The organism is Terribacillus jepli (assembly GCF_047228925.1).
In the GTDB taxonomy this organism is placed as follows: Bacteria; Bacillota; Bacilli; order Bacillales; family Amphibacillaceae; genus Terribacillus.
In genome coordinates, this window is sequence record NZ_JBFEGH010000011.1 from 1 (window position 1) to 115,343 (window position 115,343).

At 45.9% G+C, this 115,343-nt stretch carries 117 protein-coding genes (1 of these 117 running past the window's edge); 95 read left to right on the plus strand and 22 right to left on the minus strand.

Annotation, left to right across the window (positions count from 1 at the left end):
* The first annotated feature begins 190 nt into the window (after nt 1-190).
* A complete protein-coding gene (locus tag AB1K91_RS12710; protein WP_413090236.1) occupies nt 191-1,429 on the plus strand; it encodes an aminopeptidase in 1,239 nt (412 codons plus the stop codon).
* Between the two features lie 45 nt (nt 1,430-1,474).
* Here the strand turns inward: AB1K91_RS12710 and recQ are convergent, their stop codons facing one another.
* From recQ to AB1K91_RS12725, 3 genes are all read right to left on the minus strand, one after another.
* Nucleotides 1,475-3,595: a DNA helicase RecQ gene (gene recQ / locus AB1K91_RS12715; RefSeq protein ID WP_413090238.1), complete on the minus strand. Its 2,121-nt coding sequence runs from the start codon at nt 3,593-3,595 to the stop codon at nt 1,475-1,477.
* A gap of 115 nt (nt 3,596-3,710) precedes the next feature.
* Nucleotides 3,711-5,042: a hemolysin family protein gene (locus AB1K91_RS12720; protein WP_413090240.1), complete on the minus strand. Its 1,332-nt coding sequence runs from the start codon at nt 5,040-5,042 to the stop codon at nt 3,711-3,713.
* A 125-nt stretch (nt 5,043-5,167) separates the two neighbouring features.
* Complete coding sequence (locus AB1K91_RS12725) at nt 5,168-5,347, minus strand: SE1832 family protein (RefSeq protein ID WP_093725024.1); 180 nt, start codon at nt 5,345-5,347, stop codon at nt 5,168-5,170.
* A gap of 63 nt (nt 5,348-5,410) precedes the next feature.
* Between AB1K91_RS12725 and AB1K91_RS12730 the strand changes: the two genes are divergently transcribed.
* A complete protein-coding gene (locus tag AB1K91_RS12730; RefSeq protein ID WP_413090243.1) occupies nt 5,411-6,250 on the plus strand; it encodes a GNAT family N-acetyltransferase in 840 nt (279 codons plus the stop codon).
* Between the two features lie 38 nt (nt 6,251-6,288).
* On the opposite strand, the gene AB1K91_RS12735 is transcribed toward AB1K91_RS12730, so the two are convergent.
* The 3 genes from AB1K91_RS12735 to AB1K91_RS12745 all read right to left on the minus strand — a co-directional run bounded on the left by AB1K91_RS12735 (nt 6,289) and on the right by AB1K91_RS12745 (nt 9,979).
* Nucleotides 6,289-7,350 (minus strand): bifunctional 3-deoxy-7-phosphoheptulonate synthase/chorismate mutase, encoded by a 1,062-nt coding sequence (locus AB1K91_RS12735; protein ID WP_413090245.1) that lies wholly within the window; start codon nt 7,348-7,350, stop codon nt 6,289-6,291.
* Between the two features lie 315 nt (nt 7,351-7,665).
* Nucleotides 7,666-8,877 (minus strand): MFS transporter, encoded by a 1,212-nt coding sequence (locus AB1K91_RS12740; RefSeq protein WP_413090247.1) that lies wholly within the window; start codon nt 8,875-8,877, stop codon nt 7,666-7,668.
* 7 nt (nt 8,878-8,884) lie between these two features.
* Nucleotides 8,885-9,979, minus strand: a complete 1,095-nt coding sequence (locus tag AB1K91_RS12745) for an AI-2E family transporter (protein ID WP_413090249.1) — start codon at nt 9,977-9,979, stop codon at nt 8,885-8,887.
* 174 nt (nt 9,980-10,153) lie between these two features.
* Here AB1K91_RS12745 and AB1K91_RS12750 point away from each other — a divergent pair, with 174 nt between their 5' ends.
* The 6 genes from AB1K91_RS12750 (at nt 10,154) to AB1K91_RS12775 (ending at nt 16,607) form a co-directional block, all read left to right on the plus strand.
* The gene (locus AB1K91_RS12750; protein WP_413090251.1) at nt 10,154-11,872 is read left to right on the plus strand and encodes a phospho-sugar mutase; all 1,719 of its coding nucleotides are present in this window, start codon (nt 10,154-10,156) and stop codon (nt 11,870-11,872) included.
* Nucleotides 11,873-12,131: 259 nt separating this feature from the next.
* Nucleotides 12,132-12,920, plus strand: coding sequence for a TerC family protein (locus AB1K91_RS12755; RefSeq protein WP_413090253.1), 789 nt, complete (start codon nt 12,132-12,134; stop codon nt 12,918-12,920).
* Nucleotides 12,921-13,231: 311 nt separating this feature from the next.
* Complete coding sequence (locus AB1K91_RS12760; RefSeq protein WP_413090255.1) at nt 13,232-13,687, plus strand: OsmC family protein; 456 nt, start codon at nt 13,232-13,234, stop codon at nt 13,685-13,687.
* Nucleotides 13,688-13,717: 30 nt separating this feature from the next.
* Nucleotides 13,718-14,131 carry a Fur family transcriptional regulator gene (locus AB1K91_RS12765; RefSeq protein WP_093725040.1) on the plus strand — a complete coding sequence of 138 codons (414 nt, stop codon included), beginning with the start codon at nt 13,718-13,720 and terminating at the stop codon, nt 14,129-14,131.
* Between the two features lie 114 nt (nt 14,132-14,245).
* Nucleotides 14,246-15,238, plus strand: a complete 993-nt coding sequence (locus AB1K91_RS12770) for a metal ABC transporter solute-binding protein, Zn/Mn family (RefSeq protein WP_413090258.1) — start codon at nt 14,246-14,248, stop codon at nt 15,236-15,238.
* Nucleotides 15,239-15,362: 124 nt separating this feature from the next.
* Entirely contained in the window at nt 15,363-16,607 is a 1,245-nt protein-coding gene (locus tag AB1K91_RS12775) for an aminopeptidase (RefSeq protein WP_413090260.1), read from the plus strand.
* Here the strand turns inward: AB1K91_RS12775 and ligD are convergent, their stop codons facing one another.
* Nucleotides 16,608-18,392, minus strand: coding sequence for a DNA ligase D (ligD, locus tag AB1K91_RS12780; RefSeq protein WP_413090262.1), 1,785 nt, complete (start codon nt 18,390-18,392; stop codon nt 16,608-16,610).
* 94 nt (nt 18,393-18,486) lie between these two features.
* Here ligD and ku point away from each other — a divergent pair, with 94 nt between their 5' ends.
* Both ku and AB1K91_RS12790 read left to right on the plus strand, forming a co-directional pair.
* Nucleotides 18,487-19,335 (plus strand): non-homologous end joining protein Ku, encoded by an 849-nt coding sequence (gene ku, locus AB1K91_RS12785; protein ID WP_413090264.1) that lies wholly within the window; start codon nt 18,487-18,489, stop codon nt 19,333-19,335.
* 149 nt (nt 19,336-19,484) lie between these two features.
* A complete protein-coding gene (locus AB1K91_RS12790; protein ID WP_413090266.1) occupies nt 19,485-20,444 on the plus strand; it encodes an acyltransferase family protein in 960 nt (319 codons plus the stop codon).
* Between the two features lie 34 nt (nt 20,445-20,478).
* Here the strand turns inward: AB1K91_RS12790 and AB1K91_RS12795 are convergent, their stop codons facing one another.
* Nucleotides 20,479-21,216 (minus strand): helix-turn-helix domain-containing protein, encoded by a 738-nt coding sequence (locus tag AB1K91_RS12795; RefSeq protein WP_413090268.1) that lies wholly within the window; start codon nt 21,214-21,216, stop codon nt 20,479-20,481.
* A gap of 224 nt (nt 21,217-21,440) precedes the next feature.
* On the opposite strand from AB1K91_RS12795, the gene AB1K91_RS12800 reads away from it, so the two are divergent.
* From AB1K91_RS12800 to AB1K91_RS12830, 7 genes are all read left to right on the plus strand, one after another.
* Nucleotides 21,441-23,090, plus strand: a complete 1,650-nt coding sequence (locus AB1K91_RS12800) for an ABC1 kinase family protein (protein ID WP_413090270.1) — start codon at nt 21,441-21,443, stop codon at nt 23,088-23,090.
* Nucleotides 23,091-23,092: 2 nt separating this feature from the next.
* Entirely contained in the window at nt 23,093-23,398 is a 306-nt protein-coding gene (locus tag AB1K91_RS12805) for a phasin family protein (RefSeq protein WP_093725054.1), read from the plus strand.
* A gap of 114 nt (nt 23,399-23,512) precedes the next feature.
* On the plus strand, nt 23,513-23,653 hold the full coding sequence (locus tag AB1K91_RS12810; RefSeq protein ID WP_413090272.1) for a hypothetical protein: 141 nt from the start codon (nt 23,513-23,515) through the stop codon (nt 23,651-23,653).
* A 412-nt stretch (nt 23,654-24,065) separates the two neighbouring features.
* On the plus strand, nt 24,066-25,127 hold the full coding sequence (locus AB1K91_RS12815; RefSeq protein ID WP_413090274.1) for a tetratricopeptide repeat protein: 1,062 nt from the start codon (nt 24,066-24,068) through the stop codon (nt 25,125-25,127).
* A 14-nt stretch (nt 25,128-25,141) separates the two neighbouring features.
* Complete coding sequence (locus AB1K91_RS12820) at nt 25,142-25,279, plus strand: hypothetical protein (RefSeq protein WP_413090276.1); 138 nt, start codon at nt 25,142-25,144, stop codon at nt 25,277-25,279.
* 317 nt (nt 25,280-25,596) lie between these two features.
* Nucleotides 25,597-25,896, plus strand: a complete 300-nt coding sequence (locus AB1K91_RS12825) for a YwdI family protein (protein ID WP_413090278.1) — start codon at nt 25,597-25,599, stop codon at nt 25,894-25,896.
* 17 nt (nt 25,897-25,913) lie between these two features.
* Nucleotides 25,914-26,282: a DUF423 domain-containing protein gene (locus AB1K91_RS12830; RefSeq protein WP_413090280.1), complete on the plus strand. Its 369-nt coding sequence runs from the start codon at nt 25,914-25,916 to the stop codon at nt 26,280-26,282.
* 31 nt (nt 26,283-26,313) lie between these two features.
* On the opposite strand, the gene gerQ is transcribed toward AB1K91_RS12830, so the two are convergent.
* Together gerQ and hemQ are read right to left on the minus strand one after the other, a co-directional pair.
* Nucleotides 26,314-26,808, minus strand: coding sequence for a spore coat protein GerQ (gene gerQ / locus AB1K91_RS12835; RefSeq protein WP_413090282.1), 495 nt, complete (start codon nt 26,806-26,808; stop codon nt 26,314-26,316).
* 518 nt (nt 26,809-27,326) lie between these two features.
* Complete coding sequence (gene hemQ / locus AB1K91_RS12840; RefSeq protein ID WP_413090284.1) at nt 27,327-28,073, minus strand: hydrogen peroxide-dependent heme synthase; 747 nt, start codon at nt 28,071-28,073, stop codon at nt 27,327-27,329.
* A 258-nt stretch (nt 28,074-28,331) separates the two neighbouring features.
* Here hemQ and pta point away from each other — a divergent pair, with 258 nt between their 5' ends.
* Both pta and ytvA read left to right on the plus strand, forming a co-directional pair.
* Entirely contained in the window at nt 28,332-29,306 is a 975-nt protein-coding gene (gene pta, locus AB1K91_RS12845) for a phosphate acetyltransferase (protein WP_413090286.1), read from the plus strand.
* Between the two features lie 103 nt (nt 29,307-29,409).
* Entirely contained in the window at nt 29,410-30,210 is an 801-nt protein-coding gene (gene ytvA / locus AB1K91_RS12850) for a YtvA family blue-light photoreceptor (RefSeq protein ID WP_413090287.1), read from the plus strand.
* A gap of 12 nt (nt 30,211-30,222) precedes the next feature.
* On the opposite strand, the gene AB1K91_RS12855 is transcribed toward ytvA, so the two are convergent.
* Nucleotides 30,223-31,059, minus strand: coding sequence for a lipoate--protein ligase family protein (locus tag AB1K91_RS12855; protein WP_413090289.1), 837 nt, complete (start codon nt 31,057-31,059; stop codon nt 30,223-30,225).
* A 185-nt stretch (nt 31,060-31,244) separates the two neighbouring features.
* On the opposite strand from AB1K91_RS12855, the gene AB1K91_RS12860 reads away from it, so the two are divergent.
* From AB1K91_RS12860 to AB1K91_RS12875, 4 genes are all read left to right on the plus strand, one after another.
* Nucleotides 31,245-32,540, plus strand: coding sequence for an HD domain-containing protein (locus tag AB1K91_RS12860; protein ID WP_413090291.1), 1,296 nt, complete (start codon nt 31,245-31,247; stop codon nt 32,538-32,540).
* 12 nt (nt 32,541-32,552) lie between these two features.
* Nucleotides 32,553-33,056 (plus strand): YwgA family protein, encoded by a 504-nt coding sequence (locus AB1K91_RS12865; protein WP_413090293.1) that lies wholly within the window; start codon nt 32,553-32,555, stop codon nt 33,054-33,056.
* A 150-nt stretch (nt 33,057-33,206) separates the two neighbouring features.
* The gene (locus tag AB1K91_RS12870; protein WP_413090295.1) at nt 33,207-33,530 is read left to right on the plus strand and encodes a TetR family transcriptional regulator C-terminal domain-containing protein; all 324 of its coding nucleotides are present in this window, start codon (nt 33,207-33,209) and stop codon (nt 33,528-33,530) included.
* Between the two features lie 364 nt (nt 33,531-33,894).
* The gene (locus AB1K91_RS12875) at nt 33,895-34,395 is read left to right on the plus strand and encodes a YwhD family protein (protein WP_413090296.1); all 501 of its coding nucleotides are present in this window, start codon (nt 33,895-33,897) and stop codon (nt 34,393-34,395) included.
* 44 nt (nt 34,396-34,439) lie between these two features.
* Here AB1K91_RS12875 and AB1K91_RS12880 read toward each other — a convergent pair whose 3' ends face one another.
* A complete protein-coding gene (locus AB1K91_RS12880; protein WP_413090298.1) occupies nt 34,440-36,473 on the minus strand; it encodes a transglycosylase domain-containing protein in 2,034 nt (677 codons plus the stop codon).
* Between the two features lie 183 nt (nt 36,474-36,656).
* Between AB1K91_RS12880 and speE the strand changes: the two genes are divergently transcribed.
* Genes speE through argS form a run of 3 tightly spaced genes read left to right on the plus strand, consistent with a single transcriptional unit; the run spans nt 36,657 to nt 39,649 of the window.
* Nucleotides 36,657-37,484: a polyamine aminopropyltransferase gene (gene speE / locus AB1K91_RS12885; protein ID WP_413090300.1), complete on the plus strand. Its 828-nt coding sequence runs from the start codon at nt 36,657-36,659 to the stop codon at nt 37,482-37,484.
* Between the two features lie 57 nt (nt 37,485-37,541).
* Nucleotides 37,542-37,982 carry a YwiB family protein gene (locus AB1K91_RS12890; protein ID WP_093725078.1) on the plus strand — a complete coding sequence of 147 codons (441 nt, stop codon included), beginning with the start codon at nt 37,542-37,544 and terminating at the stop codon, nt 37,980-37,982.
* Nucleotides 37,979-39,649: an arginine--tRNA ligase gene (gene argS, locus AB1K91_RS12895; protein WP_413090302.1), complete on the plus strand. Its 1,671-nt coding sequence runs from the start codon at nt 37,979-37,981 to the stop codon at nt 39,647-39,649. Before AB1K91_RS12890 ends, argS begins: the two co-directional genes overlap by 4 nt.
* Nucleotides 39,650-39,686: 37 nt before the next feature.
* On the opposite strand, the gene AB1K91_RS12900 is transcribed toward argS, so the two are convergent.
* Complete coding sequence (locus tag AB1K91_RS12900) at nt 39,687-40,874, minus strand: phospholipase D-like domain-containing protein (protein WP_413090304.1); 1,188 nt, start codon at nt 40,872-40,874, stop codon at nt 39,687-39,689.
* Nucleotides 40,875-41,154: 280 nt separating this feature from the next.
* Here AB1K91_RS12900 and rsgA point away from each other — a divergent pair, with 280 nt between their 5' ends.
* The 15 genes from rsgA to AB1K91_RS12975 all read left to right on the plus strand — a co-directional run bounded on the left by rsgA (nt 41,155) and on the right by AB1K91_RS12975 (nt 56,021).
* Complete coding sequence (rsgA, locus tag AB1K91_RS12905; protein WP_413090306.1) at nt 41,155-42,213, plus strand: ribosome small subunit-dependent GTPase A; 1,059 nt, start codon at nt 41,155-41,157, stop codon at nt 42,211-42,213.
* A gap of 109 nt (nt 42,214-42,322) precedes the next feature.
* Entirely contained in the window at nt 42,323-42,862 is a 540-nt protein-coding gene (rpoE, locus tag AB1K91_RS12910) for a DNA-directed RNA polymerase subunit delta (RefSeq protein WP_413090308.1), read from the plus strand.
* Between the two features lie 179 nt (nt 42,863-43,041).
* Nucleotides 43,042-44,649, plus strand: coding sequence for a CTP synthase (gene pyrG / locus AB1K91_RS12915; protein ID WP_413090310.1), 1,608 nt, complete (start codon nt 43,042-43,044; stop codon nt 44,647-44,649).
* A gap of 143 nt (nt 44,650-44,792) precedes the next feature.
* Nucleotides 44,793-45,170 carry a response regulator gene (locus tag AB1K91_RS12920; protein ID WP_413090312.1) on the plus strand — a complete coding sequence of 126 codons (378 nt, stop codon included), beginning with the start codon at nt 44,793-44,795 and terminating at the stop codon, nt 45,168-45,170.
* 123 nt (nt 45,171-45,293) lie between these two features.
* On the plus strand, nt 45,294-46,157 hold the full coding sequence (locus tag AB1K91_RS12925; protein WP_413090314.1) for a class II fructose-bisphosphate aldolase: 864 nt from the start codon (nt 45,294-45,296) through the stop codon (nt 46,155-46,157).
* A gap of 746 nt (nt 46,158-46,903) precedes the next feature.
* Nucleotides 46,904-47,545, plus strand: coding sequence for a fructose-6-phosphate aldolase (gene fsa, locus AB1K91_RS12930; protein WP_413090443.1), 642 nt, complete (start codon nt 46,904-46,906; stop codon nt 47,543-47,545).
* A gap of 62 nt (nt 47,546-47,607) precedes the next feature.
* Complete coding sequence (gene murA / locus AB1K91_RS12935; protein ID WP_413090316.1) at nt 47,608-48,894, plus strand: UDP-N-acetylglucosamine 1-carboxyvinyltransferase; 1,287 nt, start codon at nt 47,608-47,610, stop codon at nt 48,892-48,894.
* Between the two features lie 445 nt (nt 48,895-49,339).
* Nucleotides 49,340-50,626, plus strand: a complete 1,287-nt coding sequence (gene rho, locus AB1K91_RS12940; protein ID WP_413090318.1) for a transcription termination factor Rho — start codon at nt 49,340-49,342, stop codon at nt 50,624-50,626.
* 133 nt (nt 50,627-50,759) lie between these two features.
* Nucleotides 50,760-51,005 carry a type B 50S ribosomal protein L31 gene (locus AB1K91_RS12945; protein ID WP_095214194.1) on the plus strand — a complete coding sequence of 82 codons (246 nt, stop codon included), beginning with the start codon at nt 50,760-50,762 and terminating at the stop codon, nt 51,003-51,005.
* Nucleotides 51,006-51,190: 185 nt separating this feature from the next.
* Nucleotides 51,191-51,763, plus strand: a complete 573-nt coding sequence (locus tag AB1K91_RS12950) for a thymidine kinase (protein WP_413090320.1) — start codon at nt 51,191-51,193, stop codon at nt 51,761-51,763.
* A gap of 62 nt (nt 51,764-51,825) precedes the next feature.
* Nucleotides 51,826-52,896 carry a peptide chain release factor 1 gene (prfA, locus tag AB1K91_RS12955; RefSeq protein ID WP_413090321.1) on the plus strand — a complete coding sequence of 357 codons (1,071 nt, stop codon included), beginning with the start codon at nt 51,826-51,828 and terminating at the stop codon, nt 52,894-52,896.
* A complete protein-coding gene (prmC, locus tag AB1K91_RS12960; RefSeq protein WP_413090323.1) occupies nt 52,877-53,758 on the plus strand; it encodes a peptide chain release factor N(5)-glutamine methyltransferase in 882 nt (293 codons plus the stop codon). Before prfA ends, prmC begins: the two co-directional genes overlap by 20 nt.
* Nucleotides 53,759-53,874: 116 nt before the next feature.
* Complete coding sequence (gene spoIIR, locus AB1K91_RS12965; RefSeq protein ID WP_413090325.1) at nt 53,875-54,501, plus strand: stage II sporulation protein R; 627 nt, start codon at nt 53,875-53,877, stop codon at nt 54,499-54,501.
* Between the two features lie 63 nt (nt 54,502-54,564).
* Nucleotides 54,565-54,933: a hypothetical protein gene (locus AB1K91_RS12970; protein ID WP_413090326.1), complete on the plus strand. Its 369-nt coding sequence runs from the start codon at nt 54,565-54,567 to the stop codon at nt 54,931-54,933.
* Between the two features lie 71 nt (nt 54,934-55,004).
* Nucleotides 55,005-56,021 carry an L-threonylcarbamoyladenylate synthase gene (locus tag AB1K91_RS12975; RefSeq protein ID WP_413090328.1) on the plus strand — a complete coding sequence of 339 codons (1,017 nt, stop codon included), beginning with the start codon at nt 55,005-55,007 and terminating at the stop codon, nt 56,019-56,021.
* Between the two features lie 36 nt (nt 56,022-56,057).
* Here the strand turns inward: AB1K91_RS12975 and AB1K91_RS12980 are convergent, their stop codons facing one another.
* Nucleotides 56,058-56,558, minus strand: a complete 501-nt coding sequence (locus AB1K91_RS12980) for a hypothetical protein (protein ID WP_413090330.1) — start codon at nt 56,556-56,558, stop codon at nt 56,058-56,060.
* Nucleotides 56,559-56,680: 122 nt separating this feature from the next.
* On the opposite strand from AB1K91_RS12980, the gene AB1K91_RS12985 reads away from it, so the two are divergent.
* From AB1K91_RS12985 to glyA, 5 genes are read left to right on the plus strand one after another with little or no spacing between them, the layout of a single operon-like run.
* Nucleotides 56,681-57,286, plus strand: coding sequence for a low molecular weight protein arginine phosphatase (locus AB1K91_RS12985; RefSeq protein WP_413090332.1), 606 nt, complete (start codon nt 56,681-56,683; stop codon nt 57,284-57,286).
* Between the two features lie 49 nt (nt 57,287-57,335).
* Nucleotides 57,336-58,712, plus strand: a complete 1,377-nt coding sequence (locus tag AB1K91_RS12990; protein ID WP_413090334.1) for a methyl-accepting chemotaxis protein — start codon at nt 57,336-57,338, stop codon at nt 58,710-58,712.
* Nucleotides 58,666-59,106 carry a ribose 5-phosphate isomerase B gene (gene rpiB / locus AB1K91_RS12995; RefSeq protein ID WP_093725119.1) on the plus strand — a complete coding sequence of 147 codons (441 nt, stop codon included), beginning with the start codon at nt 58,666-58,668 and terminating at the stop codon, nt 59,104-59,106. Before AB1K91_RS12990 ends, rpiB begins: the two co-directional genes overlap by 47 nt.
* Nucleotides 59,107-59,120: 14 nt before the next feature.
* Entirely contained in the window at nt 59,121-59,660 is a 540-nt protein-coding gene (locus AB1K91_RS13000; protein WP_413090336.1) for a TIGR01440 family protein, read from the plus strand.
* Between the two features lie 46 nt (nt 59,661-59,706).
* On the plus strand, nt 59,707-60,942 hold the full coding sequence (gene glyA / locus AB1K91_RS13005; protein WP_413090338.1) for a serine hydroxymethyltransferase: 1,236 nt from the start codon (nt 59,707-59,709) through the stop codon (nt 60,940-60,942).
* Between the two features lie 91 nt (nt 60,943-61,033).
* Here the strand turns inward: glyA and AB1K91_RS13010 are convergent, their stop codons facing one another.
* Nucleotides 61,034-61,339 (minus strand): hypothetical protein, encoded by a 306-nt coding sequence (locus AB1K91_RS13010; RefSeq protein WP_413090340.1) that lies wholly within the window; start codon nt 61,337-61,339, stop codon nt 61,034-61,036.
* 331 nt (nt 61,340-61,670) lie between these two features.
* Here AB1K91_RS13010 and upp point away from each other — a divergent pair, with 331 nt between their 5' ends.
* The 31 genes from upp (at nt 61,671) to AB1K91_RS13165 (ending at nt 91,194) form a co-directional block, all read left to right on the plus strand.
* Nucleotides 61,671-62,300, plus strand: a complete 630-nt coding sequence (gene upp, locus AB1K91_RS13015) for a uracil phosphoribosyltransferase (RefSeq protein WP_413090341.1) — start codon at nt 61,671-61,673, stop codon at nt 62,298-62,300.
* Nucleotides 62,287-63,441, plus strand: coding sequence for a non-hydrolyzing UDP-N-acetylglucosamine 2-epimerase (gene wecB, locus AB1K91_RS13020; protein WP_413090343.1), 1,155 nt, complete (start codon nt 62,287-62,289; stop codon nt 63,439-63,441). Before upp ends, wecB begins: the two co-directional genes overlap by 14 nt.
* Before the next feature lie 66 nt (nt 63,442-63,507).
* Nucleotides 63,508-65,691: a S8 family serine peptidase gene (locus tag AB1K91_RS13025; protein ID WP_413090344.1), complete on the plus strand. Its 2,184-nt coding sequence runs from the start codon at nt 63,508-63,510 to the stop codon at nt 65,689-65,691.
* 443 nt (nt 65,692-66,134) lie between these two features.
* Nucleotides 66,135-66,506 carry an ATP synthase subunit I gene (locus AB1K91_RS13030; RefSeq protein ID WP_093725133.1) on the plus strand — a complete coding sequence of 124 codons (372 nt, stop codon included), beginning with the start codon at nt 66,135-66,137 and terminating at the stop codon, nt 66,504-66,506.
* A 20-nt stretch (nt 66,507-66,526) separates the two neighbouring features.
* The gene (gene atpB / locus AB1K91_RS13035; RefSeq protein ID WP_093725135.1) at nt 66,527-67,258 is read left to right on the plus strand and encodes a F0F1 ATP synthase subunit A; all 732 of its coding nucleotides are present in this window, start codon (nt 66,527-66,529) and stop codon (nt 67,256-67,258) included.
* A 39-nt stretch (nt 67,259-67,297) separates the two neighbouring features.
* Nucleotides 67,298-67,504 (plus strand): F0F1 ATP synthase subunit C, encoded by a 207-nt coding sequence (gene atpE, locus AB1K91_RS13040; RefSeq protein WP_038564072.1) that lies wholly within the window; start codon nt 67,298-67,300, stop codon nt 67,502-67,504.
* Nucleotides 67,505-67,631: 127 nt separating this feature from the next.
* Nucleotides 67,632-68,150 carry a F0F1 ATP synthase subunit B gene (atpF, locus tag AB1K91_RS13045; protein ID WP_342005049.1) on the plus strand — a complete coding sequence of 173 codons (519 nt, stop codon included), beginning with the start codon at nt 67,632-67,634 and terminating at the stop codon, nt 68,148-68,150.
* A gap of 3 nt (nt 68,151-68,153) precedes the next feature.
* Entirely contained in the window at nt 68,154-68,699 is a 546-nt protein-coding gene (locus tag AB1K91_RS13050) for a F0F1 ATP synthase subunit delta (protein WP_413090348.1), read from the plus strand.
* 18 nt (nt 68,700-68,717) lie between these two features.
* Nucleotides 68,718-70,223: a F0F1 ATP synthase subunit alpha gene (gene atpA, locus AB1K91_RS13055; RefSeq protein WP_413090350.1), complete on the plus strand. Its 1,506-nt coding sequence runs from the start codon at nt 68,718-68,720 to the stop codon at nt 70,221-70,223.
* Between the two features lie 60 nt (nt 70,224-70,283).
* Nucleotides 70,284-71,150, plus strand: coding sequence for an ATP synthase F1 subunit gamma (gene atpG / locus AB1K91_RS13060; protein ID WP_093725141.1), 867 nt, complete (start codon nt 70,284-70,286; stop codon nt 71,148-71,150).
* A 23-nt stretch (nt 71,151-71,173) separates the two neighbouring features.
* Nucleotides 71,174-72,568, plus strand: coding sequence for a F0F1 ATP synthase subunit beta (atpD, locus tag AB1K91_RS13065; protein ID WP_413090352.1), 1,395 nt, complete (start codon nt 71,174-71,176; stop codon nt 72,566-72,568).
* A 38-nt stretch (nt 72,569-72,606) separates the two neighbouring features.
* On the plus strand, nt 72,607-73,011 hold the full coding sequence (locus AB1K91_RS13070; protein WP_413090353.1) for a F0F1 ATP synthase subunit epsilon: 405 nt from the start codon (nt 72,607-72,609) through the stop codon (nt 73,009-73,011).
* A 189-nt stretch (nt 73,012-73,200) separates the two neighbouring features.
* On the plus strand, nt 73,201-73,434 hold the full coding sequence (locus AB1K91_RS13075; protein WP_413090355.1) for a DUF1146 family protein: 234 nt from the start codon (nt 73,201-73,203) through the stop codon (nt 73,432-73,434).
* Nucleotides 73,435-73,511: 77 nt separating this feature from the next.
* Nucleotides 73,512-74,219, plus strand: a complete 708-nt coding sequence (locus AB1K91_RS13080; RefSeq protein ID WP_413090356.1) for a YwmB family TATA-box binding protein — start codon at nt 73,512-73,514, stop codon at nt 74,217-74,219.
* A gap of 33 nt (nt 74,220-74,252) precedes the next feature.
* The gene (murA, locus tag AB1K91_RS13085) at nt 74,253-75,560 is read left to right on the plus strand and encodes a UDP-N-acetylglucosamine 1-carboxyvinyltransferase (RefSeq protein ID WP_413090357.1); all 1,308 of its coding nucleotides are present in this window, start codon (nt 74,253-74,255) and stop codon (nt 75,558-75,560) included.
* 165 nt (nt 75,561-75,725) lie between these two features.
* The gene (locus tag AB1K91_RS13090) at nt 75,726-76,550 is read left to right on the plus strand and encodes a M55 family metallopeptidase (protein WP_413090358.1); all 825 of its coding nucleotides are present in this window, start codon (nt 75,726-75,728) and stop codon (nt 76,548-76,550) included.
* Between the two features lie 13 nt (nt 76,551-76,563).
* The gene (locus AB1K91_RS13095; RefSeq protein ID WP_413090360.1) at nt 76,564-77,499 is read left to right on the plus strand and encodes an ABC transporter permease; all 936 of its coding nucleotides are present in this window, start codon (nt 76,564-76,566) and stop codon (nt 77,497-77,499) included.
* A 1-nt stretch (nt 77,500) separates the two neighbouring features.
* Entirely contained in the window at nt 77,501-78,454 is a 954-nt protein-coding gene (locus AB1K91_RS13100; RefSeq protein WP_413090361.1) for an ABC transporter permease, read from the plus strand.
* Nucleotides 78,455-78,458: 4 nt separating this feature from the next.
* The gene (locus AB1K91_RS13105) at nt 78,459-79,448 is read left to right on the plus strand and encodes an ABC transporter ATP-binding protein (protein ID WP_413090363.1); all 990 of its coding nucleotides are present in this window, start codon (nt 78,459-78,461) and stop codon (nt 79,446-79,448) included.
* A 24-nt stretch (nt 79,449-79,472) separates the two neighbouring features.
* Complete coding sequence (locus tag AB1K91_RS13110; RefSeq protein ID WP_413090365.1) at nt 79,473-81,098, plus strand: peptide ABC transporter substrate-binding protein; 1,626 nt, start codon at nt 79,473-79,475, stop codon at nt 81,096-81,098.
* A gap of 77 nt (nt 81,099-81,175) precedes the next feature.
* Nucleotides 81,176-82,096, plus strand: a complete 921-nt coding sequence (locus tag AB1K91_RS13115) for a S66 peptidase family protein (protein ID WP_413090367.1) — start codon at nt 81,176-81,178, stop codon at nt 82,094-82,096.
* The gene (locus AB1K91_RS13120; protein WP_413090369.1) at nt 82,093-83,190 is read left to right on the plus strand and encodes a mandelate racemase/muconate lactonizing enzyme family protein; all 1,098 of its coding nucleotides are present in this window, start codon (nt 82,093-82,095) and stop codon (nt 83,188-83,190) included. The genes AB1K91_RS13115 and AB1K91_RS13120 overlap by 4 nt, the downstream gene beginning before the upstream one ends.
* The gene (locus AB1K91_RS13125; RefSeq protein WP_413090370.1) at nt 83,187-84,074 is read left to right on the plus strand and encodes a C40 family peptidase; all 888 of its coding nucleotides are present in this window, start codon (nt 83,187-83,189) and stop codon (nt 84,072-84,074) included. Before AB1K91_RS13120 ends, AB1K91_RS13125 begins: the two co-directional genes overlap by 4 nt.
* 101 nt (nt 84,075-84,175) lie before the next feature.
* A complete protein-coding gene (gene spoIID / locus AB1K91_RS13130; RefSeq protein WP_413090372.1) occupies nt 84,176-85,213 on the plus strand; it encodes a stage II sporulation protein D in 1,038 nt (345 codons plus the stop codon).
* 76 nt (nt 85,214-85,289) lie between these two features.
* Entirely contained in the window at nt 85,290-86,207 is a 918-nt protein-coding gene (gene spoIIQ / locus AB1K91_RS13135) for a stage II sporulation protein SpoIIQ (RefSeq protein ID WP_413090373.1), read from the plus strand.
* 226 nt (nt 86,208-86,433) lie between these two features.
* Nucleotides 86,434-87,501, plus strand: a complete 1,068-nt coding sequence (locus AB1K91_RS13140; protein WP_413090374.1) for an AimR family lysis-lysogeny pheromone receptor — start codon at nt 86,434-86,436, stop codon at nt 87,499-87,501.
* Between the two features lie 214 nt (nt 87,502-87,715).
* Nucleotides 87,716-87,985: a sporulation transcriptional regulator SpoIIID gene (spoIIID, locus tag AB1K91_RS13145; protein WP_093725173.1), complete on the plus strand. Its 270-nt coding sequence runs from the start codon at nt 87,716-87,718 to the stop codon at nt 87,983-87,985.
* A gap of 179 nt (nt 87,986-88,164) precedes the next feature.
* Entirely contained in the window at nt 88,165-89,166 is a 1,002-nt protein-coding gene (locus tag AB1K91_RS13150; protein WP_413090445.1) for a rod shape-determining protein, read from the plus strand.
* A 112-nt stretch (nt 89,167-89,278) separates the two neighbouring features.
* A complete protein-coding gene (locus AB1K91_RS13155; protein ID WP_413090376.1) occupies nt 89,279-90,097 on the plus strand; it encodes a flagellar hook-basal body protein in 819 nt (272 codons plus the stop codon).
* 12 nt (nt 90,098-90,109) lie between these two features.
* A complete protein-coding gene (locus tag AB1K91_RS13160; RefSeq protein ID WP_093725179.1) occupies nt 90,110-90,907 on the plus strand; it encodes a flagellar hook-basal body protein in 798 nt (265 codons plus the stop codon).
* A 20-nt stretch (nt 90,908-90,927) separates the two neighbouring features.
* Nucleotides 90,928-91,194 (plus strand): DNA-directed RNA polymerase subunit beta, encoded by a 267-nt coding sequence (locus AB1K91_RS13165; protein ID WP_413090378.1) that lies wholly within the window; start codon nt 90,928-90,930, stop codon nt 91,192-91,194.
* A gap of 36 nt (nt 91,195-91,230) precedes the next feature.
* On the opposite strand, the gene AB1K91_RS13170 is transcribed toward AB1K91_RS13165, so the two are convergent.
* Nucleotides 91,231-91,389 carry a lmo0937 family membrane protein gene (locus AB1K91_RS13170; protein ID WP_139180824.1) on the minus strand — a complete coding sequence of 53 codons (159 nt, stop codon included), beginning with the start codon at nt 91,387-91,389 and terminating at the stop codon, nt 91,231-91,233.
* A gap of 398 nt (nt 91,390-91,787) precedes the next feature.
* Between AB1K91_RS13170 and AB1K91_RS13175 the strand changes: the two genes are divergently transcribed.
* The 12 genes from AB1K91_RS13175 (at nt 91,788) to AB1K91_RS13230 (ending at nt 104,252) form a co-directional block, all read left to right on the plus strand.
* Complete coding sequence (locus AB1K91_RS13175; protein WP_413090380.1) at nt 91,788-92,801, plus strand: FecCD family ABC transporter permease; 1,014 nt, start codon at nt 91,788-91,790, stop codon at nt 92,799-92,801.
* Entirely contained in the window at nt 92,798-93,811 is a 1,014-nt protein-coding gene (locus tag AB1K91_RS13180) for a FecCD family ABC transporter permease (protein ID WP_413090382.1), read from the plus strand. The genes AB1K91_RS13175 and AB1K91_RS13180 overlap by 4 nt, the downstream gene beginning before the upstream one ends.
* Before the next feature lie 13 nt (nt 93,812-93,824).
* On the plus strand, nt 93,825-94,766 hold the full coding sequence (locus AB1K91_RS13185; RefSeq protein WP_413090383.1) for an ABC transporter substrate-binding protein: 942 nt from the start codon (nt 93,825-93,827) through the stop codon (nt 94,764-94,766).
* Between the two features lie 262 nt (nt 94,767-95,028).
* Nucleotides 95,029-95,451, plus strand: a complete 423-nt coding sequence (fabZ, locus tag AB1K91_RS13190) for a 3-hydroxyacyl-ACP dehydratase FabZ (RefSeq protein ID WP_093725183.1) — start codon at nt 95,029-95,031, stop codon at nt 95,449-95,451.
* 116 nt (nt 95,452-95,567) lie between these two features.
* The gene (locus AB1K91_RS13195) at nt 95,568-96,053 is read left to right on the plus strand and encodes a competence protein ComK (protein ID WP_413090384.1); all 486 of its coding nucleotides are present in this window, start codon (nt 95,568-95,570) and stop codon (nt 96,051-96,053) included.
* An 87-nt stretch (nt 96,054-96,140) separates the two neighbouring features.
* The gene (locus AB1K91_RS13200) at nt 96,141-96,767 is read left to right on the plus strand and encodes a hypothetical protein (RefSeq protein ID WP_413090385.1); all 627 of its coding nucleotides are present in this window, start codon (nt 96,141-96,143) and stop codon (nt 96,765-96,767) included.
* Between the two features lie 193 nt (nt 96,768-96,960).
* Entirely contained in the window at nt 96,961-98,079 is a 1,119-nt protein-coding gene (locus AB1K91_RS13205) for an acyltransferase (RefSeq protein ID WP_413090386.1), read from the plus strand.
* Nucleotides 98,080-98,181: 102 nt separating this feature from the next.
* Entirely contained in the window at nt 98,182-98,856 is a 675-nt protein-coding gene (locus AB1K91_RS13210) for a hypothetical protein (RefSeq protein WP_413090387.1), read from the plus strand.
* A gap of 14 nt (nt 98,857-98,870) precedes the next feature.
* Complete coding sequence (locus tag AB1K91_RS13215) at nt 98,871-100,100, plus strand: efflux RND transporter periplasmic adaptor subunit (protein ID WP_413090389.1); 1,230 nt, start codon at nt 98,871-98,873, stop codon at nt 100,098-100,100.
* Nucleotides 100,101-100,198: 98 nt separating this feature from the next.
* Nucleotides 100,199-101,287: a glycosyltransferase family 4 protein gene (locus tag AB1K91_RS13220; RefSeq protein WP_413090391.1), complete on the plus strand. Its 1,089-nt coding sequence runs from the start codon at nt 100,199-100,201 to the stop codon at nt 101,285-101,287.
* Between the two features lie 178 nt (nt 101,288-101,465).
* Nucleotides 101,466-103,865, plus strand: a complete 2,400-nt coding sequence (locus tag AB1K91_RS13225; protein WP_413090393.1) for a cell wall-binding repeat-containing protein — start codon at nt 101,466-101,468, stop codon at nt 103,863-103,865.
* Nucleotides 103,866-103,973: 108 nt separating this feature from the next.
* Nucleotides 103,974-104,252 carry an AbrB/MazE/SpoVT family DNA-binding domain-containing protein gene (locus tag AB1K91_RS13230; protein ID WP_093725199.1) on the plus strand — a complete coding sequence of 93 codons (279 nt, stop codon included), beginning with the start codon at nt 103,974-103,976 and terminating at the stop codon, nt 104,250-104,252.
* A gap of 42 nt (nt 104,253-104,294) precedes the next feature.
* Here the strand turns inward: AB1K91_RS13230 and AB1K91_RS13235 are convergent, their stop codons facing one another.
* Nucleotides 104,295-105,065, minus strand: coding sequence for an SDR family NAD(P)-dependent oxidoreductase (locus AB1K91_RS13235; RefSeq protein WP_413090394.1), 771 nt, complete (start codon nt 105,063-105,065; stop codon nt 104,295-104,297).
* Between the two features lie 194 nt (nt 105,066-105,259).
* Here AB1K91_RS13235 and AB1K91_RS13240 point away from each other — a divergent pair, with 194 nt between their 5' ends.
* Nucleotides 105,260-105,874: a TetR/AcrR family transcriptional regulator gene (locus tag AB1K91_RS13240; RefSeq protein ID WP_413090395.1), complete on the plus strand. Its 615-nt coding sequence runs from the start codon at nt 105,260-105,262 to the stop codon at nt 105,872-105,874.
* Nucleotides 105,875-105,889: 15 nt separating this feature from the next.
* On the opposite strand, the gene AB1K91_RS13245 is transcribed toward AB1K91_RS13240, so the two are convergent.
* From AB1K91_RS13245 to AB1K91_RS13260, 4 genes are read right to left on the minus strand one after another with little or no spacing between them, the layout of a single operon-like run.
* Nucleotides 105,890-106,210 carry an EamA family transporter gene (locus tag AB1K91_RS13245; RefSeq protein WP_413090397.1) on the minus strand — a complete coding sequence of 107 codons (321 nt, stop codon included), beginning with the start codon at nt 106,208-106,210 and terminating at the stop codon, nt 105,890-105,892.
* Nucleotides 106,197-106,553, minus strand: a complete 357-nt coding sequence (locus AB1K91_RS13250; protein ID WP_413090399.1) for an EamA family transporter — start codon at nt 106,551-106,553, stop codon at nt 106,197-106,199. The genes AB1K91_RS13245 and AB1K91_RS13250 overlap by 14 nt, the downstream gene beginning before the upstream one ends.
* On the minus strand, nt 106,528-108,267 hold the full coding sequence (locus tag AB1K91_RS13255) for a DUF6020 family protein (protein WP_413090400.1): 1,740 nt from the start codon (nt 108,265-108,267) through the stop codon (nt 106,528-106,530). Before AB1K91_RS13255 ends, AB1K91_RS13250 begins: the two co-directional genes overlap by 26 nt.
* Nucleotides 108,267-109,235 (minus strand): glycosyltransferase family 2 protein, encoded by a 969-nt coding sequence (locus tag AB1K91_RS13260; protein WP_413090401.1) that lies wholly within the window; start codon nt 109,233-109,235, stop codon nt 108,267-108,269. The genes AB1K91_RS13255 and AB1K91_RS13260 overlap by 1 nt, the downstream gene beginning before the upstream one ends.
* 294 nt (nt 109,236-109,529) lie before the next feature.
* Between AB1K91_RS13260 and murJ the strand changes: the two genes are divergently transcribed.
* The 5 genes from murJ to AB1K91_RS13285 all read left to right on the plus strand — a co-directional run bounded on the left by murJ (nt 109,530) and on the right by AB1K91_RS13285 (nt 114,726).
* Nucleotides 109,530-111,041 (plus strand): murein biosynthesis integral membrane protein MurJ, encoded by a 1,512-nt coding sequence (gene murJ / locus AB1K91_RS13265; RefSeq protein WP_413090402.1) that lies wholly within the window; start codon nt 109,530-109,532, stop codon nt 111,039-111,041.
* A gap of 33 nt (nt 111,042-111,074) precedes the next feature.
* Nucleotides 111,075-112,457: an O-antigen ligase family protein gene (locus tag AB1K91_RS13270; RefSeq protein ID WP_413090404.1), complete on the plus strand. Its 1,383-nt coding sequence runs from the start codon at nt 111,075-111,077 to the stop codon at nt 112,455-112,457.
* Between the two features lie 34 nt (nt 112,458-112,491).
* A complete protein-coding gene (gene pssD, locus AB1K91_RS13275; protein ID WP_093725215.1) occupies nt 112,492-112,962 on the plus strand; it encodes a PssD/Cps14F family polysaccharide biosynthesis glycosyltransferase in 471 nt (156 codons plus the stop codon).
* Entirely contained in the window at nt 112,959-113,438 is a 480-nt protein-coding gene (gene pssE / locus AB1K91_RS13280; RefSeq protein ID WP_413090406.1) for a PssE/Cps14G family polysaccharide biosynthesis glycosyltransferase, read from the plus strand. Before pssD ends, pssE begins: the two co-directional genes overlap by 4 nt.
* Before the next feature lie 196 nt (nt 113,439-113,634).
* Complete coding sequence (locus tag AB1K91_RS13285) at nt 113,635-114,726, plus strand: glycosyltransferase family 4 protein (RefSeq protein WP_413090407.1); 1,092 nt, start codon at nt 113,635-113,637, stop codon at nt 114,724-114,726.
* A gap of 63 nt (nt 114,727-114,789) precedes the next feature.
* Here AB1K91_RS13285 and AB1K91_RS13290 read toward each other — a convergent pair whose 3' ends face one another.
* A protein-coding gene (locus AB1K91_RS13290) for a CDP-glycerol glycerophosphotransferase family protein (protein WP_413090408.1) crosses the window boundary here: on the minus strand, nt 114,790-115,343 show its 3' portion. The gene runs 526 nt beyond the window's last position; the window shows 554 of its 1,080 coding nt (coding positions 527-1,080); its start codon lies off the right edge, out of view; its stop codon occupies nt 114,790-114,792.

A 115,343-nucleotide genomic window follows, 5' to 3' on the forward strand; every position in this document is an offset into this window, starting at 1 on the left:
TGGGTGTCCTTCCCGCGCAGGGATTTATCACCTATACCGTAGTTTCTGGTTTCAAGAGCTAGACATCACCGAAAAGCGGAAAAAGCCGATTGTAAGCTAGACAAGCAAGGCATATTTCGTGTGAAATTGCTCATACTCAACTAGAATGGAAGAATAGTCTGAAATCAATGATGGGAAGGATTTGATTCCAATGCCAGATAAGGAATTATTAGAAAAATATGCAGAAGTCGCCTTGCGTACAGGCGTGAATATTCAAAAGGATCAGCCTCTATATATCATGGCACCGATCGATGGAGCGGAGTTTGTCCGTCTAATCGCAAAGCGTGCTTATGAGCTGGGTGCCAGTGATGTACATATCAATTGGTCTGATGATACGCTCACTCTATTGAAATATAAACATCAATCCGAAGAAGTGCTGACAGACATTCCTGATTGGATCGTTGAACGCCGCGCTTATTATATGAAAAAGGGAGCAGCTCTCCTGCAAATTCGTTCCACTGATCCTGATCTGTTGAAAGATGTCGATGGGAACAAAGTGGCACAAGCGACAAGAGCCACTGCTAAAGCATTGCAGCATCTGCGCAAGTATACGATGAATGATATCATCCCTTGGACGATCATCACCATTCCAACAGACGCCTGGGCACAAAAAATCTTCCCGGGAAAATCAGCTGAGGAAGCGACAAAGCTCCTTTGGGATTCGATTTTTAAAATTGTCCGTGTCGACCAAGAAGATCCTGTCCAAGCCTGGAAAGAACATAATGCGAAACTGCACCATGCCAGGGATGTCCTGAATGACAAACGCTACAAAAAGCTTCATTTTAAATCCGAAGGAACGGATCTTGTAATCGGCTTACCAGATGGACATATTTGGAAAGGTGGTTCATCGACGACGGAAAGTGGAACAGAATTCAACCCGAATATGCCGACGGAGGAAGTGTTCACGCTTCCGCATAAATATGACGTGGAAGGGACCGTTACAAGCAAGAAACCGTTGATTTATGACGGTAATATGATCGATAACTTCACACTTACTTTCAAGGAAGGAAAAGTTATTGATTACAAAGCAGAAGTGGGGCAGGAAACGCTCAAGCATTTACTGGATACAGACGAAGGTGCTTTGCGGCTTGGCGAGGTGGCTCTAGTACCGCATGAATCGCCGATTTCCCAATCTGGTCTTATTTTCTACAACACCTTGTATGATGAGAATGCTTCCTGCCATGTTGCTTTAGGGAAAGCTTATCCGACAACGCTTGAAGGCGGTTCTTCCATGACTGAAGAGCAATTGGATAAACATGGTGTTAATGATAGCCTGACACACACAGATTTCATGATCGGTTCAGCGGATCTTGCTATTGATGGAATTTTTGCTGATGGAACATCCGAGCCTGTTTTCCGTGACGGAAGCTGGGCAATCAAATTCGATTAAAAAATAACCCGCATTATTGGAGTGTATCCAGTAATGCGGGTTATTTTATTGTTCGAGTATAGCATGGTGCACGAGTATTGCACGGATGCCGTGATAGTCACATGCAATATCCAATTGTTCCTTGATTTCCCGGAGCCTTGGCAGCTCCTCATGCTGCTTCAGCACATCCAATACTGCTGTCTCCTGCTCCTCTGTGAAAAACTGCTTCAGATCAAGCGCCTTTCCTTCTGCATAAGCTTTGAATAAATGATTGCTCACAGTCATCGGAGTCAATTCTCGTTCTTTGGCTATCTTTTCCATCGCCATACCTTGATTGAAGGCTTCATAGCTGATCAAATGACTTGGTGTGTCCTGCTTTTCCTGCAGGAGCGGCTTTCGATTATGATCCGGCATGGATGCTGTCTGCTCATATTGCTTCAGCACCTCGAGGAACTGCTCTCCATACTGTTCCATTCGTCTTTCCCCGATTCCCTTGATACCGAGCATTTCCTCCTGAGTATGCGGCACATATCGGCATAGCTCTTTCAATGTAGCATCCGAAAAGATGACATATGGAGGGAGTCCTTCTGCTTGGGCTATGTTTTTGCGCAATTCACGTAGTTCCTGGAATAACGCTTCGTCATAATCCGCTTCGACAGTTTCCGTCGCCTTGGCGATCTGCATCATTACTTTTTTTTCGCCTTTCAGTATACGGACAGCTTCATCGGTGAGCGTCAGCACAGGGTATTTATCATCGGTTGGGGCAAGGATCATTTCGGCGGAAAGATAATGGATGAACTGTGTGATATCTTTTTCGGTACGGTTTTTCATGATACCGTACGTAGAAAGCCCTTCAAGTCCGAATTGCTTGATTCGTTTATCCTTGGATCCTTTCAATACTTTTGCAACCAAAACGGCTCCAAAGCGCTCATCCATCCGTTTGACGCAAGAAAGCACCATTTGCGCTTCACGTGTCATATCCGTCTTTTCAAATTCATTCAAGCAATTGCTGCACCTTCCGCAATCCGTAGGAACATGCGGATCCTGGAAATAGTGAAGCATGTATGTCTGCAAACAGCTTTGAGTATGGCAGTAATGGATCATTTGCTGCAGTTTCTGATACTCCGCTTGTGTGTCCGAGGCGGAATTCTCAATCAGGAATTTCAGCAGATGCACATCCTGTCCGGAAAAGAGCAGAACACAATCACTTGGTTCTCCGTCACGACCAGCCCGGCCTGCTTCCTGATAATAGGCTTCCATGTTCATCGGCAAGGCATAATGCAGCACATAGCGCACATTACTCTTATCGATACCCATTCCGAAGGCATTCGTCGCTATCATGACACTGACTTCATCTTGGATGAATGAGGCTTGCGCAGCCTGGCGCTCTGCTTCGCTCATCCCGGCATGATATTTTGCGGTCTTGACTCCTTGACGGTCCAGAAACTGGGAAAGCTGATCGACCAGCTTCCTTGTCGGGGCATAGATGATACCTGTATCTGTTTTGCGTTTATTGATGAAATCCAGGATATAGCGCTCTTTATCTGTTCCTTTCACTACTTGGAAGCGCAGATTCTCTCGAGCGAAACCGGTACGTATTGTATAGTCTTCCTGGATATCCAGCAGTTTTTGGATATCATCTGCCACCTGTGGTGTTGCAGTCGCGGTCAAAGCCATCACTGGTGGCGTTCCTGTCAGCTTATCCAAAATGGAAATGGCAGATCGGTAGCTTGGACGAAAGTCATGTCCCCATTGGGAGATACAGTGAGCCTCGTCAAAGGCAATCAAGCTTATCGAAAGGTTACGGACCATTTGTAAAAAACGAGCATTTTCCAGCCGTTCAGGAGCCACGTAAAGAAAGGAGAATGCACCTTGAGCAGCTTGCTGCATCGTCCATTCCAGTTCGGCTGCTTCCAGTGTACTGTTTATATAAGCGGCAGGTATATCCATTGCTGTCAGTGCGTCTACCTGATCCTTCATCAAGGAGATAAGAGGGGAGATGATCAGAGCAGTCCCTTGACGCATCAAGGCCGGCACTTGATAGCAAATCGATTTACCACCGCCTGTCGGCATGATCGCTAACGTATTTTCATTATTCATCACATGACCAATCACTTCGGCTTGACCTCTTCGGAAGGTATCGTAGCCATAATAATCCTTCAGTATTTGCTCCGCAGTAGCTTGCACGTTCAAAATCCTTTCCTGATTCTTGTTATGTACAGCATAACATGATTCTGTACCAATCAGCATTTTAGTCGGAAAAATAAGAAACTGCCTGTATCGATACAGGCAGTTTCTTATTTTATATTGTCGCCTCGCTGTGCGGGCGCTTCAATTCAATTTTGATTTTTTCCAGGCGATTATCCCGTACAGATTCCACGGTGAAAAGCATGTTTTCGTATTCCACGACTGTATCGGCATCTTCGTCCGGAATGGAACCAATACGACTTAGGATAAAGCCGGCAATCGTATCGAAATTCGGCACGTCGATATCTGTATCGAAGAAATCGTTGAACTCATCGATTTGCAGGGAACCGCTCGCCATATACGTATTGTCATCGATACGTGTCAGCTCTCCCTCGATTTCATCGTATTCATCGTCGATATCGCCGACAATCTCTTCAATCATATCTTCCATGGTCACAATACCAGAGAAGCCGCCATATTCATCTATCAGGATGGCGAGATGATTATGAGTCTGCTGCAATTCTTTTAGCAGGTCATCGATGTATTTGGTCTCGGGCACGAAATGTGCTTCCCGCAGTATCGTTTCCAGTCGGACTCCATCGAATCCATGCTCCCGGACTGCCTTGAAATAATCTTTTATGTTTAGGATGCCGACAATCGTATCGCTGTCTGTCTGGTAGACAGGAATTCTGGAATATTTCTGGTCCAGCAAGATATCCGCCAATTCTTCGGCAGGCGTATCAATGCTCAATGTAAATGTATCTGTCCGAGGTGTCATGATCTCACGTGCAATCTTATCATCCAAGTCGAAGACACCTTTGATCATGCCGAACTCATCCGCATTCAGTATACCTTCCTCTTGTCCGGTCTGGGCGAGAAGCTTGATCTCTTCACGGGAGACTTTCTCTGCTTCCGCATCATTTCCTACACGGGTGATTTTTACGAGGATATTTGTTGAAAAGGAAAGGAACTTTACGAACGGCATGGCGATTTTACTGATAAATAGAATCGGTGTGACAGAAAATCTGGCAATCTTCTCCGCGTTTTGAAGGGCAACCCTTTTTGGGAACAACTCACCGAATACAAGTGTTACATAAGACAGCAAGACAGTGATGACGACAACGCTGATTTGTTGTGCATAAGGGATATCTCCTAGTACACCAGCGAATCGATTTGCAAGTCCGGTAGCGGCAGAAGCACTCGAGAAGAAGCCTGCCAGCGTAATGCCTACTTGAATCGTAGCGATGAACTTACTAGGGTCAGCAATAAGCTTCTGCAGCATGGCAGCCTTCTTATCGCCTTCATCCGCTTGCTGTGCAATGCGGTTCTTATTCAGTGATACCAATGCGATCTCTGCTGCTGCAAAAAAGGCATTCAGTAATGTCAAAATACCAATCAATACGAGTTGGAGTAAAACTGGACTCCCAGGATCATCCGGACTATTCATGTATAAAATCTCTCCCTTAAAAAAATAAACGCAAAAAATGCGTTTTCATTATAAACATTATACGCTTTTTCTATGTGTAATCCAAATGGTGTGCACGTAATGTAGTATATCCTGGTAATTGGGAATTATTCCAAAGCCCGCAGCTGCTGGCGTAGCGATTTGATCTCTTTTTCCATCTCTTCCAGCTGTCTTTCCATATGGGATGCTCCAGCACCGGTTGATGCCAGTTTATCCGCATCCGCTGACACGCTTGCATATGACATCTTCAACTCGGCCAGTTTAGCTTCCAGCTCTTGTCTATTCATACCATCACCTCTACACTTAGAATAGAAAAAAGGAAGTCTATACGTCAAGCGGGAGGGGAAAGGATGCGTTTTGTACAGGAACATGATGTGAACCGTCTGCTGGCTAAAGCTGAGTCATTATTATTGGAGCATGAAGCAGAGAATAATTTGCTGTTAGGGCTGTTCGGCAGATTGGCAGAAGGTGAGGATATGGGTGCGAAGTTTGGATACGGAGAAGATGATAGGGGGATTCGCACTGTCTTCTTGCATACTAAAGGAAACCGAATCATTCTTTCTCATAACACCGTATGGAAAGACGGAGATGCTGTTGAGCTTGCCCAGCTAGTAAACGCATGGACGCCTGATCTTCCAGGAGTCATCGGACCAGAGAAACAGGCAAGGCAGTTTGCGCAAGTATGGCACAAGCTTTACGGTAAACAAATAAGGATACATATGAATCAGTTCATTTATCGGCTGGATAGAGTGACAGATGCCGGCGCAGCCAAAGGGGAGATGCGTGCAGCGAATAAGGATGATTTTACCTTGCTGCGAGATTGGCTCATACGATTTGGGAAAAGCACTGGTGAAGATATGACGGTGGAACGAGCGAGTACGGTGATTGGCAGGCTGATCGCCCAAAGGCGAATGTATGTCTGGACATTCGAAGATAAAATCGTAAGTATGGCGGGCTGCGCAAGGGAAAGCCGGAATGGAATCGTCATCAATGCAGTTTTCACACCGGAAGAACAACAGCGGAAAGGATATGCTGAAAGGTTAATGGCAGTATTATCGGCTAAGTTGCTTCATGAAGGAAAACAATTCTGCTGCCTGTTCACGAATGCAGATGATCCCGGCCCGAATAAGCTGTATCAAAAGGTAGGATACCGACATGTTGCAAAAAGCTGCGCAATCGATTTCTATTAAAAAGGATCGTCACATTGATGTGACGATCCTTTTGGTTGTTATATTTTGCCTTGGAAGGCAGCAAGTTCGTTGTAGAATTTGTCGAATGTCGGAATATCCATTTGCTGACCTGCATCGGACAATGCAACAGCTGGGTTCGGATGCACTTCAGCCATGACACCATCTGCACCGACAGCCAATGCAGCTTTCGCGCATGGAAGCATGATATCTTTTCGTCCAGTGGAATGTGTCACGTCGACCATGACAGGAAGATGTGTTTCCTGTTTCAAAATCGGTACAGCGGAAATATCAAGTGTATTCCGTGTCGCTGTTTCATAAGTGCGGATACCGCGTTCGCAAAGGATGATTTGGCCATTTCCTTCGGAGTGGATGTACTCAGCGGCTGCGATGAATTCTGCAATCGTACCAGACAAGGCACGTTTGAGCAGGATTGGTTTGTTCGTACGGCCCGCTTCTTTCAGTAATTCGAAGTTCTGGGCATTACGCGCACCGATCTGAATGACATCGACAAAATCCAGCGCTTTTTCGATATCTTGCGGAGACACGATTTCACTGATGACGGCCAAATCGTATTCATCCGCTGCACGTTTCAGGATTTCCAAGCCTTCCACACCAAGTCCTTGGAAATCATAAGGGGATGTACGCGGCTTGAAAGCACCTCCGCGAAGCAGCTTAAGACCTTTGTCTTTCAAAGATTCCGCTACCGCTGCTACTTGATCATAGCTTTCCACCGAACATGGTCCGAAGACAAAGCTTGCTTTGCCGGTACCGACTTTTTCACCTTTTAGGTCGATAACCGTATCTTCGTTTTTATAAGCACGGGAGACAAGCATCGGGCGCTTGCTGGCAGCTTCTTCTTCTTTCGTCTTAGCCTTCATCACAGCATTGAAGATAGTATCCAACGTGGATTCTCCGAGGACACCAGTTTCATTCTGGGCCTTCAGTTCTGCCAACAGCAGTTTTTCGGACTGGCTGCGCTCACTCTCAGGAAGATCCTTCAGCTGCTGCTTAAGGCTTGCCTGTTCGTTCAACAATTTCAACAGCTCGAAATGTGTTTGTTCATACTGCTTCTTAAGCTCCAAAACATTTGTAGTCTGCATAAATAGATCCTCCTTATAAGTTTTAATGCCCCTGCTAACCTTCAATAGCCCATTCAGCCGGTATCAGTTATCTTGTAAGGGAGAATTCCCGGATCCCGGGGAATCCCTTGCAAACCGCCGCCGCCCTGAGACGGGTTATGGAAGGAACACAACATCAACATCGTTATCCGAAATAAATACAATGTTGAAAATATTATCCCTATACTACATGCTTTTATAAATAAATACAAATGAAAGCTTCAAAGTATGCAGAAAAAAGGACGATAGTACCTATTACCCCTTGATTGCTGCTTTGACTTATTTTTGATGTAATCTTTATATTTTTTTTACATTTACAACAGGCTGCTGATCTTTTCGGCGCTTGATGACAAAATCGGTCAATGTGAATAAGAATACGAGCAAAAATAGAAAACTGGACATTTGGAAAAGGGAAGAAGTCGAAACAAATTGATGCAGGATGCCAAGGATGACAGCACTCAGTCCAATGCCAAAATCGATAGATGAATAGTACATACCATTGGCAATACCACTTCTTTCAACATCCGTCTTGGATATTGTCCACGCTTGCAAGGCAGGGATCATGGAACCATAACCAATACCGAATAAAGCACCGGAGATGATGAAATACCAGTTTGCCGATGCAATGCTGAGTATCCACATAGCCAGAAAAGCAATGAGGGAACAGCCCATGATCAAAAGCCAAGGTCCCTTGGCATCGAACAGACGCCCTGTGAATGGTCGAGATACTGTAGCACATAAAGCATTGGCTAAATAGAATAGGAATGTTCCGGTAAGATGCTGTTCCTCCCCAAAAAGGACAAGATAAGTAACGATGGAACCGTACCCGAATGATGTCAGGAATGTGATGAATACCGGATAGGAACTTTTCTTTTCGATCAATGATTGGAAAAATGAGAACTTCGGTGGTTCGGCTTGGTTCCGTGATAGTGCTTCAGGCTCTGCATAACGCGTCATCGACAGGAATAGGAAAGCGATCATGCCAAGCAAAATAGAAACAAATACGAGTGTCTGGAAGTTATAATTTTGATAAAGGAAAATACCGATACTTGGCGCAATGATCATACCAATTGTGATCGAAAGACCAAAATAGCCCATGCCTTCTCCTACACGTCGCCTCGGTACAAGATCAACTGCGGCTGTACCGTTCGTTGTTGTGCTCCATCCCCAAGCTGCCCCATGCAGGAAGCGGAAAATCAGCAGAAGTGTGACGATTTGTGTAAAAGGGTAAAGGATCGTACAGACGAGCAAAAGGAAAGAGCCGATGAGAATCGGCATTTTCCTCTTTTTCGTCAGCAGGATATGGCCGATGAACGGCCTGATCAGAATGGCTGCGATTGAGAATGACGTCGTCACCAATCCCACTTGAAGACTGCTGCCGCCGATAGAGGCAATATAAGGCGGCAGATTCGGCAGCAGCATCTGGAAGCTCATAAAAGTAAAAAGGTTGCCAAGCAGCAGGAAAACAAAGGCTTTCGTCCATAAAGGAGGCATATTGTTTACCATCATGCTCCTCCTATTCTGCCTGTATTCCAGCAGCTGATTTTTTCTTCATCCTATAATCGACCCATTCCCGGTAAAAGTGTGAAATGATCACTTTGCATACCGCATAAAACGGAATGACGAACAAAAGGCCGAGGAAGCCGGCAATATTACCCGCAGCCAATATCAGTGTGATGACTGTCAGTGGATGGATGCTCAACACTTTGCCCATGACATTCGGGGAAATGAGATTTCCCTCTATTTGCTGGGCAATCAGCATGACGATAGCCGCCAGGATAGCTAATTTCGGCTCTTGGAAAAAAGCGACCAGGATAGCTGGTACTGCTGCCAGATATGGTCCAAGAAATGGTATGACATTGAAAACAAGCCCGATGACAGCGAGCGTAAATGCATAATTCAGGTCGATAATCACATATCCGATGAATAGCATTGTGCCGACACACACTGATACGATGAACTGCCCCTGAATAAAGGAGGCCAGCGTATGATTGACGTCTTCCATCAGTTTTTTCACATTGACGCCTTTTTTCTTATCGAAAAATTTTGTTACGAATGGAATTAATTTATCCCCATCTTTGAGCATAAAGAACAAGAAGAAGGGAATTAAGACCAGTGAGAGCATGAAGTTGACCAGGCTGGAAATGAAATTAACGAGATAACCTGGTATGTCTGACAGACTGGACTGCAAGTTTTTCGCATAACTCTGGATGGATTCCTCCACTTGATCCGGCAGGGCAGAATGATTTTCTTCCCAATAATCCACGATGGATGTGATTTCATTCGTTATTCCCGGGATATTATTCACCAAGGCCCGATATTGATTCTGCACGATTGGAGCAGCGAATTGGAATACGATATAAACCAAACCAATCAATAGCAGGAATATCGTCAGGATGGCCACCCATTTCGGAAAACGAATCTTCTCTAGGAGCCGGACGAGGGGTTTAGTAATATAGAATAGAAGACCGGCCGCGATCATCGGAAATGCAATCGCACTTAAGTATGTGGCAAGAGGCCGGAAAATGAAGTCCGCTTTCGAAATCAACAAAATCAGGGTGAAAGTCAGGACAGCGGCCACAAGGCCTTGAAACCATTTTTTCTGAGTCAACTTAAATCAGTACCTTTCCAGTTATTGATATAGCTTAGCATAGCACAGCCGGACTGCGGCGTAACCCTTTCCCCAAGTTTTTATTAAATTTCCAGTAAGATGGGGATTCCGCGCCATTTCGCGATATAATGTGGTAATATCTCACTATACCTTATTTTTTCAGGAGGAAAGCACATGGCATGGCAAGATACATATGAAAAATGGAATTCTTTTATAGGACTTGATCCTAAATATAAAGAGGAACTGGCAAAAATCGCTGATGATGAAGAAGCTTTGGAAGATGCTTTCTATAAAGAATTGACATTTGGCACCGGCGGTATGCGCGGAGTGCTTGGAGCAGGGACGAACCGCATGAACATCTATACCGTCCGCAAGGCAGTAGAAGGATTGGCGGTATATCTAGAAAAGAATATGAACGATTACAAAGAACGCGGTGTCGCTGTTGCCTATGATTCCCGCTACATGTCTGCCGAGTTTGCAGATGAAACTGCGCGTGTTCTCGGAGCACATGGAATCCGCGCGCATGTTTTCGAATCACTTCGCCCGACTCCGTTACTATCATTTGCGGTGCGTCATTTGAATGCCGCTGCTGGTATCATGATCACAGCAAGTCATAATCCGCCTGAATATAACGGATTCAAAGTCTATAATGAAGACGGTGGCCAGATCCCGCCGGCACAGGCAGAAGCAATCATAGCAGAAATTGCCAAAGTCGAAGATGAATTGGCAGTGGAAGTGGCAAAACTGGAGACAATCCGTGCGAATGGGCTGCTGCATTCCATTGGGGAAGATGTAGACAGTGCTTACCTCAAAGAATTAAAGACAATTTCAAACATGTCCGTTTCTGCGAAAGAGCAGCTGGACAAGCTTCAAATCGTTTTCACGCCGCTGCATGGTACATCGCATGATCTTGTCCTGCGCGGTTTGGACCAGCTTGGCTTCCAGCATGTGCACGTGGTAAAAGAGCAGGCACAGCCAGATCCGGAGTTCTCGACTGTTGAATCGCCGAATCCAGAAGAGCATCAAGCCTTTACACTTGCAATGGAGCAAGGAAAAGAAATCGGAGCAGACGTACTGATCGGGACTGATCCGGATGCAGACCGCCTGGGGGTTGCTGTACAGGACGGAAAGGGTGCTTATCAAGTACTGACAGGGAACCAGCTCGGTACCTTGATGCTCGATTATGTACTGACAAATGCTTCAGAAGATGACCTTCGCAACGGAAAGCTTGTGAAGACCATCGTGACGACCGAAATGGGCCGCGCAGTGGCAGCGTCCTATGGCGTGGATACGATTGACACACTTACCGGGTTCAAATATATCGGTGAGAAAATCAAGCAATTCGAAACGACTGACGAGAAATTCCTCTTCGGTTATGAAGAGAGTTATGGTTATTTGATCGGTGATTTCGTACGTGATAAAGACGCCGTACAAGCTGCCATGATTGCCTGTGAAATGGCTGCTCATTGGCGCGCCCAAGGCAAGACTTTGCTTGAAGCATTGCATGTGCTCTATGAAAAGCATGGCTACTTCCTGGAGGATCTTCATTCCATCACATTGAAAGGGAAAGACGGTGCAGCGAAGATCGCATCGATGATGGATGCAGTCCGTGCAGATACACCACAGGAACTTGGGGGCTTGAAGGTGATTGCGGCAGAGGATTATTCCGCACAAACCCGCCGGGATCTTGAATCTGGATCTGAAGAGAAGCTGACACTTCCTCAGGAAAACGTCATCAAGCTATTCCTCGAAAAGGATAGCTGGGTATGTCTTCGACCATCGGGAACAGAACCGAAAATCAAAAGTTACTATGGTGTCAGCAGTGCAAGCTACGAAAGCAGCCTAGAGCTATTGGAGAAATTGAAAGCAGATCTGGGCAAGTACTTGCAATAAAATGTTGACATTGTTCTGATATTCAACTAGACTGAATGTGTGATAAGCGCAATTTGCTTTTAAAGGGGAGTAGCTACACAATAAAGTCGTCATTCCGAGAGAAATCTCCGGCTTTATTGGCAACTCAGACGTTGTTAGCGAGACCTTTACCATCTTGGTAAAGGTCTCGCTTTTTTTTGATAAAAAGTGTTACGTCTTTACTAAGAAGGGGTATGATTGCAAAGAATATCGCATACTACACTTAAAGGAGCGTAACTACATGGATGCACAATTACTTTTTGAGTATGGCTGGGTTCTCATCGTCCTTGTCGGACTGGAAGGTATTCTTGCCGCGGATAACGCATTAGTACTTGCAATCATGGTAAGGCATTTGCCTGAAGAACAACGTAAAAAAGCACTTTTCTATGGATTGATGGGGGCATTTGTTCTCCGCTTCGCATCCCTATTCGTCATTTCCTTCCTTGTTGATGTATGGCAAGTACAGGCGATCGGTGCGGCGTATCTATTGTTCATATCCATAAAGAACCTGTACGATAAGTTCAGTTCCAAGAATAATGATGTAGCAAATAAGAAACCGAAAAAAGAAAGTGGTTTCTGGATGACTGTCTTGAAAGTCGAGCTTGCTGACCTTGCTTTTGCAGTCGATTCCATCCTTGCAGCGGTAGCACTTGCTGTCGCACTTCCACCGACTGGCTGGGGGGAAGTTGGAAGCTTGGATACTGGTCAGTTCGCCGTCGTCCTTGCAGGCGGTATGATCGGTATCATCATCATGCGTTTTGCAGCAAATATCTTCGTTGATCTACTCCATACGCGACCTGCTCTTGAAGTGGCAGCTTTCGTTATCGTCGGATGGGTAGGGGTAAAGCTTGTCGTAAGTACACTTTCCCACGAGGCACTTGGCATCTTGCCGCATGACTTCGCACATTCGACACTATGGAAGCTTATCTTCTATGGAGTGCTTGTTGCAATTGCAGTAATCGGCTGGATTGTATCCGGCAAAAACAAAGTGGAGCATAAGAAAGACGATTCCGCTGAGGGAACCGAATAAATGTTGAAGAGGCTGGGACAAAAGTGTTTCAGCTAGATGAAAACCCGAACTATTACGTAAATCTAAAACAATGATTTGCGTAGGTTCGGGTTTTTTGAAGATAATGTATATTAGTGAATCCCCGCAGCGGTACTTTTCCACGAAGAGGCTGGCCTGAGGCAGTGCCCGTGGTAAGCGGAAATCAGGAGTTGTTCGTTTTAGCACTAGCATTCTTGTTATGTGCTTACCTCTTTTTTGAACAGACATTTTGTTTTTCCTGCTTAGAAGCGTTAAAATAGATAGCATAAAGATAGCAGAAGGGAACGAATACGATGTCAGAACATCATTTTCATTTAGCCGCAGCCTGGCCGGGAGGAAGGAATAGCTCTGGTACAATCGAAGCAGGTAATCTGAAGACAGAGATCAGTATTCCGCCGGAAATGGGTGGTCCTGGCATCGGTACGAATCCGGATGAGATGCTGCTCGGTGCGGCAGCTACTTGCTATATCATCACTTTGGCAGCCATGATTGAACGAGCTCACTTACCGCTAACGTCCATGAAATTGGAGTCGGAAGGTATCGTTGATGAAACGAACGGTGTGATCACGTATAAGAGAATCATCCATCGACCGACGGTATATTTGAAACATGACGCGACGGAGAAGCAATTCAAGATGCTGGAGAAGCTGGCCACAAAGGCGGAAGAAAGCTGTATGATCACAAGGGCGATAAAAGGAAATGTGGAAGTCAGCTTGGAAGCGGACTTGAACATCGAGAAGAACGCTTAATAATTTTGTAGGATAAAGGACGGAAAGCGTATGAATAGTGAACGTGCGATGCATATTCTGAAAGAAAACGGCTTTAAACAGACAAAGCAGCGCGAAAAATTACTGGATATTTTCCAGAAGCGATCCCAGTATTCCGCGGTGACCGATCTTTGGAAAGAATTTCGAGAGGACTTTCCAAGCGCAAGTTATGATACTGTGTACAGGAATTTATATACGATGGCAGAGCTTGGCATCCTGGAAATGACAACAATAGATGGAGATAAGCATTTCCGTTTCCACTGCAATATTGAAGGCCATCATCATCATTTCATCTGCAAGCAATGCGGCATTACAAAAGCAATCGATGTCTGCCCGATAGCAGACGTGCAAACAGTACTGCCGGGTGGCTATACAATAGAAAACCATAACTTTGAGGTGTATGGCATATGTCCTGCCTGTCAATAATTGATTGATAGGCAGTATTTTTTTGTGAACGGAACGTAATAATTACTGTTTACAAATAGTAATGGTTACGATATAATCTCGATTAGAGCTTATATGTAACGGGAGGAAATCATTTTGAAGAAATCATTATTTTTAATCAGTACAGCCCTGCTTGTCGTTCTGCTTGCAGCCTGTTCGGACAGCGGGAGTCAAAGTAGTACCGAAAATGGGAAAATGAAGATCTATACGACAATATATCCGATTCAATACTTTGCAGAAAGAATCGGCGGAGATCAAGTAGAGGTGGAATCCGTGCTGCCAGCTGGTAGTGATGCACATAACTTCGAACCGACATCGAATCAGATGGTTGACATCGCTAAATCAGATGCTTTCCTGTATTCGAGTGATGAGCTGGAAACGTATGCCGGGACGATTGCAGATGCTGTCGGTGACGAGGATGTAAAAATTGCACAGCTTGCAGATGGTATTGATTTGCTTCCTTTCGATGAAGAGCATGACCATAGCCACGAAGCAACTGAAGAGGAGCATGATCATAATCACGATGAAGCAGCCGAAGAGGAACATGATCATGACCATGGCAGTGTAGATCCGCATTACTGGCTTGATCCAGAACGTGCAAAACAGATGGCAGAGAATATGAAGAATACGCTTGTGGAACTCGATCCTGATAACGAAACGCTATACGAAGACAATTACAAGGCAGTTTCGGAAGAATTGGATGAGTTGGATCAGAAATTCCAGCAAGCAGTGGAAGGAAAAGAAAACAAGAAAATCATCGTCTCCCATGCTGCTTATGGATATTGGGAAGACCGTTACGGTATCGAACAAATTGCCATAACTGGTTTATCACCTACAAATGAACCTTCCCAGCAGGAACTAGAGGGAATCATCCATACTGCAGAAGATAACAAACTGAACTATGTGTTGTTTGAACAGAATATTTCACCGAAGGTAGCGACTATCGTTCAAGATGAAATTGGAGCAGATGTACTCAGAATCCATAACTTGGAGACGATTACCGAGGATGAAATCGATGCTGGTGAAGATTATTTCAGTCTGATGGACAAGAATATTGAAACGTTGGAGCAAGCTTTGGCAAACGAATAAACTAGGCATGTGCATGAAAGGCTGTCGAGACAACTCGACAGCCTTTCATTTTCCTTTATGTTTCGTGAATATTCTAATTTTAAGATATACTGTAGAGGTACATATGTTTTTGGAGGGGAAAGCAATGAAAAAATTCGAAGAACAGCTGCGTCAATTCGCCAAACTGGCTATCCAGACGGGCGTTAATTTGCAAAAGGGACAAGGACTGATGCTATTTGCGCCAATAGAAGCAGTGCGTTTCGCCCGGATGGTTTCTGAAGAGGCGTATAAAGCAGGTGCAAAAGATGTACATACTGAATGGTTGGATGATGAGCTGGCTGTCCAGCGTTATATGTATGCTCCACTTGAATTTTTAGAGAATGTGCCTGCCTGGAAGTTCCATGCGCGCAACGAAATGGTCAAGGATAATTATGCAGTTTTAAATATCCTGGGAGAGAATCCAGATCTATTGGAAAGGGTGGATGGAACCAAAGTTGCAGCTTTTATGAAATCTTCCGGAAAAGGTCTGACACCTTATCGGGACTATATGATGAAAGATAAAATGCAATGGTCGATTGTAGCTTATCCGACGGTAGCTTGGTCCAAGAAGGTGTTCCCTGACAAATCGATCGAAAAAGCACAGGAGTCCCTGATGGAAGAAATCCTGCGCATCAGTCGGGTTACCGGGAATGAAGATCCAAATGCCGCTTGGAAGGCGCATAATAAACAGCTTCACTTAGCCGCTGATTATATGAACAAGCAACAGTTCTCCAAATTGATTTATAAAGCAAAGGGGACTGATTTAACCATCGAGCTGCCGAAAGGCCATATTTGGAGCGGCGGTTCAGGTCCGACAGAAGCAGGCGTCGAATTCAACGCTAATATCCCTACTGAGGAAGTATTTACGATGCCGCATAAGGATGGGGTGAATGGAACGGTATCCAGCACCTTGCCTTACAATTTCAATGGACAGCTGATCGAGAACTTCCAGCTGACATTCAAGGATGGCGAAGTAGTGGACTACAAAGCGGAAAAAGGAGAAAAGGCGCTGAAAAATCTGCTGGAGGCTGATCCAGGCTCTAAACGGCTTGGTGAAGTGGCATTGGTTCCGCATAAGTCGCCGGTATCACAATCAGGTTTGATTTTTTATAATACACTTTTTGATGAAAATGCATCTTGCCACCTTGCATTAGGGAAGGCGTATCCGACTTGTATTGCGGGCGGCAATGATATGACTGCTGCACAGCTTGAGGCAGCAGGTGTGAATGACAGCATCATGCACGAAGATTTCATGATTGGTTCTGCTGATCTCGATATCGATGGTGTAAAAGAAGACGGCACTACCGTTGCGGTCTTCCGGCAAGGAGCATGGGCACTCGAGTTCAACTGATCAAACCAACTGGAGAATTGAATCCAGCCTTTGGCTGTTCCTGGCTTCCTCATAAGAAGCAAAGGGGCAGCCTTTTTGCCGTATGCGCTCAGGTACAGTGTAAATGGTGAAGTCATCCAGTGTGAGACTGGCGTTAACTTCCTCCCAAAATAATGGAGCGCTGACGGTACCGCTTGTACGTTTACGGGCGGTGTAAGGAACCGGTAACGTTTTCCCCTTTCCGAACTGGACATAGTCGATATACAGGCGCTCATGACGATTCTTTTTCATTCTTTCGATTGTAAACAGGTCAGGATGCTGTTGGACGAGTAATCTTGCCAGTGCTTCTGTGAAAGTGCCTGCTTGTTCATAACTGAGTTGATTTTTCGGCAATGGAATATACAGCTGCAGTCCTTTACTGCCGGAAGTCTTGATGAATGCAGTCAGCTGCATCTGATCTAACCAGTTTTTAAGCAATTTTGCAGCCTTAATTGCCAAAGGAAGTGCATCTTCCGCCGGCGGATCAAGGTCGATGGCGATTTCTCGTGGTGAGTCACTGCCGATTTGATGAAAAGGTGCATGGAATTCAATGCTCCCATGGTTGGCAAACCAGATTAGTGTCTGCAGATCCGGACATTGCAGCGCCTTCGTATCAGGAATGAAGGATGGCGCATAATCGGGTCTGTGTTTCTGATAGAAGAACTCTGCCTCGATTCCATCTGGGCAACGGATGATCGTCATTTCCCGGTTTATCATATGGGGCAGCATGAATGGTGCAACTGTCCGGATGTAAAGCAGATAACGTAACTTATCTATTTGTGCCTTTTGCCAGTAAAGCTTATCCAGCTTGCTTAATTCAACCGTTTCCGGAAACTGGGCCAAATCTATGACTGCTTGCTGTGTCGTACAGTCAGATGCTGCTGCAGTAGGTGATAAACTATGGAATCTCGGTTCACGCAGTTCCTCGTCGGCTTGGCCAAGGCAATTGATTTTGGCACAAACTGCCGGCGGGAGAATCAGGAGGTTATTGGCCGATTTTCCGTTTTCTCTGAAGAAAGCAGTAAGTGTATTCCGCTCTGCATCTTCCATCCCGTGCTTACACTTCCCGATTGGTACGAATTGACCGCCCTCATCAGCCAACTGGGCATGGAAATAATCATTTTCCTTATCGTACGCTGTCAGCACTGCTGTGATCGTACGCCAATTCTTTATTTTGTACCAGTCATGATGCTGTTTGCCAGCCTTATAGGTACTGTCTGCCCGCTTAGCGATGATGCCCTCACCTTGATGCAGGATGACAGATTCCAATAGTACTCGGGGCTCTGCATGATAGTCCACGTATTTTATCGCTGCCGGATGATCCTCCAATGAATGGATGAGCTCCTGCAATGCTTGTTTGCGGGAAGTAAGTCGCCGTTTTTCTTGTTTTTTGCCAGCATCGATAAGCAAATCGAAAGCCATCAGCACAACAGGGCGTGCAGCTGCAATCGTTCTGATACGATCAGCCGATTTCAATCGTCCGCGAGTTTGAAGCAGACCAAAGTCACCACTTAATGCATTTTTTGGAACGATCAATTCCCCATCGATGGAGAAAGGAATATGTGGATCCAATACATGTTTCTGCTGTTCGCAGTAAGTGACGATCTCCGGGAATTGGGTGGTTAAATCAATGCCATTCTTGCTTGTCAGCATCACACTATCCTTGGTAACGTTCAGGACAGCCCGGAAACCGTCATATTTCACTTCATATATCCATTCTTTCCCGACAGGATAGGTATCCCGATAAATCGGTTTCATCACTTGCATTGACATTCCCTCCTTTCTTTCTAGTTTGAGAGCATCATGCCGGAATTAAACATTGGATAGACGTACAAACTAGGCAAAAAGGAGTGAACAGCCGATGCATACGATGTGGAAGGGAACAATCAGCTTTGGGCTTGTGAATATTCCCGTGAAAATGCATGCTGCCACGGAAAATAAAGATGTGAAGCTGCGGCAGCTGCATAAAGAGTGCAACACACCGGTCAAATATGAAAAAGTATGTCCGCATTGCGAGAAGGAATTGCAGACAGAAGATATTGTCAAAGCTTATGAGTACACGAAAAATAAATTTGTCGTACTGGATCAGGAAGAACTGCAAGCTTTGCAGAAGGAGCAGGAAGACAAAGCAGTGGAAATCGTTGATTTTGTCAGCTTGGAGGAAATTGATCCTATTTATTTCGAGCGCTGCTATTATTTGTCTCCAAATGAAGGTGGTACAAAAGCATACAGTTTATTGCGAAAAGCACTGGAGGAGACGGGTAAAATCGGTGTTGCCTCGATGATCATCCGTTCCAAGCAGCAGCTCGCCGTCATCCGCGTGTATCAGAATGTACTGGTCGTTGAGACGATCCATTATCCGGATGAGGTACGGAGTGTAGCCGATGTGCCGAACATCCCAGCGGAGGACAGCACTAATGAAAAAGAGCTCAACACAGCCAAGCTGCTCATTGAACAGCTGACAGCTACATTTGATCCAGGGAAATATAATGATGAATATCGCGAAGCCTTGCTCGATCTCATACAGGCAAAACGCGATCATGAAGACGTTCATATCCCGACCGAGAAGAAACAGCCGAGCAATGTTACCAATCTGATGGATGCCTTGCAGGCATCGTTGGATAAAGCGAAAAAAGATAAGCCGGCAGCGAAGAAGACGACAAAGAGAAAAACTTCGACACGGGCGAAAAAGAAGCCAGAAGCTGGATAATCCTGCCCGTCACTTTACACATGTATTTCGTATATGACAGTCCTTTGACAGCCTGCTAACAAGTGGATGAAGAAAGGACGTAAGCTATGGCGTTTCTGCTTTTTGCTCCTTACTATGGAAGAATACATCCTTCAGAAGGAAGCGATAGTATGGAACGCGATGCCTATTTTGACAATGCAAGATTGCTTATGATTGCCTTTGTCGTCTTCGGACATTTGATACAGCCATATCAGGACATGTTGTTCCTGCAAGTGAGCTATACTTGGATATATACTTTTCATATGCCTGTTTTCATCTTCCTGGCTGGCTTTTTTGCCAAGGGAGCCGGTAAGAGAGCTGCCATTGAAAAACTGGCGAAAAAGCTGCTTTTACCATTTATATTTTTCCAAGTCATTTACACGATTTACTACTATACCATCGGAAAAGAGGATTGGTTGGAGTCCATCCTTGTACCGCAGTGGGCTCTATGGTTTTTGTTGAGCTTGTTCTGCTGGCATATGCTGCTTATTCCATTCAAGAAGATCAAGCCTTCACTGGGTATTCCGCTTGCTGTCTTTGTCGGTTTACTAGCTGGATATTGTAATGAGGTCGGAGCAGCATTAAGCCTGTCCCGGACATTCGTGTTCTTTCCGTTTTTCCTGATTGGCTATTGGGTGACTAAAGAACAGCTGAGTGTGCTGCGACGCCTGCCGATTCGGATAGTGGGGGGAGTATTGATCCTGATGGCGGTCTTCTTGCTATATATGTACCCTGATATCCCGGCAGATTGGCTTTTTGGATCGAAATCCTATGCTATGCTCGGCGTTGGCGAGAGTGGTGGAGTGATCCGTTTGCTGGTTTATCTCTTCTCGGGGCTCATGATGCTAAGTATTTTGGCGCTAGTGCCCGGCAAGGAGATGCCTTTTACAAAGTATGGGCAGCGGACATTGTATGTTTATCTATTGCACGGATTTTTCATCCAGTGGATTCGAGTGGACGATTTATTCGAAGTAAGCAATAGTCTCGATATATTAGGACTAGTGATAGTCACCTTCGGCATTGTACTAATCCTCTCCCAGCGCTGGATGCTGCGGTTATGGAAACCATTGATTGAGTTGAAAAGCCCATAAAAAAACCGCACAGGTTATAACCTGTGCGGCTCTTTTAAATTGGGCGTGCGTCGCGGAATTGTTTCGGCGTCATCGACGTATAGAATTTGAATTGAGCAGTAAAGTAACTTTGGTTGCAGAAATTGAATTTCTTTGCCAAGTCAGCAATGGATTGGTTTGTATGAAGTAGGAAATATTTGGATTCCTCAATCTTCTTCTGGTTGATGAACTGAACGGTGGATACGCCGACTTCTTTCTTGAATAGATGGGAAAGATAGCTTGGGTTCACGTTGCAATGGGAACTGATCGCCTGTAAGCTCAGATCCTCCAGGATGTGTGATTGGATGTACGCAATAGCTTCATTGATGATGTTGGAGTATTGAGTAGCTCGGCTTTTGTTCAATCCTTCGATGAAACGGACAAGCATATCATATTCCAAGTCGGTAAGCTCCTGCTCTGTCTGGCAATTCTCGATTTCCAGCATGTAAGTCATATTCAGACTGGAAGCTACTTCCTGGGAAGCGCCGCCCCTAAGGATGGCACGCGTGTATAACGTACAGATGCTGATCAATTGGTTTTTGGCGGATCGTAACGGTTGAAAGGCATACTTCGGGCGTTCAGAAGTGGAAAGGCTTTCAATTATCGATATTGCCCCGTTCAGATCTCCATCCTGTACAGCATCCATTAGCTGGTTCTCAAGCAGGTAGGAAGGGTACAAAAACTGTTTGTTTGACTTCATATCTTCACTGGAACGTTTCTCAGGCAGAACAGCATTTTTAGATATGGTAGACATACTATACCTCCGTTAAGGAATATTGGTTTTATCATCAGTCTTATATATCAATATTGTAAGCGTTTTCCGAGAAAAAATAAACTGTTTTAATAAAAAATATTTATAAAACATTTAATTTAACAGTTTTCGACAAGTTGGCAGGTTAATAGACAAGCAAGAGAAAGACTAGCTATAATGGGAATAGCAAGAAAGAAGGCAATTGTCTGAAAAAAAGAGGTGTGCACATGCGTGTCAGATCCACCCGGCGTATTCTGGCTATTGTTTGGATGGTCATACGGTTCATGGTGCAGATATATTGGTTTTATTTGCTGCATAGCCGTGTGTGGGATGAACAGGATAAACAAGAATGGGAAGCATTGCTTACAAAGCAGGCAAGGGAGTATCGGAAGACGGCGGAAAAGAAGGGCGGATTACTGGTCAAATTGGGACAGTTTCTCAGTTCACGTGCAGATTTACTGCCAAAAGTGTTCATCCGGGAAATGGAAGGTCTTGTAGATAAAGTAAAGCCAATGCCGTTTACATACTCGGAAGCAATTTTACGGGAGGAACTTGGCGGCTATTATGAGACGGAAATCAAGGACCTGAACCCGCAGCCGATTGCTTCTGCTTCTATCGGCGACGTATATGAGGCGCGTCTGAAGAACGGAAAGAAAATAGCTGTAAAAGTGCAGCGTCATAACGTCAGACAGATTTTTCACATGGATTTCAAATCACTTCGGATCATTTTCTTCCTGCTTCGCAAGTTCACCAGTATCGGAAAAAAATCGGATTTGAAGGCATTATATGCCGAAGTGGTGACAATCATCAGCAGGGAATTGGACTTTCGGAAAGAACTGGAGCATGCGGATTATTTCAGGAAACGCTACAAAGGGAATCCGGATATCAAAATGCCAAATTATTATCCAGAGCTCTGCACCGGGAGAGTGCTGGTGATGGACTGGGTGGATGGCAGGAAGGTAACGGACACGGATTTTCTCGATGCACAGAAGATTCCTCGTGAGCAAGTGGCCAGAGCACTTTTTCAGTTCTTCTCCGATCAGTTTCTCAACAGCGGAATGTTTCATGCCGATCCCCACGCGGGCAATATCATGGTACAGCCGGATGGAAAGATCGTATTGCTCGACTTCGGTATGGTCGGTGAGATCAAAGCAACAGACACCGACTATTTAAGGGAGGCTATCCAAGGGATTGTTCTGGATGACTATGAAGCAGTGATCCAGGCACTCTATAAAATGGAATTCCTGCTCCCATCCGCAGATTCGGGGAAGATGAAGCGAATCATCCGGAAGACGGTGGATTTATACAAAGGCGGACAGCTTGATGTGGGAGACACGGACTCATTCCTTCAATTGATGGAAGAGCTGCAGGTGATCGTGAAAGAACAGCCGATCCAGCTGCCGGCCGATTTCGCTTTCCTTGGCCGGGCAGTATCCCTGGCGATTGGTTTGGTAGCTATCATTTATCCACAGGCAGATTTGGTCGAATGGGGGAAGCCTGTCATCCTCCGCTGGATGAGGGGATCGAAAAAACATAGTTCCATCTATACTGGTATACTCACAAATTCCTTCCGGCCCTTCTTATCCATGCCGAGGGCAGTCGTCGATTGGCTCACGGACGGAGAGAAGCAGCGGAACTGGGAGCGGGATAGGCAAAAGAACCAGCTGCTGCATCAATTTTACTTCTTTTATACGGTGCTGCTGCTCGCCCTGACAGCGGGTTCTGCATACACTGGCATCCATGGAATCATCCAGCATACATTATGGTTGATCCTCGTCGGATTCATACTGACGTTCATATTTTTTGGATTAGGCTTAATTCTATTCATCAAGCATGTTCTGATGCTTAGATCCATAAATAAGACTAGGAGGTTATGAAAATGGCAGATTTATTACGTAAAGGATTTCTTTTAGGTGTTGGTGCTGCTTTGGCCGGGAAAGAGAAATTGGATGCAAAACTGAAAGAACTCGTGGCAAAGGGAGAGATTACACCGCAGCAAGCGAAGGATTTGGTTCAGCGTTTTGTGGAAAAGGGAGAAGCGAAATCCAATGAGTGGAGCGAGAAAAACCAAGGGAATATGCAAAAAAAAGCGAGTGATCTAGGACTTGCGACAAAAGCAGATGTTGATGCCCTGAAGCAGCGAATCAGTCATTTGGAGCTTCGGCTGCAAAATAAGGAAGATTAATGGATTATGCGTTAAATGATTAATTTGTCGTGAATATTTCGAAAATTTGTTGTCAAGCTTTCCATTCTCATTTAGAATGATGGAAGAGGCTATAATCAGAGGAGGTAATTAGCAATGATCAGCTTTTTATCTTTTGTCGACCAAGTGGAACAAGAATTGAAACGCCCTTCCACAGCCACGGAATATGATTTTCTGCAATGGATGCATGAACAATATGTCGCCGAACAATCGGATATACTAAAGCAAGCGCAGTAACAGAACAAAGACCCGCCAGAGTTGGCGGGCTTTTTTTATTTAATTGGCAAGGAGGAGCGTTTATATATGATCAAGAAGCTTCCATGATGTACTAGAGGAAGAAGTAACATGACGACTGATGAATAAATAGACGAGTATTTGGAAGATTTCTGTTTGTAGTACTTTTAGATGACGGAGAGCCGGCTATAGGGCCGGCTTTTTCTTTGAAAGCGTCGACAACATTTGCTAGTTGTCACGAGCTTTTCTATGTTCTATCAATCTGATAGTAAAAAATGATGAAAGCTGACGGAATTTGTGAAACTCTGTGTGAATTTCAGGCATTTTACTGACTGCCGATCCCTTTGTATTCCCAATATATTAACCCTAAATAACTGGTAAAATAGGGTAAATAGAAAAAGAAGGAGGTGAGGAAATGGATCGTACTATATTTTCTGAATCAAGTACATTTCCGGAGCTGTTAGACACATTTCATGCAAGCATGAAATTAGAAAAGAAGAATGCTGCTGAAAATATGTTGCGAGAAATCCAGAAGCAACGAAAAAGTATTCATGATTCCAACCTATTGATCAAATCTGATTTGATGGAAATTAGGTTCTTTTTGTTTGCTGGGGAGCAGAAGCGAGCTGAAACGATGTTTGTTGAATTTGAGAAGTCCCAAAAAGAGTTAAATGATGAAAATGCTTTTTATTATCATTGCTTCAAGGGCCAGCTATTCTACGAAAAGGGCCATCTTCAACAAGCAATCATTGCATATGAAAAGGCTGCGGAATATATGGAGGAACTTTCGAATATTGCGGAGAAACCCGACTTTTATTATAAGCTGGCCAACGCGTACTATCATGCCTATATCACTGCTCTTTCTGTTATCAACGCAACCTTAGCCATCCAGGAAGCCCGTGAGCAGAAACAAGGTTATGTACTTGCTAAAAGTAAACTGCTGCAAGGGTTGAATTACTTGGAATGGAAGGACTATGAGGGAGCTGAAGCGCTTTTGCAAGAAGCCTTGTCATATCGCCAGCAGGATACCGGCAGCGAATTTAATCTGGTGCATATGATAAATCATAATCTAGGCTTGGTTTATTTAAGACAAGGATTGCCGGAAGCGGCTACTAATTACTTTAAAAGAGCGATCGAGGATCCAGATAGCGGCCATTACATGAAAAGTCTTTATTACCTGGCCGAAGCTTTATTTTACGCTGGCCGGAATAAAGAAGCATTACGCTACTTTGATATAGGGTTCTCTATTAGCAAGCAGGAAAATAACGAGCTTTATAAATGGATTTTTGCCATGCTGCATAAAGAGTTCGTCGATAAAAGCAGTTTTGAAGGAGTGTGGCAGCAAGGAATTGAATATTTCATTACAATAAATGACAATTTTAATGTAAAATATTATTCAGAGAGGTTCGCAGAATACTTCTTCCGGGAAGGCGAACACGAAAAAGCCAGCTATTATTATAGATTGGCCATAAAATAAAAGGAGTGGGGAAAATGAAGAAGAAAATCTTTGTTAGCACACTACTGGCGGCGATATTTGTAGGAGGTTTTTTCGGTTTACAAGATAGCGAGCAGCATCATGCTGAAAGACAAGGCGTCACTCCTAGTTCAAGTTATTTCGATCAAATATAAAAAAACTGTCCGACGCCAGGATGACTGTATTTTATGGCCAACACGCCAAGTGTTGGTTTTCTTTATGTAAATCTTGTTCCATCCTCTGCTATAGTACGAGCTGCTTCTCCCCATCTATTGTGTCTCCTGTAATTCCGCGTTTTTTGTCATCAGTCTATCTCATCTGACTTCATTTTCACGACCACTTATTTATGTATATGTTATGAACAATATACTAGTTTTCAGTCGAAAGAACATCCGTTCCTGTTCCGTTGTTAAATTTTTCGATCTATATCTGGTATAATGCATGTAGCAGTGAAATGAGGGAGGTGTTCGGCTTGTTAAGTGAAGAAGCGGTGCTTAAGCATATGAAAGAGGAACTGGAACAGGCATTGAATAATGGTGATGTCCAGAAGCAGCGGGAACATGTTCGGGCGGTCCGTTCGATGTGTGACCTGTTTTTGCAAAGTGAGCAACCAGTCAAGATACAGACGCCTAAACAGACGGCGTCACAATCTGGACCATCAGCGGCGGAATGGGCAGCGATGACGGGGGAATGGCCACCCCAGCAGGTGCCCAAGAAGGCATTTGAAGATGATGATGACGAATCGAACGGTAAATCCTTGTTCGATTTTTGATATAAAGGAGCAGAAAAATGAAAGCATTACTTATAATTGCAGCTATCAGTGGTTTCCTTACTGTAGGTCTTGGAGCATTCGGGGCGCACGGACTGGAAGGAAGGCTGACGGAGAAGGCAATCGCCACTTGGGAAAAAGCAGTCCTATACCAGATGTTCCATACATTGGCGCTAATCGGGGTGGCATTGCTGCTGCAAAAAATCCAAGCGGGAAGTTTGATGACTGCCGGCGGTTTCTTCATCGCAGGTATCTTGCTATTTTCGGGAACGCTTTATATATACGCTGTCAGTGGTATCACGGTTTTTGCCTTGATCACTCCAGTAGGCGGTGTCGCATTCTTGATTGGCTGGGTGCTGCTCGGTTATTCCGCAATCAAATATCTATAAAGGAAAAACCTCTGCCGCAGCAGAGGTTTTTTCATCGTGGAGGGTATGTGGCCAAGCCGCCCGGATTTCCGATAGGGTAATTATAATTGAGCGGTTCATCGAATGTCACATAATCTAGATAAACCATCAATAGTAAGTAGCGGCGGTTATTCTCCGGATCACGCAGGATAAGGTGATCACGCCCGGCAGCTTCAATCGTACCTTTGAAGATCTTTGCGTTCCAGCGGTCATTGTTTTCGAAAGTCATATAGACAGTAGCCAGCTTGCCGCGATTCAGGCGCAGGATGTTCTCGATGTATGACTGCTCGGTCGGAAGCCCAGGACCTGCACCGCCGCCTGGAAATCCACCACCTTGAACTTGTGACGGAACCTGCTGTTGTTGCTGTGGGTAAAAGGGCTGATTTTGTTGGCGGTTTGGATAGCTGTAATTCGGGACTTGCGGATAAGCATATGGCTGGCCCTGTTCTTGGTACTGTGGGGTACTCGGAGTCTGATTCTGATTCTCCTGATTCGGGTTCTTACTCATTTTCATTCCCCTTTCCTGTAACATTCAACTTAGAAGACACTTAGCAGGCTGGCTGCAGGGGTGAAGAAAATCTTTGTATTTGCTTGTGCTCTTCATCAGCCTGAACAAGACTGATTCTTCTCCTGACAATTGCCATTGCCTAACCTTATGTCAAAGGATCTCATGCCTGTTCTTTGACATGATATGTGATCGGAAAGAGGGGTAGAACAAAAGATATAAAAAAAGACGAGTACATAACAAAAATGCTAGTGCTAAACACGAACAATACTCCCAAGCTCTGCTTTGGCAGAACACTTCATTTTCCACGGCCCAAGCCTCCTCGCGGAAAAGCACCACTGGGATTTTCCCTTAGGGCATGAAAAGCTTCGACAGCTTCACCTCACACGAAGAAAATTGGTTGTTATTTTCGAGGAGTCTTCGTATTCAAAAAACCCGAACTCACGTAAATCTTAAATTAAGATTTACGTCATAGTTCGGGTTTTCATCTAGCTGAAACGCTTTTGTCCCAGCCTTTTGCATCAAATATGGAAGTAGTCGGAGGCTGCTTCTTTTGTCAGGATATTTCCGAAATAGAAGTCGCCGAATTCACCGTAGCGTGCGCTTACTTCATCGAATCGCATTTCATAAACGAGCTTCTTGATTGGCAGCGGATCGTGGGCAAACAGCGTGACGCCCCACTCCCAATCGTCGAATCCGAATGAACCTGTGATGATCTGTTTGATTTGACCAGCATATTTACGGCCGGTTTTGCTGTGCTCATACATAAGTTTTGAGCGAGCATCTTTTTCAAGTGAATACCAGTTGTCCTCATTCATCCGGCGCTTATCCATCGGGTAGAAGCACATATAATCCCAGCGGGGCAGGATTGGTTTCAGGCGTGCCTGTACTTCCGGCTTCTGTTCGATGTCGACGCCAGGCTTGCTCATATATTTCGAGAGTTCAACGACTGATAGGTAAGAAAAGCTCTTTGTCATGTAAGAAGCCAACTTCGTTTTGTCGAAAGTCGTTTCGATTTCTTGCAGTTCATCCATTGTCGGTCGCAGGATCATGAACATCAAATCTGCTTTGTGACCAATAATCTTGTAGGCAAGCTGACTGCCGTTATTTGCTTCTTCCACCTGTTCCATATCCGAAAGCCAGTTCTGGAATTCATCGATTGCCGCTTGGCGCTCATCAACGGATGCCAGTTTCCAGCTTGTCCAATCCATTACTCGAAAATCATGCAGGCAATACCAGCCGTCCATGGTTTCTACTGCTTCTGCCATGCCTAAACACTCCTTTTTCGTTCACATTTTGTATAGTGTAACACAAACGACATCATACCATGCCTGTCGTTGCTTGCTGATCCCATCTTTATTATAACAACTATCCAGCACACTTAACGTGTATACTTTGACAGAAATGGGAACATCTAAAGGGTTGGTTATTTTAATTTAAAAAATCAGTGGCAGCTAATATGACTTTAAAAGTAAAACAAAAAGATTTACTATAGAAATGCAGACATATTCTAGGAGGGTTTTAGGATGAGTGATTTATTTCAAACATTGCGGGAAAAAGTGACAGGTCAGAATAAACGTATCGTCTTGCCGGAAGGATTGGACGAACGTATTTTGGAGGCAGCTGGAAAGCTTGCAGAAGAGGGGATTATTGCTCCAGTTTTGATTGGCAATAAAGAGCAAGTGGAGCAGAAAGCTAAAGAACTGTCTATCGATCTTCATGGTGCAACCATCGTCGATCCCGATACTTACGAAAAATTCGATGAACTTGTCGCTGCGTTCGTGGAACGCCGCAAAGGCAAAGCAACAGAAGAAGATGCAAAGAAATTACTAAAAGACGAAAACTACTTCGGTACTATGCTTGTATACACAGGCGAAGCAGACGGTCTTGTCAGCGGTGCAGCACACTCCACTGCTGATACAGTACGCCCAGCATTGCAAATCATCAAAACGAAGCCAGGATACAAGAAAACTTCCGGTGCATTCGTGATGGTGAGGGGTGATGAGCGTTATGTATTTGGAGACTGTGCCATCAACATCGCACCTGACAGCCAGGATCTTGCGGAGATTGCTGTGGCAAGTGCTGAAACAGCAGCCATGTTCGGTATCGATCCGAAAGTTGCGTTGCTAAGCTTCTCAACTAAAGGTTCTGCTAAATCTCCGGAAACAGAGAAAGTAGCGGATGCGCTTACAATTGCAAAAGAGAAAAACCCTGACCTAATCGTAGATGGCGAATTCCAATTCGATGCAGCCTTCGTACCTTCCGTAGCTGCGAAAAAAGCACCGGACGCTGTGTTGAAAGGTGATGCGAATGTTTTCGTATTCCCTAGCCTTGAAGCTGGTAACATCGGTTATAAAATTGCACAGCGCCTAGGCAACTTCGATGCTGTCGGCCCGATCCTGCAAGGTCTGAACGCACCGGTGAATGACCTATCCCGTGGCTGTGATGCAGATGATGTGTACAAGCTTACATTGATTACAGCTGCCCAGTCCGTAGAATAATTTTTGAAGGCGCCTTTAGAAAGGCGTCTTTTTTGTTTGTTTTGTCTTTACTTCCTAAATATAGTAGAATAGCCTTGTTTACATGCAAAAGGAGTGAGTATTGTTGGGCAAGGATATCCGCTATTCATCCGAAGTAACAGATCAGTTTGTGAAGCATGCCATCGATTACGTAGGGGCAGGAGTGGTAATCACAGACCCCTCACTTCCTGATAATCCGATTATTTATACAAACAAGGGTTTTGAAAAATTAACTGGTTATCCCTCAGAAGAAATCCTTGGTCTTAATTGTCGATTTCTTCAGGGTGAAGATACAGATGAGAATGATGTCTCCGTCGTCCGGAATGCCATCAAAAATGAAGAAGCTGTCGTGGTGGAGCTGAAGAATTACCGGAAGAACGGCGAAATGTTCTGGAATGAGCTCGAGATTTATCCGATTTATCTGGAAAGTGAGCAAAAGACATTTTTCGTCGGCGTCCAAAAAGATGTGACAGAGCGGAAGCAGAATGAGGAGCTGGTCTCGCATTATCTGGAGGAAGTATCCCGCTTATCCACACCGATTGTTCCCATCACGGATACGACTTCGATTCTGCCGCTGATTGGTGATGTTGATGATCACAGGCTGAATCAGATACTGGAACGAGTCGGCGAGCATGTCCAGAAGTCGGGAGAGCGGAATTTCCTACTTGATCTGCAGGGTATCAGCCGTTTCCATAGCGGGGTTCATCATGGTGTACTGCGGCTTCACCAGCTGCTGGATATGATGGGCACCCGCTTGATCGTTACGGGCTTTCATCCGAAGATGGCTATGGAAAGTGTACGACAAGCCGATTTCAGTGATCAAAACATCCGGTTCTATTCGACAGTAAAACAGGCATTATCCTTTTTGGAGAAAGAAAACCGCTGAACCGATTACCGGTCAGCGGTTTTTGTTTAGGAAATTTTCATTGCGTGTGCGCATCAGTTTCATCCGCTCCTGCTGCAGCTCGACTTCCCGTACCGTCATTTCGCCAGCTGGAATGATGTGCGTGATGGAAGCCAGCCCGTCGACGATTCGCTTACAAACCTGCTCGCTTGTGAGCGGGACATCGAGCAATTCCTCCAATGATGCCATCGTTTCCGGCACTACTTCGGGAAATGTAAAGCGAGTTTCTGCATCCTTTTTGGCCCTTTCATAAAAGCCCCGTACGATTTCAGCACGTGCAGCGCCACTGCCATCCACACATAAATAAATTTGTACAGCAGAACCATCTTTGACACGACGCTGGGAAATACCGGCGAATTTCCGACCGTCTATACTTAAATCATAGGTGCCGGGACAATAGGAACCTTCTACCTCGAACGCTTCGATTTTATCAGTAAGGTCACGGAATATATATTGGATGAAGGAAACCATCGCTTGGTAGCCGTCATGGATCCCGATGTGTTTGGCATCAGGAAAGATGAAGGACAGATTGACAACACCTTTATCCAGTAAAACAGCGAGGCCGCCAGAGTTCCGGACGACGGCTTTATAGCCTTGATCCCGCAGATAAGCAACTCCTTCATCGATGTAAGGCAATCGTGAATCCGGGATGCCGAGCATGATTGTACGATCATGGATCCACAATCTTGCAGTCGGCGGGACCAGAGTTTCTCCAACAGAAATAGCCAGTGCATCGTCAATTGCGAAGGAGGCCATTGCCTGCTCCGGTCCATCTTCACCGGAATGATCGATAATGCGGAATAGAGGTGCATTGAATAATGTATGTAACACGTAGTACGCGCTCCTTTTCAACGAAATGGCGTAAAATCGCCAATACATAGTATAGCAAAAAATAGGGTAGACAAGAAATGAGTAAAAGTTACGTTTGGTTATTTACTGGGACCCCGATATTTTATAAACTAGTTCTATTGGACAAAAAATAACGAGATAGAATGACATAAAGTGAGGCAGAGGAAATGGCGTATCGAGATGAAAAGCTAGAAGAAGAAAAAGTTTTCAAAGATCCTGTGCATCGCTATGTACATGTGCGTGACCGCGTCATCTGGGATCTGATAGCGACGCCTGAATTCCAGCGGCTTCGGAGGATCAAGCAGCTCGGAACCTCCAATATGACGTTTCATGGTGCCGAACACAGCCGATTCAATCATTCCTTGGGTGTGTATGAGATTGTCAGGCGGATAGTCGGTAATTTCGAGAATCGGAAGAACTGGAAAAAAGAACAGAGGCTGCTGCTGCTCTGTGCTGCCTTGCTTCACGATCTCGGCCATGGCCCATACTCCCATTCGTTCGAAAAGGTTTTTGGATTGGATCACGAAGAATTCACCCGCAAGATCATCCTTGGTGATACCGGTGTCAACCATGTGCTTCGGAAAGTGAGCGCAAGCTTCCCGAAAAAGGTAGCCGAAGTGATCAATAAGACATACGGCGACAAATTGATCGTCAGTATCATCTCCAGTCAAATCGATGCAGACAGGATGGACTATCTGCAGCGGGACGCATACTTCACCGGCGTCAGCTATGGACATTTCGACATGGAGCGCATACTCCGGGTGATGCGGCCTCGTGAAGACCAGGTTGTCATAAAAGAGTCCGGTATGCATGCGGTGGAGGACTATATCATGAGCCGCTACCAAATGTATTGGCAAGTATATTTCCATCCGGTGACACGCAGTGCGGAAGTGATTTTGACGAAGATCCTGCACCGGGCCAAAGCTCTCTATCAGAGTGATTATACTTTCAAGCTGCGACCGCAGCATTTCATTTCTTTATTTGACGGAAATGTCACTCTGGAGGATTACATACGACTCGATGAGAATGTGACTTCCTTCTATTTCCAGGCTTGGCTGGAGGAAGAAGATGATATACTGAGAGACTTATGTGAAAGATTCCTCAACCGCAGGCTCTTCAAATATATTGAATTCAATCCGCTTCTCCATGTAAAGGAGATGGTCGAGCTGTCCAAGCTTTTCAGTGAAGTCGGCATCGACCCGGAATATTATCTGATCGATGATTCATCTTCGGATTTGCCATACGACTTTTATCGTCCGGGAGAAGAAGAGGAGCGGCTGCCGATCCACTTGCAGCTGCCGAATGGAAAACTTAAGGAATTGTCCCGGCAATCGGATATAGTAGAAGCGATTTCGGGGAAGAAACGAACAGACCATAAATTGTATTTCCCACAGGATATTTTAGAAGCTTTGCCGGAAGACAGCAGACAGAAACAGCGTATTTACGAGATTTTATTTCAATAAGGAGGAGCAGCTATGCTAGCTAATCACGCAAATCTCCTGCAATTCTTTTCCTCTGTGGAAGAAGTGGTAGGAAGAAAGAAACTGCAGAAGATGATTTACATACTGAAGAAAAATGGAATTCCGTTCGGTGAAAAATATGAATTTCATTTATTCGGTCCCTATTCGGAGGAGTTGTCCCTGCGTGTGGATGAACTGAGCAACCTCGGTCTGATCAACGAGATGAAAGAGGATAAAAGCAGCTATACCCAATACCGTTACACGATAACGGAAGAGGGGCAGCAGTTCCTTACACATTATGAAAATCAATTCCCCGACTATCAGGAGGCTGTAAGTCTGCTGAAGGATAGAAGCTCTCGATTCCTTGAACTTGTATCTACAATGCTGTATTTCGAGGAACTTCCGCAGGAGGAAGTGGAAGAAAAGGTACGGACAGTGAAAAAGAAACAAAATTATACAGATGAAGAAATGAATGATGCTTGGGAATTCATCGGTTCATTGAAAAAGCTGAAAGCATAAGAGAAGCGAAGGATCTAATGGGTCCTTCGCTTCTTCATTAAATAATACCAAAAGCAACATCATCTAGGACACCTTTTATTCATAACAATTCCCACCTAGTTTCATTTAAGTACAAATTTTAGATGGTCATGACTTATATAGTTTTAGAGAATGAAATCTATCCTAGTTAATATCGTAAAATTCTCTTTAGATCATCCTCAGCAATTTTTGTTTATTGAAAATTACTGTGAATCACCATCTATTCCTGAAGAAGTAAGGAAATTACCTGCTCTCTCCGATGCAGTGATCTTTACTCTTATTAAAGAAGGGCAAAAAAACGGTATTATTAGAGAAATGGACCCTATTTTATGTTGTCAGGTTGTTAAGGGGATTATTTCATCTGCAATTAAAGGCTATTTATCAGGGAAATACCCTCTTGATGAAATTCAGATTCAAACAATCGTGGAAATATCTTGGAAAGCAATTAGAGTTTAACAGGACACTCGCTAATTAAATTTATTTTTACCTGTACGGTTATAACCATAGCTTCGAAATGAAGTGCCCTGGAAAGTAAGACATGTTATTTCATTACAACGCTCTGGGCATGAGTCTGGTATTGTACCGGGCTCATGCTTTTTAATTTTGTTTTAAGGCTTAAGGAGACCGTAGTTTTAAACTAGCTTTTAGATTTTAAAACAGCCGCTTTGATGGAAGACTACGACAGCATTAATGGTTAGAGCTAGATATATCTAAAGAGAGGAGTATTTCAGTGTATTCAGACTCCATGATAAAACAATAGAATTGAAGTGATATTCCAGCACATGCTACTATAGAAGCAAAAGTCGAGGGAGCGGTTCAGGTGGAAAAGAAAAAAAATAATGCTTTCACGATCATGAAAGATGATTCAACAGATGGTCATGGCGGCTATGGTGTAGGTTCCATCAGTTTGGAAAATATGAGTCCGATCATCGTCGATCCGAATGAGAAGACAGCATATGTCGATATGGCAGCAATGCATGCCCGCAGCCAAGTGGAGCGACGTGTTCGTTTCCAGAATGAGAAAGAAAAGGTGCCGGATGGAAAGCTGTACTGGATTGTCTGGGTGACAGTGCAAAATGGCGGGGATGGCCCATATTATTACGGGGCCGCTGCAAGTGAGATTCTTGTCGACCGTCCGAATCGGATCGCTTACAAGTCGATGCCGGAGCATGTGAAGCATATGGAGCAATCCTTGAAAGGAAAGTATGTGCTGGCCCATATGGACGATTTATCGAAGGAATTGCTGGTTGATTTCCTCAAGGAATATAAGCCGGAATTCTGGAATCGCACACCCGCAGAATTAAGAGAGCAATTGCAATGAAGCAAAAGCCGCTGCCCTGATAAAGGACAGCGGCTTTTTCCATTTTAAAATAACCAATCAAACCAGCGTTTTCGCCTGTTCAGCGGCGCTTCCTGTTTGGGCGATAGCGGATTATCATCCAAATCGGGATGGCAGTATAGCTTTGGTTCCGTACCTCTTACAAAATAGGTGAACCGGCGTTTTTCGCAATAGGAAGTGGCAAGTAGCCCCGAATCAGGATCGACGAACACGCCGCGTACGCCAGCTGGCGGGCGGAACGCCTTGATCGGTTCACCTTCATGGGCTTTTTCCATAAAGCCGGCCCAAATTTCCTTGCTGTAGGTCAATTCCTTTACTTTTTCCATGGAGCGGTTGTCGTCATAGCCCGTCCAGACAGCTGTAACCAAGTCGGGGCTGAATCCGACCATCCAGCTATCGGTGGTTGTCGTTCCGGATTTTCCTGCATAAGGGCGGCTCAGTTGATCCTTGATTGCTGCGCCGGTGACACGCATATAACTGCTGAGCGAATCGTCGAACATGCCTGTCATCAAGTCCGTAAGCACAAAAAGTCTCTTTTTATCCAATTTGCTTTTGGTCTTCGGCTGCTGATGGGAATAGATGGTTTTCCCATTGCGGTCGACGATTCTCTCGATAGTATAACTTTCTATCGGCTTGCCGCCATTGGCAATCCGGCTGTAGGCGACGCCCATTTCTTCGACCGATACAGGTGAAGTCCCGAGAGCAAGGGAGGGGACTGCCTGTAAATCACTTGTGATGCCAAGCTTTTTGGCATCGGCTGCAACCTTTTCTGCACCAACCATCAAATTCGTCTTCACCGCATAGATGTTATCCGACATCGCGATAGCTTCAGCCATCGTGATTTCATCATTGGCATAATAGCCATGATAATTGCCTGGGGCATATTCTCCGTCGTTCGGCAGCTTGAAAGTTGTTTCTTCACTTTTTAACTGTGTCATCGGAGTGAAACCATTATTCAGCGCTGTGTAATAGACAAAAGGTTTGAAGGCCGATCCGGGCATCCGTTTGGATGTAGTGGCCCGGTTATAGGTGCTGGCTTTATAATCGGTACCGCCGACCATGGCCGTGATAGCGCCTGAATCTGGATCCATGGCAATCGCCCCTGTCTGCAGCTCCGTGTCTGTCGGGATGGTGTCGGCTATTTGCATTTCCAGCTGCAGCTGTTGTTTGGGATCCATCGTTGTATGAACATGATATCCGGCAGATGCAGCTTCAGCTTCATCCATTCCCAGCACCTCGGCTAATTCAGCTGTAATATAATCCTGGAAATAACCGGCACGTTTAAGGCTTTCCCGTTCCTGCTTTGTCGAAAGCGACACAGCCGGAAGCGTTTCGGGTTCCGTGATATACCCTGCTTCCTGCAGCAGTCCGTAAATATATTCCTGTCGTTCGTCAGCAAGTTCTTCATTCTGGAAAGGGGAGTAATAAGATGGCCCTTTCGGTATGCCGGCAAGCAGGGCAGCCTCAGCAGCTGTCAGGCTGCCAGGGTCCTTATCCATATAATAATCGCTTGCAGCCTGGATGCCATACATCCCATGGCCGTAATAAATCGTATTCAAGTAACCTTCCAATATCTCATCCTTCGAATAAAACATCTCCAACCGAATGCTGTATATGGCTTCCTTGAATTTTCGTGTCCATGTCTTATCATTGGTCAGGTAGAGATTTTTGGCATATTGCTGGGTAATGGTACTGGCCCCTTCCACCTTGGCGCCAGCCTTGATGTCTTGCAGGGCGGCAGCGAATATGCGTTTCCAAGCAAAGCCATGATGTTTGTAAAAGTTCTTGTCCTCTGCCAGGATGGTTGCATGAATCAAATGAGGAGAGACTTCTTCCAATGATACCCATCGTTTCGTCGTGTTGCCGTACTGTTCGCCGAGAATCGTATCGTCATTTGCGTAGAATGTCGTACTCCATTTATTTGTCATCGGCGGGGGTCCCATCAAATAACAGATGAGGAGCAATCCGCCAATGGCAGTCAACATGCCTCCGAGAGTAAATGCCGCCAGTCTTTTCGGCCGGAGCCACTTCTGCCAACGGGCTGTCGGAATCCGAATCAAGTCTATCGCCTGCTTCCTTCATGGTGTCAAAAACAGTATCGGCTAACGGTAGGATAATAAACGTCATAAAGGGTTGCTTTTTTTCGGATTTTCTCTATAATTTGATTGTTTAAAGCTATAAAAATGACCAACACTAGTTGCGAGATGATATAGGATTCTACACATAAGGAGTAATGACATCCAATGGAACTTTGGTATACGGAAAAACAGACAGACAGCTTTGGTATCACGGCAAAAGTGAAGCGTTCTCTGCATAGTGAACAAACTGATTTCCAGAAATTGGACATGCTAGAAACAGAAGAATGGGGAAACATGCTGACTTTGGACGGCATGGTAATGACGACGGAACGCGATGAGTTCGTCTATCATGAGATGGTAGCGCATGTACCTTTGTTTACGCACCCGAATCCTGAGAACGTGCTGATTGTGGGCGGAGGAGATGGCGGTGTCATCCGCGAAGTACTTAAGCATGACAAAGTGAAGAAAGTGACACTTGTTGATATCGACGGCAAAGTCATCGAGTATTCCAAAAAGTTCTTGCCTTCCATTGCTGGCAAGATGGATGATTCACGTGCAGATGTGCGCGTCGGTGATGGTTTCATGCATATTGCCGAGAGTGAGGATGCGTATGATGTCATTATGGTCGATTCGACAGAACCTGTAGGACCGGCGGTGAATCTATTCTCTAAAGGCTTCTATGCGGGGATTGCAAAAGCGCTGAAAGAAGATGGTCTGTTCGTTGCCCAGACAGACAACCCATGGTTCAAGGCAGATTTGATTTCCCAAGTATATAAGGATGTAAAGGAAATCTTCCCCATAACAGAACTGTACACAGCCAATATCCCTACTTATCCGAGTGGTCTGTGGACGTTCACGATGGGAAGTAAAGTGCATCATCCGAGACAAGTGGATACAGAGCGTCTCCAGTCCATCGAGACGAAGTACTATACGCCTGAACTGCATCACGCTGCTTTTGTACTGCCGAAATTCGTACAGGATCTATTGAAATAAAACGAGAGAGACGCTTCCACGTGAAGCGTTTTTCTTGCTGAAAGGGAGGGAAGCTGCATGCATCAGACGAAGATTCCGGTATGGATCGAGATGAATACGGCAATAACGGAGGAAGACGAAACGGAACACACAACGTTGCGGGCAGCTGGTACCTATTCCGCAAAAGGTGGATTGACGGTCGTCAGTTTTACAGAGGAGTCAGAGGAAGTTGCTGATACGAAGACGATGATCACCATTTCAGCGGATAAAGTAAGCATCAAACGTTCAGGTGGCTTTGATATGAAGCAAGTTTTCGTAAAGAATCAGCCGACAGAGAACGTATACCGCCATCCTTATGGTACAATGCATATGGAAACAAGCACGCACGCGATGACGTTCTCGCCGTTGGCGGCTGATAGCCCGGCAGAACTTACGATAAGCTATACAGTAACGCTCAATCAGGTGCAGTCCAGGAAGCATGCACTGACGTTGCGTGTGCAGGAGGAGAGTAACGGATGAATATCGTACAACAAACCGAACAAAAGTTAAAAGCGGCAATTCAGGATGCCGTAGTGAAGGCTGGCTTGGCTGATGAACAGACAATTCCGGCTATCATTCTTGAACAGCCGAAGGATAAAGCGCATGGGGACTATGCGACGAATATAGCGATGCAGCTTGCTCGGGTAGCGAAGAAAGCACCTCGCGTGATTGCCGAGGAACTGCAGCAGAACTTCAATTATGAACAGGCTCCTGTAGAGAAAATCGAAATAGCCGGACCAGGATTCATCAACTTCTTTATGCGGAACGATTATCTTGGTGAACTTGTCTCGACTATTTTGGAAGCAGGCGATAACTTTGGCCGTACCGATGCAGGTAAAGGGGAGAAAGTCCAAGTTGAGTTCGTTTCTGCGAATCCGACAGGTGACTTGCATCTTGGACATGCCCGCGGTGCTGCTGTAGGGGATTCCCTTTGCAACATCCTCGATGCAGCAGGCTATGACGTTGGACGCGAATATTATATCAATGATGCCGGCAATCAGATCGACAATCTTGCCCGCAGTGTTCAGGCGCGCTATTTGCAAGCTCTTGGACAAGATGCCGAGATGCCGGAAGATGGCTATCATGGCAAGGACATCATCGAAATCGGCAAACAGCTGGCTGATGAGCATGGTGACAGCTATGCAGCGAAGCCGGAAGAAGAACGCCTCGCTTTCTTCCGGCAATATGGCTTGACATATGAACTGAAAAAGTTGGAGAAGGATCTTGCAGATTTCCGTGTTCCCTTCGATGTATGGTATTCGGAAACTTCCCTTTACCAGGACGGAAAAATCGATTCCGCTTTGGCTACACTTCGTGAAACGGATTATGTTTATGAGAAGGATGGAGCAGTCTGGTTCCGTTCAACGGATTTCGGGGATGATAAAGACCGCGTCTTGATCAAACAGGATGGCAGCTACACATATCTTACTCCCGATATCGCTTATCATAAAACAAAACTGGATCGCGGATTCTCTAAGTTGATCAACGTGTGGGGAGCCGATCACCATGGCTATATCCCGCGTATGCGCGCTGCTATTCAAGCACTAGGCTATGACGCTGATACACTGGAAGTTACGATCATCCAGATGGTCAACCTATTCGAAAATGGCGAAAAGGTGAAAATGAGTAAACGTACTGGAAAAGCAGTTACACTTCGTGAATTGATGGAAGAGGTCGGTATCGATGCGATGCGTTACTTCTTCGTCATGCGTTCCAGTGATTCTCATCTTGATTTCGACATGGATTTGGCAAAATCCCAATCCAACGAAAACCCTGTTTTCTACGTGCAGTACGCATATGCGCGGATCAGCACGATGCTTAAACAAGCTGCTGAAAAAGGATTCCAGACAGAAGGAATATACGATGCTAGTCTCCTGACTGCCGAGAAAGAATTGGATCTTCTAAAACGTCTTGGGGAATTCCCTCAAGTAGTTGCAGACGCAGCTGAAAAACGTACACCGCACCGGATCACGCAATATGCTTTTGATCTGGCTTCTGCACTCCACAGCTTCTATAATGCGGAGAAAGTATTGAACCCGGATAATCAAGAGCTAACAAAAGCGCGGATCGCATTGATGAAGGCAGTGCGCATCACAATCAAAAATGCACTGCGGCTCATCAGTGTCGAAGCACCGGAAAAAATGTAAAAGAACGCCCGCTGGCAGCAATGCTAGCGGGCGTTTTTCATAAGTAATTCCGAAGCGGTCTGAAAAGGATGCCGGTTGCTTTGGCAATCCACGGACGTTTTTGCATATCGTGCATGGAGGCATCAATGCTTGATTGCTCGTCTTTCTTCCAAAGTGCAAGCAGCTGTGCATAAAAGAGGTCGTTCTGCCTGATTGTTATCGCAATTTCCTTGTTTATCAGCAAACTGCGGCCATCAAGGTTGGCAGAGCCGACGGCGCACCAGGAATCATCGCATAGCACGATTTTTGAATGGTAAAAGCCGTTTTGGTACAAATTGATCCGTACCCCATGCTGCAGCAGTCGTCTGGCGAAGTGAAAAGATACTTGGTTGACGACATAATGATCGACTTTGGATGGCAGCATCAGCCTGACATCCACGCCTCTTTCCGAAGCCCGCTTGAGTGCTGCCTCCACACGTCGAGTCGGTACACAATAAGGAGTTCCGATATACAGGTAATTCCTTGCATGGTGGATTTGATGTAACAGCCAATCCTCATAGCCATCAGCTTCTGTTATGACAACTTCCACCTGGGCACCATCAAAGGATGGTGCCTGTTTCGGTAATATGCGAAATGGAGCTCCCCAATCAGTAGCGAATAGTTGAACGAATGTATAGACAGCTTCTCCTTCAAGCTTGACGACGCAATCACGCCAGAAACCGAAACGGGGCTCTTTGCTCAAATACTCTTTTCCGATATTGAATCCTCCGATATATGCGCTTTTTTGGTCAATGATGGTCACTTTCCGGTGATTGCGAAAGTTCAAGTTATAGAGTAGATATGGAAAGCTTGGTATATTGGCAAATCGGAGCATGACACCGGACTGGCGCAGGAGTTTTCGTTCTTTTCGAGGCAGTCGATAGCCGCCGATCCTGTCCAGTAAGAAACGAACTTTAATTCCTTCCTGTGCCCGTTGCTGCAAGAGCTCGACCAGCTTTTGTGTTGGTTCATCCCACTTCACGAGAAAGAATTGGATATCGACAGACAGCTGCGCAGCTTTTATATCACGGATCAGCGCTTCATAGAAGCTGATCCCATCATCGAATATGGAAACGAAGGCATGTTTATGGCCGATCAGACGATTGACAGCACTTCTTTTGCTGTGCTTCCTGCCGAGCGCCAAGTCCACCCAAATAAGTACGACCAGAAGGAACAGGAGAGCCAGCAAGAGGAAGAAGACATACATATTCTGATCTCCTTTCCTAAAGTAATAATAGGCTTTACAAAAATAGCCAATATCATGTATGATAAAAACAAATAAGAGCGAACGGCAATAGCCGGACTCGAGGGAAAGGGATGATGACTATGTTGACAACAGCGATGAATGAACAGCCGTCCGTCACTATGCACATCCCTTCCGCGCGTCTGGATTAGCGGAAGTATTTCCGCTTGATGACTCCTAGTGGAAGGGCTGTGCAAACAGTCCTTTTTATTATGGCCAAAAACGGCATCACTAGGAGGAAAACATGAACGAAGCATGGAATCTATTAGGATGGAATGATCAATTGGAAGCAGCGAGGCAGGCATATGATAAGGAATGGAAGCCTGCACGTGTTGTTTTGGAACATAAGCATATGTACAAAGTGCTGGATGAAAACGGGGAGCTGCTGGCGACGCCGTCGGGAAAGTTCCGGCAACAAGGAGATTTTCCGGCAGTCGGTGATTGGGTGCTGGTCGACGCCCGGCATGAGGAAGGGAAAGCGACGATCCACGCTTTGCTGCCGCGTAAGAGCAAGTTCTCCCGAAACGAGGCAGGCGTTGTGACAAAGGAGCAAATCGTTGCAGCGAATGTCGATTATGTTTATTTAGTGATGGCGTTGAACCAGGATTATAATCTTCGCAGACTGGAACGTTATTTATTGGCTGCCTACGATAGTGGAGCAGTACCTGTCATCATTTTGAGCAAGGGAGATTTGTGCAGCGATGTGGAGGCGAAATTGCTTGAAGTGGAGGCAATCGCTCCCGGTGTCGACGTCCATATCACAAGTGCAGTGGGCAGAAGGGGAGTCGATGCAATCAGCAATCAGCTTACAGCTGGTATCACTGCGGCTTTCCTCGGATCTTCAGGAGCTGGGAAATCCACGCTTGTGAATTTGCTGTATGGGAAGGAAGTACAACTGGCCGGGGACATTCGGAAAGACGATGGCAAAGGCCGACATACGACAACGCATCGGGAACTCATTCAGCTTCCGGGTGGCGGAATGGTCATTGATACACCGGGCATGCGTGAGCTTCAGCTTTGGGATCAGCGGCAATCCGGTATGTCCGCAGCTTTTTCTGACATTGAAGAATTGGGAGATGAGTGCCGTTTCCGTGATTGTACGCACAGAAATGAGCCTGGCTGCCGTGTGCAGGAGGCAGTGGAGAGCGGTGGGCTTGAGGCAGAGCGGCTGCATAGTTACTTCAAGTTGCAGCGGGAGCTTCGGTATCTCGACACGAAATCATCTGCGAAAGCGCAGCTGGAACAGCGAAAACAGTTCAAGCAACTTTCCAAAAGCGTCAAACAAGTCAAAAAACGCCGCTGACCGGAAGAAACATTGCATTTTGATAGGCCTGGCAATATAATGTAAGGTATGGTTCTAAAACGGTAGACGTGAACATAACCAACTTATTGACAAAGGGAGTGCTGTGACAGTGGGTTTGAAAGAATACAGCCAAGAAGAGCTTGCTGACTTTTCCCTCGTGGAATTGACGAATTTGATTCTTGAGGATGAAAACAAAGCAACCGATTATAAAGAATTATTCAATAAAATAGCTGATATCAAACAATTGAGCGATGAACAGCGTGAAGACTATATGCTGCAATTCTATACGGACTTGAACGTAGATGGTCGTTTCATGACCGCGGGATCCAATCTTTGGGGATTGAAAAGCTGGTATGCAGTAGATCAATTCGACGAAGACGTAACAGTCGAACCTACGAAGAAAAGGAAGAAACGTGCAACAGAAGAAGACGAAGGATTGGATGATCTTGAGGAAGACTTCACTCTTGACGAAGAAGGCTTCGACGAAGATTACGGCGATGAAGACGATGATCTGGAAGATGAGGATATTGCGGAAGATGATTACGAAGGTGATTATCAAAGCGATGATACAGACGGAGAAACTCGCGAAATCGTCGGAGAAGACATGCATCTGACTGGCGACGAAGATGATGAGGATGAAGACCGCTGAGCGAATAATATTCGCTGAATGTTATTGACTTTACAGGAGAGAGCCAGTAATATTTTATGTGGGCTCTTTAATTGTCCAAAGACGCGTTCCCTTAACAAAGGGAGCGCTTTTTATTTTTTATCAAACTTTTTTAAGGACATGGGTATTCTATAAATAAATGCTAGAAATGAGGGATTACGTTGACAAAGTATATCTTTGTTACAGGAGGAGTAGTATCTTCTTTAGGTAAGGGCATCACGGCGGCATCATTGGGCCGTTTGCTAAAAAATCGCGGATTGCAGGTGACAATCCAGAAATTTGATCCATACATCAATGTGGATCCGGGAACGATGAGTCCATATCAGCATGGAGAAGTCTTCGTTACCGAAGATGGTGCAGAAACGGATTTGGACCTTGGCCACTATGAACGTTTCATCGATATCGATTTGAATAAATATTCCAACGTGACTACAGGTAAGATTTACTCTACCGTGTTGAAAAAAGAACGCCGCGGTGATTATCTTGGCGGCACTGTCCAAGTTATCCCGCATATCACAAATGAAATCAAAGACAAAGTATTCCGTGCCGGGAAACAAACGAACGCGGATGTTGTCATCACGGAAATCGGCGGAACTGTGGGGGATATCGAATCCTTACCATTCTTGGAAGCCATCCGTCAAATAAAATCCGATATCGGTCGTGACAATGTGATGTATCTGCATTGTACGCTTGTACCTTTCATCAAAGCAGCTGGAGAATTGAAAACAAAACCAACACAGCATAGCGTAAAAGAACTTCGCTCCCTTGGTATTCAGCCGGATGCGATTGTCCTGCGTTCCGAAATGCCCATCAGCAAGGATATGAAAGAAAAAATTGCATCTTCCTGTGATTTGGAAATCAATGCAGTCGTGGAATGTATCGATGCTGATACACTTTACGATGTACCGCTTGCCTTGCAGCGCCAAAATCTCGATCAATTCGTATGTGATCATTTCGGATTGGAATGCCCGCCGGCTGATATGACCGAATGGTCTGCGATGGCTGCGCATGTGACGAATCTTAAGAAGACTGTCCGAATCGCATTGGTCGGAAAATATGTCGAGCTTCAGGATGCCTACATTTCCGTGGTAGAATCCTTGAAACACGCAGGTTATCCTTATGACACTGATATAGATGTGAAATGGATCAATTCCGAGGATGTAACAGCAGATAATGCGGAAGAATTACTTGGAGATGCGGATGGCATCCTTGTACCGGGCGGATTCGGTGATCGCGGTATTCAAGGTAAGATTGAAGCGATTCACTACGCGCGTACAAGAAAGATTCCATTCCTTGGCATTTGCCTTGGTATGCAGCTGGCAACCATCGAATTTGCTCGTAATGTACTCCATCTTGAAGGTGCACATTCCAGTGAAATCGATCCATTGACGCCTCACCCGGTCATCGATTTGCTTCCTGAACAAAAAGATATCTCCGATCTAGGCGGTACATTGCGTTTAGGCGTATATCCTTGCCGTCTGCAAGATGGTACGAAAACAAAAGAAGCGTATGGCAATGAAGATGTCATTTATGAGCGTCATCGCCACCGTTTCGAGTTTAACAATCAATACCGTGTACAGATGGAAGAACAAGGATTTGTCTTTTCTGGTACGAGCCCGGATGGCCGTCTGATCGAAACTGTCGAAATCAAGGATCATCCTTGGTTCGTCGCTTCTCAGTATCATCCGGAGTTCAAGAGCCGTCCGAATCGTCCGCACGCGTTATTCCATGGTTTTATCGGTGCATCTTTACAGCATAAAGAAAACTGATTGATACGCTGATATGCAATTATTTTGAGTGGAGAAGCAGGAATTTGGTGCTTTTTACTAGAAAAAGGTGTAACTGAGCCAGAGCAGTGAACATTATGTCGAAGCAAGCAGCTGCTTGCTTCGTTTTCTAGGGGGATATGCGGATGAATAAGCGCGTGTTGATCGTGGATGACCAGCCAGGTATTCGGATCTTGCTGGAGGAAGTCATCCGGGAAGAAGGACATGAAGTGATTTCCGTCGGCACAGGAGCAAAAGCACTTGATCAAATGAAAAGACAACAACCGGATCTTTTGCTGATTGATTATAAGCTTCCAGTACTGGATGGGCCTGCGGTACTGGATAAGCTCAAAGACCAAGGGCAATTCATCCCGACAATCATGATGAGCGGATTGGCTGAGGAAGCAGAAACATTCCGACATAATTACGACTTCCTGATTGATGTGCTCGCCAAGCCTTTTGATATACTAAATGTTCGAAAAATGGTGAATCAAGCATTGAAAGTAGGGTCGAATCAAGTATAAAAGTGCGGCAAATGTTGCACCATGGCGGGTGAGTTGGTATTCTTATGTATGGAAGCGATAAAATACACGACTTCACATACATAGTTGCCGACCGTCGTGCAAATTTGAAGGAGGATTTTTGTTATGCCTTTAGTATCAATGAAAGAAATGCTGGATGTAGCAAAAGACAATCACTATGCTGTAGGACAGTTCAACATCAACAACCTTGAATTCACACAAGCAATCCTGCAAGCAGCACAGGAAGAAAGCTCTCCTGTCATCCTCGGTGTATCCGAAGGGGCAGCGAAATATATGGGTGGCTTCAAGACAGTTGTATTGATGGTGAAAGGTCTATTGGAAGACTATCAAATCACTGTACCTGTAGCGATTCACCTTGACCACGGTTCCAGCTTCGAGACTTGTGCGAAAGCGATCCATGCTGGCTTCACTTCCGTAATGATCGATGGCTCCCACCATCCATTGGAAGAGAACATCGCGCTTACGAAGAAGGTAGTAGAGCTTGCACACTTCCACGGCGTTTCTGTTGAAGCAGAACTTGGCCGCATCGGCGGACAAGAAGACGATCTTATCGTAGAAGATGCAGACGCAGCTTATGCGATTCCTTCCGAATGTAAACAGCTTGTAGAAGAAACAGGTGTTGACTGCTTCGCACCAGCGCTAGGTTCTGTACACGGCCCTTACAAAGGAGAACCGAACCTTGGTTTCGACCGTATGGAAGAGATCTTCAACACAACAAGTCTTCCGTTGGTATTGCACGGCGGTACTGGTATCCCGACAAAAGATATCCAAAAAGCTATCACGCTTGGTACTTCTAAAATCAACGTGAACACAGAAAACCAAATTTCTTCTGCTAAACGCGTTCGCGAAGTTTTGGCAGAAAAACCAAATGAATACGATCCACGTAAATACCTAGGACCAGCTCGTGAAGCGATCAAAGAAACAGTAATCGGCAAAATGCGCGAATTCGGCTCCTCAGGCAAAGCGTAAATAAAACCATATAAAAAATAAAGAAAACTGACCTTAGGGCCAGTTTTCTTTATTTTATATACAAAGAAAAGCGGAGGTGACCGGTCAGAAACGGAGGAATAAGCGGGGAGCCCGGAGAGGGTGTTCTCCCCACGCAGGGATTCATCGCTTATACCGAAGTTTCTGGTCACCGTAGCTAGACCACAAAGAAAAGCGGAAGAAACCGCTTAGAAACGGAGAGGTAAGCAAGGGAGTGTTCTCCCCACGCAGGGATACATTGCTTACAGCGTAGTTTCTGGTTACTGGAGCTGGACACAAAGAAAAGCGGAAAAAGCCGTTTAGGAACGGAGAAGGAAGAGAGAAAGCCTGTAGGGAGGCGTACTATCCTTCCGAAGGGATTCATCACTTCCGGCGCAGTTCCTGGCTTTCGTAGCTGGACACAAAGAAAAGCGGAAAAAGCCATTTAGGAACGGAGAAGGAAGAGAGAAAACCCGTAGGGAGGCGTACTATCCTTCCGAAGGGATTCATCACTTCCGGCGCAGTTCCTGGCTTTTGTAGCTGGACACATAAATCCAAAAAGCAATTCACCACCCCAAAAACAGAAATATGTTTAAAAAAATAGGGACAGGTAAGAAAACTGTAGGGTGCTGTCTTTGGATAGGAACGCAAAAGCAGCATTGGAAACCGAGGAAATTTACTGTAAACCCTTTGCCATTTACAGAGAGTCCTGCATAAACTACTTCGGAACTATTTAAGGAGTGGAAATGATGAAATTCTTTTTGGATACTGCAAACCTGGAGGAAATCAAACTTGCCAATGCACTTGGCGTATTGGCAGGTGTAACGACAGAACCGACGCCGGTAGTCAAGGGAAACGTGTCGTTTCATGATAGGATTCGGGAGATAACCGAAGAGGTGTCTGGTTCTGTCAGCGTAGCGGCAGTTTCCGAACAAGCGGATGAAATGGTGGCAGAAGGCAAAGTGCTTGCTGAAATTGCTCCTGATGTTACTGTAAAGATACCAATGACTTTAGAAGGTCTGAAGGCAGTCAAGGTCCTTTCTGAATTGAATATCAAGACAAACGTGACACTTGTCTTTAATGCGAATCAAGCGCTGCTTGCTGCTCGTGCCGGGGCTACATATGTATCGCCATTCATTGGAAGGCTCGATGATATCGGTCATAGTGGTATGGAACTGATTGGTGTTATAGCGGATATTTTCACTCGTCACAAAATCCAGACAGAAATCATTGCGGCTTCCATCGGGCATCCGATGCATATAACAGAAGCTGCCCAGCAGGGAGCGCATATCGCTATCGTTTCTTTTGATGTCCTGAGCAAATTGGTGGAGCATCCGCTGACAGATGCTGGTGTCAAAAGATTTCTTGCAGACTGGAACAGTTGTATATAGTATAATTATGGTAAAATAGAGGAAACTAACGTTGCTGTTATCCTAAATGTGAGGAGTTCCTTATGCAGAAAATACTTGTAGAGGGCGGAAACCTTCTTAGAGGAAGAGTAAAAATCAGCGGAGCGAAAAACAGTGCAGTAGCATTGCTGCCTGCTGCTATACTGGCTGAATCTCCGGTATCAATAGAAGGGCTGCCCGAAATTTCAGATGTTGAGACGTTAAGTCACTTGCTTGAAGAAATCGGCGGCAAAGTATCCAATACCGATCACGGTCTTACGATCGATCCATCTGCCATGACGTCCATGCCTCTTCCGAACGGAAAAGTGAAGAAACTCCGGGCTTCCTATTATTTCATGGGTGCGATGCTCGGACGATTCAAGCAGGCAGTCATTGGTTTACCTGGCGGCTGCTATCTAGGCCCTCGACCTATCGATCAGCATATCAAGGGCTTTGAAGCATTGGGAGCGAAGGTGACGAATGAGCAAGGTGCAATCTACCTGCGGGCGGATGAATTGCGTGGAGCACGTATTTATTTGGATGTGGTGAGTGTTGGTGCAACAATCAATATCATGCTTGCCGCGGTGCGAGCGAAGGGTAAGACAGTGATTGAGAACGCAGCAAAGGAACCGGAGATAGTCGATGTAGCCACCCTTTTGACCAGTATGGGCGCGAAAATCAAAGGTGCCGGTACCGATGTGATTCGCATCGAAGGTGTGGATCATCTCCACGGATGCCGCCATACGATCATCCCTGATCGGATCGAGGCGGGAACTTATATCATCCTGGCTGCTTCCCAAGGGGAAGAAGTGGTCATTGATAATGTCATACCTGAGCATTTGGAGTCCTTGCTGGCTAAACTGCGGGAGATGGGTGTAGAGATCGCAGAAGGTGAGGAACAGCTGACCGTTCGGCCTGGGGCAAAGCTGAACAGTGTGGACGTGAAGACACTTGTGTATCCTGGTTTCCCGACTGATTTGCAGCAGCCTTTTACAGCTCTTTTGACCAAGGCGCACGGAACTGGTGTCATAACGGATACCATTTATCAAGCCCGCTTCAAGCACATCGATGAACTGCGCCGGATGAATGCACAGGTCAAAGTGGAGGGAGGAGCCTCCATCGTAAGTGGTGCTGTGCAGCTGGAAGGAGCAAAAGTGAAAGCTAGCGATCTTCGAGCCGGGGCAGCACTGATCATTGCTGCATTGATGGCCGATGGTGTGACTGAGATCACTGGTGTGGAGCATATTGATCGTGGCTATGAGCATATTACGGATAAACTGCATGCACTCGGTGCCAACATCTGGCGGGAGGAAATGAGTGAACAAGAAGTCGAACAATTTCAGAATTCTTGATTACACAGAAAACGATAAATCGCAAGGGTAATAAGCGGCAAATATATTCACAGGTGATCTGCTTAAGATATCGAATTTTGTCGTCTAAACTTCATGATGCAGAGACTGGCGCAAGCCAGTCTTTTTGAATACTTCATTCAACTAAAAAATACAGTTGAATATTCAAGTACGAAAATGTATGATTAGATATGCTAAAAAACGCAGCAAGTTTAAAAAAGCTGTATTGTGGTAAAAAATGATAGTTATAATCTTCTATTCTAGTTATACACTACCATCCTTCCTTTTCTTCCAGAGCTATGCGGGGACTATAGGCAAAACCTTGCACCTCTCTCGGTCCAAGATTGAATTAGATTCCACCAGTTTTGAAGCACCAATGAAGGATCATGAATTTATACAGCCAAACAGATAAGGACAAGTCCTTAAATACAATAGGTGTGGTGATTTTGTGGCTGAACTATCCATTTCTCATCTAGAAACATTGACATTGAAAGAATTATACGCGATGGCGCGCGAATACCGTGTTTCCTATTATGCGAAACTGACAAAACGTGAATTGATTTTCGCTATCCTGAAGGCACAGGCGGAAAAGGATGGCTTTCTTTTCATGGACGGTATCCTGGAAATCATCCCATCCGAAGGGTTCGGATTCCTCCGGCCGATCAATTATGCACCGAGTGCGGAAGATATCTATATTAGTGCATCACAAATCAGACGCTTCGATTTACGTAATGGGGATAAAGTTTCCGGCAAGGTCCGTCCGCCGAAAGAGAACGAGCGTTACTACGGTCTGCTGCATGTGGATGCCGTAAATAACGAGGATCCGGAAGTGGCGAAGGAGCGTGTGCATTTCCCTGCACTGACCGCTTTGTATCCGGATAAACAGATGAAACTCGAAACCGAGTCCCGCAAAGTTTCTACACGGATCATCGATTTGATGACACCGGTTGGTTTCGGTCAGCGTGGTTTGATCGTAGCTCCGCCAAAAGCAGGAAAGACGATGCTGCTGAAACAGATCGCCAACAGCATTACAACCAATCATCCGGATGCCAAGCTGATTATCTTGCTTGTGGATGAACGCCCGGAGGAAGTGACGGATATCGAGCGTTCTGTTCACCCGGATGTCGATGTGGTCAGCTCCACATTCGATGAAGTACCAGAAAACCATATCAAGGTTTCCGAACTCGTGCTGGAACGTGCGATGCGCTTGGTAGAACATAAAAAGGATGTCATCGTACTGATGGACAGTATCACGCGCCTTGCCCGAGCGTATAACTTGGTTATTCCGCCAAGCGGACGTACGCTTTCCGGCGGTATCGACCCAGCAGCTTTCCACCGTCCGAAACGATTCTTCGGTGCTGCACGTAATATCGAAGAAGGCGGAAGCTTCACGATTCTCGCAACGGCTCTTGTCGACACGGGGTCCAGGATGGATGATGTCATTTATGAGGAATTCAAAGGAACCGGTAATATGGAACTTCACTTGGATCGTTCCCTTGCCGAAAGACGTATTTTCCCGGCAATCGATATGCTTCGTTCCGGTACACGGAAAGAAGAGCTGCTCGTACCTAAGGGGCAGCTGGATAAGATGTGGGCAATCCGCAAAACCATGCAGGATTCCCAAGACTTCGCCGAACGCTTCCTGCGTCGCCTAAGATCGTCCAAAAACAATGAGGAATTCCTTGCCAACATGGAAGACGAAATGAAGCGAAAAGGCACGAATAAGCGGGTCTGATTACATTGATTTCCTCTTGCATTGGGGTAGGGAGACTGTTATAATCACGTTATGTGAGCTTTCACGACAGTTATCGGTCTCTCACAATAAACTCTGTTTCCAAGGGATTCAGGGCAAAAAGGAGTGCTAACGAATGAAAGAACAAATCCATCCGAAATATAACAAAGTTGTATTTCTAGATACTAGTTCTGACTACAAATTCTTGACTGGTTCTACTCAAACTTCCGACGAAACAATCGAATGGGAAGATGGCAACACTTACCCATTGATTCGTGTGGAAATCAGCTCAGCTTCTCACCCGTTCTACACTGGTAAACAAAAAGCTGACAAAGCTGGCGGCCGCGTAGATCGCTTCAAGAAGAAATACAACTTGAGCTAATAGCTTAAGATATGAAGAAAAAACAGGCAAACACCCTTTGCCTGTTTTTTCTGCTTCTAGCCCTTTTTAAAGCTTACCATTACATGTACACTGATCATCCAGATATACATAAGTGGGATAGATATAGTATGGATAAAGATAGTGTATTGTGGCACTATCTTTTTTATTTGACAAGGAGAAATGACATGGCACAATTATTTTTCAAATATGGCGCAATGAATAGCGGGAAGTCAATCGAAATACTGAAAGTGGCCAATAATTACGAGGAACAAAATAAATCGGTTCTAATATTCACTTCCGGAATCGATACGAGGGATGAAGTCGGCTACGTTTCAAGCCGGGTTGGATTACGTCGAAAAGCTATTCCGATTTTCGAAGAAACCGATATCTTGAAAATCGTAAAAGAACACGAACCGACACCGCATTGTGTACTGATCGATGAAGTACAGTTTATAAGCAAGGAGCATGTACTTCAGCTGGCAGCGATCGTCGATACATTCGGCATTCCTGTCATGGGCTTCGGTCTTAAGAATGATTTCCAGAATGAGTTGTTCGAAGGAAGCCGGTATATGCTCATCTATGCGGATAAAATCGAGGAAATGAAGACGATCTGCTGGTTCTGTGAACGGAAGGCAACAATGAACCTGCGAGTGGATGACCATGGAAAACCGGTATATACAGGAGACCAAATTCAAATCGGCGGCAATGACTCTTATTACCCTGTCTGCCGCAGATGTCATAGCAATCCGCCCCTTTGATCTTTACTCAATTGCCCAAGATCCGGAGAGAGGCTATAATAAAGCAAGGAAAGGGTGTTGTTATGCTAGATCGTTTACAAGCACTAGAAGACCGATATGAGAAACTGAACGAATTACTAAGTGATCCGGATGTGATCAGTGATACGAATAAATTACGCGAATTCTCCAAAGAACAAGCTGGGCTGACAGATGTGGTCCAGGCTTATCGCGAATACAAAGATATCAGCTCACAAGTGGAAGATGCCAAAATGATGCTTGCTGAAGAGAAGGATCCAGAAATCCTGGAAATGGCCAAAGCGGAGATTGCCGAATTGTCACCGCGTCTGCCGGAATTGGAAGAACAGATGCGTATTTTGATGCTGCCGAAGGATCCGAATGATGATAAAAACGTCATCATGGAAATTCGCGGAGCAGCTGGCGGAGATGAAGCAGCGCTTTTCGCAGGCGATTTGTATCGTATGTACAGCAGATTTGCGGAAACACAAGGCTGGAAGACGGAATTGATGGAAGCGACATCGACAGGAGTAGGCGGCTACAAGGAGATCATTTTCATGGTCAACGGCACAAATGCCTATTCCAACCTGAAATTTGAAAACGGTGCCCACCGAGTGCAGCGTGTGCCGGAAACAGAATCCGGCGGTCGAATCCACACCTCCACGGCGACGGTAGTGGTCATGCCGGAAGCGGAAGAAGTCGAAGTGGATATCCACGACAAAGACATCCGCGTTGATACATTCGCTTCGAGCGGTCCAGGCGGACAAAGCGTAAACACGACAATGTCTGCAGTCCGTTTGACGCATATGCCGACCGGAATCGTCGTGTCGATGCAGGATGAGAAATCACAAATCAAGAACAAAGAAAAAGCGATGAAAATCCTGCGTGCCCGTATATATGACAAGTTCCAGCAGGAAGCCCAGGCTGAATATGATGATGCACGCAAATCAGCTGTAGGCACGGGGGACCGTTCCGAGCGTATCCGGACATATAATTTCCCGCAAAATCGCGTGACGGATCATCGAATCGGGCTTACCATTCAGAAGCTGGATCAGATTCTTGAAGGAAAGCTCCATGAAGTTATCGATGCATTGATCATGGAAGAGCAGGCGAGAAAACTTGAGCAAATCGGTGAATAAGCAGCCGACCATAATGGAGGCACTGCAGGAGGCCAGGGCATATTTACAAGCCCATAAGCGTGAAGATAGGGTGGCGGAACTTTTACTCTTATTCCATCTTGGAATCGATAAGACAGCGCTTTTGATGAATATGAGGGAATCCATGGATCCTGTCCTCTATGCTGCTTTCCGAAAAGATGTCGAAGAACACGCCAAAACGGGAATTCCGCTTCAGCACCTGACAGGAGAGGAAGAATTCCTTGGCAGACGCTATTATGTGAATCGGGATGTGCTCATTCCCAGGCCGGAAACCGAAGAGCTGGTTCTGGGTGTGGAAGCAATGATCAAAAAGCATCTTGCCGGACGGGATTTGACCATTGCCGATATCGGGACGGGAAGCGGAATCATCGCCACTTCTTTGAAACTTGCTTTTCCGGAAGCTTCCGTCATTGCCACGGACATTTCCGAACGTGCTTTGCTTATCGCAAAGAGCAACAGCCGTACATTGGGCGCTGACCTTACGTTGAGGCTCGGGAGTTATCTGGAGCCGATCCTGCAGCTTGGCGAACGCGTCAATGTGGTCGTTTCCAATCCCCCTTATATCGATGAGGCGGACAAAGAACATATGACAGACACGGTGAAAAACTTTGATCCGAGTCTTGCTTTGTTTGCAGACGACAATGGACTTGCTGCTTATAAGGAGATCATCGCCGCTTTACCGGAAGTACTCGCTTTTCCGGCAGTTGCAGCCTTTGAAATCGGCTGGCAGCAAGGAAGGGCAGTTCGTGATTTGTTGGTGGAGATGTTCCCCGAGGCAGAAGTGGAAGTGCGACAGGATATCAATGGCAAGGATCGAATGGTATTTGCTTGGATACAAGGATAAAAGGACTGCTTGCAGGTGCGGTCCTTTTTGCATGCTAAAAAAATAGATTCATAGGTTTAAATCAGCACAGCTTGTTCATACTGGTACCATCACACAAAAGGAATGAGGTACCAAATATGAAGAAGCTTTGTTTTTCCCTGACTGCAATCTTTCTATTATTTTTATATATTTTCTATCCGGGAACTGGCACAGAGGCTCAGGTGAGCAATGGTTCCCAAGCAGTGAAAGAAATTCCGGATGAAGCAATTCGTCTGCGGATCCTGGCTAATAGTAATTCCGATGATGATCAAGAGCTGAAGCGTCTGATTCGGGATGAAGTGAATGCACAGATCAACAGCTGGGTGAAGGATATTGCAGATATCGAGGAGGCCCGGGCGCTCATTGAAGAACAGCTTCCAGAAATCAGGAAGACTGTTGCCAGGGTGTTGAATGAAGAAGGGGAAGCCCAAGGGTTCAATGTGGAATACAGTGATAAGATTTCTTTCCCGGCGAAGCTTTATGGTTCTTATCTGTATCCGGCAGGTCAGTATGAAGCTGTATTGATCACTCTGGGGGAAGGAGAAGGCGAAAACTGGTGGTGTGTGCTGTTCCCGCCGCTCTGCTTTTTGGATTTTTCCAGCGGCACGAGTGTAGCGGAGGCGGAGGAAAATGCCGATGCTGAGCCTGTGGAGGTAGCCTCGGATGAGCCACTTGAAGAAGAGAAGCCAAAGGTGAAGTTTTTTCTATTAGAATGGTTCAGCTAAACTCATATCGCATTCCTCCCGTTCATATAATCTATCAACTAGAAATAGACGGGAGGAATTTTTATGCAATTAGTACCGGCTCAAGCATTCGAGCTTTCCGAACTGGATGCTTTTTTCGAAAACAGTCTGCCGCGTTGGAAAATGGAGCAGCAGAAACTCTATGAAGAAGGCTATATCATAGAAACAGAGGAAGGATGGCGAGCTTTTTTCTGTTTGGAACAGCAGGACAAAGCAATCCGAATTCATTCCATGTACGTCAAGCCGCCAGCAAACGGGACCATCATTTTGACTTGCATGGAACTTGCCAGCATGGAAGCGAGGAGGCGTGAAGCGAGCAGTTTGCGGCTGATCAGCCATCATGAAACACTGGATCAGCTGATGGCTTTATATGGTTTTGAAGCGAAGCAAGGCATGTGGGAGAAAACGCTCTGACATTGGGGAATGGTGTTCCTTGTGGTATCATAGCTCTTAGTGATATTTAGCAGAAGGAGCATCTGATCAATATGGAGACGAAGCACTGGACTGTTTCACAGCAGTCTTTCGATACAAACGCGATGCAGGAGGCGGCCGCCCTCCTTGGAAAAGGTGAAGCTGTTGCTTTTCCGACTGAGACCGTTTACGGCCTTGGTGCTGATGCGACAAATGAACAAGCTGTCCGGAAGATATTCGAAGCCAAAGGTCGTCCGTCTGATAATCCGCTTATCGTCCATGTAGCAAATAAAGAACAGCTGAAGGATCTTGTCGACGACGTTCCAGAAGTTGCTTATAAGCTTTTGGAAGCGTTCAGTCCAGGTCCGATTACAATCATTTTGAAGAGTAAAGGCAAAGTGGCGCCGAATGTCAGCGCAGGACTGGATTCCATCGGCATACGCATACCAAGTCACCCGGTCGGCTTGCGCCTTTTGCAAGAAGTGGCTTTGCCGATTGCTGCACCAAGTGCGAATATTTCAGGCAGGCCGAGCCCGACAAAGGCGGAGCATGTGACTCATGATTTGGATGGAAGAATTGCCGGGATCATGGATGGTGGTCCGACTGGTATCGGCTTGGAATCTACAGTGATCGACTGCACGGAAGCAGTGCCGGTCATTCTCCGACCAGGCGGTGTAACAGCCGAAGCAATTCAAGAAGTGATCGGGACGGTGATGGTAGATCCGGGACTAGCTCAAGGGGAGAAGGAGAAACCGAAAGCACCCGGTATGAAATATACACATTATGCGCCCGAAGCTCCGCTGTATCTGGTGGATGAAAATATGCAGCAACATGCGGACAAGCTTACGGAAGCTGGTGAGAAGGTAGGGATCATTGCCACCGAGGAGCTCGCACAAATGCTAAAGTACAAGCAGGTTCAAATCTGTGGGACAAGACAAGATCTTTCGACAGTGGCGGAACATCTGTATGATGCACTCCGACATTTCAAAAAATCGGATGTATCGGTAATACTTTGTGAAAGCTTCGAAAAGACTGGAGTCGGAACAGCTATAATGAATAGGCTGGAAAAGGCCGCGACAGGATGGATTTAAGCGGAAAGGAACGTACCGGGTGGTATCGTTCCTTTTTTATTCCAGCACAATGAGCGAGAGGATGTATTGAGTTTCCGGCAAATACGTGATTTGTACAGTTTGCCCCGTCATATCCTGGTCATATAAGTACTGGAAAGATTCATATTGCTCGTTGCCATCTTTAGACTCGATCCCTATTGTCTGTCCGATATTTTTATAATCTTCCCCATCGGATATATAGGTTACAGTTCCTCTTGCTGTCTCAAATGACTTATTGGCATAATGACCGATATCCATTACATCGGAGGCAGTGAAAGAAAAGCATATTCCCGATCCAAGTGCCACACCTGCACATATGGCTAGCGTCTTCCATTGCCGCTCAAGGCAAGTCTTTATCGATGCCCAAATGCCAAAACAGGTGATGGGCAGTAATACCAAATAAGGTATGAAGATGGTCGAGTAGAGGAAGAGATGAATATTATTCCGATATAGAAAGAAGATTGAGCTTAAAAGATAAAATAACATGATGCTTATCAATGCGGCTATTTTCCAAACCAATCATCATCACCTCCTGTAGTCTATTACGGCTTGACGGCAATAAGGTTCCATTCCCCATGTAAGAAATTCTCTCCTGTTGTATACTACTAGTAGCACCATTTTAGAAGCAAGGAGATATTTGGATGAAACTATTACTTGTTTGTACTGGCAATACGTGCAGAAGCCCGATGGCCGAAGCACTTGTACGGAAACGGCTTCCGCAGGTGGAGGTGCAGTCAGCTGGTATATTCGCTCATGATGGATCACCTGCCTCTCATCAGGCAGTGACAGTCATGCAGGAGGCGGGGGTGCTGTTCAATCACCAATCCAAACCTGCTACGAAAGAACGTGTCGATTGGGCGGATTTGATCCTGACAATGACAGAACAGCATAAGCAGTTATTGCTGGAACAATATCCGCATGCTGCCGGAAAACTGTATACATTGCCCGAATATGCTTCCCAGGAGGCAGCAGCCTCCTGGAAATCGCTGCAGGAAGCTTATGCAGACTTGGAAACGAAGCGAGTGCGGTTCGCCAGCAGTTATCAAGGGGATCCCGATCGTTTCCAGAGTGATTTCATGCAAGCCCATCAGCGGGAGATCCAGCATATCCAGGAGCTGGAGGCAGGTATGCCGGCAGCGGATATCATGGATCCTTTCGGACGTTCCGTAGAAGTTTATCGGAACACGCTGAAGGAATTGGAATTCTATGTTGATAAATTGGCAGAAAAGATTCACAATGAGAAGTAGGTAAAAAGACTCTCATACCAAAATATCAGCATGGATGGTGGATTATGTCATGAAAAGCTTCAGTCTGCGTTTCAAACTGGCGATTTTCGCCACAGTTTTGGCATTGGTGACGTATAGTGTCAGTGCATTATTCATTTACATCGTGCATCCCTTTGTACAGCAATATTGGGATGTTGCTGCACCGGTACTCGTTCTTCTCACGCTTTTTCTAGGTGTTGTGTGGACAGGGATACTTGCGTTTTCGGCAGCACGGTTCATTACGAAACCATTGAAGGATTTGGAAAAGGTTGCAACAAAGGCGGCGGATGGCAGCCTGGACGAAGAATGGGAGGTTGTCCCTTCCAATGATGAGATTGGTGCATTGACACGCGCGTTCCAGAAGATGCTGCATAATCTGAAGTCGGTGATCAGTGACATCGATGCGAATGCAAAAGCAAATGATCAGTATGCCAAACAGATTCAAAACGAGACATTGACTGCTTCTGAAAAAGTAGTCGAGATCGATGAAATCATGCAGACGATGGCCGAGGGAGCCCAGACTACCTCCGGGGCTGTCGGCAGTATTGTACGGTCTCTGGACAACGCTACAGCTTTGTCCGAAGATGTACGGACAAAAGCGGATCAATCACAAGACTTATCCAATGGGATGGTCGGAAAATTACACAGCTCACAGACTGTGGTGATGGATCTGGTGCATGGTATTCAGCGTATTGCCGAGAAACAGGAGCATTCGATCGGGAATGTGAAGCAGCTGGAAAAGAATGCGTCACAAATCGAGCAGATTATCCGCTTTGTCAGTGACATAGCGGAACAAACGAATTTGCTTGCGCTCAATGCTTCCATAGAGGCAGCACGTGCAGGTGAGCAAGGACGGGGCTTTGCGGTCGTGGCGGATGAAGTACGGAAACTTGCCGATGAAAGCAGGCAGGCAGCACAGGACATTTCCGTTAACATTAAGGAAATTCAGCAGAATATTGGACAAGTCGTCACGGAGATCGACGAGCAATTGGCACTTGCGCGAAGTGAAGCAGAAAAAGGCTCCGAAAGCAGTATCGTAATGGAAGAAATGACAGCAGCCATCGCGCAGGTAGTTGCATCGATCCAGGAAATCGGCAAGCTCACCCAGCAGCAGCGGGAAGAGATTGCCTCGGTTACGGATCAGTCCAAAGGCGTCGCGCAACTGGCTGAGCAAGCATCGGCAGGAGCGCAGGAGGTAAGTGCATCCGTGCAGGATCAAGCCTCCGTTATGCATAACCTGGAACAATTATCAGCATCGCTTGAAGAACAGGCAGGCAAACTGAGAGATCAGATGAAACAGTTCCAGCTAACAAAACAAACATCCGTACAACATGCGGAATTCGGAAAGAAGGATGAACAAAATGAAAGTGATTCTGACATCGGACCACGGTGGAGTAAATCTTCGTAAGGAAATTGCAGATCTTCTGACAGAGTTGAATATTGAGTTTGTGGATACAGGCTGTGATTGTGAAGGCTCTGTCGACTATCCTGATTATGGAATCCCGGCAGCGGAGCGAGTTGCAAACGGTGAATTCGATCGCGGTATCCTCATTTGCGGTACAGGTATCGGTATGAGTATTTCGGCAAACAAAGTACCAGGCATCCGGGCAGCGCTCGTACACGATGTGTTCAGTGCCAAAGCAACCCGCGAACACAATGACAGCAACATGCTGGCAATGGGTGAACGAGTAATCGGGCCAGGTTTGGCACGCGAAATTGTTCAAACATGGCTTGGAACGGAATTTACGGCAGGACGTCACCAGAACCGTGTGAACAAAATCACGGAATACGAAAACAAGTAAGAGCGAGGGTGCACATGGAAGCAATCGCGGATCATATCAACATCGTTGTAAGGGAGCTTGCATCATGTGGACATTTACATGAGGGAGACTTGTTCCTGGTAGGCTGTTCGACAAGTGAGATCGCCGGGGAGCGGATCGGCAGTGCAGGGAATATGGAAATTGCAGAACTGCTTTACCAGCAGCTGGAATGGCTGAAAAAAGAAACTGGCATAAATCTCGTATTTCAGTGCTGTGAACACTTAAATCGTGCTATTGTAGTAGAGAAGCATATCAGTCGGCAATACGGTTTGACCGAAGTTTCCGCGAAACCTGTTGCAAGAGCCGGTGGCAGCATGGCCGCTTGCGCCTATGAGCGGTTCGAGAACCCAGTATTGGTCGAGGCTATCCGGGCAGATTCCGGAATTGATATCGGGGAGACGATGATCGGGATGCATCTGAAGCCTGTGGCAGTCCCATTCCGTCTGAAACAGCGCTATATTGGCGGTGCCCGGATCAATACAGCCTATACAAGACCTAAACTGATCGGCGGCGTAAGAGCAGTGTACCCTGACTGACATCGGCTACGACATACATCAACAATACACGAGGAGGCATGTTTCGATGAAACATATTCAAGCGAATGATCCAGAACTATTCAAGGCTATTGAAGACGAAAGAGGACGCCAGCATGACAAAATCGAGCTGATCGCATCCGAGAATTTCGTATCTCAAGCTGTCATGGAAGCGCAAGGCTCCGTACTTACGAACAAATATGCGGAAGGCTATCCTGGCCGCAGATACTATGGCGGCTGTGAATATGTTGATGTAGCAGAGAATCTAGCAATTAACCGAGCAAAGGAAATTTTCGGTGCAGAGCATGTCAATGTACAGCCGCACTCCGGTGCACAGGCAAACATGGCTGTTTATTTCGCGTTTTTGGAGCCGGGTGATACGGTTCTTGGGATGAATCTTAGTCATGGCGGTCATTTGACCCACGGCAGTCCAGTGAACTTCAGCGGTAAGCTGTATAACTTCACGGAATATGGTGTGGATCAGGAAACGGAGCAGCTGAACTACGAAGCAGTACGTGCAAAAGCACTTGAAGTGAAACCGAAGCTGATCGTGGCTGGAGCAAGTGCATATCCACGTGAGATTGATTTTGCGAAATTCCGTGAAATCGCTGATGAAGTCGGTGCGTATCTTATGGTCGATATGGCGCATATCGCTGGTCTTGTGGCAACAGGCGTACACCAATCGCCGGTTCCTTATGCAGATGTTGTGACAACAACAACGCATAAAACATTGCGCGGACCACGCGGCGGTATGATCCTGACAAAAGAGAAATACGCGAAACAGATCGATAAAGCTGTCTTCCCGGCAATGCAAGGCGGACCGTTGATGCATGTCATCGCAGCGAAAGCAGTGAGCTTCAAAGAAATCCTGGATAATGATTTCAAAGCTTATGCCCAGCAGATTGTTGATAACGCACAGCGTCTTGCGGAAGGTCTGACGAAAGAAGGCGTCCGTCTCGTATCCGGCGGCACAGACAACCACCTGCTTCTCCTTGATGTGAGCAAGCTAGGCCTTACAGGTAAAGACGCGGAGCATGCATTGGATGAAGTTGGTGTGACAACGAACAAAAACACGATTCCATTCGATAAAGAAGGTCCATTCATCACAAGCGGCGTCCGGATCGGAACAGCAGCAGTCACTACCCGTGGCTTCAAGCTGGAGGAAATGGATGAGCTTTCCGGCATCATTGCTGATACATTGAAGCATCATGATGACGCAGCGAAACTGGAGGAAGTGAAAGGCCGCGTCAAAGCGTTGGCTGATCGTTTCCCGCTTTATAAGTAAAAGAAGAAAGACAGCCGCGTGAGCGGCTGTCTTTTTGTATGAATAGTATTTTGGCTGGAGTAAGACAGAGAGGGCATTTTCTTAACATTTTTCATTCCATTGCTTTTGTCTCTTTTAGACTTCTTCTAAAGAATAACAAGGCAATACCGTAAACTATGATTGTGATTGGTAATAACATCGTCATGAAATCACGGTAGGTTTCCATAGAAACCGAATCATTGAAACGACGATATATTTCCATGACTAACCATCCAATGGGGAAAACAATCGCTGAACAGCTCATTGCTTTATATTGTGTTAATTCGCCGTTAGCACTTTTTGATTCCTTATTTCGTGAAAAGCTGAAGATGATATATATGGCGATAAGATACAATGGAACTATAAGGAATGCGCTCATATAGAGATGAACCCCCTTGTGTTTTTAACAATCTAAGAAGCTCGTCAAAATACCTTTTATTTGGTATTTGTTGTGTACTCCCAATATACCATAAATCACTTTATATTATGATGACTCTGTAATTTAACTTTACATTTATCAGGAAAGGGAATAGGAACTGCGCCGTAAGCGATAAATCCCTGCGGAAGGAAAGACACCTTCCTCCGGGCTTTCTCCCTTACTTCTCCGTTCCTAAGCGGCTTTTTCCGCTTTTCGTATTGTCCCTTTTCTTTTGCTTTTATCTTCTGTATACTATTAAAGATTTGAATATTTTTAGAGGGAGTGTTCGGAAATGGGTAATGTTTTTGTTTTGGATCATCCGTTAATTCAGCATAAGCTTACGTACATACGTGATAAGAATACAGGTACGAAGGAGTTCCGCGAGTTGGTGGATGAGGTTGCGGCGCTTATGGCGTTTGAAATCACGCGTGATTTGCCGATGGAAGAGACAACGATTCAGACACCTGTCGTGGAAACGAAAACGAAGGTACTTGCTGGGAAGAAAATCGGACTTGTACCGATCTTGCGTGCCGGTCTTGGAATGACAGAAGGAATCCTGCGCCTTATTCCTGCTGCGCGTGTCGGACATGTCGGTATGTACCGAGATCCAGAGACAATGCAGCCGAAGGAGTACTTTATCAAACTCCCATCTGATATTGAAGAACGTGAATTGATTGTGATCGATCCGATGCTTGCAACGGGGGGATCTGCCAATGATGCTATCCACTCTTTGAAAAAGCGCGGGGCAAAACAGATTCGCTTGATGTGTTTGATTGCAGCTCCCGAAGGCGTGGAAGTGATCAAGAAGGAGCATCCGGATGTGGATATCTATCTAGCTGCAATGGATGAGAAACTTGATGATCACGGCTATATCGTACCAGGTCTTGGCGATGCAGGGGATCGTCTGTATGGCACCAAATAAAAAGAAAGTCATGCTTGTCTTCGGGACGCGTCCGGAAGCAGTCAAGATGGCGCCGCTTGTGCTTGAATTGAAAAAACGTCCGGAGCTGTTCGAGACGATTGTGGCGGTGACGGCACAGCAGCGGGAGATGCTCGATCAAGTACTGGATATATTCGATATCAAACCGGATTATGATTTGAATATCATGAAAGCACGCCAGAGCCTGGCACATATCACAACGAAGGTGATGGAAGGGCTGGATGAGCTTTATCAAAAAGTAAAACCGCATATCGTTCTCGTCCATGGAGATACGACTACAAGTTTTGCAGCATCGCTGGCTGCTTACTATAACAAGATTCCAGTCGGGCATGTCGAAGCAGGCTTGCGTACATGGGATAAGTACTCACCGTTTCCGGAAGAGCTCAATCGGCAGCTGACCGGTGTGATTGCCGATTTGCATTTCTCTCCGACTGCCCAAGCCAGACAAAACCTGCTTGAGGAAAATAAAAACGCAGAAACTATTGCCGTTACAGGCAATACGGCGATTGATGCCTTACAGACTACCGTTGTCACGGATTATCAGCATCCAATCCTGGAAGAAGTTGATGGCAGACGTTTAGTGCTTATCACTGCTCACCGGAGGGAAAATCTTGGTGAGAATATGGAGCATATGTTCACTGCAATCAGAAGGATTGCAGATGCACATCCGGATACACTGATCGTTTATCCGATGCACTTGAATCCGGCGGTACGTGAGATAGCAAACCGTATCCTTGGAAACCATGAACGGATACAGCTGATCGAGCCGCTTGGACTGATTGATTTCCATAACTTTGCTTCCAGAGCATACTTGCTTCTGACAGATTCCGGCGGTGTGCAGGAAGAAGCGCCATCACTTGGGGTTCCTGTGCTTGTATTGCGGGATACGACAGAACGCCCGGAAGGAATTCAAGCCGGTACGCTGAAACTTGCTGGAACAGATGAGGAAACGATATTCAATATGGCAGATCAGCTTCTGACAGATGAACAAGCACATAAAGAAATGTCACAAGCATCCAATCCATATGGAGATGGACGAGCTTCGATTCGTATTGCCGATTATCTACAATATTATTTCGGGCTGCAGACAGAACCGCCTGCCCCTTTTGAGCCAGCTGACTGAGTCAGCTGGTTTTTTGTATAGGGAATCCCTACTCGTGCATCCTAATGGCACAAAGGGGGAGAGGCTGTGAAACGATTCAGCTCGTTGTTTATATTTGTATTCATCTTAATCGGTTTCCAGCCAATTCAGGCAGCTGAGCAAAGGACAGTGATTATCGAACTGGATGAGGATGTATCTTCCTATCGTGAATATTTGGAACTGCATCACCCATTCATTGAGATCGTGGAAGAATTCGATACTTTATTTCAAGGTTTGGCACTACGCGGGACAGATGCGCAACTGAGTGAATTATCTCAGACTGCTCATCTATTGCATATCCATCCTGTACAAACCTATGAAGCGACAACAAGCAAAGCGGATGTTCCATTTGTGACACAAGAGTTCCTCGGGACAAAAGCAGCAGGTGCAACCGGCAAAGGAGTGAAAGTCGGTGTAATCGATACTGGCATCGATTATACGCATCCCGATTTAAAGCAAAATTATAAAGGTGGCTTTGATGTGGTCGATTGGGATGATGATCCGATGGAGACAACACCCGAAGAAGGGGAAGCAACCATTCATGGGACGCATGTCGCTGGTATCATCGGTGCAAATGGTAAGATGAAAGGTATCGCCCCGGATGCAGAGTTATATAGCTACCGGGCATTGGGGCCGGGCGGAACCGGAACATCGGTCCAAGTGATTGCCGCCATCGAAAAAGCGGTCGAGGACAAGATGGACATCATCAATTTATCCTTGGGAAGTTCTGTAAATGGTCCTGATTGGCCGACGAGTCTTGCAGTTAATAAAGCGGTGGAGATGGGGGTTAGTATCGTGACAGCCAATGGCAATGAAGGACCGGCCAATTGGACGGTAGGATCCCCGGCAACTGCCACAAAGGCATTGTCAGTCGGTGCGGTCACAACTCCGCAAAAGTCAGCTGTTTTGTATGATAGCTTTCATAAGAAACTGATTCCGATTTTGCCGCTGCAAGGTTCGGTACCATGGCAGCAGCCTCGATCCTTGCCAATATTGGATGGCGGTACAGGGGAAAAAGAGCTTCCCGATGCAGCAGGGAAGATTGTCTTATTCAAAAGAGGGAAGATTCCATTTGCAGAAAAAGCCAGGGCCGCCGAGCGTGCTAATGCTGCCGCCGTCCTTATTTATAATGATGGCAGCGGTCCTCTGGAAGCTTCCGTCGAGGATGGGGGAGAGTCGATATCCATTCCTGTTGCCGCTGTGACAAAAAAGGACGGTCAATGGCTCCTGAAAAATGAGCAGACTGTACAATTGGCAGCAAAGCAGATAGAGCTTCAAAATCGGATGGCTGCTTTCAGTTCAAGAGGTCCAGTCACCAGGAACTGGGCCATCAAGCCAGAGATAGCAGCGCCAGGAGCACCGGTTTGGAGTACGGTGCCCCAATCTGGTTATCAGGCACTGCAAGGTACGAGTATGGCTGCTCCATATGTAGCAGGGGCGCTGGCATTGGTCAAGGAAGCCCATCCGGAATGGACGGACGAGCAGCAGATCGGTGCGTTACTGACAACAGCCCAGCCACTCCTGAGGCCTGATGGGAGCCACTATGACCCCATAGAGCAAGGCATGGGCAAAATGCAGCCAGCCAAAGCAATCGCAACACCGCTGATCATCGAAAATCCACTGCTGCGGTTCGGAAAGATCGAAGCAAAACAAGAAGTCGAATATATACTTGTTATCCATAATGTCAGCGATGTCCAGCAGCAGCTGCAATTCAATCAGCCAAAAGCAGACAGTGGAATCCGCTGGCAGCTGCCGCTGACCGTCAACGTGAATCCGCATGAAACGAAACGATTAAAAATCGGTCTTTCTGTCAATCCTGATATACAAAAGGCAGGTTTGCACCAGGGCTATCTCTCAGCCAGATTTGGTGCACAGGAGTTGCAGCTGCCTTATTTGTTTCTTGTGAAACAAGCAGATTATCCGAAGGCGATGGGTCTCGAAATGGAGTGGAGACCTCTTAACCGACGCGGCGAATATCGCTATCAGATTTATTTGCCCGAAGGCGCCGCTGAACTTCGGATAGACTTGTATGATCCGGATACACTTGTTTATGACAGACGGCTGTTGATCAAAAAACAAGTGGAGGCAGGACTGCTGGAAGGAAGCATGAGTAAAAGGGAAGCAGGGAAAGCTGGTGTCTACCTGGCATTGATACAACTCCGTACACATGATGGACAGTTCGCAAACATCGAGCTGCCATTGTATTTGTCAGACCAGATGCTCGTGAAATAGTACAGATAAGTGAATCATATGTCACAGAATTGTCATATATGAACTGTTCATAATCCTATATAATAATAAGCGGAGGCCTATGCGTTTGAAGACGGATAGACCTTTGTTTATAATATATTGTGGAAGCGTATCCAACCCTGTTGTGGAAGGTAATTATTAACTTTGTAATTTATTTCACAATCTTGTATTGACACCACGAATAAGCCTATTGTATTCTATACAGTGCGTGTGGTGGGCATTGGACAAGCAGGCAGATGACGTGGTTTGCGCGCAGCGTTTCAACTGCCAGCTTCTGAGCAACCGACGCGAAGCGTATGACAACGCAGGAAGAATTACTGAAAGTACTTTTGTGGTTTGTTGGTTGGGATATGATTACTGCACCGCTTTCCATACATAAGTATCTGCAATTTTAAGTACGTCTTTCACGCATGGGAGTAAAGAAGATGCAGCAAGCCAATAAGATGATTGACGCACGACAAAGAAAATGGATGTACAGCCTCCTGGTGATCTTTATACTTGGAGCAGCATTCACACCTTATCAACGCATTTTCCTCGGCCTATTACTGGGAACTGCCTTTAGTCTTTTCATGCTATGGTCCCTACAGACTAAGATCACAAGATTTGTAAACGCGGCCGCGAAAAAACAAAGGAGCTCCGGAATCGGCACATTTACCCGATTAGCAGCAGCAATACTCGCTGTAGCAATCGCACTTCGTTTTGAAGAGTATTTCCATCTTATTGGAGTAGCTGTTGGTATAGCTACTTGCTACATCGTTATCTTAATAGATTCTCTAATTTTCAGGCTTAAAGACTAGCAACGAAAGAGGTGAATTAATTGAATCACGAATCACCAATGTGGAATGATGCCTTTGGCATCGAGTGGCTGGATTTCAACCTTTCCACATCCTTGATGACCATCATTTCCTCGATCATAGTCTTTATCATTTGTGTTATGGGAAGTCGTCATCTGCAACGCAGACCTGGGAAATTCCAGAATTTCATGGAGATGATAGTCGATTTCGTAAAGGGTGTAGTCGGCGGATCCATGGATTGGAAAACCGGCAAGCATTTCTTGCCTCTTGGATTGACCCTGTTCATGTATATCCTGGTAAGTAATATGCTGGGAGTCATCGTGATGGGGGTATCCAGCGACCATACACTATGGTGGAAATCACCAACATCCGACGCCGTCACAACATTGACGCTGTCATTCATGGTCGTGTTGCTTGCTCATTTCGCAGGTATCCGGATGCATGGCATGAAACACTATCTGAAAGGATATGTTTCGCCTATACCATTCATGCTTCCTTTGAACCTTATCGAGGAAGTGGCAAACGTATTGACATTAGGTCTTCGTTTGTTCGGTAATATTTTTGCCGGTGAGATTCTTCTATCCTTGATAGGTGAGTCGCTGGCATTCACTGCACCGCCGTATACAACTGTCTTGGCAGTGATTCCTATGGTGGCATGGCAGGCGTTCAGCTTGTTCATCGGTGCAATCCAGGCATATATCTTCATCGTACTGACGATGGTTTATCTGTCACACAAGGTCTCAAAAGACCACTAATCACAAATTTGTATTCAAAAACAAGGAGGAAATTATATTATGGGTTCATTAGCAGCAGCAATTGCAGTAGGTTTGGCAGCACTTGGCGCAAGTATTGGTAACGGTCTTATCATCAGTCGCACAGTAGAAGGTGCTGCAAGACAGCCAGAGCTTGTAGGAACACTTAGAAACTTGATGCTACTTGGGGTTGCATTGGTTGAGGTTATTCCGATTCTAGCAGTAGTTATCGCGTTTATCGTAATGTAATAACTCACCTTATAATTTGAATGAATGGCGAAATTCTATCTGTTGAATATTCGCCATTCTTTTTGTAAGTCATGAACAAGTAAGCACCCGGATTACATATGTAACTGTGGTCAGAAGCTTGAAAGGAGTGGAACTGTTGCAAACACTTATCATCGGTGCTGCCATTGGCGGTGCACCTGTAGGCAGTATGCTGGTACAGATAATTAGCTTTATCATCCTACTTGCACTTTTGGGCAAATTTGCTTGGAAACCTTTACTGAAAGTCATGCAAGATCGTCAAGAGTTTATTTCAAGTGAAATAGACGCGGCGGAGCAAAGCCGTAAAGATGCAGAGGCAGCAGCAAAAACAGCCGCTGAAGAACTTAAGAAAACGCGTGCGGAAGCACATTCGATTATAGAAGAAGCAAGAAAAGCGGGTCAGCAGCAGGAAGAGAACATCATTGCTGCAGCACGCCGCGAGGCTGAACGCCTGAAAGAGGCAGCGGTCGAGGATATCGCCAACGAAAAGGAAAAAGCAATGCAGGCACTGCAGGCACAAGTGGCATCCCTTTCCGTACAGATCGCAAGCAAAATCATCGAGAAGGAAATTTCCTCCGAAGATCAGGATAAGCTTATTAGTGACTATGTGAAAGAATTGGAGCGATAAGCCATGCGTGATGTGACCATTGTAAAACGATACGCAGAAGCGCTATTCGAAGTGGCAGAGAATCGCGATATCGTGGAAATCGTGAAAGCGGAATTGCACACAGCGAAGCAAGTGGCACAAAACGATGCTGCTTTCCTCCGTTACCTGTCAGAGCCAAAGATAAGCTTGGATAAAAAGAAAGCATTGATTGAAACGGCTTTTGCTGCAGGAAGCATCGAAATTCGCAATACATTGAAACTGCTTTTGGATGCAGGACGCATCAGCAGTATCCCGCAGGTTGCAGATGTTTTTCAGACGCTGTATGACGAAAAGCAAGGTACTGCCCAAGCGACGGTTTATTCTGTCCGGGAACTTTCCGAAGCAGAGGGAAAGACAGTGGCAGAGACTTTTGCGAAGAAACTCGGTAAGAAATCTGTTTCCATCGATAATAAGATCGATCCGACATTGCTTGGCGGATTGAAAGTACGGGTCGGCAATACAATCTACGACAGCTCGATTAAAACACGGCTGACTCGTATCGAACGAAATTTAGTAAATGTGAGCAAATAAGGATAGAGGTGAGACCGCATGAGCATGAAAGCTGAAGAAATCAGCGCGTTGATCAAACAGCAAATCGAAAGTTATGACACTGAAATAGAAGTAAGTGATGTTGGTACTGTTATTCAAGTTGGTGACGGTATCGCACGTGTCCATGGCCTGGACAATGTAATGTCGGGAGAACTTATCGAGTTCGCCAACGGTGTCATGGGACTTGCACAGAACTTGGAAGAATCAAATGTCGGTGTCGTTATTCTTGGAGAATACAAAGGCATCCGTGAAGGTGACGAAGTACGTCGTACGGGACGCATCATGCAGGTTCCTGTAGGGCAGGAACTTGTAGGCCGCGTAGTGAATCCACTTGGTCAGCCTATCGATGGCAAAGGTCCGATCGAAGCAAGCAAGACACGCCCGATCGAATCCCCGGCACCAGGCGTCATGGATCGTAAATCCGTACACGAACCGCTTCAGACTGGTATCAAAGCAATTGATGCCCTAGTACCGATCGGCCGCGGTCAGCGTGAATTGATCATCGGTGACCGTCAGACTGGTAAGACTTCCGTTGCCATCGATGCAATCCTGAACCAGCATGACCAGGATATGATTTGTATCTATGTTGCAATCGGTCAGAAGGAATCCACTGTACGCGGTACAGTAGAAACGCTTCGTAAGCATGGCGCACTTGATTATACAATCGTAGTAGCAGCAGGTGCTTCCGATCCTGCCCCATTGCTTTACTTGGCACCGTATGCAGGTGTGGCTATGGGTGAAGAATTCATGTATGACGGCAAGCATGTCTTGATCGTGTACGATGATCTTTCCAAGCAAGCAGCAGCATACCGTGAGCTTTCCTTGCTTCTTAAACGCCCGCCGGGCCGTGAGGCATTCCCAGGGGATGTATTCTACTTGCACTCCCGTCTATTGGAGCGTGCAGCGAAGCTAAGTGACGCAAAAGGCGGCGGTTCCATCACAGCGTTGCCTTTCGTAGAAACACAAGCTGGCGATATTTCCGCATATATCCCGACAAACGTCATTTCCATCACCGATGGACAGATTTTCTTGCAGTCGGATCTATTCTTCTCCGGAGTACGTCCTGCGATCAACCCAGGTCTTTCCGTATCCCGCGTAGGTGGATCTGCACAGATCAAAGCGATGAAGAAGGTTGCTGGAACATTGCGTCTTGATTTGGCTGCATTCCGTGAGCTTGAATCATTCGCACAGTTCGGATCTGACTTGGATGCATCCACACAAGCTCGACTGAACCGTGGAGCACGCACAGTGGAAGTTCTGAAGCAAGGCCTGCATCAGCCGCTATCTGTTGAAAAACAAGTAACGATCATCTATGCGCTTGTAAATGGCTACTTGGATGATATTCCGGTTGAGCAAGTCGTTCGTTTCGAGAATGAATTCCATACATGGTTCGCTGCGAATCAAGCGGACTTGCTGAAAGGCATCCGTGAGACTGGCAACCCGGCTGACTCTGAGCAGTTGAACAATGCGATCGAAGCATTCAAGAAGACATTTGTCGTAAACTAACATTTCTATAAATTTCGGAATGCTGCACGTATTCCTTAGCGAAGGGAGGCTGCATGCGCCTTGGCATCCTTAAGAGATATCCAGAGTAAAATCAACTCTACCAAAAAGACGAAACAAATTACAAAAGCGATGCAGATGGTTTCAGCGTCCAAATTGAGTCGTGCTGAGCAGAATGCAAAAGCTTTCGTACCATATAGTGAGAAAATGCAGGAGGTTGTAACGCAGATCGCCGCATCAGACGACGCAACACATCCAATGCTGCAAACACGCGCCGTCAAAAAGACAGGTTACTTTGTCATCACGGCTGATCGTGGTCTTGCTGGGGGATATAATAATAACGTCATTCGTGAAGTTTATCGTACGATCCAGCATCAGCATGCTTCTGCAGATGAATATACGGTGATTGCTGCTGGACGATTCGGCCGTGACTTCTTCAGGAAGAACAACCTGCCAGTTGCCAAAGAAATCATCGGACTGCCTGATCAGCCTGACTTTGCTGATATCAAGCAGATTGCATCCGAAGCAGTGGAAATGTTCCTGGAAGAGGAAATCGATGAATTGGTATTGTTCTATAACCATTTCAACAGTGCCATCTCCCAGGAGGTTACTTCCCAGAAGCTTCTTCCATTAACAGATCTTTCTGTTGAAAGCGGGCGATCTGTACAGAGCATGTACGAATTCGAACCGGATGCAGAAAGTATTTTAAAAGTATTGCTGCCTCAATATGCCGAGAGTTTGATTTACGGCGCATTGCTGGATGCAAAAGCAAGTGAGCACGCTGCCCGTATGACAGCGATGAGAAGTGCAACAGACAACGCGAATGAACGGATTGATGATCTGACACTTACTTATAACCGGGCACGTCAAGCAGCTATTACACAAGAAATCAGTGAGATTGTCAGCGGAGCGGCTGCGCAGCAATCTTAAGAATACAGATAGGAGGGGTCCAGATGAGCAAAGGTATCATTACACAGGTCATGGGTCCGGTTGTGGACGTACGTTTCCCGAACGGCCACCTGCCTGCCATCTATAATGCACTAGTTGTCCAAGTGAACGAAACGTCTTCTTTGACATTGGAAGTAGCACTTCACCTTGGCGACGACAGTGTTCGTACAATCGCGATGTCTTCTACAGAAGGCGTACAGCGCGGAAAAGAGGTAGTGGATACAGGAGCAGCGATCAGCGTACCTGTAGGGGAAGCTACACTAGGACGTATTTTCAACGTATTAGGTGAGACAATCGATTTGGATGAGCCTATCCAAGGCGAAATCAAAAAAGATCCGATTCACCGTGAAGCACCAGACTTCGAAAACCTGGCAACAGAAACGGAGATCCTTGAAACGGGTATCAAAGTTGTCGACTTGCTGGCACCATATATCAAAGGTGGTAAGATCGGTCTCTTCGGAGGTGCGGGTGTAGGTAAAACCGTACTTATCCAGGAATTGATCAACAACATCGCACAAGAACACGGCGGTATTTCCGTATTCGCTGGTGTTGGTGAACGTACACGTGAAGGTAACGACTTGTACTTCGAAATGAAGGACTCCGGCGTTATCGCGAAGACTGCAATGGTCTTCGGTCAGATGAACGAACCGCCTGGAGCACGTATGCGTGTTGCCTTGACTGGTTTGACAATGGCAGAGCACTTCCGTGACCAAGAAGGTCAGGACGTACTTCTGTTCATCGATAACATCTTCCGTTTCACTCAAGCAGGTTCCGAGGTATCCGCATTGCTTGGCCGTATGCCATCAGCAGTAGGTTACCAGCCGACACTTGCTACTGAAATGGGTCAGCTGCAAGAGCGGATCACATCGACGAATGTCGGTTCCGTTACTTCCATCCAAGCAGTATACGTACCAGCGGATGACTATACAGATCCGGCTCCGGCTACGACATTCGCACACTTGGATGCAACAACGAACCTTGACCGTAAGCTATCCGAGCAAGGTATCTACCCTGCGGTGGATCCACTGGCTTCCACTTCCAGAGCTCTGGACCCGAATGTGGTTGGCGAAGAGCATTACAATGTAGCGCGTCAAGTGCAGCAAACATTGCAGCGTTACCGCGAATTGCAGGATATCATTGCGATCCTAGGTATGGATGAGCTTAGTGATGAGGACAAACTGGTCGTTGCCCGTGCGCGCCGCGTACAGTTCTTCCTTTCACAGAACTTCCACGTTGCCGAGCAGTTCACAGGCCAAAAAGGTTCTTATGTACCTGTAAAAGAAACAGTTGCAGGCTTCAAAGGAATCTTGGAAGGCAAATACGATCATATTCCGGAAGATGCCTTCCGTCTTGTCGGCCGTATCGAAGAAGTGCTTGAACAAGCTGGCGTTAACCAGTAAGCAGCAATCATGTAATAGTAGGATAGGAGGGGCTCCTGATGAGTACCGTAACAACAAGCATTGTTACTCCTGATGGCCCTGTTCTGGAAGAAGACTATGAAATGGTTAGCTGTACAGCGGAAAATGGGGAACTCGGCATCCTGCCAGGCCACATTCCGTTGGTAGCACCATTGAAGGTTAGCTCGGTTCGTCTACAGATCCAAGGTCGTACGGATTGGGTTGCTGTCAGCGGAGGATTCCTCGAGGTCCGTCCTGACAGAATCACAATTCTTGCTCAGTCTGCTGAAAGAGCAAGTGACATTGATGTGGACCGTGCAGAACAGGCGAAGCAACGCGCTGAGAAACGTCTGCAGGAAAAGCAGGCCAACTTAGATAAAATCCGCGCTGAACAAGCGCTTAACCGGGCAATCAATCGACTTGATGTCGCAACTAATGCCCGTTGATGAAAAACAGCATTCCATGTCGGAATGCTGTTTTTTTCTGCATCATTTCCTGGGCAATAATGATGGCGGACAATGGCAAATGCCGTTATAATTTGAAGGATAAGCGTTTAATGAAACGGAATTTAGGATAACGGAGTATTACATGTCTGAAGCAGCATGTATCTGCTTATCCAAAAAGGAGTGTAAGTTATGTTTGCTGTATTAGGGCAGGACGCGCTGCTTGGGATAGCTTCCCATGTTGCGTTCATGGCGATTACTTGGCGTATTTTGATGGGGGTCAATGTAGATGCTTTGATAAAGAAAGGAAAAGTCTTCGAAGCACGGATGCTGATCATCTTCCTGACCATTGTGATAGGGACGAGTGTCAGCAATGCTTTCCTTCAATTGGTCAGCTGGACAAAACAGCTCCATTATCTATTCTAGTAATCTAGCAGAAACGTATAATCTTGCTTCCCCGTGTTCATACTGTTTCTAAAATGAACGGACAGGGGAGAAAGAAAATGAAACATTATCTTGCTTTAATCGTAGTAGTCATTATGCTGGTCGGCAATGGTTTGCAATCGCAGGGGGCGGGAAGAACAGATGTATCAGATGATTTGAATCGCATGTACTCGGTACTGAACAGTGAAGGGACAGAACTGATTTCATTTGAAATCATGATGCGCGAAACAATTTCCCGGGACGATGTTGATACGTATTTATCGGAACTCAATAAAATGGGCGATAGTTCCGAACAAAAAACAGATAATGCTTCTAAATTTGTGGTACATACCCCCCATAAACAACAGACCATTGACGAACGTATATTGTTGGTAGTACCTACAGATAAGGAATACCAGGCTGAACTCATCTATACCATTTCCGGTTCGGATTGGACGGATAAGGTACACCGTTATGTCCAAGACTTGACAACTGATGCCCAATTGCGATTTTTCACACAGGATGCGACAAAATTCGCTTGTCTCAAAGCGGGTTTCGGTGATAAAATAAGCGGTGGTATTTTGTTTCAGAATGTCATGGAAAAATTAGATGTTCAACCACTAACGAATATGCAAGATAACGTTTACACTACAACAACAGGGCACACAACACAATTGCAAGCCAGCCGTCCCTTAGCAGACAACATGAATATCCAGCTTGCGCTGCATGATGGGAATGGGCAATCAACCGTAACTGTAGGAACGCCTATCATAACGACTGAATATTAATATAGTGAAATTGGACGCGGAGGAGAATGAAACTTGGAAAAAATCATCGTCCGTGGTGGAAGGCAGCTTAAGGGATCTGTTAAGGTCGAAGGCGCGAAGAATGCCGTACTGCCTGTCATCGCAGCAAGTATAGTTGCTAGTAAAGGAAAAAGTGTTATTCATAATGTCCCGGCTTTAGCCGATGTATTTACGATTAATGAAGTATTGCGCAGCATGGGTGCGGAGGTAGCATTCGATAATGGAGCGATCACTGTCGATGCCACTAAAGAGATGACGACGGAAGCACCTTTCGAATACGTTCGGAAGATGCGGGCGTCTGTATTGGTTTTAGGCCCATTATTGGCACGTTTCGGTCATGCGAAAGTTGCACTTCCCGGCGGCTGTGCAATCGGTTCCCGACCGATTGATCAGCACCTGAAAGGTTTCGAAGCGATGGGTGCCAGTGTGCAAGTAGGCAATGGTTTTGTTGAATTACGTACAGAAGGACGCCTGCAGGGCGCTAAAATATATCTGGACGTACCTAGTGTAGGTGCGACGGAGAACATCATCACAGCAGCTGCATTAGCTGAAGGAACGACCATCTTGGAGAACTGTGCGAAAGAGCCTGAGATTGTCGATTTAGCAAACTATCTGAACAAGATGGGTGCTAAAATCGTGGGTGCCGGTACGGAAACAATCCGCATCGAAGGCGTCGAAGAGTTGACTGGCGCTGAGCATACAATGATTGCCGACCGTATCGAAGCTGGTACTTTCATGGTTGCAGCTGCAATCACGCAAGGCGATGTCCTGATTGAAGGCATCGAGATTGAACATGTGCGTGCTGTTGTTTCCAAGATGGAAGAAATGGGTGTCATCATTAAAGAAGAAGCGAATGGCATTCGTGTCATAGGACCTGGGAAGTTGACTGCGACAGATGTAAAAACACTGCCTCATCCAGGATTCCCGACAGATATGCAATCGCAGATGATGGCTTTGATGTTATGTGCTGAAGGTACTAGCATCATTACTGAAACGGTATTCGAAAACCGTTTCATGCATGTGGAGGAATTCCGCCGCATGAATGCAAAGATCAAAATCGAAGGCCGCAGTGTGATCATGGAAGGTCCGACAGATTTGCAAGGCGCTGAAGTAGCAGCAACAGATTTGCGTGCTGGAGCAGCTCTCATTCTGGCAGGACTGATTGCAGATGGTTATACGCGTGTAACGGAGTTGAAGCATCTGGATCGCGGCTATGTGAATTTCCATGGCAAACTGGAAGCGCTTGGCGCAGATATCGAACGTGTGAATGATGAAGTGTTCGAAGAAGCAGCTGCCGCAATGGAAGAAACAACAACTTATTAAACGAAAACAGATAAGCTCCTTTACTAAAAAGGGGCTTATTTTTTTAACCGTTTGTAAGAAGATCTCACCTACAAAATGGTAATTCTTCTTCCTAACCGATTAGGGCTATGCTATAATTATTTTGAAAATTCACCTAATATAGAAAAGTTCGGGAGAGGGGATAGGATGAAAATTTACCTATCGGTAGACATGGAAGGAATCGTAGGTTTACCGGACCATACATATGTGGATAGTTCGAAACATAATTATGAACGGGCAAGACGGATAATGACTGCAGAAACGAATGACATCATCCAAGCAGCCATGGATGCCGGTGCAGAATACGTCCTTGTCAACGACAGCCACTCTAAGATGAATAATCTATTGGTGGAGGAATTACATGAAGAGGCTTATTTGATATCCGGTGAAGTGAAACCGCTTTCAATGATGCAAAGCCTGGATGCATCATTTTCGGGAGCGATGTTTTCCGGCTACCATGCACGAGCAGGTCAATTCGGAGTTATGTCACACAGTATGATCCATGGAGTCCGTAATTTCTTCTTGAATGATGAACCAATCGGAGAGCTCGGATTCAATGCGTATGTTGCTGGTCATTACGGTGTCCCGGTCTTATTGGTCGCAGGTGATGATCAAGCGTGCTTGGAAGCCGAGCAGCTCATCCCGCAAGTCGTAACAGTCCCGGTCAAACAAACATTGTCCCGCTCGGCTGTCCTGACACTGACACCAAAGAAGGCAGGGAAACTTCTTCGGGAGAAGGTGAAAGAAGCGATGGGAAAAGTATCCGTGGCGGAACCGCTCGTCCCGCCTGAAGAAATAGTCCTGCGAATTGAATTCACCAACTATGGACAAGCGGAATGGGCCCAGCTGATGCCAGGTACTTATCTGGAGCCGGGCACGACCATTGTCGCTTTTCCTGCCAAAGACATCATCGAAGCGTATCGCGCCATGCTCGTCATGACGGAGCTAGCGATGCATACGACCTTCAGTTAGGAGTGAGGAGCTTATGGCATTATATCTGATTCGTCGTTTTTTGATCATGATTGCGACCATCCTCGTAATCGCTACCTTGACATTCATACTGATGCACAGCATCCCGGGAAACCCGTTCACGACTCAGGATCGGAGTACGAGTGAAGCTGTCCAGGAGAATTTGAATGCACATTACCATCTGGATGAGCCGATGATCGTCCAATATGGCATCTGGATCAAATCATTGGCGACTTTCGATTTCGGCCCTTCCATCAAGCAGCCGACCGAAACCGTAAATGATCTGCTTGGCCGCGGGTTTCCGATATCGGCGGAGCTTGGTATGTGGACAATTACGATTGCACTTATTTCTGGAATTACCTTAGGTGTGCTGGCTGCGCTGAAGCATAACGGCATCATCGATTATATTGCGATGACATTGGCAGTATTGGGCATTTCGATACCGAACTTCATCTTGGCAACCTTGCTGATTCAGCAGCTGGCGGTCAATCTGCAGCTGCTGCCGGCGGCGACCTGGTCTTCCCCGATGCATATGATCATGCCGATCATCGCTTTAGCGACGGGACCTACGGCAATCATTGCCCGGCTGACTAGGTCCAGTATGCTGGAAGTGCTGACACAGGATTATATTAAAACTGCAAGGGCAAAGGGATTATCGCCGGCTAAGATTGTCATCAAGCATGCTTTGCGAAATGCATTGATGCCGGTAGTAACCATTCTTGGAACATTGGTGGCCGCCATTTTGACAGGTACATTCGTCATCGAGCGCATATTCGCCATCCCTGGCATGGGAAAGTACTTTGTTGAGAGCATTAATAACCGGGATTACCCGGTCATCATGGGAACGACTGTATTTTACAGTGCCTTTCTCATCTTCATGCTCTTCTTGGTAGATGTGGTATACAGCATCCTGGATCCAAGAATCAAGCTGCATAAGAAAGGAGGCAGCTGATATGGAACATCCGAATAGACCGATCGAGACGGTGGCCCAGCAAATTCCGGATGAATGGTTCCAGCCAATCGAGAAGGATTTGAAAAAAGCGGAAGAAGTATCCCGGCCGAGTCTGTCCTTTTACAAGGATGCCTGGCTGCGATTGAAGCAGAACCGCTTGGCAATAACAGGGTTATTCTTTTTGATTGTGCTTATCTTGGCGGCTATCTTTGCGCCGATTTTCTCGCCTTATTCCATTTCGGAAGGAGCGCTTGCCAACCAGAATCTAGCGCCATCTGCTGCTCACTGGTTCGGCACCGATAACCTAGGGCGCGATGTGTTCACCCGGCTCTGGCATGGGGCACGCGTTTCGTTGTTTGTCGGAGTTGCTGCTGCCTTGATCGATTTCTTTATCGGGATTATATATGGGGGTGTAGCCGGCTACAAAGGCGGACGTACGGATAGCATCATGATGCGCATCATCGAGATACTTTACGGACTCCCTCATCTGCTTGTCGTCATTTTGCTGCTTGTGGTCATGGGGCCTAGTCTATTCACGATCATCGTGGCACTGACGATCACCGGCTGGATCGGGATGGCCAGGATCGTCCGCGGACAAGTGATGCAGCTGCGCAATCATGAATATGTGCTTGCTTCCAAGACATTAGGTGCAAGCACTGGTCGAATCATCCGCAAGAATTTGCTGCCGAATACGATGGGACCGATCATCGTACAGATCACGCTGACTGTTCCATCGGCAATCTTCGCTGAAGCGTTCCTCAGCTTTTTAGGACTTGGTATACAGGCGCCGAATGCCAGCTGGGGATCGATGGCCAATGATGGTCTGTCTGCGATTCTCTCCGGAGATTGGTGGCTGTTATTCTTCCCGGCATTGTTCATCAGTTTGACGATGTTTGCCTTCAATGTACTGGGTGATGGCTTACGGGATGCATTCGATCCGAAGCTGAGGAGGTGACAGAATGGAAAAAATACTAGAAATTAAAGACTTGCATGTCCATTTCTCGACATACGGCGGTACCGTTCAGGCTGTCAGAGGCGTGAACTTGTATTTGAATAAAGGAGAGACACTGGCGATTGTGGGGGAATCGGGCAGCGGGAAGAGTGTGACGAGCAACAGTATCATGCAGCTCATCCCAACACCATCAGGAAAGATCGTCCAAGGGTCGATTCATTTCAAAGGCAGGGATTTGGTACAAACAACCAAAAAGGAGATGCGGGCAATACGTGGTGTCGATATATCGATGATTTTCCAAGATCCGATGACGGCGCTCAATCCGACCTTGACGATCGGTGATCAGTTGACGGAAGGATTGAAACAGCACGCGTCGATAAGCAAGGCAGAAGCAAAGGCAAAGGCGCTGGAAATGCTTCAGCTTGTCGGCATCCCCAATCCAAAAAGCCGGCTCAAGCAGTACCCGCATCAATTCAGCGGCGGGATGCGGCAGCGGATCGTCATTGCCATGGCATTGATTTGTGAACCGGATCTGCTCATTGCCGACGAACCGACGACGGCACTTGATGTGACCATCCAGGCTCAAATCATGGAGCTTTTCAAGGAGATCCAGGATAAGACAGGTGTATCGATCATCCTTGTCACACATGATCTTGGGGTTGTTGCCCGCGTAGCGGATCGTGTTGCTGTCATGTACGGCGGTAAGATCGTCGAGACTGGTAACAAGGACGATATTTTCTATCATCCGCAGCATCCGTATACGATCGGTCTGCTGCAATCGGTACCGCGGCTCGATATGAATGACGATATTTTGCAGCCGATCGATGGAACGCCGCCGGATCTGTTCGCACCGCCGCAAGGCTGCCCGTTTACAGCGCGCTGTGCCCATGCGATGCAAGTTTGTGCGAATGTCCATCCGGTCACCAGCCATCTTTCCGATTCGCATCAAGTGGAATGCTGGCTGCAAGATGCACGTGCCAAAAGGCAGCCAGTCTGATCAAATTTAAAAGGGGGAAAAGAGATGAAAAGAAACTGGAAATTATCCATTGTCGCTTGTCTTGCTGCGTTGGTGCTTTTGCTTTCTGCGTGTACTGCGAATAACAGTGCCGGCGGCAGCGGTGATGGGGAGGACGGGGAAGACAAGAAAGTCCTGCGCCTGAATAACGGGCAGGAGCCTACATCCCTTGATCCACCCGAAGGCTTTGATAGCGTATCTTGGGTAATGGTCAATAACTTGATGGAAGGGCTGACTCGCCTTGACGAAAGCCATCAGCCGCAAGCAGCAATCGCCGAAAATTGGGATATAAGTGAAGACGGCAAGGAGTATACATTCCATCTTCGCGAAGATGCCAAATGGTCTAACGGTGATGATGTGACAGCCAATGACTTCGTCTACGCATGGAAGCATATGCTTGATCCTGAACAAGCTTATCAGCCGGCATTCCTGGCATATGTGATCGAAGGAGCGGAAGCGTATAACAGCGGAGAAGGAAGTGCGGATGATGTTGCTATTGAAGCAGTCGATGAAAAGACATTCAAGGTGACACTTACAGCACCAACTGGATACTTCCTGAACCTGTTGACCAACCCTGCGTTCTTTCCAGTCAATGAAAAAGTAGCAGAAGAAAATCCGGAATGGTTTGCCGAAGCTGACACATATGTGAGCAACGGTCCATTCAAGATCGACAGCTGGTCGCATGACAAGGAGCTGGTCATGGTCAAAAACCCTGAATACTGGGATGCTGACACTGTGAAGCTTGATCAAGTGAACTGGGCGATGGTTGCCGATCGGAATACAGAGTATCAAATGTATCAGAGCGGTGACTTGGACAGATCGTCCATCCCAGCTGATAATGCAAAGGAACTGATGGAAAGTGATGAATTGGTAACCGAAGTACAGGCAGGCGATCAGTTCCTCCGCTTCAATGTACAGAAAGAACCATTCACGAATGAAAAAATCCGTAAAGCATTTGCCATGGCAATGAACCGCGATGATATCGTCGAGTTTGTCCGCGGTATTGGAGAACAGCCTGCTCGCGGTTTCGTACCATATGGCTTCGAGACACCGGATGGCGGCGATTTCCGTGAAGAGAATGGGGACTTGGTCCAAGATGATCCAGCTGAAGCGAAGAAGCTGCTGGAAGAAGGCATGGCTGAAGAAGGCTGGGATGAACTGCCGGCTGTGACCTTGACGTATGGTACCAATACAGAGAATGAGAGATTGGCTGAAGGTGTACAGAGTATGCTGTCGGAGAACCTAGGTGTAGATGTCGAGCTGCAGACAGTTGAATCGAGTGTATTCAGCGAAGAGCAGACGAAGCTAGTCTACCAGCTTTTCCGTGGCTCTTTCCTAGCGGACTATGGCGACCCTGTTAACTTCCTGGAAAGCTTTACAACGGAATCCTCATCCAACCGTACAGGCTGGTCCAATGAAGAATACGATAAGCTGATTGCTGACTCGAAAACGCAAACCGATGAGGCGAAGCGTTTTGAGATGCTGATGGAAGCGGAGAAAATCTTGATGGATGAAATGCCGATCGTACCGCTTCACTTCTACCAGCATGTGTACTTGCAAAAGACGAATGTGAAAAATGTCATCATGCACCCAGTCGGCTACTTGGAGCTGAAATGGGCGGATATTGAATAAAGCAGAGGAAGAGAAGTGGCGAGAGCCACTTCTCTTCCGTCTGTCATCCCATACATATAGACTAGGAGGAGATATTTATGAAGGCATCTGTATGGAAAAAAGGAGATACAATCGGGATTGTCGCACCGGCAGGGCCGGTTAAACGAGAGGAGCTCGAGCAGGGGATCAAGATTGTGGAAGCACTGGGACTTCGCGTGAAGCTGGGAAAGCATGTGTATGATAAATATGGCTATCTTGCCGGCACTGACACTGATCGAGCTGCGGATTTGAATGCTATGTTCAAAGATGACGAAGTAAAAGGGATCATATGTGCCAGAGGCGGCTATGGTTCTGGTCGGATAGTCGAATTACTCGATTATGACGTCATCAAACAAAAGCCGAAAGTGCTGCTTGGATACAGCGATATAACCTATTTACATACAGCGATAAGGCAGCGGACAGGTCTTGTCACCTTTCATGGTCCCATGGTGGCTTCCGACATGGGGGAATCCGACTTTGCCAAATTGAGTTATGATCTGCTGCAGCAGTTCTTCCTGCCGCAGGATGTCGTCTATACGACCGCTATATCTCCGCTGGAGGTCATTATCCATGGGAAGGCTGCGGGACCTTTGGTAGGAGGGAATTTATCTTTACTGACAAGCACGCTCGGTACACCGGATGAAATTGATACAAAGGGTAAGCTGCTGTTGCTGGAGGACATTGGGGAACAGCCGTATCGGATTGACGGTATGCTGAACCAGCTGAGGCAAGCGGGCAAGCTTGAGCAAGTGGAAGGCATCCTTATCGGGGATTTCACCGGTTGTGATGCAGAAGATCCGGAAACGTCGCTGTCATTTGATCAAGTACTGGTTGATTATTTCACGGATCTTGATGTCCCCATCATGAAGGGCTTCCGCATCGGCCACTGCAACCCGAATGTCACTGTTCCGCTTGGTTCGGAAGCAACGATGGATACCGAGACGAAAACATTGCGTGTGCAGGCTGGAGTGATTACATGAAGATTGCCAGGATAGATGTGTATCAGTCAGCTGTGCCGCTGAAAAAAGCCTTCAAGACCGCACTTCGAACCGTGACAATGGCAGAATCCATTGTTGTGAAAGTGACAACAGATGACGGCTTGATTGGCTGGGGGGAAGCTCCTCCGACACATGTCATAACTGGGGACAGCCTGGCAAGCATCCGGTATGCTGTCAAGGCAGTCATTGAACCAGCCATCGTTGGCATGTCGGTGCTGGAACGGGATGTGCTGTTCGGAAAGCTCCAGCAGTGCCTCATCGGCAATACAAGTGCCAAGGCGGCAGTGGATATGGCCTTGCATGATTGTATTGCCCAGCATGCTGGTTTGCCGTTATATCAGTTCCTTGGCGGTGTCAGGGATACATTGGAGACGGACTATACTGTGAGCGTAAATAGTCCGGAGGAAATGGCCTCGGATGCAGCGGGATATGTAAAGACAGGGTTCCAAACCTTAAAAATAAAAGTCGGCAAGGATGATATAGACAAGGATATGAAGCGGCTTCAAGCAGTCCGGGAGGCAGTTGGCTCTAATATCACGCTCCGGCTTGATGCGAACCAAGGCTGGGATGCCAAAACCGCAGTCCGCGCCATCAGCAGGATGGAGGACCTCGGTTTGGACATCGAGCTTGTGGAACAGCCTGTCGCAGCCGCTGACGTAAAGGGGCTGCAGTATGTGACAAACCATGTCCAAACCCCGATCATGGCAGACGAAAGCTTATTTTCCCCGCAGGATGCTCTAAGGCTGTTGGAGATGCGTGCTGCGGACTTGCTCAACATCAAATTGATGAAAGCAGGCGGCATTCAGCCGGCATTGGATATCGCTCGTATTGCCAAGGTCTATGGAGTGGAGTGCATGGTAGGCTGTATGATCGAATCACGAATAGGTATCAGTGCAGCAGCGCATCTGGCTGCCAGCCAAATGCATATTACCCGGGTCGACTTTGATGCGCCACTCATGCTGCGGGAAGATATCGTAACAGGCGGCGTCCGCTATGAAGGCTGCAGACTTTTGCTCAATGAATCGCCTGGACTCGGTATCCTGGCTGTGGACGCCCTGGGGGAATTAGTGATATGAAAGAACATGTAATTGCTGTTTCCGTTGCGAATCTGTGGACAAATCCAGATTCAGTCAGGCAAGTCGATATGTCGATTGTATCCAATCCAGCCGATCCATCACGATGGGTGCACGAGCTGACTCATTCCGACCGTTTGGAGCTTCATGAAAACAATCTGCTTCAATCCCAAGTGCTGTTCGGGACGACAGTATGGGAAGTGGAGCAAAAAAATGGCTGGATCAAAGTAGTGGTTCCTTCCCAGTCCACACCAAAAGAAGTAAAAGGCTATCCAGGATGGATTCCGGCCTCGCAGCTGGCAGCTCCTCTTCCTAAGATCGATCGCATGGTGGAAGTACGGGCAAAGCACAGTACGCTCATTTTAGAAGAGACGGGGAAAAGTATTCCGCTCAGTTTCCTTACAAGACTTCCATTTGCCGGTGAATCAGGAACAGCCTTCACCGTTTTGACGCCACTCGGTCCGGGGCGGGTATCCAAGTCCGAAAGCAACCTATGGACTAATCGCCAAAAAAGTGGAGCGGAATTGATTGCCTGTGCAGAAAAATTCATCGGGTTGGACTACTTATGGGGCGGCATGAGCAGCTGGGGCTATGACTGTTCCGGTTTTGCTTACAATATGCATCTGGCAGGCGGGTATACCATTCCGCGGGATGCCAGTGCACAGGCTTTGAAGGGGAAATCGATAGCTTTGGATCAAGCAAAGCCCGGTGACTTACTGTTTTTCGCTTATGAAGAAGGAAAAGGACGCATCCACCATGTCGGCTTCTATTATGGAAATGGGCAAATGCTGCATGCACCGAAAACGGGGAAACAAATCGAAATACTGGATTTGGCTGATACGGTTTATGAAATAGAACTTTGTGCCATCCGGAGATATTGGAGCTGATAGAGTGCCTCGGGCACTCTATTTTTTTATGGTCAGATGTTCTAGCAATCCATGGAAGAAACATAGAGTAAAGAGTAGACCAGCTGATAAGGAGGTCCTCTATGCTCAAAAAGAAGCCAAGCACAAAACGACGCCTCAAGTCCCAAGTAATCATCAGTATGCTGATTGTCTGTTTATTCGCTGTCATCGTGGCGCTCCCGACATTGATTGTAGTACCATTTATAGACCCCGGCGGAACGGAGAGGACGGCAACAGCGATGGAACAGGAAAAAGAGGTCAAGGAAACAGCTAGTGTAGCGGTGGAAGTGAGCCGTACAGCAAGCAATACAGTTGAAACGGTACCGCTCGAGACATATGTGACGCGTGTGGTTGCATCCGAGATGCCTGCGGAATTCGAGCTCGAGGCATTGAAAGCGCAAGCTGTCGCAGCCCGGACATATGTGGTGCGTTATATGGAAGATCATCAATCAGAAAACCCGGAAGCGATCGAGGTATCTGATACGACAAGTGACCAAGTATATAAGAATGAAGACGAACTCCGTCAAGCATGGGGAAAAGACTATGATGATAAGATGACCAAATTGATGAAGGCTGTGGAAGGAACAAGCGGGGAGATCATTACTTACGACGGGGAACCGATTACACCTTCCTTTTTCTCCACCAGCAATGGGTACACGGAAAATGCAGAAGACTATTGGGAAAATCCGCTTCCATATTTGAAGTCAGTGGAAAGTCCATGGGATAAGCAATCGCCGAAATTCGCAGATCAGAAAGTGATCGGAATTGCTGAAGCAGAAAAGCTCCTCGGAGTGGAAATCGATCCGAACAAACTGCCGGGTGAGCTGAAACGAAACGATAGTCAGCGTGTGGCTGAAGTGGAACTTGGCGGCCAACAGTTCACCGGCAGGGAAATCAGGGAGAAACTTGGACTCCAATCGACAGATTTCACCTTATCTCTGAAAGATGATCATTTGATTTTCGAGACGAAGGGATATGGTCATGGAGTCGGCATGAGTCAATATGGTGCCAATGGCATGGCTGGCGAAGGGAAATCGTACAAAGATATCCTGACATACTATTATACAGATACGGAGATTGATAAACTGCCGGCAGAAGGCGCGAAACTGGTATCAAAATGAGGTAGGAAAAATTTTCGCCCAATGCATGTATAGGAATCTATCTTTGTGACCACAATGGTTGCAGAGGTGATGATCTATGAAGGAAAAAAATAGCGTTTCAAAATCCAAGTGGAAACGTCTTTTCCGTAAAAAATGGTTTTTCCCAGCATTGTATCTTGGTATTTCCGCTTTGCTTTTAACTGCGGTATTGTGGTACCAAAGCGGTACGAACGAGCCAGAGCAGGCAGAAGAAGATAAAAGTATCTTCGATTCCCTAGGCTTCAATGGAGATGAAGAGGCTACACCTGTTGCAGAACAAGATGAAGTTGTGAAAGCTCCTGTAGCAGAAGATGCAGAAGCGACAGTCGTAACAAAATTCTATGATCACAAAGCCGACAGCGAATCCCAAGAGAATGCACTCGTACTCTACGACAACAAATACTATCAAAGCACCGGAGTGGATTACGCTGCAGCAGATGGCGGAGCTTTCGATGTCCTGGCAGCTTTGAGCGGTACCGTGACAGAAGTGAAGGAAGATGCCCTGCATGGGAACGTTGTCCAGATGGAACATAGCAATGGGGTTACAACGTATTATGCTAGTCTGGAAGATGTGAAAGTGGAAGTTGGGCAAGAAGTGAAGCAAGGGGATGTCTTGGCAACAGCCGGACAAAGTCTATTTGCAAAAGACAAAGCGACGCATCTGCACTTTGAAGTGCGCAATGGCGATACAGCTGTAAACCCGGAAAGCTTCTTCAACCAACCGGTAAGCAAGCTTAAGGAAGCGAAAGAGGAAACAGAAGCAGTGCAGGAAGAAGCAGCGGATACAAGCAGCCAGAAGGAACAAGAGGAGACAGATGCTCCGGCAGAGGATAATGCTGACGCCGGCACTGCTCCAAAGGAAGAAGCGGATGATTCCGAAGAAACACCGGAAACATCAGATGAAGAAAAATCTCCTGAACAAGATGAGCAGCCAGAGGATGAAGCAACTTCATCTTCCTCCCAAGCTCAGACTTGATCGACAAAAACACTCCGAAACAGGAGTGTTTTTTGTTTTTTTAGGCATAAAGCAGTCCAACAATATGAGCAGGAAACCTAAGAATTTGTCGAACGAATCCATCCTGAAACCGCTTGAAATTATCTGAAAAGATGGAATAATGAAATGGTGCAAAGCACAAGATGAAAGTCGAAGTCAAGTGATTCCTTGTAGGTAAGATTGGGAAATGTGAGAGGAGAAAGGAACGTTGAATTTATCAAGTTTGCGTAAGGAAGCAACTGACTTGGGCAAGCTCTCGGCTACAACAAGCCGGATGACAGATCTTTGGTCATTCATACAACTAGTGGAGACAAGTCATGAGGTGAAGCAGGTAACAGACCTGGCCGCGAGTTTCTGTGTACAATCCGGATCTTCCGAAGTGATGCTTGCGTCAATGGATTTTCTCGGGATGAATTATTATGAGAAAGAGCTTCAACTGATGATCGAAAGGAATAAACATTCCTTGCATCATCGAAACAGATCATATGCTCGTTTATATGAACTGATCATTCAATATCAGGCGTACAAGCTGCCGGGTGATGAATTTGAAAGGCAAATCAACCGCCATCAAGCTGATTTTCCCGAAGCAAAGGCATTGATTTTGATCGGCAGGATCTATCAGCATTTTCACTGTCACGATTACCATGCTATCGGAAACTATTTGGACGAATTGCAAGAAACGATCATCTTCATCAAAGACTATTTTCTGCGAATGATGATGACTGTCCGGATGGACAAGCTGTTGTTCCAGTATCATTGGAAGCGGAACGAATTGATCCTTGCCAGGAAACATAGCAGGAATATCCTCCATCATACATATCTACCAGGCCAGCGTGCCGTGCAGCATTACAAGATGGGACTGACATTTCTTTTTGATGACAAGATAGCAAGCTTCTCCCATCTGGCGGAAGGCAGCAAAATGGCGAAACAGTATCATATAACATGTCTTGCCCAATTGCTCGATAGACAAGTCTTGCCGATCGTGGCTGCTCATTTCGGTATTCCGCATGCGTATCTGACGGATGACCCGCATGCCCTCGCTTATATTGAATACCAGCTTGGCGAGATCGAGAATGCAAAAAAGCGATATCCTAAGTGGAAACCTGAAAAACAGACCGCTTTCTATAAATACTTCTATGGATTGATCCATCAAAACAAGGATTATTTAGTAGCATCCTATCATCTATTCATCCGCAGGCATAAAGACTTCTACTTTTCCCGTTTACCCATGTACGCCATTCAAAAAATTGATAACAACAGACCCTCCACTATTTAGCGGAGGCTTTTTTTATGGAATAAAACAAAGGTACAGCTAATAAGATGTTACAAACCAAAGCAAGTGTTTGAAGGGAACGAGTGTGAAGCGCTCAATGCTGCAGATGCCCAAACAGCTATGACTTGCAAAAGAAAAGTACATATCCGGATTACTTCATCGCTTCTCATCTTGTCTCATGAACATCAAGAACCGTCAACTTAAGGAGGCATGGGCTGTGCATGATTATATCAAGGAGCGCACGGTGCGCATAGGAAAGCACATTGTGGAGACGAAAAAGACAGTACGCGTCATTGCAAAGGAATTCGGTGTGTCCAAGAGTACCGTGCATAAGGATCTTACAGAAAGACTGCCGGAAATCAATCCCGATTTGGCCAATGAAGTGAAGGAAATCCTCGATTATCACAAAGCGATCCGTCATCTGAGGGGCGGGGAAGCGACCAAACTGAAGTATAAATTGGAAACAAATACCGACGCACCGGTCTGAAACACAACTTTCATCCTGTAAAAATATGTCCATTCACTTTCCAGTATTCCTACTTTTATCCTTCTTTTCTTTCACAAATTGCTACTATTCTCCATGTTTTGTGCTAAACTATAAAATAAGTAGCATTATGTTCTCGAACGGATGCGACAAAGTTCTATCTTTACAGGGAGGATCTGAGGATATTGGCACGAGATATAGGAATTGACCTCGGTACGGCAAACGTACTAATACATGTAAAAGGAAAAGGAATCGTCCTGAATGAACCATCCGTTGTCGCGATGGACAGGAATACAGGGAATGTACTGGAAGTAGGGGAAGAAGCACGACGCATGGTAGGCAGAACACCTGGCAATATTGAAGCGATTCGTCCGCTGAAGGATGGCGTAATTGCTGATTTTGATGTGACAGAAGCGATGCTTCGCTATTTCATCAACAAGATCAATGTAAAAGGTTTTCTATCAAAACCGCGTATGCTGATTTGCTGCCCGACGAACATCACGAAAGTCGAACAAAAAGCAATCAGGGAAGCGGCGGAAAAATCCGGCGGTAAGAAAGTATATTTGGAGGAAGAACCAAAAATTGCTGCAATCGGTGCAGGGATGGAAATTTTCCAGCCAAGCGGTAATATGGTCGTCGATATCGGCGGAGGCACAACAGATGTTGCTGTACTTTCAATGGGCGATATCGTGACTGCGCAATCCATCCGCATGGCGGGGGATAAGTTCGATGCAGAAATCCTGCAGTATATCAAACGCAAATACAAGCTGTTGATCGGGGAACGCACAGCTGAGAATATCAAGATCGAGATTGCGACTGTTTTCCAAGGATCACGTCAGGAATCCATCGATATCCGCGGCCGGGATATGGTGAGCGGTCTTCCGCGCACCATAACTGTCCATTCGGAAGAAATCGAAGAAGCATTGCGTGAATCGGTGGCCATGATTGTACAAGCGGCACGAACTGTACTGGAACAGACACCTCCAGAGCTGTCTGCAGATATCATCGATCGCGGTATCATCCTGACTGGCGGCGGTGCGCTGCTGCATGGCATCGACCAGCTGCTTGCCGAGCAGCTGAAAGTGCCTGTCTTCATTGCAGAAGATCCGATGGGCTGTGTTGCAAAAGGCACTGGCATCATGCTTGAGAATATCGACAAACTAGAGAAACGTAAAGTAGTTTGAGAAATTAACCTCTTCTGTATGCAGAAGAGGTTCAATTTGTTTAGGAATCTGCCGATATAAGTAATAGAAACCAAGATTATTGGCAATCTGACTACTTAGGAGGATCACCACATTGCTAAAAGGATTATATACAGCTGCATCCGGTATGCTCGCCCAGCAGCGCAAGCAGGAAGTACTGTCCAATAACTTAGCCAATGCAAATACGAATGGATACAAAGCAGATCAAGGCCAGCTGCGGGCATTTCCCGAAATGCTGTTGAAAGCGACGGAGAGCAAGTCGATGTCGGCCACTGAATCCCGTTATATTTCTGTTTCAAAAGAAATCGGGAGCATCAATTCCGGCGTGTATGTACAAGAGACGATTCCGAATTTCGTGCAAGGAGATTTGCGTGAAACGGGCATCAGTACGGATACGGCATTGGTGGATGGCGCTTATCCGGATGAAAATGGCTCTGTTTTCTTCAACCTCCAAACAGCCGACGGACAAGCGTACACTCGAAATGGGAACTTCACGGTTGATGCGGAAGGATTCCTGACGAATGATCAAGGCAGCTATCTTTTGGATACCGACGGGAATCCGATCCAGACAAACAATCAGACATACACGATGACAGCAGATGGCACGATGCAATTTACAGATGGAAGAAACATCCAGCTTGGATTGACTTACGTACAGGATGCCAATCTGCTGGACAAGCAGGGCGAAAATGTATATACCGCAAGTGAAGAAGCACAGGTTGCGGATGCCCGTGCGACAGCTGGTGCCACATTCAATATCGTGCAGGGAGCAGTGGAAGGCTCGAATGTTGATATGGAGCAGACCATGACCGACATGATGCAGGCATACCGGACGTTCGAGATGAACCAGAAGGTCATGACAGCATATGATGAAAGCCTTGGAAAAGCAGTCAATGAAGTAGGGAAGCTGTAAAGGGGGAGCAAGATGAGCAGAATGATGACACAAGCTGCGGTAACGATGGGACAGCTGCAGCAGCGATTGGATTTGATCGCCAATAATATGGCGAATACGAGCACGGCAGGCTATAAGGCGCAAACCTCCAATTTTTCTTCCTTGCTTTATCAGCAGCTGAACAATCCGCCCAATGATGAGGCGAATACCGACAACCGAAGCACAAGCGACGGCATCCGAATCGGCTCCGGTGCTTATATGAGCAGTACGAACCCGCTCATGACGATGGGAACGATCCAGACGACAGATCGCAATCTTGATGCTGCATTGGTGAATGACAATCAATTTTTCACAATTACAGACGCGGACGGACTAGAGCGTTACACACGTGCCGGAAACTTTTATCTCCAGCCGCAGCAGGACGGAACAGTTGCGCTGACAACAGCTGATGGAGATTTTGTCAACGGTGCCGATGGTCCTATTGCATTACAGCCTGATTTTGATAGTATTACAATCAATGACCGTGGAGAAATTGTTGTCGGCCGTAATGGAGAAACTGCAGTGGAAGCGAACCTCGAGATCACTGCAATCGATAATCCGCGCGTACTGAATCGAACAGGGGATACGGCCTTTGAGCTGGATGATCCGGCACTTGCACAGAGATTGGCACCGGAAGAAGTCGAACTGCAGGCAGGCAGCCTGGAAGGCTCGAATGTCGATCTAAGTGAGCAAATGACTGCAATGGTCAATACACAGCGCGCCTATCAATTCAATGCCCGTTCGATTTCGATGAGTGACCAGATGAATGGTCTCATCAATCAGATAAGATAATAGTAAGGAGCCAGAGCACCATGCCTAGTAATGCATCCAAACTCCAGACAAAAGAACAATATGATAAGAACAAGCAGGCAGAAGGAAAGAAAGCGCCGAAGAAAAAACAGCGGAGAAGACTGTTTCCGATTTGGCTCCGCTTGCTTGTGGTGCCGATCATCCTCGTTATCTTCCTGATGCTTGGCATGCTGTTCGGGTATGGAGTACTTGGGGATGGCAATGCACTGGATGTCCTCAAACGAGATACATGGACGCATATCTATGATTTGATCAACGAGAAGTCCTGAAAAAGGCTTGCTCCGGAATACGGGGCAAGCCTTTTTCTATTTCCTGCCCCTGCTCTTCCTGATTGCATAAATGACAAACAGGATGGCAGCGATGACAAGGAAGATGTGGATGATACCACCCAGGATATTGAAAATGACACCAATGAGCCAGAATGCGACTATGATGATGCCGATCCATAATAAAAGATTAAGCATTTGAATGACCTCCCAGCACTTTTATGGAACCATACCCCTACTCGGAAACGTGTTAAACATACAAGCTTCAGGCTTATATGTCTTCACAACGGCACTAGTTAAAGTGAAATTGCCTTTGATGACGTAATACTTAAAAGAATTAGTGTACCTGATGAATAGGCTATAGTATCGGCTTTAAATCTATGCATTATTCATATCTACAAGAAAAGGGAATTATCTCTTATGGAAAAGTACCTTTCTTCGGTAAGTACCCAAACTTATGTTCAACCAATCTCTATAGCAATGGTTATAAGGGACATACTAACGATATTTCAGCTCGAGTTGACAGAAATATGCACCTAAACTATAATCACTGATATTGATAATCGTTATCAGTTGTATGTATGTGAAAAATGAGGATGATTAGAGTGAACAAAAAGGTTTTAACGAATTGCTGGATTATCTTTACTATTGCTTTCTTAATATTGATTGTGGCTTCCATGTCGGCCGTCATTTATGGCGCAAAAGATATTCAAGTAAAGGACGTAATTGAATCATTTGTACATTACGACAGTAGCGATACTTCACATCAGATAATTCGAGAACTTCGGTTTCCGCGAGTCGGGGGAGCAATGCTGATTGGAGCTGCATTTGGTGTGGCTGGAGCAATCATGCAAGGTATCACTCGTAATCCGTTGGCTGACACGGGTATTTTAGGGATAAATGCTGGTGCAACTTTTGTTGTATCACTTTGTTTTGCATTCTACCCAGCTTTATCATACGGATGGCTGACAGTGTTATCTTTTGGAGGAGCAGCTGCTGCTACCGTGATTATCTATTTATTTGCAAGGCATCCGACTCGGGGGATAACCCCTATGAGGTTAATTCTGGCTGGAATGATAGTTACGGCACTTTTGAGCTCTCTCAGCTCAGGCATTGCCATATATTTTGATCTTAGCCAAGATATTGCCTTCTGGTTTGCAGGCGGTATAGCTGGTGTTGGTTGGGAAGAGTTGAGATGGCTGATTCCAATCCTATTGCCAGCTATATTGCTTTCCTTTTTATTAAGCAAATCCATTACCTTGATCAGTGTAGGGGAAGAAGTAGCTATCAACCTCGGCGGTAGTGTACGGCGAACACAATTTTTGGCTACTATCATTGCGATTATACTGGCAGGTGTATCGGCATCAGCAGTCGGTGCAGTAAGCTTTGTCGGTCTGGTTGTTCCACATATATCTAGACGTTTCGTTGGAACTGATTATCGTTATGTTCTGCCATTATCGGCATTACTTGGAGCTGTATTTCTAGTGATGGCCGATTTGGCTTCAAGGACAATACAGCCTCCTAGGGAAGTGGCTATCGGAGCAATGGCGGCACTAGTGGGCGTGCCCTTTTTCTTGTACCTTGCAAGAAGGGAAACTAAAAACCTATGAAAGCTTCTGGCAGCAACAAAATAAGAACCATATGGACATGTATTTTTCTGTTAATGCTTATACTTTGTATTCTGATCTTTAGCTTGCAGTCAGGTACTATTTACCTGAATCCTATAGAAGTAGTGCAAACACTTTTGGGTTTCGGTACTCCGGATAACTCCCTTATTCTTTTGGATTTTCGCTTGCCAAGGATAATCATAACAATACTGGCGGGTTTCGCTCTGGGTATCAGTGGAACCATCTTGCAAAGCGTAACAAAGAATCCCATGGCTGATACCAGTGTGATTGGGATTCAGGCTGGATCAGGATTGGGGTTAATCTCTTTTATAGCGATTTTTGACTCGCTTCATACAAATATCACACTAATCCCTATCTTTTCCATGTGTGGGGGGTTAGTAGCAGGTATTCTGGTACTGGCGCTTGCTTACGACCGTCAGAAAGGACTAATGTCAATACGCGTCCTTTTAGTCGGGATATCCGTATCAGCAGGCTTTCATGCCTTAATGCTTGTATTATCTCTTCGCTTAGATGAGTCTACTTATTCATTTGCTGCGCAATGGCTAGTTGGAAATGTATGGGCCCGCGAATGGAAGTACGTTTGGCTAATGATCCCGTTTCTAATTATATTGATTCCCATTTTGATCTTCCGTGCGAACACATTGAATCTGCTTCAATTGAAGGAAGAGACAGCAATCGGAGTAGGGGTTAAGACGAGTCGACAGCGGTTTTATCTGTTAGTAATCTCCATCATTCTGTCGAGTATTAGTTTCTCCATGGTTGGAGGAATTGCGTTTGTAGGTTTGATAGCTCCTCATCTTTCCAGAAAGCTCGTTGGTCGTTCACATCAGCACATCCTTCCTGTTTCAGGACTTATTGGCATATTAATATTACTTACTGCTGATACTACAGGACGTGTGTTGTTCTCACCAAATGGCATGCCTGCCGGTGTCCTTTGTGCTGCAATAGGTGCGCCTTACTTTCTTTACCTTTTAAAAATAAATAAGAAATGAAAGAGGAATTTCCATGAGTAAATATTTACCTTTTATATTGTTGATAAGTATTATGTTACTAACTGCATGTTCTGCATCTGAGAAATTGACAGAAAAAGATTCGACAAATCAAAACTTCACTTACACAGAATTGGCTGATACAGAAAGTTCTGCTGATAGTGAAAAAACAATTGCATCATTATCGATTCATTTAACAAGTGATTTGCTTGCCCTTGGTATAATTCCTGAAGGTTCCGTAGTTGGCGGTAAATCACAAGCTTACCTTCCCCATACCACAGATAAGCTAAAGGATACCAAGCAATTAGGGGAAGCAGGAGATGTAAATTTAGAAGCCCTTCTTACATTAAAGCCAGATGTTATCTACATAGATGAAGAACTAACTGCTGATGCAACAGACGATTTAGTAAAGATTGCTGATACAAAGTCTGTAAATCTCGATGAAGGAACATGGAGAGATCATCTCAACCAGATAGCCAAAGCCACTGGCAAAGACGAAGAAGAAAAGAATTTTATTGAAGAATATACTAATGAAGCTGAAGAAGTTGGGAATTTGATTAAAGATAAAGTTGGAGAAGATGCAAAAGCAATGGCAATTAGGATAAATGCAAAGGAGCTTCGTGTATTTTCAACCGGTCGTCCCATGGGTCCCTTACTTTTTGACGATATAGGGCTTCAGCCTGCCAAAGGTATAGAAAAGCTGGATCCCAACCGTCCATATGAAGTCATATCAAAAGAGGTACTGCCAGATTATGATCCTGATATTATTTTTTTAATGGTTAATAGTGAATCAGAAGCGAAAGCAGCTTTTAAGGACTTGGAAAATAGCTCCATTTGGAAAGGGTTAAAAGCAGTTCAAACAAACCGTGTATATATAATTGAGGAACAACCTTGGCTGGATTACTCGGCACTAGGGAATAAGCTGGCACTGGACGAAGCCAAAAAATTATTTAACTAATAACTCTCCAATTGAAATAACAATTATATATGCTTCATTGAAAGACGTGATTAGTAAGGTTTCGAGAATTCGTGTAACTGCTGCAAGGGGTGCTCATAAGCTGTGGAGGGATCCTAGAAGTTAGAACGGTGTTTTACGAATGAGTCATGGAGGCGCTTTATGAAAGTAGTCGAGATTCCCTTGAATTCCTCCCTTTCCGTCTTTATTCGATTTTTGGTATAATTCGTTAGGAAAGACAACCATTCAGGAGGCTCGCCATATTATGTATGATGTTCAACAAATCAAAGAAATAATCCCGCATCGCTATCCATTTTTGCTAGTGGATCAAATAACCGAGATAGAAGAGGGAAAACGCGCTGTTGCAAAGAAGAATGTAACGATCAATGAACCATTCTTCCAAGGCCACTTCCCTGATTATCCTGTAATGCCAGGTGTCCTGATCATCGAAGCCCTTGCGCAGACAGGTGCATTTGCAATGCTGATGAAAGAAGAGAACAAAGGAAAGATCGGCTTCCTTGCCGGTGTCGACAAATGCCGTTTCAAACGCCAAGTAAAACCAGGTGATACGTTGAAGCTGGAAGTGGAAATCATCCGTCTGAAAGGACCAGTCGGCAAAGGGAAAGCGACTGCGACTGTGGACGGGGAACTTGCTTGCGAAGCGGAAATCACATTTGCCATCAAATAAATGAGCGAAGCATCATGCTTCGTTCTTTTTTACTATTTTTTACATCTCCTTTACATATTGGAAATAAAGTTTATAGTAATATAGTCTTGTATAAGTCAATATTGGAGGGGGAAATCATGCAAATAGAAAAAAGGGAACAGTACATCATCACCCGCAATACCATTGCTGTCCTTCATCTGAATGATCCGATCTATCAAGCACGTGTCCTCGAAGCGGATAAAGAAATTTTAGTGGAACAATCGCCTCTTTCCATCATCGATCATAGTTGTATGCAATATGGTTCTTCCTATGAAGGCAGAGTGCATGCAATTGGCAGGCTGCTGCGGACTGATAAGAAGGTACCTATCCCGGTGCATCCTGCTCATGGTGTTTTTATGCTTCCGACTTCCTCGCCTACGAATTCCCATTGCGCCTGGCTGTCCTTTTATCACATCCAATCCTACAAAGAAACAAAAAGTCGCACTCAAGTCAGCTTCTATAATGGTACCGCTTTGTTCGTGGAAACATCGGAGCGCTCCTTCGACCAGCAATATAAACGGACTGGTACTGTCATCGCACTGCTGAACAATGAGCACTTCTTCATCGGTCAATCATTATCCTGAACTGTCAATTGCTTCTTCTGCCGGAGCGGTTATGTTATCATGTAAACTATCATAACGAGCTTACAAGTGGAGGAGGACACCTGTCTTATGCGCACTACATACACCGGAACAGACCTGCTGGAGCAGCTGCTGCTTCAGAAGGATGAGCTTCTTACATCAATCAGACGGGAGGATATCGCCCTCGATGCATTTTTAAGGCGGGAGGCAAGGCGGCCTGATCATCATCCGGTATTCCGCTATGTATTAAGACATTACATAGGCTTGGTCAATCCGAATTTGACGGAGGAATTCGAACAAACCTTTTTCCAACTGTTTCAAGCAGCTGCTCGCAAGCCGGACAAGCTTAGTATCGTCGCTTTGACAGCGGCATTATATGAAGTGAAGAATCGCCGGGGCAATCCTTCGATGCAATTTCCGCAAGTAACCCATATGCTGCATTTATTGAATGTCCATTATCCGATATATGACCCGGCAAGAACTGCATTCCTGGGTATGCCATCAGCTAATCATCTTAGCGGATTCGACAAGAAAATGACGCGTTACATCAAGCAATACAGTCAGCTGTTCGAATGCCAGCAGTCCATTTTGAATGATAGCCGATTCGAAAAATTGGCAGCTGCATTCGATGAGTATTTCCAGGAGCCCGGATATGAGGCACCGAGCCATGCCAAGAAGCTGGATCTGCTGTTGCAGGCACTAAGCCAGACAAGCTAAGCACTTACTTCCAATAGTAAGTGTTTTTTTGTGGGAAAAATAAGGACTTAGTGGATAGAGTTTGTAATCATATTTCACCCAGTTTGTGTTGTCATTACAGTTCTGTTAAAGCTATTGCGACAAGGAATGCCGCGGGTATATAAAGGAGAAAAGAGGGAAATGATTTTTAAAAAATGAAAGCAGGTAGATGCAAATGACCAGAAACTATACCATCGACTTCTTCAAATGTCTGGCCATCTTCGGCGTTGTTTGTATCCATACGCATACATTCCAAGATACAGCCGTCCCATTCGGAAATGGGGAAATTTGGGCATTCATCATTGACACAATAGCGCGGTTCTCGGTCCCATTCTTCTTTGCTGCATCAGGCTATTTATTCGCGATGAAACTTGAACGAACAGATGACACATTCGCATATTTCAAACGTTATACTGGAAAACTGATCAGTCTGCTTGCAGCATGGTTCGCTTTTTATTGGATATATGACTTCATCAAGATGCTAACTATTTCAACGGGAACGATGAACGAGAAGAAAGCTGAGTTGACAGCTTACTTTCAGGATACCTTCCAATGGCGCACATTATTGGACGGGATATCTTATACGCAATTTCAGCTTTGGTTCATGTTCGCTTTGATTTTTTCGATCATCATCATTTACGCCGCTTACAGGCTGCGTATCCTCAAGCTTACATTGCTTGCAGGTCTTCTGCTAAATTTGATTGGTCTCCTCGGGCAATCCTATGGACCGCTCTTTCATGTCACAATGGAAGAAACAACAAGAAACGGTATTTACTTTGGTCTGTTTTATACAGCACTTGGAGCATGCTTCGGGTTATATGAAAAGCAGATCATCCAGAAAGCACGAGCAATTCGTACAAGAACAGTCGGTATGATTGTTGTCGCTGGCTTTGCGTCACAACTGCTGGAACGTTACATCCTGCATTACGGGCTGGACTTGCCGCAAGGAGAATATCTCATCAGCACAATTCCTTTAACGGTATCGCTGCTACTGTTTACCTTGAAAGCACGACATATCGGAAAGCATCGATATATCAGCATGGTTGCGAAGAATGTAGTCGGCATATATTTGATCCATACATTATGGCGCAGTATCTTCGATCAAGCGCTGGATCAATCGAACATCACCCAAACATTTGCTTGGGGTCTTCTATATGCACCAATTCTATATGCAGTGTCCCTGCTGTCTTACATGGGCTTGCAATATACGAAAGGGAAGCTCATCAATCCGACTGTGCCAAGACAAGCTAAGCCCCGCACTGCACTGCGGCCAAGTAATAGTCTCATCAAATAGACTGGCGTTTTGCCAGTCTATTTTTTTATTGTAAATATATGTGCAAATTTCTATAAGTTACGGTAATCTTTTACTATATACATAGAAAAAGGATGACAAAACATGACATATCATACGAATCCTTTCCGTCTTCTGACTAAACCAAAGGAGACATTATTCAAGCTGCGGGAAGCGGAGGAGCTTCGCGGCCATTGGTGGTGGACGATTCTGATCCTGCTGGCATTTTGCTTCGTTTACACAGCACTTGGATGGGTGGGTGCCGGTACAGAGACGCTGAATCAATTGAAATCAGGCTACATAGGCTCGGAATATGAATACGCCAAGTTTTGGTTCATCATTGGACGGCTTATCTCCGGGCTGTTACTTGGATTGCTCGTCATTTTTGTTGTGTCGCTCGTATTCTATCTTTTTTATGAAATTCCTTATGAAAAGCTGCTTGTCATCCAGTTGAGCGTGAGTATAGTTTTTCTGCTGGAAGCTCTCTCTTGGCTGCTTTTATTGCCGGCAGCCGGTCTGGAATGGGATCGTTCGCCGTTTTCGCTTGGCGTACTTGCTGATTTAGTTACCGACAGACCTTGGGTCATCAGCCTGTTTGGTGCCGTTTCTTTGTTCCAAATGTTCACCCTGTATTTCCAGGCCAGATGCTTGCTTGTACTGTTCCCGGTAAAACGCTGGCATGTATGGGCGGTTGTGGGAATGATCTACCTTTGTTATGTGCTTTTGCTGACATTGCTTGGCGGTATCGGGAATAAGATTGTTGCATTCATCTTCGCATAGGAGGGCTTCAAGGGATGATGAAAAAGCTTTTACTACCATTGGGAATCGTCCTTGTATTGGCCAATATTGCTATTTTGTTCTGGGACGATGAAGGACGTATAGGCAGAACGAATTTTATACATAAGTGGGAGCAGGTGTCAGCGCAGGATGTAAAAGAGACATTGTCCGTCCCTGCTGTGCTGACCTCTGCAGAAGAAGTACCAGTCTATCTGGATCCAGAATCAGGTTCGATTTCAGAAATGCTTGTCGGACCTGGTGATAAGTTGGAAGAGGGGGATGATCTCTTTACTTATCAAGCAGCTGATTATGGGAAAACATATCGTGAGCTGACGTCTGTCATCACTACACTAGAGGCACAAACCGAGGCAGTGGAGCAGGCCATTTCAGCAGTGGAGGAAGCAGACATCGACGCTGATGCGTCCCTCTTGGAACCGATTGAGCAAACGGAGGACGAGGACGTGGCAATTGCCGCAAATGAGGCGCTGCGTCAAACAACACAAGAGCAGACTGCACAAATGCAGGAGCAATACCGTATCGGTTTGGAAAAAGAGCTTGCCGAGAAGAATGCTGAGCTGACTGCAGCAGAAGAGCAGCTGTCGGATTTAGAAGAAACAGGAGAGTATGTGACTGTCACGAGTCCATCAGCAGGCACGGTGAAATCAGTCGGACAGGCTGGCAGTGATCCGATTGTCATTTTGGATAGCAGCGAGCTTGTCATAACTGGTGAACTGGCTGAAGCGGATCGTAAGCGGGTGCAGGAAGGTATGACGATTGAAGCGAAGCTCCGCGATGGGGGGCCTGCCCTGGAAGGGGAAATAACCGATTTGGCGGAACAGCCTGTTGCTGCTGCAGCAGAAAGTACTTACAAATTTGAAGCATCCTACCTTGCCGAGGATGACCATACTGATCAACTTTTGGCAGGCTATCATTTGGATACCGACATTTTGCTTGCCCTTGCCAGTCAAGCGCCCACAGTCAAGCCAAGCCAAGTGAAAGAAAATCAGATCTGGAAAATGGCTAACGGCCAGTTATTTACGGAAAAGGTGGAAGTCGGGGCTCAGAATGCTGAGCAGGCTGCTGTCACCTCGGGTCTTGAAGCTGGATCATTTATTCCGGTAGATCAAGGGGAGCACTATCAAAACGAACCATTCGTTACACCCTGGAAACCACATGAAATGACTTGGTCGACGTGGAAGGATTCTTTCGCAAGCTATGAATTCCTGCTCGGGCTGCTTGATCATTGATTGTAAATTGTTTTTAAAGAAGTAGATGATATTACTGCATGCTTTGTCGAATAAGCGTACAATTTGTTTACAATCACGTACGTAAGGGGCACATTGTTATGAAAGTTCATTTAATCGCAAATATGTATCCAAGCAAGCAGCATCCCAATTATGGGGTTTTCGTCGAAAATACAGAGAAGATCCTTGCCCGATCAGGGGTGGCTTTCGACCGTACTGTCGTGACGAAACAGTCGAGTTCGATTGGCAAATTGATTGCCTATGGAAGTCACTTCTTTAAAGTGATCGGCAAATCGTTATTCCGAAAATACGATGTCACCTATGTGCATTATGCGACACATAATTCCATACCAGTGCTGATTGCCAAGAAGCTGAATAAGAATATGGTCATTTATACGAATGTGCACGGCAGTGATGTGGTGCCAGAGTTTAAAAAACGGCAAAAATATCAGCCTTATGTGAAGCGGCTGCTGGAAGTATCGGATACTGTCATCACACCGAGTGCTTATTACAAGCAGCTTGTACAGCAGAAGTACGGATTGACGAATCGGATTGAAATCTTTCCTTCCGGCGGTATCAATAAGCAAACCTTCCATGAGAAGGAAACGGAGCTTGCATGCCAGGAACTGGAGATCAATCCATCATACAGCTATATCGGATTCGTCGGTCGCATTGATCGGGGAAAGGGCTGGGATGTGTATTTGAAAGCCGCCGAGCTGCTCAAGGAAAAGGGGAAGCTTGGAAACTGCAAGTTATTGTTCATCGGTGATGGTCTGGAAAAAGAGGACTTCGAAACAATGGTGGACAAGTTTGGCTTGCGGGACCATCTCGTTCATTTTCCGCTTTTGTCCCAGCAAAAACTGAATAGTGTATACAATAGCATGACTGTGTTCTGTTTCCCTACGTTGCGGGAAGGAGAAAGCCTTGGCCTTGTAGGTCTGGAAGCAATGGCCTGCGGTACGCCTGTGATTGGCAGCCGTATGGCTGGTCTGCTTGACTATATGGAAGATGGCCGGAACGGCTTTTTATTCGAGCCGGGTTCAGCAGAAGCACTGGCAGCCAGTATCGAGTCGTACATGGAACTGCCCGAAGAGGCGAAGCAATCCATGCGGGAAGCAGCGAAGCAAACAGCTTCAGCATATGAAGTGGAGGCAATCAAGCCCCGATTGACGAAGATATTCGCCGTGTAAAGTCCAACTGTGGTTGGGCTTTCTTTATTAAGCGATTGTAAAATCGGGTTTGGCATTGTTAAGTTTGTTCTGAGTGTCTAGTAAAATTCACCTGCTCTTTTTATAGTTTAAAAGAAGCATTACGAAATTCGACATAAGCGTTTTGTACTGCGAATCTAGTAAAGAAAGAGGGTAACAGGTGGAAAGAAGCAGAGCGACGTACCTCATTGTCTTTTTTGCTGGTCTATTTCTCACATGTTTAACATTCATCCAGCCGGCTGATGTCCAAGCAGAATCGGGCAGTCATACTTTTTCAACTGGTACTGCGACGGTGCAACTATCGGATGGGAAAACAGTCGAAGTGACGAATGATACAAGTGGTGTACTTCGTATCACCGGAGATGCCGGGATACTTTATGATTCCACGATTCCGGATGCCGATATAGCTTCCCTCCAGGAAGCGAAGATGGCTGATGATTCTTATTTGATTGTTGAGTATCGTACGCATGGTACTGCCCAAGCCTTGCAATTCGATGTTTTGCATGTGACAAATGAAAAAATGGAACGCATTTATCAATCGGATTTATATGAAGGAGCGAGACTCGCTGTAGATGAAGAAGGGGCCAAGCTCGAAGTCAGCTATCCGAAAGTCGAACAGGATGTGCCGCTTGCCGAGCCGAAAGAAGTATATATCGAGGCATTCACAGTAGCTCCGCAGCAAGTGACAAAAGCCGATGAACGGACAGAACCAGCAGCAAGCAGTGCAAAAGCACGTACATTCAGTGCAAGTGCAGCCGGGATTTCGAACCCAAGCTATGACACAATCAGCCGTAAGCTGACAGCAGCGGCCGTTAAATACGATGTACCGCCGGAAATCGTCAAATCGATCGCTTTCCGTGAAAGCGGCTGGAAGCAGTATTGGACTGGCAGTACACCTTCATACCAGGGTTCCTGCAGCATTTCAGATGGATCGAATGTGGTGATCGGGTATGACTGTATCGGTATTGGAATCATGCAGGTATCCGACTATGATCGCAGTGACAAGCAGGAAATCCAGAAGCTGATGCACGATATCGATTATAATATCGATCGCGGTATGCAAATCCTGAAAGACAAATGGAATGAAGCCAATGCCAAGGCAGAATCCTCTCTGCCGTATAATTTGATTCCGAAAGTCAATGATGGTAATCCTGATAAATTGGAAAACTGGTACTTTGCCATTCTGGCATATAACGGCCGCCTGGAGCGGAACGATCCGATAGCCAATCCGCAAACGGCTTACCAGGAGCTTGTTTATAAGGAGATGGAGAACCAGTCATTGATTGCGACCACGCCATTCCCGACCCATCTGTTGACACCAGGCAGAATCAGCGGAAAGCTGGGATCCTATTTCTCATTCCAGACAAATCAAGTATCCACTCCAGGACCATTGCATGAAAGCACTCAAAACTATGGGAAAGGCAATTCTGTCTATGTCACTGCTGATAAGCTGACATTTCGCAGCAGCCCGAACGGATCCTCCATCGGTACATTGCCGCGTGGTGAGAAGCTGACAATAACTGGCGATTATACTGCCAATAATTCCAATGTGAATCATTATGTATGGTATCCTGTGCGTACAAGCAGCGGCAAGACCGGCTATGTAGCCAGCGGTTACCTGAGCAAGGATCCGGTAGTCGTACACAATCTGGAAGGTGCCCGCCGCAATGCCACAAGTGCGAGCATCTCGAACTATGGCTGGCATTTGGAATCTCCAGAAGCAGTCGTACTTGGACGCAGTGACTTGCCAATCGATGCTTTTACCGGGAGCGTGCTGGCAGCTCAGCTGGATTCACCACTCCTTTTGACTGACCAGGACAAGCTCGAGCAGGTGACCATTACCGAAATTGATCGTCTGAACCCTTCTACGATCTATATCGTCGGTGCAGAACCAGCAATTTCTGAAAATGTCGAAAATAACCTGCGTAAGAATTTTCCTGATAGCAAGATTGAGCGTGTAGCTGGTGCCCATCGTTATGCGACAAGTGTAAAAGTAGCAGAAGAAGTGGCCTCTGTTTCCAGTAAGCCGTCAGAAATCTTCCTGGCCGTCGGCGATGAGAAATCACCTGATGCCCTGACAATCGGACCGCATGCAGGCAGCGAAGGCATCCCTATCTTGCTGACAAGAACAGCTGAACTGCATGATGAGGTGAAAAACTATATAAAGCGAAATAACATCAAGAAAGTGACGATCATCGGAAGCGAGACAGTCGTTTCCAAGCGCGTATCAGATCAAATCAAGCAGCTTGGTGCATCTGCTGAGCGTGTAGATGGACCTGATCGATATTCGACGAATGCAGCGGTCATCACCAAGTATTATGGAACCAATCCGGATCAAGTATTCTTCGCAAATGGTCAGACGACAGTTGATAGTCTTTCAGGTGCCCCGCTTGCTGCCAAGTATGACGCACCGATTATCCTGACAAGACCGGATGCTGTAACAAAGCCGACTAGGACGTTTCTCAATAAATTCAGTGAACAGCCGGAAATCTTCTATCTTGGCTCAGATGCTGCCATAACGGATCGGACACGCACGGAATTGGAAGGCATTCTGCAATAGTAAAAAAGCGCGAACATTAAATTGTTTGCGCCTTTTTGCGACAATAATAATTTCAATAATTAGAAAAATATAGTATAGTAAGAATATCACAGTAAAGGAGGCGTTTTCATGAAGAGTACCGGGATTACGAGACGGGTCGATCATCTAGGCCGTGTCGTCGTGCCGAAAGAAATTAGGAGAGAGTTCGGCATCGAAGAAAAAGATCCTGTTGAAATTTTTGTCGAAGGCGACAAGATCATCTTCCGAAAATATCAGCCTGGTTTTACTTGTGCCGTAACGGGGGAAATTACACCGGAAAACAAGCAATATGCAGATAATCTGTATTTAAGTCCGGAAGGTGCCCGTATCCTCTATGACAAACTTAAAGAAGAAATTGAATCCAATTAAAAAGACGAAGCGGACAGGGAGCTGTCGCTCGTCTTTCTTTTTTTATATAGACGTTGTCCCTTGGCCACCGTCGACCCGGAAATAAGAGCCCGTGATGAAGCTGGATCGATCAGAGGCAAGGAATAGCATCAGTCCGGTCACTTCACCGACTTCTCCATAGCGATTTATCGGGACACTCGCTTCAAAACCGTGCCGGGCAGCGTTCTCATTCCCTTTGGCTGCTTTCGTCTCGATGCTTTCCATCCATTCCGTATCGATAGATGAAGGACAAACTGCATTCACACGAATACCATACTCTGCGACTTCCAGTGCAGCCGTTTTATTCAGTCCGAGCACAGCATGCTTGGAGGCTACGTAAGTGCTCATGCCGGGACCGCCAAGCAGGCTGCCGCTGCACGCAGTATTGACTACCACTCCGCTTTTCTGCTCAATCATGATACGCAGCACATGTTTCAAGCCGAGGAATGCGCCGATTACATTTACCTGAAGGACTTCTTCCATACTCTTTGCCGTTTGTTCCGTTATTGGGACGAAATCACCGCTGATTCCTGCATGATTGATAAACACATCAATACGTCCAAACCGGTGAAGTGTCTGCTCGACAGCATGTACAACGTCTTCTTCTATCGTAACGTCAGCCGGAAGCAAAAGCTTATCTGCTTCGATATCAGCAGTGGCCATTTCCAATGCCTCTGCTGAAAGATCGAGCAGCGCAAGCTTGGCACCTGCTTTTGCAAAAGCTCTCGCAGCCGATGATCCAATACCGCCGGCAGCACCAGTGATCAATACAACCTGTCTTTGGAATTCTTTCACTGTGAGAGCCTCCTTTTCTTTTTATGTAGAAATCGGCAACTAAAAAAGTTCGAAATACATTATCATAAGTAATCTTAGCGCATTGACAGCTAGGTAACAATGCTCAATAATTTAGGTAATGTAACCTAATCAACAAAAATGTTGATTGAATAGAAGAAAGAAGTATTTAATAAACAAAAAAGGCGGTTTTGTTGATGAAATTAAAGACCGACCGACGCAGCAGAAGAAGTGTGAAGGCGCTTAAAAAAGCCTATGTGGATTTGATTTTGGCCCAGGAAGATAAGCGGATCAGCATTCAGCAAATAGCGGATCAAGCTGATTATAATCGTGGCACCTTTTATAAACATTTCACCGATAGGGAGAGCTTGAAGGAGAGAATTCTTGCCGATTTCCTGGATGGCATTGCTGTTGCATTGCTGGAACCGTATAAGGGTAGCGCCTATGTCGATTTGCAGGAGCAAGCCCCGTCAACAATGCGCATATTCACCCATATCTATGAAGAAAGATGTGTTTTGAAGGCATTGCGGATTCTTTATCCCGATGTAGCTGGAAAGATGTTGGAGGTCTTTGTCCAATGCTTGTCCGATGAGTTTTATCTGGAAACGGAAAGTCCGCGGATTCCGGTGGATTATGACTTGATGATTCACTTCCAAATGGCTGCTATTGTCGGCTTCATCATGCACTGGGCAGATACGGACTTTAAATTTTCAACTTTGCATCTTTCAGAACAGTTTACCGAATTGGTACGGGTTCGCCCATACAGATTGGTCAATACGATGATAGAAAAAGGAAACGACTCCCAAGCATGAAGCGGGAGTCGTTTTTTATATGACCAGACAAGCAGCGCCGGCGACAAGCAGTCCGACACCGGCTATTTGCTTTAGTTTAATGTGTTCTTTCAATAGATAAAACGAAAGCAAGAGCGTCCATACATAGGTGATGCTTGTCAGTGGAAAGACGACCGAGTAAGGCAGCATCGTAAGCACATAAATATTGATCAAGGCAGCAGAACCGTAACAAACCAGTCCAAACAGCAGTGTCCGATAAGTATGTACAGACGGGTCGCTGGCCCGCTTGAAGAAAAAACCTCCGCCAGCTCCTAGCATTGTACAGGAAAGCAGCAAGAACCAGCTAATTTTCTCCACCCCCGATCATGATTGCCCCAACTATGATCAAAGCTGTCCCCACTATATGCATGGCTGAAATATGTTCATCGAGGAAGATGGTACCCATTATCAATGCGAATACATAACCAAGGCTCAGCATCGGGTGCAGCACGCTAAGTTTGCCAAAACGGAATGCAATCATCATTGTCACTGCCCCTGCTCCATAGCAGAAGCAGCCGATCAGCAGCGGGAGATTGATTTGCCCATCTGCGATTTTCCATAATAACTGTCCGACACTTGTAAATACTGCTGACAAAAGAATCAGGGCGATACCTAGTTTCGGCTTGTCATGGCTGTCACGTCGTGGTTGTACGTTCTCCATCGCTTGGCTCCTTTCCCTTTTTATACAGACAGGCAAAGAGGAGGAAGAAGATACTTACCATTGCATTGCTGACTTGATAACGATAGTCCTGTGCCGGAAGCCCGACAAAGATGGTCCCGGTGTTGAGCAGGACGGGCAAAATAGGCAGCCATGCGATTGCCCCAAGTTTGCGGGAGGCAATCAAGCTGAACAGGATGATAAGGATGCTGAATACCGCCGGACGCCAGAAAAGCTCTTCTGTATGGTAGCGGGATGCTTCCAGTCCATACTCCAAAACATCATATAATGTCTGGCTGACCGGCTTTGTTTCCAATCCCATCTCATTCGGATCGACATCGATCGTGTAAGGGTTCGTATATCCATCAATCGGTTTATTGATTTGCCATACAAGGGAAGTTTGTTTGAGATAAGCCTCGATGACGATAGCAGGATTTTGCCTTACAATGTCGAACCATATCGATAAGTACTTACCCATATCTGCCACAACAACATCGTCTTTAAAGTTGTCATGGAATTTGATCCGATCCGTCAGATAAGGATTATACGCATCCCAATCCTCTATTGGCAGAATCGTATCCAAATAGGCGAGCTGCTCTTCTGTCAGCTCTCCATCCTGGGAAACAACCGCAGCAATCTGCTGAGTCGGTATGCTCATCGATTCATTGGGGTTCGCCGATTGGATGTTGTAAGCCGTAAATACCGGTCCGGTGACGACAATGTAAAGTGCAGAGACAAGCACAAGCGGGCTCAGCAGCTGTTTCCAATTTCTTCGATAAATAATGAGCATACCAATGGCGGTCAACACGGCAATCGGCAATCCGTTATTCCGGAAGAAGGCAATGCCGAGCAATACGACAGTGAATGTCGCTATTCCGCTCCATGTCCGCAAGTTTCTTCCTTCCTGCAACACCGTCTTCATGACAAAGATTGTCAGAAAAACGATGAAGATACTATAGACGACATCCTTCCAAAGAATGGTGGAGAAGATACCGTTTATCGGCAGTACAGCCCATAGAAGAGCCGCAACCCATGCGATTCGCTTACCAAGCCCGAATTGACGGAAGGAATATATCCCATAAGCATACACAAACGACATGAGCAAAATCTGGAATAGGACAATGACAGCCGGGGAGTCCCAAAGCTGTGTCAGCACCAGAATCACCATCGTATACGCGAATGGATGCCAGTTATTGAACTCCATATTCTCCACTTGCCGCCAATGATTCAAGGAGTCCGGACTCATATTACCCGGGAAGAAAGCGAGCAAGTAGAACATCCAAACGAAGATCATCGGCAGCATATACAAAAGGATCTGCCATTTGCTTACGTCTGTTCGTTTCCACTCATAGCCTCCCCTAAGCAGGAGAAAAGCAATGAAGGAGAAGAAACAGAAGATGGTCGCAAGAGAAATGAGATCGACAATCGCGGTTTCATACCAAGGTCGATTGATGAACAGCGGCCAATCTATCAAGCTGATCAGCGTATAAATGGAGAGGAAAGCGATGCCGACCATTATGTAGCGTTTTTCCAACACAGCCTGGAAAATCTTTCTGCGATACATCAAAAACACATAAAAGAAACAAATGCTGACAACAGAAAGGACGACATACTTCAAAAGAGATGTATCCTGTCTGGCCTGCATGATGGCTAATACAGAAATAGTGGCTGCAAGACCTGCAGCCACACTGATCAAAAAGTTTAGAACGCGCGTCATTACATGGAGCCTCCAGTTCTGGTCATACCTTGGATAGGTTTCGGTTTGCTTTCTGCCTGTATCCGGTTCAATTCCAATTCATATTGTTTCCGCTGATTGGACGCCACTGTATCCAATATCGCACCACAAGCAAAACTCAGTACCGACAGGACGACCAAACCGACAGCAAGGATTGCAGAAGGAACCCGGGTGATGAACTGGGTAGAAAAATATTCGGCAATGACTGGAATGCCCACGGCCAATCCGAGTATGAGAAAAAGAGCGGACCAGGCTGTGAAGAAGAGCATCGGTTTGTATTCCTTGAAAAGGCTGAAAATCTTATACAGCACTTTGCGGCCATCAGCCAATGTATTCAATTTTGAGTAGCTTCCTTCTGGGCGATCACGATAGATGATCGGCACCTCGACGATCGACAGCCGCTTATCAAGGGCATGTATGGTCATCTCTGTCTCGATCTCAAAGCCAGGACTCATGATCGGCATTGTCTTGACGAAAAGGCGATCGAAGGCACGATAGCCTGTCATGATATCACAAAGCTTCTTTTTATATAGGAAGTTGATACAGTTCTTCACCATCGTATTACCGAGGTTATGGAACTTGCGTTTATTCTCTTTCACGTAGGTGCCATTGGACAGACGATCACCAATGACCATATTGGCGCGCCCTTCCTGGATCGGGGCAATCAGATCATGGACGAATTCGGCAGGATATGTATTATCCCCATCAACCATTACATAGCAGTCTGCCTCGATATTCCGGAACATCGAACGGACGACATGCCCTTTACCTTGCTGGAATTCATGGCGGACAATGGCGCCATGCCGCCGGGCAATCTCGCTCGTCTTGTCCTTCGAATTGTTGTCGAACACATAGATATCCGCATTCGGCAGCTGTTTACGGAAGGCGTCGATGACATCGCCGATTGTCTGTTCTTCGTTGTAGCATGGAATCAATACAGCTATTTTCACTACGTACACTCCATTCCTTTTCTAGGATATGTCGAACCAAGTCTAGCAAAGGATTATTATGCAACTGTTAACCAATGGTGAAGTAATTGTAAATAGTATGAATATACGAATATTTTGTAAAGTTATGTCCTAGCCCAGTAACTGGAAGGGATGGAGTCGTGTCACCCACTGCAGTTTACGTTAAGTTACTGTAAATTGCCTTGAAACGGCTTTCTATTCAGTCTTATAATTTAGCCAGCAATACGCATCCCTGAAGCTGCATGCTGTATGGGCAAATAGAGAGAGGTCCTTTTCATGAAGTCGAAACTTCGCATTGCAAGTCTGCTGCTGCTGTTCGTGACCCTCGTGCTGAAGGTCTCAGGGTTAATCCGGGATATGCTGATAGGCTATTATTTCGGAGCCGGCAGTGAAGCGGACGCTTATTTTGCGGCCTTCGCATTACCGAACATGTTCATTCTTTTCCTGACAACGGGAATGAAGAGTGCATTCGTTCCAAGTTATATCAAATATCAGGAAAAAAACAGGGGGCTGACGCATCTTCAAGATGTATGGAAAGGAACGCTCCTGTTCAGTTTGCTGATATCGATTGTTTTCATCTTTATCGCGCCGCTGTATATCCGGCTGTTGTATCCGAATCTGGCAGGCGACGATGCGCAGATGGCAACAATCATGACAATCATTTTCCTTTCATCTTTACTATTCGTCGGCGTCAATGCCGTACTGGAGGCATACTTCGATGCGGAGAACAAGTATTACTTATCCGTACTCGCACAGGCAATCGTGCTTTTGGGAACCATCGGGAGTGCACTGCTCTTTGCTGATGATATAGGAGCATATGCATTTGCTTTCGGTAATTTGGCGGGTGTCATCTTGAGTTTGCTTTTCAAACTGGCGCTTCTGCTGCCAAAACGCACACTTTCGCTGCGGGGCAAAATCGATTGGGCGGAAAACAAGCAGTTTTACCGAATCTTCATCCCGGTAGCACTCACTGCGATGATCGGACAGATTACCCTGCTGATTGATAATTCATTTGCCAATATGCTTGGGCGTAGTTTTGTTACATATTTGAATTATGCTAAGAACTTGACGCAATTTCCGCAGAATATCGTCGGGGTCAGCATCGGCACAATCGTATTCCCGCTGCTTGCCGCTGCATATGCCAGGCAAGACATGGATGCTTTCAAAGCAAACATTACCCGCGGGTTGCAGATCATGTATTTCGTACTGCTGCCTGTATTGACAGGCATGATGCTCTTGATGCCGGAGATTGTCTCTCTTCTTTTCGAAAGAGGAAGATTCACCTCCCATGATGTTGGGGAGACGAGCATGGCAGCTTATTACTATTTCGGAACGATTCTGTTCTACAGCTTGGTCATCATCATCAACAACGGTTTTTATACGATGGAAAAAGGTCATTACATGATGCGGCTCGGGTTCCTTTCTATCGGCTTGAAGTTCTTGCTCAACTACTTATTCACAGAAAGCTTCGGTTTTATCGGAATACCGCTATCTACATCGGTAACGGGTTTGGTTTATGCAACTGCCTGTTTCCTTCTGTTCCAAAAGCTCACAGGCGGGATACCTGTACGCGCAATGCTCACGGATGTCGCCAAGACAACTGCCGGGGTGCTTATCATGGGAATCGCTGTTCTTTTGATCAAAGAAACCTTGGGCGATGCGCAGCCGATAATAACGATTCTGATCTGTTCAGCAGCCGGAGTCATCGTATTTCTCATCTGCGTATTCCTGATGAAAATCAAATCATTCTACATCCTATTGGGAAGAGGCGGCTCCGCTGCTAAGTAATTGGCAAGAGTGGCACGAAGGAGGACAATCATTTTGCAAGCCCTGACACAGAAACTTACAGACAAACATCATACATTTGAAAAACTGTTTATTTTCTTCATCTTAGCTCAGCCGTTCCTCGATCTGCTGTCGTATTTCGGGATTCCTGTTTCCAATCCGGTCCGGCTGCTCGTCATACCAATCGGGGTACTGTACATGCTTGGTTATCCGGATCGGCGCTGGAGCAGGAATACCGTCATCTATATGGCTGTGCTTGCTGTTTACTTTGCCATCAGCTTAGGCGTCAGCCTGTTCTGGAAGGATCCCGTTTCCGCAGTAGGCGAGCTGACATTCATCCTGAAGACATTTTTCTTCATCACTGCACTGCTTGTGTATGTAATGATTTTTCGGCATCTCGGTGAAAATCCGAAATGGAAAGAGATTGTACCGAAATATCTATTTATCAATACAAGTGTCGTCAGTGTGGTGATGCTCCTTGCCGAAATAACCGGTACCGGGAAACGCAGCTACGATTATTTGGCTAAGCAAGGGCATTCCGGCTGGTTCTTTTCCGGCAATGAAATCAGTGCCATTTTAGGTATGGGTTTTTGCGGTGCAATGATTTACTATCTGTTCATAAAGAAAGGCAGCCTTGCACAAATTATATGTACACTCCTTGTAGCGGTCATGATTTGGGCAATGCTTACAATCGGTACGAAGGTCGCATTCGGGGCAGCCTTGCTTGTGCTGGGGCTCGCATTCCTTCTGCTTCTCGTACAGGCAATCATCAAACGAAACAATTTCATTCAGGCAGGCGTCATGCTTGTCCTGTTGGCAGTCACGGTACTAATTTCTCCTGAGATGCCAATCGGTAATAACTTGGGTTTATCAGTCGATATGGCAAACGAAAAAGCAGCTCAGCAGCAGGAAGAAGCCCAGGCTCCTCCATTACCGGAAGGAGAAGAAGGAGAGACGCCCCCTCCTGGAAGTATCAGACAGTGGAGTTCCTGGCAGCTCATGGCGCTGAATGGCCGGGAAGAATTTTTCGGAACGGTTCTGTATTATTTCGAGCATGCACCAGTCATTCAGAAAGTTTTCGGCATGGGGATCGGCGGGAATTATACCGGGAAGGAACCCAGGATAATCGAGATGGATATTCTGGACTGGTTCTTCGGATTTGGATATATCGGGACCTTCATCTTGATCTTGCCGATTGTGTTTGTTATCGGCAGCATCCTGGTATTCATCTTCAAGCAGCGCTTTAAAACGTTGGACTTTACTGCATTGTTCAGCGGGATTGGGGCTTGTATCGGTCTTGGTGCAGCATTCATTGCCGGTCATATTCTCTCATCACCGGCATCGGGGTTTTATCTGGCATTGTTCCTCGGGTTCCTGTATGGCTTGCTCAAGCAGAAACCGAAGAAATTCTTTCAATAGCATCTCATCTCAACTGGAATGGAGCGAATCAGTGATGAAAAAGAAAAAATTGCTTCTGATTTCTTCTATCGGCGGACATTTGACACAGCTATTGCAGCTGGAGCCGCTATTCAAGGAATATGATTATCACATCGTGACAGAAAAATCCGAAATCACGGAACAAATGAAAGACAAGCATCCGATGAGCTTCCTTGTTTACGGAGCACGTAATTATCCGTTTCGCTATATATTCAAGTTCAGTTATAACATCATAAAGTCCATTTTCCTATTCCTTAAGCATCGTCCGGATGTCGTCATCTCAACAGGAGCGCATACATCCGTACCGATGTGCTATATCGCAAAACTGTTCAGGAAACGAGTCATCTTCATCGAGAGCTTTGCAAAATCCACCTCACCGACCATATCAGGCAAGCTGATCTATCCAATCGCCGATTTATTCATCGTCCAATGGGAAACGATGAAACAGATTTATCCGAAAGCGGTCTATGGGGGGTCCATCTATTGATACTGGTCGTCTTGGGTACGCATGAGCTTCCTTTCACCCGGCTGCTCGAGGAAGTGGAGAGGCTGAAACGGGAAGGAATCATCACAGATGAAGTCGTCGTCCAAGCAGGACATACGAAGTTCGAAAGTGATTTGCTGACAATCAAGCCATTCGTCAACTATGAAGTGATGGATCAGCTGATGGAAGAAGCCCGGCTTATCATTACGCATGCTGGCACCGGCTCGGTCATCTCCGCCTTGAAAAAGGGGAAAAAGGTCATCGCAGCAGCGAGGCTGAAAAAATACGGGGAACATAATGATGACCACCAGCTGCAATTATTGTCCATTTTCCTGGAACAGCAGCATATCCTGAGCTGGGGAGAAGGAGAGGATCTGGGCGAAGTGATCCAGCAGGCAGCAAGCTTCGAGCCAGTACCATTTCAATCTGGGAAAGAGCGGATGTTTACGATCCTCAGCAATTTCATCAAAGAAGCATGACAAATGTAAACTAAATGTAAAGGCGCTGGATCTGTTCATCATGTAAAATTTACATTGTGTGTAATTGTTTTTTGACTACAGAGACCTTATAATGGTACAGAGCATATTAAGAATACTGTCGAAATCTAGTAGTTTATGATACTTGGATTATAAAAACAATTTTGGAACGATTTGCAAGCTATTTAGGAGGATACGAATGGTACACATAACGCCTTTAATCATAGCGTTGGCCGCATGCTTCATTCTTTCGGTTGCACTGACGCCTATGGTGAAAAAGCTGGCATTCGCAATCGGAGCAACGGATAAACCAAACGCTAGGAAAGTACACCAGAAAATCATGCCGCGATTGGGCGGATTGGCCATTTACATCAGTTTTGTCATCGGTTATCTGATCTTTATGCCTAATGATTCGAATACGGCGCCAATCCTGATCGGTGCAACAATGATCACACTGATTGGTGCATTGGATGATAAGTTCATTCTATCGGCAAAAGTGAAATTCATCGCACAGATCGCAGCAGCAACTGTCACGGTGCTGGGCGGGATCCAGATCGACTTTGTAACGTTGCCGTTCGCTGGGCGCATCGAATTCGGTGCTTGGGCTATCCCGATTACGATTTTGTGGATTGTCGGTATAACGAATGCCATCAACTTGATTGATGGTTTGGATGGATTGGCAGCAGGAGTTTCAGCAATCGCGCTATTCACGATTTCCATGATTGCGATCAGCATGGGCAATCCGCTATCAGCAATGATGGGCGTGCTCCTTTTGGGCAGCACACTTGGCTTCCTTGTTTTCAACTTCCATCCAGCTAAGATATTCATGGGGGATACAGGAGCATTATTCCTTGGCTATATGATTGCCGTATTATCCGTTAGCGGTCTGTTCAAGAATGTTGCATTGTTCTCCTTGATCGTGCCGATCATCATTCTTGGCGTACCGATCTTGGATACCACATTTGCCATCATCCGCCGGATTGTACAGAAGAAGCCTTTGTCAGCACCAGATAAGCTGCATTTGCACCACTGTCTCCTGAATCTAGGATTCTCTCATCGCCAGACTGTTATTGTCATTTATGCGATCAGTGGAATCTTCAGCATAACAGGAGTCCTTTACACAGAAGCTACCATGTGGGGCTCGACTATCCTGATCATTGCCTTGGCAATACTGATTGAATTGATCGTCGAGATTACTGGATTGATCAGCGATCGCTATCGTCCATTACTCAATATGGTTGGCTTTCCGAAAGTGACAGAAGAAGAACGGCGCAAACAGCATCAACAATAAAATAAGAACCCTTCTCCATTTGGAGAAGGGTTCTTATTTTGTAAAAAAATCACGCTGAGAATATCAGCGTGAAGTTTGTGTGGACGGCTTGGTTGTAGCAGCCACGGCCGGGTTGGACGTATACATAGCATGTATCAGCTGTTCACTCGCATGTCCGTTCGAATATTGGTTCCATTGTTTAGAGAAAGCTTGCACCTTCTCCAATTGGAATGCGTTATTTTTAATCACTTTTATGATCGTTTTCGTATCCCTGACCATAGGTCCTGGCAACGATTCTAGATATTCATCTGATACACCGCGTTTTTTTTGATAATCCTCCAAATCATATGTGAAGAAGATGATTGGACGATTGAGCAGTGAATACTCGAATGGTATCGAGGAATAATCGGTGATCAGGATATCCGTCACTAAAAGAAGCGGATTGATATTCTTATAGTGCGTAACATCGATTACGAAGTTTGGATAGTAGTTTGCTAGATCCCAAGTAACAGCAGGGTGAAGGCGCAGGAACAATACATATTCCTGTCCCAGCTCCCGGTAAAGACGCTCGATATCAAGTTCGATTTTAGGCTTGGCCAGTTCATCATCCCGGTAAGTGGGAGCATACAGAATGACTT

Excerpts from the sequence above, each read along its gene's own strand:
- AB1K91_RS12710 (WP_413090236.1), top strand. The coding sequence starts at position 191 with ATGCCAGATAAGGAATTATTAGAAAAATATGCAGAAGTCGCCTTGCGT.
- AB1K91_RS12720 (WP_413090240.1), bottom strand. The coding sequence starts at position 5,042 with ATGAATAGTCCGGATGATCCTGGGAGTCCAGTTTTACTCCAACTCGTA.
- AB1K91_RS12725 (WP_093725024.1), bottom strand. The coding sequence starts at position 5,347 with ATGAATAGACAAGAGCTGGAAGCTAAACTGGCCGAGTTGAAGATGTCA.
- AB1K91_RS12730 (WP_413090243.1), top strand. The coding sequence starts at position 5,411 with ATGCGTTTTGTACAGGAACATGATGTGAACCGTCTGCTGGCTAAAGCT.
- AB1K91_RS12735 (WP_413090245.1), bottom strand. The coding sequence starts at position 7,350 with ATGCAGACTACAAATGTTTTGGAGCTTAAGAAGCAGTATGAACAAACA.
- AB1K91_RS12740 (WP_413090247.1), bottom strand. The coding sequence starts at position 8,877 with ATGATGGTAAACAATATGCCTCCTTTATGGACGAAAGCCTTTGTTTTC.
- AB1K91_RS12750 (WP_413090251.1), top strand. The coding sequence starts at position 10,154 with ATGGCATGGCAAGATACATATGAAAAATGGAATTCTTTTATAGGACTT.
- AB1K91_RS12755 (WP_413090253.1), top strand. The coding sequence starts at position 12,132 with ATGGATGCACAATTACTTTTTGAGTATGGCTGGGTTCTCATCGTCCTT.
- AB1K91_RS12760 (WP_413090255.1), top strand. The coding sequence starts at position 13,232 with ATGTCAGAACATCATTTTCATTTAGCCGCAGCCTGGCCGGGAGGAAGG.
- AB1K91_RS12765 (WP_093725040.1), top strand. The coding sequence starts at position 13,718 with ATGAATAGTGAACGTGCGATGCATATTCTGAAAGAAAACGGCTTTAAA.
- AB1K91_RS12775 (WP_413090260.1), top strand. The coding sequence starts at position 15,363 with ATGAAAAAATTCGAAGAACAGCTGCGTCAATTCGCCAAACTGGCTATC.
- ligD (WP_413090262.1), bottom strand. The coding sequence starts at position 18,392 with ATGCAAGTGATGAAACCGATTTATCGGGATACCTATCCTGTCGGGAAA.
- ku (WP_413090264.1), top strand. The coding sequence starts at position 18,487 with ATGCATACGATGTGGAAGGGAACAATCAGCTTTGGGCTTGTGAATATT.
- AB1K91_RS12790 (WP_413090266.1), top strand. The coding sequence starts at position 19,485 with ATGGAACGCGATGCCTATTTTGACAATGCAAGATTGCTTATGATTGCC.
- AB1K91_RS12795 (WP_413090268.1), bottom strand. The coding sequence starts at position 21,216 with ATGTCTACCATATCTAAAAATGCTGTTCTGCCTGAGAAACGTTCCAGT.
- AB1K91_RS12800 (WP_413090270.1), top strand. The coding sequence starts at position 21,441 with ATGCGTGTCAGATCCACCCGGCGTATTCTGGCTATTGTTTGGATGGTC.
- AB1K91_RS12805 (WP_093725054.1), top strand. The coding sequence starts at position 23,093 with ATGGCAGATTTATTACGTAAAGGATTTCTTTTAGGTGTTGGTGCTGCT.
- AB1K91_RS12810 (WP_413090272.1), top strand. The coding sequence starts at position 23,513 with ATGATCAGCTTTTTATCTTTTGTCGACCAAGTGGAACAAGAATTGAAA.
- AB1K91_RS12815 (WP_413090274.1), top strand. The coding sequence starts at position 24,066 with ATGGATCGTACTATATTTTCTGAATCAAGTACATTTCCGGAGCTGTTA.
- AB1K91_RS12820 (WP_413090276.1), top strand. The coding sequence starts at position 25,142 with ATGAAGAAGAAAATCTTTGTTAGCACACTACTGGCGGCGATATTTGTA.
- AB1K91_RS12830 (WP_413090280.1), top strand. The coding sequence starts at position 25,914 with ATGAAAGCATTACTTATAATTGCAGCTATCAGTGGTTTCCTTACTGTA.
- gerQ (WP_413090282.1), bottom strand. The coding sequence starts at position 26,808 with ATGAGTAAGAACCCGAATCAGGAGAATCAGAATCAGACTCCGAGTACC.
- hemQ (WP_413090284.1), bottom strand. The coding sequence starts at position 28,073 with ATGGCAGAAGCAGTAGAAACCATGGACGGCTGGTATTGCCTGCATGAT.
- pta (WP_413090286.1), top strand. The coding sequence starts at position 28,332 with ATGAGTGATTTATTTCAAACATTGCGGGAAAAAGTGACAGGTCAGAAT.
- AB1K91_RS12860 (WP_413090291.1), top strand. The coding sequence starts at position 31,245 with ATGGCGTATCGAGATGAAAAGCTAGAAGAAGAAAAAGTTTTCAAAGAT.
- AB1K91_RS12865 (WP_413090293.1), top strand. The coding sequence starts at position 32,553 with ATGCTAGCTAATCACGCAAATCTCCTGCAATTCTTTTCCTCTGTGGAA.
- AB1K91_RS12870 (WP_413090295.1), top strand. The coding sequence starts at position 33,207 with ATGAAATCTATCCTAGTTAATATCGTAAAATTCTCTTTAGATCATCCT.
- speE (WP_413090300.1), top strand. The coding sequence starts at position 36,657 with ATGGAACTTTGGTATACGGAAAAACAGACAGACAGCTTTGGTATCACG.
- AB1K91_RS12890 (WP_093725078.1), top strand. The coding sequence starts at position 37,542 with ATGCATCAGACGAAGATTCCGGTATGGATCGAGATGAATACGGCAATA.
- argS (WP_413090302.1), top strand. The coding sequence starts at position 37,979 with ATGAATATCGTACAACAAACCGAACAAAAGTTAAAAGCGGCAATTCAG.
- AB1K91_RS12900 (WP_413090304.1), bottom strand. The coding sequence starts at position 40,874 with ATGTATGTCTTCTTCCTCTTGCTGGCTCTCCTGTTCCTTCTGGTCGTA.
- rsgA (WP_413090306.1), top strand. The coding sequence starts at position 41,155 with ATGAACGAAGCATGGAATCTATTAGGATGGAATGATCAATTGGAAGCA.
- AB1K91_RS12920 (WP_413090312.1), top strand. The coding sequence starts at position 44,793 with ATGAATAAGCGCGTGTTGATCGTGGATGACCAGCCAGGTATTCGGATC.
- AB1K91_RS12925 (WP_413090314.1), top strand. The coding sequence starts at position 45,294 with ATGCCTTTAGTATCAATGAAAGAAATGCTGGATGTAGCAAAAGACAAT.
- fsa (WP_413090443.1), top strand. The coding sequence starts at position 46,904 with ATGAAATTCTTTTTGGATACTGCAAACCTGGAGGAAATCAAACTTGCC.
- murA (WP_413090316.1), top strand. The coding sequence starts at position 47,608 with ATGCAGAAAATACTTGTAGAGGGCGGAAACCTTCTTAGAGGAAGAGTA.
- AB1K91_RS12945 (WP_095214194.1), top strand. The coding sequence starts at position 50,760 with ATGAAAGAACAAATCCATCCGAAATATAACAAAGTTGTATTTCTAGAT.
- AB1K91_RS12950 (WP_413090320.1), top strand. The coding sequence starts at position 51,191 with ATGGCACAATTATTTTTCAAATATGGCGCAATGAATAGCGGGAAGTCA.
- prfA (WP_413090321.1), top strand. The coding sequence starts at position 51,826 with ATGCTAGATCGTTTACAAGCACTAGAAGACCGATATGAGAAACTGAAC.
- spoIIR (WP_413090325.1), top strand. The coding sequence starts at position 53,875 with ATGAAGAAGCTTTGTTTTTCCCTGACTGCAATCTTTCTATTATTTTTA.
- AB1K91_RS12970 (WP_413090326.1), top strand. The coding sequence starts at position 54,565 with ATGCAATTAGTACCGGCTCAAGCATTCGAGCTTTCCGAACTGGATGCT.
- AB1K91_RS12975 (WP_413090328.1), top strand. The coding sequence starts at position 55,005 with ATGGAGACGAAGCACTGGACTGTTTCACAGCAGTCTTTCGATACAAAC.
- AB1K91_RS12985 (WP_413090332.1), top strand. The coding sequence starts at position 56,681 with ATGAAACTATTACTTGTTTGTACTGGCAATACGTGCAGAAGCCCGATG.
- AB1K91_RS12990 (WP_413090334.1), top strand. The coding sequence starts at position 57,336 with ATGAAAAGCTTCAGTCTGCGTTTCAAACTGGCGATTTTCGCCACAGTT.
- rpiB (WP_093725119.1), top strand. The coding sequence starts at position 58,666 with ATGAAAGTGATTCTGACATCGGACCACGGTGGAGTAAATCTTCGTAAG.
- AB1K91_RS13000 (WP_413090336.1), top strand. The coding sequence starts at position 59,121 with ATGGAAGCAATCGCGGATCATATCAACATCGTTGTAAGGGAGCTTGCA.
- glyA (WP_413090338.1), top strand. The coding sequence starts at position 59,707 with ATGAAACATATTCAAGCGAATGATCCAGAACTATTCAAGGCTATTGAA.
- AB1K91_RS13010 (WP_413090340.1), bottom strand. The coding sequence starts at position 61,339 with ATGAGCGCATTCCTTATAGTTCCATTGTATCTTATCGCCATATATATC.
- upp (WP_413090341.1), top strand. The coding sequence starts at position 61,671 with ATGGGTAATGTTTTTGTTTTGGATCATCCGTTAATTCAGCATAAGCTT.
- wecB (WP_413090343.1), top strand. The coding sequence starts at position 62,287 with ATGGCACCAAATAAAAAGAAAGTCATGCTTGTCTTCGGGACGCGTCCG.
- AB1K91_RS13030 (WP_093725133.1), top strand. The coding sequence starts at position 66,135 with ATGCAGCAAGCCAATAAGATGATTGACGCACGACAAAGAAAATGGATG.
- atpE (WP_038564072.1), top strand. The coding sequence starts at position 67,298 with ATGGGTTCATTAGCAGCAGCAATTGCAGTAGGTTTGGCAGCACTTGGC.
- AB1K91_RS13050 (WP_413090348.1), top strand. The coding sequence starts at position 68,154 with ATGCGTGATGTGACCATTGTAAAACGATACGCAGAAGCGCTATTCGAA.
- atpA (WP_413090350.1), top strand. The coding sequence starts at position 68,718 with ATGAGCATGAAAGCTGAAGAAATCAGCGCGTTGATCAAACAGCAAATC.
- atpD (WP_413090352.1), top strand. The coding sequence starts at position 71,174 with ATGAGCAAAGGTATCATTACACAGGTCATGGGTCCGGTTGTGGACGTA.
- AB1K91_RS13070 (WP_413090353.1), top strand. The coding sequence starts at position 72,607 with ATGAGTACCGTAACAACAAGCATTGTTACTCCTGATGGCCCTGTTCTG.
- AB1K91_RS13075 (WP_413090355.1), top strand. The coding sequence starts at position 73,201 with ATGTTTGCTGTATTAGGGCAGGACGCGCTGCTTGGGATAGCTTCCCAT.
- AB1K91_RS13080 (WP_413090356.1), top strand. The coding sequence starts at position 73,512 with ATGAAACATTATCTTGCTTTAATCGTAGTAGTCATTATGCTGGTCGGC.
- AB1K91_RS13090 (WP_413090358.1), top strand. The coding sequence starts at position 75,726 with ATGAAAATTTACCTATCGGTAGACATGGAAGGAATCGTAGGTTTACCG.
- AB1K91_RS13095 (WP_413090360.1), top strand. The coding sequence starts at position 76,564 with ATGGCATTATATCTGATTCGTCGTTTTTTGATCATGATTGCGACCATC.
- AB1K91_RS13100 (WP_413090361.1), top strand. The coding sequence starts at position 77,501 with ATGGAACATCCGAATAGACCGATCGAGACGGTGGCCCAGCAAATTCCG.
- AB1K91_RS13105 (WP_413090363.1), top strand. The coding sequence starts at position 78,459 with ATGGAAAAAATACTAGAAATTAAAGACTTGCATGTCCATTTCTCGACA.
- AB1K91_RS13110 (WP_413090365.1), top strand. The coding sequence starts at position 79,473 with ATGAAAAGAAACTGGAAATTATCCATTGTCGCTTGTCTTGCTGCGTTG.
- AB1K91_RS13115 (WP_413090367.1), top strand. The coding sequence starts at position 81,176 with ATGAAGGCATCTGTATGGAAAAAAGGAGATACAATCGGGATTGTCGCA.
- AB1K91_RS13120 (WP_413090369.1), top strand. The coding sequence starts at position 82,093 with ATGAAGATTGCCAGGATAGATGTGTATCAGTCAGCTGTGCCGCTGAAA.
- AB1K91_RS13125 (WP_413090370.1), top strand. The coding sequence starts at position 83,187 with ATGAAAGAACATGTAATTGCTGTTTCCGTTGCGAATCTGTGGACAAAT.
- spoIID (WP_413090372.1), top strand. The coding sequence starts at position 84,176 with ATGCTCAAAAAGAAGCCAAGCACAAAACGACGCCTCAAGTCCCAAGTA.
- spoIIQ (WP_413090373.1), top strand. The coding sequence starts at position 85,290 with ATGAAGGAAAAAAATAGCGTTTCAAAATCCAAGTGGAAACGTCTTTTC.
- AB1K91_RS13160 (WP_093725179.1), top strand. The coding sequence starts at position 90,110 with ATGAGCAGAATGATGACACAAGCTGCGGTAACGATGGGACAGCTGCAG.
- AB1K91_RS13165 (WP_413090378.1), top strand. The coding sequence starts at position 90,928 with ATGCCTAGTAATGCATCCAAACTCCAGACAAAAGAACAATATGATAAG.
- AB1K91_RS13170 (WP_139180824.1), bottom strand. The coding sequence starts at position 91,389 with ATGCTTAATCTTTTATTATGGATCGGCATCATCATAGTCGCATTCTGG.
- AB1K91_RS13175 (WP_413090380.1), top strand. The coding sequence starts at position 91,788 with ATGATTAGAGTGAACAAAAAGGTTTTAACGAATTGCTGGATTATCTTT.
- AB1K91_RS13180 (WP_413090382.1), top strand. The coding sequence starts at position 92,798 with ATGAAAGCTTCTGGCAGCAACAAAATAAGAACCATATGGACATGTATT.
- AB1K91_RS13185 (WP_413090383.1), top strand. The coding sequence starts at position 93,825 with ATGAGTAAATATTTACCTTTTATATTGTTGATAAGTATTATGTTACTA.
- fabZ (WP_093725183.1), top strand. The coding sequence starts at position 95,029 with ATGTATGATGTTCAACAAATCAAAGAAATAATCCCGCATCGCTATCCA.
- AB1K91_RS13195 (WP_413090384.1), top strand. The coding sequence starts at position 95,568 with ATGCAAATAGAAAAAAGGGAACAGTACATCATCACCCGCAATACCATT.
- AB1K91_RS13200 (WP_413090385.1), top strand. The coding sequence starts at position 96,141 with ATGCGCACTACATACACCGGAACAGACCTGCTGGAGCAGCTGCTGCTT.
- AB1K91_RS13205 (WP_413090386.1), top strand. The coding sequence starts at position 96,961 with ATGACCAGAAACTATACCATCGACTTCTTCAAATGTCTGGCCATCTTC.
- AB1K91_RS13210 (WP_413090387.1), top strand. The coding sequence starts at position 98,182 with ATGACATATCATACGAATCCTTTCCGTCTTCTGACTAAACCAAAGGAG.
- AB1K91_RS13215 (WP_413090389.1), top strand. The coding sequence starts at position 98,871 with ATGATGAAAAAGCTTTTACTACCATTGGGAATCGTCCTTGTATTGGCC.
- AB1K91_RS13220 (WP_413090391.1), top strand. The coding sequence starts at position 100,199 with ATGAAAGTTCATTTAATCGCAAATATGTATCCAAGCAAGCAGCATCCC.
- AB1K91_RS13230 (WP_093725199.1), top strand. The coding sequence starts at position 103,974 with ATGAAGAGTACCGGGATTACGAGACGGGTCGATCATCTAGGCCGTGTC.
- AB1K91_RS13240 (WP_413090395.1), top strand. The coding sequence starts at position 105,260 with ATGAAATTAAAGACCGACCGACGCAGCAGAAGAAGTGTGAAGGCGCTT.
- AB1K91_RS13250 (WP_413090399.1), bottom strand. The coding sequence starts at position 106,553 with ATGGAGAACGTACAACCACGACGTGACAGCCATGACAAGCCGAAACTA.
- AB1K91_RS13255 (WP_413090400.1), bottom strand. The coding sequence starts at position 108,267 with ATGACGCGCGTTCTAAACTTTTTGATCAGTGTGGCTGCAGGTCTTGCA.
- murJ (WP_413090402.1), top strand. The coding sequence starts at position 109,530 with ATGAAGTCGAAACTTCGCATTGCAAGTCTGCTGCTGCTGTTCGTGACC.
- pssD (WP_093725215.1), top strand. The coding sequence starts at position 112,492 with ATGAAAAAGAAAAAATTGCTTCTGATTTCTTCTATCGGCGGACATTTG.
- AB1K91_RS13285 (WP_413090407.1), top strand. The coding sequence starts at position 113,635 with ATGGTACACATAACGCCTTTAATCATAGCGTTGGCCGCATGCTTCATT.